The organism is Aurantimonas aggregata (assembly GCF_010500835.1).
GTDB classification, from domain to species: Bacteria; Pseudomonadota; Alphaproteobacteria; order Rhizobiales; family Rhizobiaceae; genus Aurantimonas; species Aurantimonas aggregata.
In genome coordinates, this window is sequence record NZ_JAAAMJ010000009.1 from 1 (window position 1) to 112,836 (window position 112,836).

Below are 112,836 nucleotides of genomic sequence, written 5' to 3' on the forward strand. Positions count from 1 at the left end.
ACTGGATCGAGGATTATTGCGAGGTCCACCCGCACTCAGGATTAAAGTTCCGCTCGCCGCGCGAGTTCATCAGGCTCAGTGCCTAAACCCAACCGCCGCTTGTCCGGCGAAATGGGGTGCACTCCAGCAGGCGTCGATGTTTCCGATGGCGGGCGCCTGAGCTCGGCAGCGAAGGCTGCCGCGTCCCGACGCTCGCGAGACAGCAACAACCACTGCCAGTAGGCCTGTGCGACCGCGCCCGCGTCATCGTCGAGAAAGACGCTGCTGAGCACGGGGGCGCCGCCGGCAAAAAGCCGTAGCTCGCCACGCCGGAATTCGGCGGTCATCGCGAGCCCGCCGTCGAGCGCGGCCTGCAGCGAGGCAACGCGCGCCGCAACGAGTTCCTCGAACTGCTTCTTCGCCCAGTCCAGGCGGTCACCCCTGGCCCTCAGGCCGCGCGGCGCCTGCTCGGTGAGCGTGGCAATGTCCGGCAGGTCTGGCCAGAGCCAGCGCGCGTCCCGACGTAAGCGCGGAAGCACGGCGAGGCGCGCCGCCGCCGCTTCGGTCAGGCCGCGGCGGTCGGTCCAGCGCGTCTGCAGATCGCGGGCGCGGGCTGCTATTTCCGCCTGCTTCGCAGCGCTGGCGCGTGGGATCGGGAGCGGGGCGATGAATTGTTTGTTGGCTTCGAACCAGCCGCCCTGCTTGGGTTTCGCGATCCGCCGAAAGACAAAATCAGCCACCGCTCCATTCAGGACGCCAAGAAGATAGAAGTCATCCGTTGCCTCAGAAGCGAGAATGCCGTTTACCCGGACATTGTTGAGGTGCATTTGGGCACTCGTGTCTGCGCAAACACGCATCGACGGCACGGTCTGCGCGACGACCAGCTTCTGACGATCCTGCCTGTCAAGATTTTGGTTGCGACCAAACCGATACCATTGGTCGTCATCAAACCCTGCGCTCTCCCGCGCCCTGAGCTTGGCCTCCCAGGATCGCAGATAGACCCAGCCGAGCGGATAGCGTGCCGCCATCGTCTCTGCCGTGATCAACTTCATTGTGCCGCCAGCATCCCGCTCGTAGGGAAAGAGGAGATACGTATCCGTCGCCGGCTCTTCGTAGCGCTTTGCCTCGGCGCCCGAGACCAGCGGTTTCATCAGTGCATCTTCGACGAGTACTTCGTAGGACGGCAGCCTTTTGGGTGCACACAGATAGCGTCCGGGCCCGATCCGATCGAGGTGGTAGACGTCGTCCGCGCTCGTCTGGATGCCGACAGTAATCCCTGCCGTCAGCGCCGGATCGTCGAGCCGCAGGCACGTTTGCGTCAGTCGATCGATCAGCGCCCGCTCGGCGCCGGTCGCCATAAGCCATTCGCCATCTTCGGCCATGGCACCCCAGGGCACGGCAAGCGCCGGATCGTTCCAGTCTGCATCGCGCGCCTCTGCCTCCCCGTCCGGCGCCAGCGCGATCCGCACATGCGTTCCGCCCTCCTTGGTGAAGAACTGCAGCGCCGTATAGGTGATCGCTTCGTCGAAGACCTGATACGCCTTGAAATCGATCCAGCGGTCGAGCTGCCGGCGCCGGCGGATGATCCGCCGAAGTCCTTCCCCGTAATCGTTCACGGTCCAGAGGCTGGGCGCGATATAGGCCATGCGCCCGCCGGCAGCGAGCAGACGCAATCCCTTCTCGATGAAGGGCAGATAGAGGTCCGGATTGCCGGTCTGCGCGCTGCGATAGGTGTCTTCGCCACGCTCAGCCCGCAGATATGCGACGACTGCAGGGTCGACCTTCATGAGGTTCTGAAGCTTCACATAGGGCGGGTTGCCGAGCACCACGTCGAAACCGCCTTCCGCGCCCTCGGGCCAGACCCCGGGAAACGCTTCGCGCCAATCGAAGCTGTTGATGCTTTCTCGCATCGTCTCGTCTGCGGCGCGCCCCACCCAGAAGTCGTGCCCGATCAGGCTGTTGCCGCAGCGGATCGTGTGGTCGAGCGACGAGAGAGGGTGATCCGACCGCGCCGAGTGCAACCAGAGTGCCAGCTTGGTGATCTCGACCGACGCGGGGTTGATGTCGACGCCGTAGATGTTGTTGGCCAGAATCTCTGCCACGAGCAAGGCATCGCTCGCGCCGGCCCCGACGGCGCCGCCCGCGACACGATCTGCCTCCCGGGCCGCTGCCTTCCTCTCGTCGAGAAGCCTGCGGAATGCCGAGATGAGAAAAGCGCCCGAGCCACAGGCGGGGTCGACGATACGGATGGACCTGAGACGTTCGACATAGGCGTCTGCAGCGGCCTTCGACGGCATGCCCCCAGACTCCGCGGGGTAGCCGCAGGCAGTCCGCGCCGCCACGAACCACGGTCCGAGTGTCTCCTCGACCAGCAGATTAACGGCCCATTCCGGCGTGTAGTAGACACCATCGCGTTTGCGCTTTGAAAGCTTCGCGACCGATTCACGGCCTTCAAGCTCGCCAGCGCGATACTCCAACTCGGTGATCGACTGCTCGAAGATGCGACCGAGAGTGTAGAGGCTGAGCGATTCTTTGGCTTCGCCGCGGGCGGCGTAGTTGTAGCTGGCGCTGAGGTAGAACAGCGTATCGGGATCACTCTCAAGCTGACCCTTACCCGCACCCTGACCGGCCGCGGCAAAGACATGGTTGGGCAGTTCCAGATTCTCGATCGCTGCGTTTGGAGCAAAGAGGCCGCCGTTGATGTGCGGCACATTCATGCCACCGATCGCCCCTCCGGCATTCATCGCCGCGAAGAGCCGCTTGAAGAAGGTCCATATCTCGGAGCCGTTCGGATCGTAGAATCGCTCCGCGCTGCGGACTCTCAGGAAATCCCGGATGAACTGCGGCGGGAACAGCATCCGCTCGCCCATGTCTTCGCAGTAGAAGGCAAAGATGAAACGATCGAGCAGGACCTGGGACAGGCGAAGAAGTTCGGTCGGCGTCCCCGGAAAGTCCGGGTTGTTGACGCGCATCACTGCGAACAGGCGCTCCCGGACCCCCTTGTAGCGATCGTAGAATGCCCCCTCCAGCTTGCGCTCGCGCACCCATTGACGTTCAATCAGACGAAGCAGCGGCGGTTTTCCTGCCGGCGACAGGAGAACGTCGCGGGAGAACAGCTTGCGAAAGAGGAAACGGTCAAACCGCGCCTCATCTGAGGCACTGAGAAGGTCGTAGGGACCAGCCAGCATGTCCTGGCGCCGGATGGTGAACCGGAGATACTCCGCAGGCGCTCGATCCCACCAATAAAGCCGGAACTCGTTCATGTCGGAAACGAACGCCCACCAGGGCTGGACGGGCTCGTTGCCGAACAGGCCGCGCCGCGCTCCTCGCACGTAGTTCAACGCCTGCTCGACCGGGCTTCGGGTGCTGCCTTTGCGGTTCTGCTTCGCGTCGAGCCGCGAGCGGATGTCCTTGAACTCGCCGAGCACTTGCGGCGTCGCGTCGAGGTCCCCCCGGAACCAGCCGAGAGCGATGTCGGCTTCGCCCATGCCGCCGCCTGCACCCTCTCCTGCGATCCGAAGCTTCGGGATCAGCGTCTGCTCATCCGGCCCGACCCTGCCTGCCTCGCCGTATCCCCAGGTGTCGACGAAGAAGGTCTGGATGAAGGCGCCTTCTGCCTGCACCTCACTCAGACGCAACCGGCCATCCCAATCCTGCAGCCGCTGCAGCAGTGCGTCATCGCTGCCGTCATCGCAATATGCCCGAAATTCGAGCTCAAGTTCGGCGCGAAGAAACGCCCGGCTGACGAAGCTGCGGCTGTCGTCAAACATTGAGTTTGCGGACCTTCGGGCAAATCATCAACGCACCCTCCACTTTGATACTCCCGTTGACGTCGACAATCCGCATCGCGCGGCATCAGTTTGCTTCACGCCGCGCCAATTCGTAGCGATACATGGTCCCGACAAGATTCCCACCCTTTCTCCCGCTTCACGGGCCCGGCGCGAGGACGACCGTGGTTTCGCGACCGGCGCTAAAAATGTTTTCCCCACCCTCACCCCCCCGCCCGCATAATCCCCGCACCGCCGCCCGCTGACGGGTACGAGTGATCGCCGGGATCGTTCGGGGGGTGGCGGGCGGCGTCCGCGTCGGGGTCTCTTCCGGAGAGGCACCGCCCCGGACGGCTTCGACCGCCGCCGGACCGTCCCCCACTACGAGGGGGCTGCGGATGGGTCCGCTTGACCGGGGCAACCCGGGAAGAGCCGGCCGCCATCGCCGGCCCTGCCGCGAAAGCGGCGGGACAGGCGAGGCAACGAAGCTGCATAAACGCCGCGCGGAATGCCGGAGGCGGACCGCAACAAAACAATACGGAGGGTCTGCCTCCGGCATTCCGCCGCCCGTCACGGGCGGGCCGCCAGGAGGCGGCACGAATGACGCGACACCCTCGGCCCGATCGGGCGCGAGGGCGAAGGCACAGGAGCCTCAGAAGCTACGGTGGGGGCCGGGCCAAAAGCCTGGCCAAAAGTCCGGTCTAGTACTCGATGACGCCGTCCAGCGCGTAGTGCTTGATGGTCTTGCGGTTGGCGATCAGCTCGTCGATCGTCGGCTCGCCGGTCATGGCGCGGCGGATCGCGAGCTTGGTCGCCTCGTAATTGGTGCGGTAGAGATCGGCCTTGTCGAGGTTCGGGTCCTCGGCGCAGCGCGGGTCGAGCCAGATGGTGATGATCAGGCAGATCTCGTCGACGATCGCCTTCGGAATCACCCCCTCGATGACGCAGTCGACGATGGCGTCGCCCGTCGCGCCCTGCACCACGCCGCCGAGCAGCTCGACATAGGCCTCGGTGTGGATCGTCGCCTTGGTGGTCATCATCGTCGCCGGCCGCACCAGCTGGTTGAGGTCGCGCACCACGAACATGCGGGTATGGCCGACGGTCTGGCCGAGCATCGAGGCAAAGGCGTGCCCGACCGGCCCGGTGACGGTGCCGATCAGCACCTCGGGCATGGCGTCCGTCGCCTGGCCCTCGGCGGCCAGCACCGTCGCCTCGCCGGTGCGGAAGATGATGTCGGTCATGGATGATCCCTCTTGAAGTCTTGTGCCTGCCCGCGCCTGTCGCATGTTTCGCAGCAGCGTTCGAGGGGGATGGTGCGGCTTTTCATCCGCCGCCGGCTCGGCTATACGGGCCGCCGCTCACCCACCGCCCGGTCCCTGCCCGCCTTTAGCGAAGGCGCGGCAACGCCGTTGCCCCCACCGCCTCGCGAGGTTTCCATGAAGCTCTATCCCGGGCTCGATTTCGGCACGACCAATTCGACCCTGGCGCTCGCCGGAAGGGGCGCCGCGCCCCGCCTCGTGGCGCTGGAGGGCGAGCACGTGACCATCCCCTCGGCTTTGTTCTACAGCCTCGAGGACGGCCAGACCTATTTCGGCCGGGCCGCCGTGTTCGAATATGTCGACGGCGCCGAGGGCCGCTTCATGCGGGCGCTGAAGTCAATCCTCGGCACCTCGCTGATGCAGGAAAAGACCGCCGTCGGCCGCCAGCGCCTGAGCTTCCAGGAGCTGATCGGCCATTTCCTGCGGCATCTGCGCGTCCGGCTGGAGGCCGAGGCCGCCAATGACGCCGGCATCGTCGCCGATCAAATCGTGCTCGGCCGGCCGGTGCATTTCGTCGACGAGGACGCGGTCGCCGACCGGCAGGCGCAGGATCAGCTGGAAGCCGCCGCCCGGGCCGAGGGCTTCCGCCATATCCAATTCCAGTTCGAGCCGGTCGCCGCGGCGCTCTATTTCGAGAGCCAGGTCAATGCCGAGCAGCTGGCGCTGGTCGTCGACATCGGCGGCGGCACCTCGGATTTCTCGGTGGTGCGGCTGTCGCCGGAACGGGCCAAGGCCAGCGACCGGCGCAGCGACATTCTCGCCTCGACCGGCGTCCATGTCGGCGGCACGGATTTCGACCGGCTCTTGTCGATCGCCGAGATGATGCCGCATTTCGGCCTGGGGTCAGAGACCGCCGACGGCAAGCGCCGCCTGCCGGTCTGGTACTTCAACGACATGGCCACCTGGCACCGCATCAACACGCTCTACACGCCGAAGATCCTGCGCGACATCGGGCAGATGAAGAAGGAAGCCGCCGAGCCGGAGAAGCTCGCCCGCTTCGAGCATCTTTTGTCTCACCGCTCCGGCCACCGCCTCGCCGGCGCCGTGGAATCCGCCAAGATCGCGCTGAGCGCGGAGGACGAGACGCTGATCAGGCTGGAGGAGACGGGGCTGAGCCTCGCTGCGCCGGCGTCGCGTCAGCGCTTCGACGAAGCGACGGGGGAGCTCGTCGGCCGCATCGAGGGGGCCATCGACGCGGCGTTGGCCGAGGCGGGCGTTGCTGCAGCGGCGATCGAGACCGTCATCCTGACCGGCGGCGGCGCGCAGGTGCCTGCCGTCGCGGCGGCCGCCACCGGGCGCTTTCCGGATGCGCGCGTCGCCCGCTCCGATGCGTTCGGCTCGGTCGGTCTCGGCCTTTCGATCGACGCGGCCCGCCGCTTTGCCTGACGACAAAGCCCCGGCCGGGATGACTTGGCCACCGGGCATGCTATCACCGGCCGAACACTGACGGAGGAAGACCCCATGCTGACACTCGACAAGGCCCGCATCATCATCGCCGAGGCGCTGAAGACCGGCGCGACCAACGGCTGCAAGCCGCTCACCGTGGCCGTGCTCGATGCCGGCGGCGCCCTCCTCGCGCTGGAGCGCTCGGACGGCTCGTCGCGCATGCGCCCGGACATCGCCATGGGCAAGGCCAATGGCGCGATCGCGCTCGGCATGGGCTCGCGGGCGATCTGGAAGCGCGCCGAGGAGCAGCCCTATTTCATCCAGTCGATGAACGCTCTGGCCAAGGGCGTGCTCGTGCCGGTGCCGGGCGGCGTCTTGGTTCGCGGTCCGGGCAATGCCATTCTCGGCGCCGTCGGCATCACCGGCGACACCTCCGACAATGACGAGATCTGCGCCGTCGCCGGCATCGAGGCCGCCGGCTTCACCGCCGACGGCGGCTGATCACGGGGCTTTGAGCGCGCGCCTGAAACCTTTCGGGCGCCCTCACCGAAGCTTGTCTTGAGCGGCTGTCCCGGCCGCCACAGTTATATCGGCGGACGGGTCCACCGATGGACAGGCAAGGAGCACGGACATGACGGAACGGACAGGTTGGCGCTGGGCAGGACTGTTCGGCGCGGCGAGCCTTGCGATGGCCGGCGGTATGGCCCCTGCCGGTGTCGCGGCGCAGGGCACGGCGACGGCGATCTTCGCCGGCGGCTGCTTCTGGTGCGTCGAGAGCGACTTCGACCGTCTCGCCGGCGTCACTGCGACGGTGTCGGGCTATATCGGCGGCGAGAACGCCAACCCGACCTACGAGAACCATCCGGGCCACGTCGAGGCCGTGCGGGTCACCTATGACCCGGCCCGCGTCAGCTACGACCAGCTGCTCGACGTGTTCTGGCACTCGGTCGACCCGACCGACGCCGGCGGCCAGTTCTGCGACCGCGGCCATGCCTACACCACCGCGATCTTCGCCACCGACGCGGCGCAGCTCGAGGCGGCCAAGGCATCGAAGGCCGCGATCGCGAAGGATCTGCCCAAGGTGGTGACGCCGATCGCCACGGCTCCGACCTTCTGGCCGGCTGAGGACTACCACCAGGATTATTACAAGAAGAACCCGCTGCGGTATAAGTATTACCGCTTTTCGTGCGGCCGCAACGCCCGGGTCAAAGAAGTCTGGGGCGACAAGGCCTATCAGGGAATCAAGGGCGCCGTCGGCTAGCCGCGTATGCGGTCGTGAGGCCTCGCACGGCTGAGGTCGGCGGGCCCTGACGGGGCCGACTGTCACATTGGTCGCAGATGGAACCGTTTCCTGCCGCCGGGATTACCGGAAGACGAATTCCCGGCGCGCTGCCGTTGCGGCGTCGCGCCCTTCCCAGACTCCCGAAGGAGACGCTTGTGGCCAAGGACAAGACCCCCAAGAACGCCGCCAAGACCCAGATGCACAAGACGATGAACCCGATCTCGGAGAATATCCGCGGGGCCATGGTCGACCTGCTGCAGGCCCATCTCGGCACGGCGATCGACATCACCTACCAGACCAAGCAGGCCCACTGGAACGTCAAGGGCATGAACTTCATCGCCGTGCACGAGCTGTTCGACGATTTGCACGATCTGACCGAGGGCTATGTCGACGACATCGCCGAGCGCCTGACGGCGATTGGCGGCCAGGCCCACGGCACCGTCCAGGCATCGGTCCAGAACTCGCTGCTCGAGGCTTACCCGCTGGACCTCGTCAAGTCCGAGGATCATCTGCGTCGGCTGACCGAGAGCTACGCCAAGTGGAGCGCAGCGGTCGAGAAGGGCATCGAGGAAGCCTCGGAAGCCGGCGACCCGCTGACGGAAGACCTTTTGACCGGGATCGGTCGCGGCCTCGACAAGTCGATCTACTTCATGGAGAGCCATTTCCAGGGCTGATCGAGGCTCCGGAATTGGGCGGAAAAGGCGGCTTCGGCCGCCTTTTCCATGTCTGGTTTCCGGCGTCCGGTTCAGCCGATCGTCTGGCCGCTCTTCTTCCAGTCGGCCAGGAAGGTTTCCAGGCCCTTGTCGGTGAGCGGGTGCTTGACCAGCGCCTTGAGCGTCGCCGGCGGTACCGTCGCGACGTCGGCGCCGATCAGGGCCGCTTCGCGGACATGGTTCAGCGTCCGGATCGACGCGGCGAGGATCTCGGTGTCGAATTCGTAATTGTCGTAGATGCGCCGGATGTCGGCGATCAGCGCCATGCCGTCGAGATTGATGTCGTCCAGCCGGCCGATGAAGGGCGAGATGAAGGTCGCGCCGGCCTTGGCGGCGAGCAGTGCCTGGACAGCCGAGAAGCACAGCGTGACGTTGACCATGTGGCCCTCGCCGGAGAGCTCCTTGCAGGCCTTCAGGCCGGCCAGCGTCAGCGGCACCTTGATGCAGACATTGTCGGCGATCTCGGCAAGGATCTTGCCTTCGCGGATCATCTCGTCGGCCTCGAGCGCGGTCACCTCGGCGGAAACCGGGCCTTCGGTGACTTCGCAGATCTCGGCGACGATGTCGCGCATCGGGCGCCCCGCCTTGGTGATCAGCGACGGATTGGTGGTGACGCCGTCGATCAGGCCTGCGTCCTGCAGTTCACGGATCTCGGCGATGTCGGCGGTGTCGACGAAGAATTTCATGGCTTGCCTCGCGGAAGTTCGAATGGCGGATGTGACGCGTCCTTACCAGTCTTTGCCGGTCCGACGCCATATGCGAACCGGTCGGCGCACCGTCGATGTTTCCGAGACGGCTGCCAATCCCTACACTTAGGGGACAATCCGCTCGCACCGATTCGCCGCGTCCGTGCCGGCACGCCAGCCCTGGGGCCGTCTTGCATCCTGTCGACCAGCTCTTTGCCATCCGGACTGTGCCGGTGCTCGTGCCGCTACCGGCGGAACGGCCCTATTCCTATGCCGTGCCGGAAGGCATGGCGGTGGTGCCGGGGTCGATCGTGCAGGTGCCGCTCGGCCCCCGTCAGGTTGCCGGCGTGGTCTGGGACGGCGAGACTGACGCTGTCGATCCGAAGAAGCTGCGCCTGATCACCAAGGTGTTCGACTGCCCGCCGCTCGACAGGGCGATGCGTCGCTTCATCGACTGGGTGGCCGACTACACGCTCTCGCCGCCCGGCCTGGTGGTGCGGATGGCGCTGCGGGCGCCCGCAGCCTTCGATCCGGAGGCACTGATCGAGGGCATCGAAGCGACCGGCGTCGCCCCGGAGCGGCTCACCGATGCCCGCCGACGCGTGATGGAAGCGGCCGCCGAGACGCCGACCTGGACGCGATCGGGCCTTGCCCATGCGGCCGGCGTCACGCCCTCGGTGGTCGACGGATTGCTGAAACAGGGCGTGTTCCAAACCCTGCGGCTTTCGCCGCCACCTGCCGTCGCGCTGCCAGACACGGCCTATGGGCGGGCGGAGCTGAGCCCCGACCAGGCGGCAGCGGCCGAGGCGCTGGTCGCCAAGGGCGACGGCTTCTCGACGACGCTGCTCGAAGGCGTCACCGGCTCGGGCAAGACCGAGGTGTATTTCGAGGCGGTCGCCGCGGCACTCGACAAGGGCAAGCAGGTACTGATCCTGCTGCCGGAAATCGCCCTGACGCAGAGTTTCATCGACCGCTTCCATGCCCGCTTCGGCGCGCCGCCCGCCGAATGGCACTCCGACGTGCCGCCGCGCCGGCGCGAGCAGATCTGGCGCCAGCTGGCGGAGGGCCGGATCCGCGTCGTCGCCGGCGCGCGTTCGGCGCTGTTCCTGCCGTTCCAGGATCTTGGCCTCGTCGTCGTCGACGAGGAGCACGACCCTGCCTACAAGCAGGAAGACCGCATCTTCTACCATGCGCGCGACATGGCGGTGGTGCGCGGCTCGCTCGGCGGCTTCCCGGTGATCCTCGCCTCGGCGACGCCCTCGGTCGAAAGCCGCGTCAACGCCGCCGACGGCCGCTACGGCCATGTGAAGCTCGCCGGGCGCTTCGCCGAGGCGGCGCTGCCCGACCTGTCGCTGGTCGACATGCGACTGGCCCCGCCGGCGCGCGGCCGCTTCGTCTCGCCGGTGCTGTCGGCGGCGATCGGCGAGACCGTGGCGCGCGGCGAACAGGCGCTGCTGTTCCTCAACCGTCGCGGCTACGCGCCGCTGACGCTCTGCCGGGTCTGCGGCCATCGCTTCCAGTGCCCGGACTGTTCGACCTGGCTGGTCGACCATCGGCTGCGCGGCCAGCTGCAGTGCCATCATTGCGGCTTTGCCGTGCCGCGCCCGGAAGCCTGCCCCGAATGCGGCACGCTCGATCATCTCGTCGCCTGCGGTCCCGGCGTCGAGCGGATCGCCGAGGAGATGCTGGCGACCTTTCCCGAGGCGCGGACGATCCTGTTGTCCTCCGATCTGCCGGGCGGCGCGCGCCGCCTGCGACGCGAACTCGACGCCATCGCCGAGGGCGAGGCCGACATCGTCATCGGCACCCAGCTCGTCGCCAAGGGACATCATTTCCCGCTGATGACGCTGGTCGGCGCGATCGACGCCGATCTCGGCCTCGCCAATGGCGATCCGCGCGCCGCAGAGCGGACCTTCCAGCTGCTGCATCAGGTGACCGGCCGGGCGGGCCGCAGCGGCGGGCGCAAGAGCCGCGGCATGATCCAGACCTGGCAGCCCGAACACGCCGTGATGCGGGCCATCGCCTCGGGCGACGCGGCGCGCTTCTACGAGCGCGAGATCACCGAGCGCGGGCGGGCCGGCCTGCCGCCCTTCGGGCGTCTCGCCAGCGTCATCGTCTCGGCCAATTCGCGCCGCGAGGCCGAGGAATATGCCCGACTGCTGCGCCGCGCCGCGCCCGAAGACCCGTCCATCGAGGTGCTCGGCCCGGCCGAGGCGCCGCTGGCGGTGCTGCGCGGCCGGCATCGCTTCCGGCTGCTGGTGCATTCGCCGAGCCGCGCGCCGGTGCAGGGATTCCTGCGCGCGACGATTGCCGCGGCGCCGCGGCCGCGCGGATCGGTGCAGATGCAGATCGACGTGGACCCGCAAAGCTTTCTGTGACAAATGCCGAGCCAGGAGACCGCTCGAGGAGACGGGAATGGCCAGGCTCGTGAGAGGTTTGCCGCTGATGCTGGCGACGGTGCTGGCTTTCGGCCTTTGGGCCGAGGCGCTGGCACAGCAGCCGAGCGCCAACATGCCGGTGGAAAACTCGCCCTTCGTCCTGCCGCCGCCGGGGCAGGACCAGGGCAACGTGGCACCGCAGACGCCGCGTGGCCTGATCCTCGGCCTGTTGCATTGGCATCCGATCGCCAGCCGCTGCAATTTCGTCGATGCCGGCGCCGACAAGGACACCAGCGGCGTCGATGATCCCTGGCCGCTCGTCTTCGTCACCATGATGGAGACCGGCGGCTCCGGCAATACCGGCCTCGAGCGCGGCTACGTCATGGCCAACGGCCTTGTCCGCGAACTGGAAAAGGGCAAGACCGCCGCGGACAGGGACGGCAGTGTCGTCACCGTCTGGCGCTCGGCGGGCGAGCCGCGCATCAACGTCAACGTCAATCTTCGCGAGGCCCGTGGCGTCGGCGACGATGCCCGCTATTTCGGATCGATGACGGTGTTCTGGGGCGACAAGCGGGAAACCGTCGCCATCGCCGGTGAATGCAAGAACTAACGTTTCGCGCTTCGGCGCCTGGTAGGTCCTGAGCCCATGAACGTATGCCTGAACCTGAACCGCCGCGGATGCGAGGCGGTGCGATGAGCGTCGGCCTGCTCGCGCTGCTCGACGACGTCGCGGCCCTTGCCCGCATGGCCGCGACGCAGCTGGACGACGTTGCCGCCCAGGCCACCAAGGCGGGCGCCAAGGCGGCCGGCGTCGTCATCGACGACGCCGCGGTCACGCCCGGCTACGTCGTCGGCTTCGCCGCCTCGCGGGAAGTGCCGATCGTCGCCAAGATCGCCCTCGGCTCGCTGCGCAACAAGCTGATCTTCCTGCTGCCCGGCGCCCTGGTCCTCAGCTTCTTCGCGCCGTGGGCGATCACGCCGCTGCTGATGCTCGGCGGTCTCTACCTCGCCTATGAGGGGGCGGAGAAAATCTACGAGAGGCTGTTCCCGCACCAGGCGCACGCCCACGAGGAAAAGGTCGACGCGGCGGCAGCCGTCAGCCTGACCGTGGCGGAGGATCGACGCGTGGCGAGCGCGATCAAGACCGACTTCATCCTGTCCGCCGAGATCATGGCGATCACCCTGGCGGGCCTGCCGGAAGGCAGCAGCATCTGGATGCAGGCGATCGTCCTCGCCGTTGTCGGCATCGGCGTCACCGTCGCCGTCTATGGTGCCGTCGCGCTGATCGTGAAGGCCGACGATGCCGGCCTCGCCATGTCCAGGAACGGTACGACGAACGTCTTCGGCAGTCTCGTGCGCGGCGTCGGTCGCGGGCTCGTCGTCGGCATGCCGGTGTTTCTCAAGGTGCTGACCGTCGTCGGCACCGCCGCCATGGTCTGGGTCGGCGGCGGCATCATCGTCCACGGGCTGGAGCATTACGGCATCGATTTCCTGGCGCGCGGGATCGAGGTCGCCGCGGAGGCCGCCGCCCATGCCGTGCCGGCAGCGGCAGCCATCGTCCACTGGATCGTCACGGCGGCCGGATCGGGCGTCGTCGGCCTGATCGCCGGCGGATTGCTGATCCCGATCGTCGGCGGCGTCCTCGCCCCCGCCTGGCTCTGGGTCAACGCCCAGCGCGCCTGAACCGCGCGGGAAGGCGGTGCCTTCCCGGTTTGAACGACGCAGCGCCGCCTTTGCCGGCGGTGCCGGATCCCGCCTAGCCCTTCGAACGACAGAGCGACGAACATGCCCCTGCCGCAGACGACTGCCGACATGCTGCCCTTCGTGGCGGCGCTGGTGACCATGCTGTTCGGGCTGGTCGCGCTGTTTGCGCCGCGACTGACGCTGCGCGCGCTCCGCCTGACGACGGCGGAACGGCATCCCGAAGCGGTCGGCGAATCGCGGGCGACGATCGCCGGGTTCTGGCTCGGCGTCGGACTGGTGTCGGCGGCGTTCTACGACCAGCCCTTCGTCCAGATGGCGCTCGGCGCCGGCTGGCTCTTCACCGGATTCGGCCGCCTCGTGTCGATCCTCTCCGACCGCGGCGCAACGGTCTACAACTGGCTGTTCCTCGCGCTGAATCTGCTGCTGGCGCTGATGGCGCTGGGGCCGGTCTTCGGACTGGTCGGCAGCTGAGACTGGCGGCCTCCGCGCCAAAGGCACAATCTGGACAGAACGTCGCACATCGGCGGCCAAACCGGCGGCAAAGCGTGTTGTCGCCGGCAAACCCCTATGCTAGACGGTCCCTGTCTTCGGAAGGACCTTGGCGGCCCTGCTGCCCATCTTCCGGCATTCTTCAAACGGTTTCAAGGATTTGGGGCGCCCTCGCTTCGCAGGCCCTACGCAAGACTTGAACGAACGCGAAAGAGAACGGTCGTCCGTGGCACAATCATCCTCTCCCGTTTCGGGAGTCGCAGACCGCTACGCCCAGTCCCTCTTCGAGCTCGCCCGCGATGACGGCGCGATCGACACCGTAGAATCCGAGCTGTTCGCCTTCCAGGGCCTGATCGACGAGAGCGTCGATTTCCGGCGGCTGGTCGAGAGCCCGGCGTTTTCCTCGGACGAGCAGCTGCGCGCCATCGACGCCGTCGTGCGCGAAACCGGTCCGAGCGTCCTGACGGGCAATTTCCTGCGCGTCATCGCCACCAACCGGCGGCTTTTCGTACTGCCCGGCATCGTCCGCGCCTTTGCCAAGATGGCTTCCGCCCACCGGGGCGAGATCGAGGCCGAGATCACCAGCGCGCACCCGCTCGACGATGGGCAGCGCAAGGAGCTGGCCGAGGCCATCGGCTCCTATGCCGGCAAGACCGTTACCATGCGCGAAAGCGTCGATGCCTCGATCCTCGGCGGGCTGATCGTCAAGATCGGTTCCCGCCAGATCGACACGTCGCTTCGCACCAAACTCAATTCGCTTAAGCTTGCACTGAAAGAGGTCGGCTGATGGACATCCGCGCCGCGGAAATTTCCGCAATCCTCAAGAACCAGATCCAGAATTTCGGCTCGGAGGCAGAAGTCTCCGAAGTCGGCCAGGTTCTGTCGGTCGGTGACGGTATTGCGCGCGTCTACGGGCTCGACAATTGCCAGGCCGGCGAGATGGTCGAGTTCCCCGGCGGCGTCCAGGGCATGGCCCTGAACCTCGAGGCCGACAATGTCGGCGTCGTGATCTTCGGGTCCGACCAGGCGATCAAGGAAGGCGACACGGTCAAGCGCACCGGCGCCATCGTGGAAGTGCCGGTCGGCATGGGCCTGCTCGGCCGCGTCGTCGACGGTCTCGGCAATCCGATCGACGGCAAGGGCCCGATCGATTCGACCGAGCGCCGCCGCGTCGACGTCAAGGCACCGGGCATCATCCCGCGCAAGTCGGTGCACGAGCCGATGTCGACCGGCCTCAAGGCCATCGACGCGCTGATCCCGATCGGCCGCGGCCAGCGCGAGCTGGTCATCGGCGATCGTCAGACCGGCAAGACCGCCATTCTCCTGGACACCTTCCTTAACCAGAAGCCGGCGCACGACGAGAACCGCGAGAACGAGAAGCTCTACTGCATCTACGTCGCGGTCGGGCAGAAGCGCTCCACCGTCGCCCAGTTCGTGCGCACCCTCGAGGAGCGCGGCGCGATGGAATATTCCATCGTCATCGCCGCCACCGCCTCGGACCCGGCGCCGATGCAGTACATCGCGCCGTTCACCGGCTGCGCCATGGGCGAGTATTTCCGCGACAACGGCATGCATGCCGTGATCGGCTACGACGACCTGTCCAAGCAGGCCGTCTCCTACCGCCAGATGTCGCTGCTGCTGCGCCGCCCGCCCGGCCGCGAAGCCTATCCGGGCGACGTCTTCTACCTGCACTCGCGCCTGCTCGAGCGCGCCGCGAAGATGGGCGACGCGCACGGCGCCGGCTCGCTGACGGCCCTGCCGGTCATCGAGACCCAGGCCGGCGACGTGTCGGCCTACATCCCGACCAACGTGATCTCGATCACCGACGGCCAGATCTTCCTCGAGACGACGCTGTTCTACCAGGGCATCCGTCCTGCCGTGAACGTCGGCCTCTCGGTCAGCCGCGTCGGCTCGTCGGCCCAGACCAAGGCGATGAAGCAGGTTGCCGGCTCGATCAAGGGCGAGCTCGCGCAGTATCGCGAGATGGCTGCCTTCGCGCAGTTCGGCTCGGATCTCGACGCCGCCACGCAGCGCCTGCTCAACCGCGGCGCCCGCCTGACGGAGCTCCTGAAGCAGCCGCAGTTCTCGCCGCTGAAGACCGAGGAGCAGGTCGTCGTCATCTTCGCCGGCACCCAAGGCTATCTCGACAAGCTGCGCGTCGACCAGGTCGGCGACTTCGAGGAGGGCCTCCTCAACTCGATGCGCAGCGAGCACAAGGACGTGCTCGACACGATCGCGCGCGACAAGGCGCTCTCGGACGATACCCGCGAGAAGCTGCGCGCGGCGATCGATGCCTTCGCCAAGAACTTCGCCTGAGCCAACCGGAACGCGCGTGAGTCCTGCCCTTCGGGGCAGGACCGATAAAGCGGGAGACAGCGCCAAGCCATGGCATCACTGAAGGATCTGCGGAACCGCATCGCGTCGGTTAAATCCACGCAGAAGATCACCAAGGCCATGCAGATGGTCGCGGCAGCCAAGCTGCGCCGTGCGGAAGAAGCCGCGCAGGCGGCCCGCCCCTATGCGGGGCGGATGGCGGCGGTTCTGGCCAATATTTCCGGCGCCATGGAAGGCGACGGCCCGCCGCTGATGGTCGGCACCGGCAAGGACGACGTGCATCTGCTCGTCGTCTTCACCGCCGAGCGCGGCCTGGCGGGCGCCTTCAATGCGTCGATCGTCAAGCTTGCCCGTACCCACGGCCGCAAGCTGGAGTCCGAAGGCAAGACGGTCAAATACATGATCGTCGGCAAGAAGGGCTGGGACATCATGCGTCGCGACTCGGCCAAGCAGGTCATCGAGCGCACCGATCTGCGCGAAGCCAAGCGCGTCGGCTTCGCGCATGCCGAGCTGATCGGCCAGACGATCATGGACCTGTTCGACAAGGGCGAGTTCGACGTCTGCTCGATCTTCTATTCCGAGTTCCAGAACGTCGTGACCCAGATCCCGACGCGCCAGCAGATCATCCCGACGTCGCTCGGCGATGGCGAGGCCGAGACGGGCCAGGACGGGACGGTCTACGAATACGAGCCGGAGCCGGAGGCGATCCTCGAGGATCTGATCCCGCGCAACCTGAAGGTCCAGGTCCTGCACGCGCTCCTGGAAAACGCCGCGTCCGAACAGGGCGCGCGGATGAGCGCGATGGACAACGCGACCCGCAATGCCGGCGACATGATCGAACGACTGTCGATCTCGTACAACCGCCAGCGGCAGGCGCAGATCACGACGGAACTGGTCGAAATCATTTCGGGCGCGGAAGCGCTCTAGAGCATCTGAGAGGAGGCCATCATGGCTGACAACGAAAACACTGCCGGTGCGACCGGCCGCGTCGCTCAGGTCATCGGCGCCGTCGTCGACGTCCATTTCGACGGGCCGCTGCCGGCGATCCTGAACGCGCTCGAGTGCGACAACAACGGCATGCGCCTGGTGCTCGAGGTTGCCCAGCACCTCGGCGAGAACACCGTCCGCACCATCGCCATGGACCTGACCGAGGGCCTCGTCCGCGGCCTTCCGGTTCGCGACACCGGCAGCCCGATCCAGGTGCCGGTCGGCGACGGCACGCTCGGCCGCATCATGAACGTCATCGGCGAGCCGATCGACGAGGTCGGCCCGATCGAGTACTCGATGAAGCGCGGCATCCACCAGCCGGCGCCCGCCTATATCGACCAGTCGCCGGAGAGCCAGATCCTGGTTACCGGCATCAAGGTCATCGACCTCCTGGCGCCCTATGCCCGCGGCGGCAAGATCGGCCTGTTCGGCGGTGCCGGCGTCGGCAAGACGGTGCTGATCCAGGAACTGATCAACAACGTCGCCAAGGCGCATGGTGGTTACTCGGTGTTCGCCGGCGTCGGCGAGCGCACCCGCGAGGGCAACGATCTCTACCACGAGATGATCGAGTCCGGCGTGAACAAGGACCCGCGCGAGAACAACGGCTCGACCGAAGGCTCCAAGGCCGCGCTGGTCTACGGCCAGATGAACGAGCCCCCCGGCGCCCGCGCCCGCGTCGCGCTGACCGGCCTGACCATCGCGGAGCATTTCCGCGACCAGGGCCAGGACGTGCTGTTCTTCGTCGACAACATCTTCCGCTTCACCCAGGCCGGCTCGGAAGTGTCGGCGCTGCTCGGCCGCATCCCGTCGGCGGTGGGCTACCAGCCGACGCTGGCGACCGACATGGGCCAGATGCAGGAGCGCATCACCACCACGCACAAGGGTTCGATCACCTCGGTGCAGGCCATCTACGTGCCTGCCGACGATCTGACCGACCCGGCGCCGGCGACCTCCTTCGCCCATCTCGACGCGACGACCGTGCTCAACCGCGCGATCTCGGAAAAGGGCATCTACCCGGCCGTCGATCCGCTCGACTCCACCTCGCGCATGCTGTCGCCGATGCTGATCGGTGAAGAGCATTACGAAGTGGCCCGCCAGGTCCAGGTCGTGCTGCAGAAGTACAAGTCGCTGCAGGACATCATCGCCATCCTGGGCATGGACGAGCTGTCGGAAGAGGACAAGCTCACCGTCGCCCGGGCCCGCAAGATCGAGCGCTTCCTGTCGCAGCCGTTCTTCGTCGCCGAGATCTTCACCGGCGCGCCGGGGCAGCTCGTGCCGCTGGAAGACACGATCCGGTCCTTCAAGGGCCTGGTCAACGGCGAGTACGACCATCTTCCGGAAGCGGCCTTCTACATGGTCGGCTCGATCGACATGGCCGTCGAGAAGGCCCAGCGCCTGGCCGCCGAAGCCGCGTAAGCATGGCGGAACGCATCCTTCGTCTGGCGGATGCGATCAACGAGACCTGCCCGTGGTCGGGAAAGCCGATCACGGACGGGTCCCTGACCCTCTACAAGGGCGCGGTGGTGGGGTTCTGCAATCCCGGCTGCCGCGACCAGTTCGAAAAGGCGATCCTCGATTTCGAGGCCGCCCTCAACAGGCAAGCGACCGATGGCTGACAGCTTCCAGTTCGACCTCGTCTCCCCCGAGCGCCTGCTGCTTTCCGAAGCGGTCACGGCGGTCAACGTGCCCGGCACCGAGGGCTATTTCACCGTCATGGCGAAGCACGCGCCGTTCATGACGACGCTGAAGCCGGGCGTCGTGGTGGCGACGACGGATGCCGGCACCGAGACCAGGATCTTCGTCATCGGCGGCTTCGCCGACGTCAGCGAAGGCGGCTTCACGCTCCTGGCCGAACGGGCGACGCTGGTCGAGGATCTCGACCCGGCCGCGCTCGACCAGCAGATCAAGGATGCCGAGGAAGACGTCGCCGACGCCTCGGACGACGTTGCCCGCTCGAAGGCGCAGCTGGCCCTCGCCCAACTCCGCGAGGCCCGCGCCGCCGTCGGCGTCTGACAAACCCCATCAGCCGTCCGTAAAAAGCCGGCATCGCGCCGGCTTTTTTGTGCCTGTCGTTGCCGGCCTGCGGCTTTTGCCTGGATGCCGATAGGCGGACACGCCGATGGCGACTGGTCGATCCGGAAGTCCGGGCTGCTACGCGGCCAGATGCCGGAACGTCGCGACGACCTGCTCGTAGACTTGGCGCTTGAACGGCACGATCAGCCCGACCAGCTCGTCCATCGGCTTCCAGGCCCAGTCGTCGAACTCGGCGGCATGTCCGCCGGGCGGCGGGGCGATGGCGATCTCGCTCTCCTCCCCTTCGAAGCGGAAGGCGAACCAACGCTGCGTCTGGCCGCAATAGCGGCCCTTCAGCGCGATCCCGACCAGTTCCGGCGGCAGGTCGTAGTCGATCCAGTCCGGGGCCTCATGGAGCAGCGTCACCGAGCGCATGCCGGTTTCCTCGTAGAGCTCGCGGCGCGCCGCGGCGAGCGGATCCTCATCCTCGTCGATGCCGCCCTGCGGCATCTGCCAGAGCTGCACCGCGCCGGTCATCTCGCCCTGGTCCTCGACCATCCGGCGGCCGACCCAGACCTCGCCACGCTGGTTCAGCACCATGATGCCGACGCAGCGGCGATAGGGCAGGTTCTCGTATTCGATCGGTTTCATGCTGGATCGTCCCGTTCGCCGCCCGGCGGCGGCGGCCTTGCAAACAAGTCAGGTACGCTCGCTGACGAGCGTCCTCGCCTGTTATCGGGCGATCGGAGACCGCGGCAAGGGCAACGCGGCCGAGCACAGGATGCGCGGCTATCGACCCTCGGGGTCGTTGGCGAGAGCCGAGACCGGCACGATCTCGATGCCGCGCGACTGCGCCTGGACGATCCAGTCGGCGATGGTGGCGATCGAGACGTCGAAGGCCGAGGCGACGCCGACGGCGGATCCTTCCGCCCGGGCGATCTGTTCCAGCGTGTCGAGCTGGCGGCGAATGGTCGCCGCATCCTGGGTCTGGTCGATCGTCAGGTCGGCGGCGGCGAACGGCACCCTTTGCAGCGCCGCGGTGTCGGAAGCCAGCGAGCGCAGCGACGAGGCATCGTCGAGGAACATCAGGCCGCGCCGCCCGAGTTCGGCGACCAGCGGCTCGATCGCCGTCGTCTCCCCGGTCAGGCGCCCGCCCATGTAGCTCATCACCCCGACATAGTTGGTCAGGGACGCGAGCGTCGCATGCAGCGCGTCGAAATTGCCCGCGGCGGCATCGGCGACCGTCAGCGTGTTCGGCCCGGGATCGATCTCGGGATAGCCCACCGGCTCGAGCGGCACCTGCAGCACCAGCTCGTGCCCGGCGCGGCGCGCCTCCTGCATCCAGCGGTCGAGACTGTTGCCGGCGGGCGAGAAGCCGAAGGTGACGGGTGCCGGCAGTGCGCGGATAGCGTTCATCGTGCCGGTCTGGCTGATACCGAGCCCGCCGACGACGATGGCGATCCGCGTCCCCGGCACGCCGCGCGAGGCGCCGGCATAGACGTCGAAGGGGCGCCGCCCGTCCGGGCCGCGGATCGGCAACGGCCCGAAGTCGCTGTCCTCGATCAGGGCGGCGTCGGGCAGATGCGCCGTCCCGGCCGGTTGCCGCAGGGCGACCGGCTCCTCGACACGAAAGCCGACGCCACCCGCTGCCGGCTCGGCCGGTGGCCGGATGATCGTCGGAAGCGGCTTCGTCGTTACCGGCTGGGGTGCGGCGACGACCGCCACGGGCTCTGTCGCTGGCGGCTCGGCCAGCATGTCGACGACCCGACGCTCCGGCTGGCCGAAGAAGGCCGTGGCCAGCGAACTGCCGACCAGCAGGGCGGCCACGACCAGTGCGACGAAAGCCGACGGTGACCGCCGGGGCTTTTCGCTGCCGATGTCGAGGCCGAGCGGCCGGTGGAGTTCGCCACGCATGCTCTCGTCTAGCGTTTCAAGCTGGAACGGGGCTCGCCGGGATCCGGTACCGGGCAACCGGACGCGACGGCACGACGCGACAGGCAGCTCCGAACGCACGAAGGCCCGGGCATCTTGCGATACCCGGGCCTTCGTCTTTGATCATCCGGTCGTTGCCGATCAGTTGGCGGCGCTGGCTTCCTGCTTCGGCGGGAACATGGCGTTGGTCTTCACGCCGCGCAGCAGGTCGAGAGCGTACTGGAGCTGCAGGTCGTCGGCGGTCTCCGGCGGCACGTAGTCCAGCGAGCCGGAGCCTTCGTCGGTCTCCAGATTGCCGGTGATGTGACCGCGCAGGGACGATTCACCGCGCGACAGCTCGTCCTCGGCGTCGAGGCCCATCTGCTCGCGGATTTCCTGCGGCAGCGGCTGCTCGACCGTGATGTCCGGATCGATGCCGCGGCCCTGGATCGAGCGGCCCGACGGCGTGTAGTAGAGCGCCGTGGTCAGGCGCAGCGCGCCGTTGGCGCCCAGCGGGATGATCGTCTGGACCGATCCCTTGCCGAAGGAACGCGAGCCGACGACGGTCGCCCGGCGCTGGTCCTGCAACGCGCCGGCGACGATCTCGGAAGCCGAGGCCGAACCGCCATTGACGAGGACGACGAGCGGCTTGCCGTTGATCTCGTCCCCGGAGCGGGCGTTGTAGCGCCGCGTCTCGTCGGAGTTGCGGCCGCGGGTCGAGACGATCTCGCCATTGTCGAGGAAGGCGTCCGTGACGGACACGGCCTCGTCGAGCAGGCCGCCCGGGTTGCGGCGCATGTCGAGCACGAAGCCCTTCAGCTTGTCCTCGCCGACCTTTTCCTCGATGTCGGCGATCGCCTCTTCGAGGCCGATCGTCGTCTGCTCGTTGAACTTCAAGAGCTTGATGTAGCCGACGTCGTTCTCGACCGTGTGGCGGACCGACGGCACCTTGATCTCGTCGCGCGTCACCGTCAGGCGGACCGGCTTGGTGGCGCCTTCCCGGATGATGGTCAGCGACACGCTGGTGCCGATGTCGCCCTTCATCTTCTCGACCGCCTCGCCGAGCGACAGGCCACGCACCTGCTCGCCGTCGATCTCGGCGATCAGGTCGCCGGCGAGGACGCCGGCCTTGTCGGCCGGGGTGCCCTCGAAGGGCGAGACGACCTTGACCAGTTCCTCTTCCATCGTGACCTCGATGCCGAGGCCGCCGAACTGGCCCCGCGTCTCGGTCCGCATGTCTGCCGCTTCCTTGGCGTTCATGTAGCTCGAGTGCGGGTCGAGCGAGGTGAGCATGCCGTTGATGGCGGTCTCGACCAGCTTCTGGTCGTCCGGTTCCTCGACATACTGGGCACGAACGCGCTCGAAGACGTCTCCGAAGATCGCAAGCTGGCGGTAGGTGTCAGACCCCGCGGCATTGGCCACGCCAGCGTTCTGGGTGACCACGGTCATCGCCGTCGCCCCCATCAATGCGCCGGCGAAGAGTATCGAAAGCTTACGAATCATTCTTCGTCCTTCCAGAGGGTTCGTCCATCCACCAAGGTGACGGATCGACCGGTTTCCCGTCTTTGCGAAACTCGACATAGAGTGCGGGCTCGCTTGCTCCGAACTCCGCGACCGCCACGCTGGCGATACGCTTTGCGCCCATCGAGGCGACCGGTTCACCGGCCGAAACGAACTGCCCGCTCTCGACGTCGATACGCTCCATGCCGGCCAGCACCACATGATAGCCGTCGCCGGCGTCGAGGATCAAGAGTTGTCCATAGGACCGGAAGGGCCCCGAGTAGAGAACGCTCGCATCGGCGGGTGACGTGACCACGTCGCCGGGGCGCGCCCCGAACGAGGCGCCGGTCGTCTGCCGGCCGATATCATCGCGATCACCAAATCCAATCAGCAGCTTGCCTGCCACGGGCAGAGACAATCGGCCTTTCATTGTCGAAAATGCGGCGGCCGGTTCGAGCCGCGCAAGGTCACGGCGAAGTGACGCGATATCGTAGCCCGGCGCGCTGGCGGCGGACGGCGCGGCCGAAGGTTCGAGCGCCGCGACCTGCAACTCCTCCTCGGCATCGGCGACGGCCGGCGCCGGCGCTTCGGCCAACGCCCGTGGCGGGGCCGGCGCGGCGGCGGGCGGCTCGACGGGCGCCTCGGCCACGAGCGAGTCCGCCACGATCGTCTCCTCGGCGTTTTCGGTCTCCGCTGCCGCGCGCTGCTGCGCCGCATCCCGCATTGCCGCCAGGCGAGTGGTTTCGGCCTCCGCGGCGCGCCGTTCGGCTTCGATCGCCGCGAGGCGCGTGGCTTCCGCCTCCTCGGCCAGGCGCTGGGCTTCGAGACGCTCGGCGTCGCGGCGGGCCAGTTCGGCCACGCGCTCGGCCTCGCGGCGTTCGATCTCCGCCACCCGGGCGGCTTCCTCTTCCGCACGGACGCGCTCGAGGTCGCCTTCGAGCGAGCTGATCAGCCCTTCGAGGTCGGTGGCCTTGGATGCCAATTCGGCAACGCGCGAGGCCTCCGCCGCGCGGCGGTCGCGGCTTCGCGCTTCCAGCCGCTGCTTCTCCGCCGACAGCTTGGCGAGCCGGGCTTCCTCTTCCCGGTAGCGGGTCAGTTCGCTGGCGAAGCGCGTCGTCTCCGCCGCGATCGACGCCCGAACCTCGGCAAGTTCCCGCAGATCGGCCAGCAGGATTTCAGTCTCGCTGCGGATGGCGGGAACGACGGCGCCGAGCAGGATGGCGCTGCGGACCGAGCCGAGCGCGTCCTGCGGCTTCACCAGCAGCGCCGGCGGCGGCTTGCGGCCCATGCGCTCCAGCGCTCCGAGCACTTCCGCCAGCACGCCACGGCGCTCGCGGAGCGAGGCCTTGATCGTCACTTCCTGGACCGCCAGGGCGTCGATCCGGCCTTCGGTCGCGTCGAGCTGCCGGCTCGCCCGTTTCTGGGCTTCGGCCGCCTCGATCATCGCGGTGCGGATCTTTTCGCGATCCTCGGAAAGCGCGGCGATTTCCGAATCGAGCGAGCGGATCGTCTCTTCCGACAATTCGATGCGCTGCGACACGGCGGCAAGATCCGCGGCGGTCTTCTGACGCTCCTGCGCCAGCGTCGCGGAGCGCGAGCGCTCGACCGCGCCGACGCGGATCGGGTCCACCGCCGCGGTCTGCCGGCTGGCGGCATCATCGGCTTCCGGCAGGGCCTGGCCGGGCAGTGGCGTCAGCAGCGTGCCGGCAAGGGCGAGAACGGCAAGGCTGTTGCGCCTCCACCCCTTCCGCCTGCCTGCCGCCGGTTGCCGTGCCATCAAGACCAATCCAATTCGAACGCTGTCGGACGCGAACGGCGACGATAGAATCAGGCCGTTAACATCCGATCAACCAAATGCGGCGCGATTTCCGCGAGGCGCGCCCGATCCATCAGTATGAGACGCTTCGTATCTGGCACGATCAAGACCGATGATACGGATGACCGGCGAGAATGGTGACCGCGCGGTATAATTGCTCGGCGAGGAGAATGCGGACGATCTGGTGCGGAAATGTCATGCGCCCGAGCGACAGGACGAGGCCGGCACCGCTCCGCAGCGATTCGTCGTGTCCGTCCGGACCGCCAATGAGAAGGCCGAGGTCGCGCTGGCCGCCGTCGCGAAAGCCGGCGATCGCATCGGCGAATTCCTGCGAACTCATCAGGCGGCCGGTTTCGTCGAGGACGATCCGCGCGGCGCCTTCCGGCAGGGAGGCGGCGAGACGCTGGGCCTCGTCGCGCTTTCGCTCGGGTGACGTGCCGAGCCGCGATTCCGGGTGCTCGGAAAGGCCCTGGTAGTCGAGCCCAAGGGGCGGGCCAGCCTTCTTCAGCCGGTCGAAATACCGGTCCGCGAGCTCGCGCTCCGGGCCGGCCTTCATTCGACCGACGGCCGCAATGGTCAACCGCATCGGCCGCGCCTTTCCGGCCGAAGCCCTGACACAGGCAATGAAGCGACGGTCAGTGGACCGTCGCGTCTCCGCTGTCGCCGACGGACCACATCTTCTCGATATTGTAGAAGCTGCGGACTTCCGGGCGGAAGACATGGACGATGATGTCGCCCGTATCGATGAGCACCCAGTCGCCGTTTGCGAGGCCTTCCACCTTTGCCATCCCGAAGCCTTGTTCCTTCAGGTCGCGCAAAAGGTGATCGGCGACAGCCGTCACATGGCGGTGCGATCGTCCGGAGACGATGACCATGTGGTCGGCAAGGGCCGATTTGCCCCGCATGTCGATGGAGACGATTTGCTCGCCTTTCGAGTCTTCAAGGCTCGTCATGACGAGATCGAGAGCGTTCCGACCGACCGATATGTCGGTGGCGGGCGCGTCGGAAGGAGTGGTCGTGAAGACGTCCTTCGCTTCAGCCGCAGGTCGCAGTGTCGTTGTCCCTTTCCTCGGACGGGGGCGCGGCAGAGGCCGCACCGCAATTCTTAATGTAGGCAGTGTTCCGTGTCTGTTTCAAGACGTCAGGGCAGATCCCGTGCGGATCGACGTCGAAGAGGCGGGTGAACGCGGCCCGTGCAGGAACACCCAGGCCGGCGGATCCCGGAACGGCAGCGACGCGGCGTCCCGTTCGGCGACGCGCGAGCGGTCGAGGAAACGCGCCATCGGCGCCGAGAGGGCGGCAAGGCTGGCGCCCGGCCGATCGACCACGGCGATCGGCAGGCTCGCGGCGATCCGGCGCCAGTCCTGCCAGCGGTGGAACGAGGCGAGGCTGTCGGCGCCCATGATCCAGACGAAGCGAACAGCCGGACGGCGGAGAAGCAGGAGATCGACGGTGTCGGCGCTGTAGCGGATGCGATGTGCGGCCTCGAAGGCGGTCACCGCCATGTGCGGCCCCTCGGCGACTGCCCGCACCGCGGCCAGCCGCTCGGCAAGCGGGCGCAGATGGCCGTGGTCCTTCAGCGGGTTGCCCGGCGTGACGATCCACCAGACCCGGTCGAGGCCGAGCCGGCGACGGGCGATCTCCGCCACCAGGCGATGCCCTGCATGGGGCGGGTTGAAGGAGCCACCGAACAGGCCGATCCGCATGCCGCGCTCGGCATGGGGAATCGCCAGGGCTGCAGGGTCGACCGCGTCCGCCTCGACGACCCCCTTCCCGCGATGGTTCACGGGCGCATCTGGCCGGATCCGCGGACGCGGTAGTTGAAGCTGGTCAACTGCTCGACGCCGACCGGCCCGCGCGCATGCATCTTGCCGGTGGCGATGCCGATCTCGGCGCCCATGCCGAACTCGCCGCCATCGGCGAACTGGGTCGAGGCGTTGTGCAGCAGGATGGCCGAGTCGATGCCGGCAAAGAAGGCGTCAGCCACGCGGATGTCCTCGGTGACGATCGCCTCGGTATGGTGTGAGGAATGCGCCTCGATATGGGCGATCGCCCCTTCCACCCCGTCGACCAGCGCCACCGAGATGATCGCGTCGAGATACTCGGTATCGAAATCGGCCGCGCTCGCGGGCTCGGCAGTGGGATAGCGCTCGCGCACCTCTTCTGTGGCGCGGATCTCGCAGCCGGCGAAGCGCAGTGCCTCGAGGATGGGCAAGAGATGCGTGGCGGCCACCTTGCGATCGACCAGCAGGGTCTCGGCCGCGCCGCAGATGCCGGTCCGGCGCATCTTCGAATTGACGACGAGGTCGACGGCCATGGCGAGGTCGGCGGCGCGGTCGACATAGACGTGGCAGAGGCCTTCCAGATGCGCAAAGACCGGCACCCGCGCCTCGTCCTGGACCCGCGCCACCAGCGAGCGGCCACCGCGCGGCACGATGACGTCGAGATTGCCGCCGAGCCCCTTCAGCATCTCGCCGACCGCGGCGCGGTCGGTGGAGGGAACGATCTGGATCGCATCCTCCGGCAGCCCGGACTTGACGAGCCCGGCTACCAGGGCAGCGTGGATAGCCGCCGAGGATCGCGACGAATCCGAGCCGCCGCGCAGGATCACCGCGTTGCCGGACTTGAGGCAGAGCGCCCCGGCGTCGGCGGTGACGTTCGGCCGGCTCTCGTAGATCACGCCGATGACGCCGAGCGGCGTGCGGACCCGTTCGATCTCGATGCCGTTCGGACGCGTCCAGGCATCGATGCGCGCGCCGACCGGATCGGGCAGCGCCGCGACGACGCGCAGGCCCTCGGCCATCGCCGCGATGCGGCCGGCATCGAGCGTCAGCCGGTCGATCAGGGCCGGCGCCATCTGCGCGGCGTTCGCCTGTTCGAGATCAGCCGCATTCGCCGCCAGGATCGCCGGCTGCGCTCCGAGGATGGCGTCGGCCATCGCCTCCAGCGCGGCATTCTTCGTGGCAGTCGGCGCCAGCGCCAGCTGGCGCGCAGCCGCCCGCGCCCGCACGCCGATGTCCTGCATCAGATCCACAACACTCGTCGTCGTGTCGGCCTGGTCCAGCATGGTCACGTCTCCTGCCTGGCTTGCACTCACGGGGCGGCCAGCACCGCCGGCTGCTCGGCCGTCGGCTCCATCACCAGATCGTCGCGATGGATCATCGCGCTGCGCCCTTCATAGCCGAGCACCGTCGCCACCTCGGCCGAGCGAAGCCCGGCGATACGTTTAGCGTCTTCCGCGTCGTAGGCGACCAGCCCGCGCGCCACTTCGTGGCCGCCGGCATCGAGCACGGTGATCGTGTCGCCGCGCCGGAACGCGCCCTCGACCGACGTCACGCCGGCGGGCAGCAGGCTCTTGCCGGACTGCAGCGCGCGGACGGCGCCGGCATCGACGACGAGACGTCCGGTGGCGTTCAGGTGCCCGGCAATCCAGCGCTTGCGCGCGGTGACCGGGTTGATCAGCGGCCGGAACAGGGTCGCGCGTTCGCCGCGCTCGATGGCGCCGAGCGGATAGAGCCGGTTGCCGGCGGTGATGATCATCGCGGCGCCGGCGCCGGTGGCGATACGCGCCGCGTCGATCTTGGTCTTCATGCCGCCGCGCGACAGTTCCGAGCCGGCCGACCCCGCCATCGCCTCGATCTCCGGGGTGATCGCCTCGACCAGCGGAATGTGCGTAGCGTCCGGATTCTGCGCCGGCGGCGCGGTGTAGAGCCCGTCGACGTCGGAGAGCAGCACCAGGAGATCGGCGTCGATCATCACCGCGACCCGCGCCGCCAGCCGGTCGTTGTCGCCGTAGCGGATTTCCGAGGTCGCGACGGTATCGTTCTCGTTGATCACCGGCACGGCACCGAAGCCGACCAGCGTGTTGATTGTCTCGCGGGCATTGAGATAGCGGCGGCGCTGCTCGGTATCGCCCAGCGTCAGCAGGATCTGGCCGGTCTCGATGCCGTGCCGCCCGAGGATTTCCGAATAGGTCCGCGACAGCGCGATCTGGCCGACCGCCGCCGCGGCCTGGCTCTCCTCGAGCTTCAGCGGGCCTTTCGGCATCGACAGGATCTGGCGCCCGAGCGCGATCGCGCCCGAGGAGACGACGAGGATCTGCCGCCCGTCGGCGGCAAGCCGCGCAATGTCCTCGCCGAGCGATTCCAGCCAAGTGCGCTTCAGCCCGCGGGCCGGATCGACGAGCAGCGAGGAGCCGATCTTGACGACGACCCGGCGATACCCGGCGAGAAGATCGCTCATTCTTCCTCGCCTCCCCGATGACCGACGGCGAAACGGTCGGGCTCGGGAAGCGAGCCGTCCGAGGTGAGCCCCGAAATCTCGCGGCGGAGCGACCGGAGCGCCTCGGTCATGCCCTCGCGGGTGACCGCCGACAGGGCCAGGACGGGCCCTTCGGCAACGGCCTGGAGCGCCGCCATCTTTTCCTCGCGCGCCTCGTCGGTCAGCGTGTCGACCTTGGACAAAGCGACGATCTCGGGCTTTTCGGCCAGGCCGTGCTCGTAGGCCGCCAGTTCGCGCCGCACCGTGACATAGGAGCCGGCGACGTCCTCTTCCGTCGCCGAGACGAGATGCAGGAGCACGCTGGTGCGCTCGACATGGCCGAGGAAGCGGTCGCCGATCCCGACGCCTTCATGGGCGCCCTCGATCAGGCCGGGAATGTCGGCGATGACGAACTCGGTATCGTCGATCTTGGCGACGCCGAGGCCCGGATGCAGCGTGGTGAACGGATAGTCGGCGATCTTCGGCCGGGCCCGCGTGACGGTGGCGAGGAAGGTCGACTTGCCGGCATTGGGAAGGCCGACAAGGCCGGCATCGGCGATCAGCTTCAGCCGCAGCCAGATCGTCAGTTCCTCGCCTTCGAGGCCGGGATTGGCGCGGCGCGGCGCCTGGTTCACCGAGGTCTTGAAATAGGCGTTGCCGAAGCCGCCATTGCCACCGGCCGCAAGGCGATGGCGCTCGCCGACCGTCGAGAGGTCGCAGATCAGCGTCTCGTTGTCGTCGGCGAAGACCTGGGTGCCCGCGGGCACCTTCAGCGTCACGTCGGCACCGCCGGCGCCGTGGCGGTTGCGGCCCATGCCGTGGCCGCCGGTCTTGGCCTTGAAATGCTGCTGGTAGCGGTAGTCGATCAGCGTGTTCAGCCCGGCGACCGCCTCGATGTAGATGTCGCCGCCGCGGCCGCCGTCGCCGCCGTCCGGGCCGCCGAACTCGATGAACTTCTCGCGCCGGAAGGAGACCGAGCCGGCCCCGCCGTCGCCGGAGCGGATGTAGACCTTGGCCTGGTCGAGGAACTTCATCGGGTGGCTCTTTCGCTGCGCGGCGGTCGTGAGCGGCGTGACGCCTTCATAACCGCAAGGGGTTCGATTGGAAACGCCGGGTCTCAGCGCTGCACGAGGGCGGCTTCGCTCTTGGCGAAGGTCACCGCCGAGGTGGCGACCGGGATCCCGAACTTCGAGATCGTGACATGGTTGGCGAGCGTGCCGTCGCCGTTGTCGCTCATCACGTGCCGGAAACGCAGGAGCGTGTCTCCGCCGCCGGGGGCGTGTCCGTCATAGGCGAGCACGGCGCCATCCTCCGTTGCCCAGCCGGTCACCGGAACGGGCGACGACAGTTTGCCGTCGCCGTCCTCGGTCGCGACCGTGCCGGTGTAGACACCGGCCGGGCTGCGCGACAGGTCCCAGCGCTGCAGGCGCGCGCCGTCCTCGAAGACGAACCGCTCGTCGAGCCGGAGCCGCTCCGCCGCGCGCCGGCCTTCGAAGCTCGCGGTGAACGGTTCCTCGAACAGCAAGGCGGTCCGGACCGTGCCTTCCGAGACGGACCGGCCGTCGAAGAAATCCGCCAGCGAGAACCCGTCGGCAACCGGCGCCGGCGCATCGCCGCAGCCGGCGAGCGGTAATGCCAGCACGAGCGCCGCTGCGACATGCGATCGCCGCTTCGACGGGAAGTGACGAGATAGCCGCCCGGTCACTTGCCCCATGCCTTCAGCGCCGTCCAGGTGCCGCGGTCGAGGTGATATTCCTCGACCGAGACGCGGCCCGCCGACACCGTGTCGAGAATCCCGGTCCGACGCAGCTGGAAGCCGCATTTCTCCAGCACCCGCCGCGACGCCGCATTGATCACCCGGCAACTCGCGCAGACACAGTCAATGTCGGAGGCGACGAAGGCGAAATCGACCAGCGACTGCGCCGCCTCGGTGGCGTAGCCCTTGCCCCAGTGCTCGCGGCCGAACCAGTAGCCGAGCACCACCGCGGTCCCGTCCGGACGCGGCTTCAGCCCGGCGACGCCGATCAGCCGGTCGTCGGCGGCCGCAACGATGGCGCGGATGAACTCCTCGCCCGGATCGGCGACGAAGGCGCGGGCATCGGCCAGGCGGTAGGGGTGCGGGATGCGCGCGGTCATCGTCGCGACGCCGCGGTCGTTGGCCTGGCGGGCGATCGCCTCGGCATCGTCCGGCCGCAGCCGGCGCATCGACAGGCGCGTCGTGCGCAACCGTCTGTCATCGTTGACGAAGGCGCTGGGCGCCAGTTCTTCGGACGTCATCGCATCGGCCCTCCGGCATGCGAAAAGGGGAGATGGCGATCCATCTCCCCTTTTTCAGCCCTGAGATCCGATTTGGTCGGAGGCTTCAGAGCGCCGGGTCGTTGGAACGCCGGCGCTTGTAGGCTCCGGTCACTCGGCTGCTTCGGCTTTCGGCAGGACGGCCACGAAGGTGCGGCCATTCGCCTTGTGCTGGAATGCGACATTACCCTCGGCCTTGGCGAAGAGGGTGTGATCCTTGCCAATGCCGACATTGGCGCCTGGATGCCAGCGCGTGCCGCGCTGACGAATCAGGATGTTGCCCGGAATTACGGCTTCGCCGCCGAACTTCTTCACGCCAAGGCGCTTGGACTCAGAATCGCGACCGTTGCGCGACGAGCCGCCTGCTTTCTTATGTGCCATCGTTGTTCTCCTTGCCTGTCACGGCTCGCGGGGAATAGGCCCCGGGGCTTAGTTCTTCGCCAGTTCCTGGGCCTGGCCGCGCCAGTCTTCGATCTGCGCCGTGCTGAACGGCATGTTCGCGTCGATGCGGGCGACGTCTTCGTCGGTCAGCGCCGCGATCTGGGCAAAGGTGGTGATGCCCTGCTCGTTGAGCTGCTTCTCGGCCGCCGGGCCAACGCCCTTCAGCTTCGTCAGCTTGTCACTGTCGCCGCTCGCCGCCGTGAACAGCGGCGCAGCCGAAGCGGCCTGCTCGTCGGTGGCGGTCGCCTCGGCGGCGGCAGCCGGCTTGGCAGCACGGGTCGGCCGATCGGCCTTGGTCTTGGTCGGCGCCTGGCCGTCGGTCAGGATCTCGGCAATGCGGATCATCGTCAGGTCCTGGCGATGGCCGCGGGTGCGCTTGGAGTTCTGGCGACGGCGCTTCTTGAAGGAGATGACCTTCTTGCCGCGGGTCTGCTCGACGATCTCGCCGGTCACGGAAGCGCCTTCGATGAACGGCGCGCCGATGGTCGAGCCGACCATCAGGACTTCCTTGAACGTCACGAGATCACCGGCCTCGCCGGGCAGGCGCTCGATGGTGAACTGGTCGTTGGCAGCAACGCGATATTGCTTGCCGCCGGTTTTGATGACTGCGAACATTTTATCTCCGTTCGTTAGATCGGCTCTCGGACGCACGGTCCGGACCGTCTTCTTGTCAGTCGTTGCGGATAGGGCGAACACAAACGGGGCGCAGTCGAACCACGCCCACAATCTTCGCGCGTCCATAGCAACGGGGCCGGCGAAGGTCAAGTTTGGAAGGGCGCCTCGCGCCACCTTCAGCCGGCAAAGCGGCAGGCCGTCGGCATCGACGGGGCAGCCGCGACGGCGCCGAGGGAACTTCGCTCTCCCCAGGCGGTTGGCTTCGAGACCGTTCCTAGCGCATTCGCGAGGCTTTTGCAGCCGGATCGTGACGGAACATCCGAAACAACGACATTTCCGGAGACCGATATGGTTCGCTTCGCCGCCCTCGCCCTTGCCTCCGCCTCGCTTGCAGCAGCCGCCTCCGCGCCCGCAATGGCCCAGGATGCGCCCGCCCGCCAGAACTTCGCGGCCTGCACGACCCAGCAGGATCTCGAGCAGATCCTCAACAGCGACGGTCAGCTGATGCCGGACGGCTGCCGCAGCCTGTCGATCACACCGGTGCGCAGCGAGAACGGCACGCTGTGCGTCATCGACTTCTCCGGCGAGAGCCAGGGCGTCTTGCAGAACCTGCGCGATGCGGCGTCGCCGGACCAGTGGTGGGTCCAGTGCGACAGCCTCATCGAAAACGCCGGCTGACCGATGTTCTTCGACAGCTGGTACGACCTCTGGCGCATCATCGTCGTCGGCATCCTCGCCTATGTGGGGCTGGTGTTCCTGCTCCGGGTCACCGGCAAGCGCACGCTGTCGAAGATGAATGCCTTCGACCTGGTGGTGACGGTGGCGCTCGGTTCGACGCTGGCGACGGTGCTGCTGAGCAGCGACGTGTCGCTGGCGGAGGGTCTCCTCGCCTTCGTGCTGCTCTGCGGCCTGCAATATGCGGTGGCGACCGCCTCAGTGCGGTCGGACCGTTTCCAGTCGATCATCAAGGCAAAGCCGTCGCTGCTTTTCCATAATGGTCGTTTCATCGGTCCGATGCTGCGGGAAGAACGGGTGACGGAGGAGGAAATCCTCGCTGCCGTGCGCAGCCAGGGCCATGTCGATCTCGACAAGGTCCTGGCCGTGGTGCTGGAGACCGACGGCTCGTTCAGCGTGCTGACCGGCTCAAGCGCTTCCGGCAGCAGCGCGCTGCGGACCGTGACGGGCGAGACCGGCACTGCCTGACGCCGGCGCCGATGCACGGTATTTTCGTCAAGTCTTAACCATCCCCAGCAATTGCGCCCGGGCTGCGGCCGGGAAGCACCACAATTTAAGCTTTGCTGCCCAGGGTCGGTGGCTTCCGACGTCCCCGGACGTCTCGACGCCTGAGACTGTGCGATGGCTCTGCCAACTCCGACGGTTCTTCGCCGCAACGCGCTGCTGATGCTCGTCCTGATGGGCCTTGGCGCTTGCGCTTCGGGGCCGCGCCTGCGGCCGATGACGGCGCATGAATGCATGACGCGGGTGATGTATTTCGAATCGAACCGCTCGAGCCAGGACGGGATGCTGGCGGTCGGCACGGTGGTGATGAACCGGATGGAGAGCGGCCTCTACCCGAAGACCGTCTGCGGCGTCGTCGGCCAGAAGAAGCAGTTCGCGCCCGGCGTTCTCTCCAAGCCCATGGCGAAGGGCAAGGACCTCGCCTCCAAGATGGCGACGCGCGTGCTGCGCGGCGAACGCCATCCGGGGGTGCGCAAGGCGATGTTCTTCCACACCGCCGGCATGACCTTCCCCTACACCAACATGCACTACCAGATCGTCGCCGGCGGCAATGCCTTCTACGAGAAGCGCAAGAACGCCCGGCGCGTGTCCGACCCGCCGTTCCGCAACCCGCAAGAGCGGGCCGCCGCCCGCGAGGCGCCGCGCAGCGTCAGCTATAGCGAAACGCGGGCACCGGCGCCGCGCCCGGTCGCGGTGCGGCAGCAGGCCCCTGCCCCAAGCACGCCATCAAATCAGCTCGAGCCGATGTCGGTAGAGGACCTGATCCTGCTCAACGGCGGCTGATCCGGAACGAGCGATCCCGCGTCCGGGCGGCCTCCGCCATCAGCTCGACTGGCCGCCATGCACCGCGTCGTAGGCGGCGATGGCCCGGTCGGCCCGGGTCCGGACCGTGCGCGCGTCGTCGCCCGGCCGGTAGAGCGAGGAGCCGAGGCCGAAATGCCGGACCCCGATCCGCGCATAGGCGGGAAAGTCGGCTTCCGACACGCCGCCGACGGCGCCGACCGGCAGATCGGCCGGCAGTACGGCGCGGATCGCCGCGATGCCGGCGGGGCCGAGGACGCTCGCCGGGAAGAATTTAAGCGCCGAAGCGCCCGCGGCGGCTGCCGCCAGCGCTTCGGTCGGCGTGAACACGCCGGGCATCGTCACCATGCCGTGGTGAGCGGCGCGGGCAAGCACTTCCCTGTCGACATTCGGGCTGACCAGCAGCCGCCCGCCGGCTTCCGCCAGCCGGTCCACCGATACCGTATCGAGCACCGTGCCGGCGCCAATCAGGAGGCCGGGCGGCGCAATCCGCGCGGCGGCCGCGATGGAGCGGAACGGCTCCGGCGAGTTCAAGGGGATCTCGATCGCCTCGAACCCCGCCTCGATGAGGGTCGCGACGATGCTCTCGCAATCGGCCGGCGGCAGGCCGCGCAGGATCGCCACGAGATCGCGCCGCAGCGCCGGCCAGGCGACAGGTTTGGTCAAGACAATATCTCCCGGGAGCAGGCAAGCAGCCCCGCCTTCACGGCGTGCTCGGCATCCTCGGGCTCCACTGCCATTTCCGCCGCCTCTGCCGCAAGCCGATAAACCTCCAGCAGCGGACCGGAGGCCACCAGGGTCATGCGGTCGATCCCGCCGAACCGGCTTCGCGCCCCGGCAAATTCCAGCCCTACGAGGAGACCCGAGAGCGCTGCACCGCCGTCGCCGCTGTCCCCCACGCCGAGCAACCCGCCGGCGCGGATGGCGAACAGCCGGTTGGTGAACTCGGCCGGCCGTTCCAGCCCGGCGAGAAAAGCCGCGCGGAACCGATCGGGGTCGAAGGGCGCGGCGGGATCGGCCACCGAGTGCTTGAGGATCGTGTGGCCGCTGGCGGCGGCGAAGAGGTCACCGGTGACGAAGGTGGCGAAGCGCTCGATGTGGCCATCGCCGAGAACCACCCATTTCGAGTGGGTGCCCGGCAGGCAGACGATCTGCGTTTGCGACCGCTCGGGCAGGCCGAGCAGTTGAGTCTCCTCGCCGCGCATGACGTCCGGCGCTTCGCCGAGCCGCTGCGCCACGCCGGGGAGGATGTAGACCGGTCGGGGATGACCCGGCACATGGCACGCTTTGGCGGCGATGGCCGCCACACTCGCCGGCGTATCTGCATACGGCGCCTCGACCCAGCCCTGGCGGGCGCCGACCATGCCGCAGGCGACGACCGGCAAATCGGCGGGCGCTTTCAGCGCCGCGAGATGCGCTTCGAGGATCGCGGCGAAGCTGTCCGGACCGGCAGCCAGCATCCCCTCCTCGCTCCGCCGCTCGGAAAGCACGGTCCCAGCCTCGTCCACCAGCCACAGGCGGAAGCTCGACGTGCCCCAGTCGACGAGGGCGCAGAAGGGGCTCAATGCCTATCCCCGGCACGGTCGTGTAACGGCTCGACGATGTGCCGGCGGCCCAGCATGAAGGCGTCCGCCACGTGCCGGAGCGGTGACACGTCGACATCCGATTCCCGCGCCGCAATGAGCTCGGCGAAGCGGGCGTAGATTCCGTCATATTCGGCCTCGGGCGCCTCGCTCACCACCCCATTATCGATGGCAAGGGATGCGCCGCCGGAGGACAGGATGAGCTTCCCCGCATCGGTCTCGACCGCGATATCCCAGGTCTGCGGCCCGGTCTGCCGCCAGTCGAAGAGCGCCTCGGCAGTCACGTCGGAAGGACCCTGGAAACTGAGCCGCGCCGCGATCGGCGCCGCGCGGTTCTCTGGGAAGGACAGTTCGGCTCCGGTGAGCCAGATCGGCACCGGCAGGATTCGCGTGAGGATCGACAGCGCGTTGATGCCGGGGTCGAAGACGCCGAGCCCGCCCGGCTCCCAGATCCAGTCCTGGCCGGGATGCCAGTGGCGCACGTCCTCCATCCAGTCGATGCGGACCGAGCGGATCGTCTTGCCCGCCAGCCAGTCGCGCGCCGGCTCGACACCGGGCGCAAAGCGCGAATGCCAGGTGGCGAAGAGGGTGACGCCGCTCGCGTCGGCGATCCGCGTCAGGTTCTCGATCTCCGACAACGTCGCGCCCGGCGGCTTCTCGAGCAGAACATGCTTGCCGCGCCCCAGCGCCTCCGCGGCGATGGCGTGCCGGGCCTGCGGCGGCATGCACAGCGCCACTGCCTCGATCTTCGGCATCGCGTCGAACATCTCGGCCGCCGTCGCGAAGTTTTCGACGCCGTCGAGACGCGCGTTGCGGCTGGCCGCCGCGACCAGCCGGAAAGCCGGGTTGCGGGCGATCGACGGCAGGTGCTGGTCGCGCGCGATCTTGCCGACGCCGACGATGGCGAGCGCTGTCGGAGCCGTCATTCAGTGCCTTCCCCTGCTCGCCCCGCCATTGTCAGGCGCGGTTCTTGTTGTAGACGTCGAAGATGACGGCGAGCAGCAGGACGAGACCCTTGATCACCTGCTGGTAGTCGATGCCGATGCCGAGGATCGACATGCCGTTGTTCATCACGCCCATGATGAAGGCGCCGATCACCGCGCCGACGATGGTGCCGACGCCGCCCGACATCGACGCGCCGCCGATGAAGACCGCGGCGATGACGTCGAGCTCGAAGCCGAGCCCGGCCTTCGGCGTCGCGGTGTTCAGCCGGGCGGCGAAGACCAGGCCGGCCAGCGCCGCGAGCATGCCCATGTTAGCGAAGGTGAGGAAGGTCAGCCGCTCGGTCTTGATGCCCGAGAGCCTTGCAGCCTTCTCGTTGCCGCCCAGCGCATAGACGCGCCGGCCGATCGTCGTCTTCGAGGTGACGAAGGAATAGACCCCGATCAGGAGCGCCATGACGATGAGCACGTTGGGAAAGCCGCGGAAGGTCGCGAGCAGCCAGCAAAGATAGAGGATCGCGCCGGCCAAGATGACGTTCTTGGCGAGGAAGAAGCCGAGCGGTTCGTCGTCGTGGTCGTCCGATCGGTTGCGCAGGCGGGAGCGGAGCGCGAGGGTCAGCATCGTGCCGGCAAGGAGGATGCCGAGGAACAGCGACAGGAGGTTGATGCCGTCGCCGCCGAAGATGTCCGGCAGGAAGCCCGAGGAGATCAGCTGGAAGCCGCGGGGGAACGGGCCGACCGACTGGCCGGCCAGCAGCCAGAGTGTCAGCCCCTTGAAGACCAGCATGCCGGCCAGCGTCACGATGAAGGACGGAATGCGCCAATAGGCGATCCAGTAGCCCTGCATCGCGCCGATCGCCGCGCCGACGGCAAGGCAGATGAAGCCGGCGATGAGATAGTTCATGTCCCACTGCACGATCATCACCGCCGCGAGCGCGCCGACGAAGCCCATGACCGAGCCGACCGACAGGTCGATATGGCCGGCGACGATGACCAGCAGCATGCCAAGTGCCATGATGATGATGTAGCTGTTCTGCAGCACCAGGTTGGTGAGGTTCACCGGCTTCAACAAGATGCCGTCGGTCATCACCTGGAAGAACGCCATGATGACGATCAGCGCGATCAGGATGCCGTATTCGCGCATGTGCCGGCGGATGAAGCCGGCCGAGACGGCGGCACGCCGTTCGGGCTTTTCGAGCGGCACCGGGCTGTGGGTCGCTTCCTGGGACATGGCTGATCCTCAGTTCCTGTGGCCGGCGCGGATGATCGTCGCCATGATCTTTTCCTGCGAGGCATCGGCTGTCGCCATCTCGCCGGCGAAGCGGCCCTCGTTCATGACGTAGAGCCGGTCGGTGATGCCGAGCAGCTCGGGCATCTCGGAGGAGATCACGACGATCGCCTTGCCGCTGGCGGCAAGCTCCGCGATGATCGCGTAGATCTCGTATTTCGCGCCGACGTCGATGCCGCGCGTCGGCTCGTCGAGGATCAGCACTTCCGGCCCGGCGAACAGCCATTTGGCCAGGACGACCTTCTGCTGGTTGCCGCCGGAGAGATTGACGACTTCCTGGCCGACGCTCGAGCTCTTGATGCGGATCCGGTCGCGATAGTCGCGCGCCACGGCAAGCTCCCGCCCCTCGTCGACGACGATGCCATTCGAGATGCCGGCCAGACGGGCGAGCGGGATGTTGCGCCGGATCGTCTCGTCGAGGACGAGCCCGTAGGTCTTGCGATCCTCGGTGGCGTAGCAGAGGCCGGCGGCGATCGCCTTCGAGACGGTGGAGAGGTCCACCGGCTTCCCGTGGATCTTCGCCGCGCCGGAAATGCCGACCCCGTAGGAACGGCCGAAGAGGCTCATCGCCAGTTCGGTGCGCCCGGCGCCCATCAGCCCGGCGATGCCGACGACCTCGCCGCGCCTGACGTGGAAGCTGACGCCGTCGACGACCTTGCGGTCGCTGTGCAGCGGGTGGTGGACCGTCCAGTCCGCCACCTCGAACACTGTCTCGCCGATCGCCGGATGGCGCGGCGGGTAGCGGTCGGTGAGGCTGCGGCCGACCATGTCGCGGATGATCGCCGCCTCGCTGACGTCCTTGCCATCGAGGGTCGAGACGGCTGCGCCGTCGCGCAACACGGTGATCGTGTCGGCGACCCTGGCGATCTCGTTCAGCTTGTGGGAGATCAGGATCGAGGCGATGCCGCGCGCCTTGAACTCCAGGAGGAGCTTCAGCAGCGCCTCGGAATCGGTCTCGTTGAGGCTGGAGGTCGGCTCGTCGAGGATCAGGAGCTTGACCTCCTTCGACAGCGCCTTGGCGATCTCGACCAGCTGCTGCTTGCCGAGGCCGAGATCGGTCACCCGCGTCTGCGGCGTTTCCTTGAGGCCGACGCGCTTGAGCAGGTCGCGGGTGCGCGCGAAGGTGGCCGACCAATCGATGACGCCGCGGCTTGCCTGCTCGTTGCCGAGGAAGATGTTCTCGGCGATCGACAGCAGCGGCACCAGCGCCAGCTCCTGATGGATGATGATGATACCGAGGCGCTCGGAATCGGCGATGCCGGAGAAACGGCACTCCTCGCCCTGGAAGCTGATCGAGCCCTCGTAGGAGCCGTGCGGATAGACGCCGGACAATACCTTCATCAGCGTCGACTTGCCGGCGCCGTTCTCCCCGACCAGCGCGTGGATCTCGCCCTCGGCCACCTTCAGGCTGACGTCGTCGAGCGCGACGACGCCGGGAAAGGTCTTGCTGATGCCGTGCATCTCGAGGATGGTCGTCATGGTGGTTCGGTCCGGAGGGTGCGGTGCGGACAGGCCGGTGCCGCGGCTGGAGCCACGGCACCGAAAAGCGTGGCGCCTTGCGGCGCTACTGGATCTGCTCGGTGGTGTAGTAGCCGCTGTCGACGAGCGCCTCGGTGATGTTGTCCTCGGTCACCAGCACCGGCTTCAGGAGGTAGGACGGCACCACCTTGACGCCGTTGTCGTAGGTCTCGGTGTCGTTGACCTCGGGCTCCTCGTCGCTGAGCAGCGCGTCGACCATCGCGACGGTCACCTTGGCGAGTTCGCGCGTATCCTTGAAGATCGTCGAGGACTGCTCGCCGGCGAGGATCGACTTCACCGAGGGGATCTCGGCGTCCTGGCCGCTGACCACCGGCATTTCGAGATCGCCCGAGCCGTAGCCGACGCCCTTCAGCGACGAGAGGATCCCGATCGACAGGCCGTCATAGGGCGACAGCACGGCATCGACCTGATCGTCGGTGTAGTGGGCGGAGAGGAGGTTATCCATGCGGGCCTGGGCGACCGAGCCGTCCCAGCGCAGCGTGCCGACCGTGTCCATGCCCATCTGGCCGCTCTTGACCACGAGCTTGCCGGAATCGATGTGCGGCTGCAGCACGCTCATCGCGCCATCATAGAAGAAATAGGCGTTGTTGTCGTCGGGCGAGCCGCCGAACAGCTCGATGTTGAACGGGCCTTCCTCGTTCTTGAGATCGAGCGCGTCGACGATCGACTGGGCCTGCAGCACGCCGACCTGGAAATTGTCGAAGGTCGCGTAATAGTCGACGTTCTCGGAGTCGCGGATCAGCCGGTCATAGGCAACCACCGGGATATCGGACGCGGCCGCATTGGCGAGCACGTTCGACAGCGTGGTGCCGTCGATCGAGGCGATGACCAGCGCCGAGACGCCCTTGGTCACCATGTTCTCGATCTGCGCCAGCTGGTTCGGGATGTCGTCCTCGGCATATTGCAGGTCGGTCGCGTAGCCGGCCGCCTCGAACTGCTCGACCATCGAATTGCCGTCGGCGATCCAGCGGGCCGAGGATTTGGTCGGCATGGCGATGCCGATCGTGCCCTTGTCCTGGGCGAGCGCGCCGGTCGGCAGCGCGAACGCCATCGCGGCGGCTGCCAGTCCTGCCATCAAGGTCTGCGTCATTCTCATGGTCAATTTCCTCCCTGACCGTCTGCCGGCGCTGGGGCGCGCCGGCCTCGATGTGGTTCATCCCGCAACGACCGCGTCGCGCTCCCCGTCCGGATGTCTTGCTGAATCGGCGATCTCGCTGCCGGCCTCCCCACCGGGCGCGTAGAGGGCCATTACGACGTCGTCGAAGGCGCTCTCGATCAGTCGCCGCATGAAGAGTTCCGACGCCTCGCCGTCGCCGGCGACGATCGCGTCGCGCACCCGGCCGTGCTGGCGCACCGTCTCGTCCTGCGGGTTCTGCCGCCAGGACAGCGAAAACGAGATCGACAGGCTGCGTTCGATCATCGCGCCGAGCGAGACCAGCATCGGATTGCCGGTGGCCTCCAGGACGACGCGGTGAAAGGCGAGATCGGCGGCGATCAGGGCGGGCGAGCCGCGCGGGTTGTCGCGCATGCCGTCCAGCGCCTCCCCCAGCCGCCGCGCCTGGTCGGGCGTGATACGCTGCGAGGCGAGGCGCGCGGCGGCCGGCTCGTTGATCAGCCGCATCTCGTAGAGCCCGTCGATGAAGGGCCGCCCGAAGGCCGTGGTGACGTGCCAGCCCATCACGTCGGGGTCGAGCATGTTCCACTCGATCCGCTCGCGCACCTTCGTTCCGACCTTGGGACCGACGCTGATCAGGCCCTTGGCGACGAGATGGCGGATCGCCTCGCGCACCACGGTCCGCGACACGCCGTACTGGGTCTGGAGTTCCTTTTCGGTCGGAAGCACTTCGCCGCAGGCGAGCACGCCCGAGGTGATCTTGCGGCCGAATTCCGCCGCCAGTGCCACCGTCCGGTTCGACCGCTTCGGGCCGATCGCCGCTTCCGCCTGCATCTTAAAAGTGGCCTCCCGCCCTCCACAATGATCGTATCAATGCGGGAAGATCTGCCGGCTGACAAGGGGGTGCTGCGGCATCGCGCCGCCGAAGATCGTACGATCACCGGTTTTCACGTTGCTTATGCCCGGACGCGCGTCGGCAAGACGTTGAACGATGCGGCATTTAATGTATACGTCATGCAAATGTCGCAGGTCCGCTCGGGCGGTGCGACGGGACGTTCCGGAGATACGATGACCCAAGACAAGACGGCGAACCGCCTTCGATCCCGCGCCTGGTTCGACAATCCGTCCAATCCGGACATGACCGCGCTCTATCTGGAACGCTACCTGAACTTCGGCCTCAGCCTGGAAGAGCTGCAGTCGGGCCGGCCGATCATCGGCATTGCCCAGACCGGCTCCGACCTCTCGCCCTGCAACCGTCACCACCTGGAACTTGCCAAGCGGGTCCGCGAAGGGATCCGCGAGGCCGGCGGCATCGCCATCGAGTTTCCGGTTCACCCGATCCAGGAGACGGGAAAGCGCCCCACCGCCGGGCTCGACCGCAACCTCGCCTATCTCGGCCTGGTCGAGATTCTCTACGGCTATCCGCTCGACGGCGTGGTGCTGACGATCGGCTGCGACAAGACCACGCCGGCCTGCCTGATGGCGGCGGCGACCGTCAACATCCCGGCCATCGCGCTGTCGGTCGGGCCGATGCTGAACGGCTGGTTCCGCGGCGAGCGCACCGGCTCGGGCACGATCGTCTGGAAGGCCCGCGAGCTGATGGCGACGGGCGAGATCGACTACCAGGGCTTCATCAAGCTCGTCGCCTCCTCGGCGCCGTCCACCGGCTACTGCAACACGATGGGCACGGCGACGACGATGAACTCGCTGGCCGAGGCGCTCGGCATGCAGCTGCCGGGCTCGGCGGCGATCCCGGCGCCCTACCGCGACCGCCAGGAGATCAGCTATCTCACCGGCAAGCGCATCGTCGACATGGTGCACGAGGACCTGAAGCCCTCGGACATCCTGACGCGCGAGAACTTCATCAACGCCATCCGCGTCAATTCGGCGATCGGCGGCTCGACCAACGCGCCGATCCACCTCAACGCGCTTGCCCGCCATGTCGGCGTGGAGCTGTCGATCGACGACTGGCAGACCTATGGCGAGGAGATCCCGCTGCTGGTCAACCTGCAGCCGGCGGGCGAATATCTCGGCGAGGACTACTACCACGCCGGCGGCGTGCCGGCGGTGGTCAACCAGCTGATGACGCAGGGGCTGATCCATGAGGACGCGCCGACCGTCAACGGACATTCGATCGGCGACAATTGCCGCGGCGCGCGGATCGAGGACGAGAAGGTGATCCGGCCGTTCGACCAGCCGATCGTGCAACATGCGGGCTTCCGCGTGCTGCGCGGCAATCTGTTCGATTCCGCCATCATGAAGCTGTCGGTGATCTCGCCGGAGTTCCGTGAGCGCTATCTCTGCAATCCGGGCGACCCGATGGCCATCGAGGGCGTCGCCGTCGTGTTCGACGGGCCCGAGGACTACCACGCCCGGATCGACGACCCGGCGCTCGCCATCGACGAGCATTCCGTCCTGTTCATGCGCGGCGCCGGCCCGATCGGCTATCCGGGCGGCGCCGAAGTGGTGAACATGCGCGCGCCCGATTACCTCCTGAAGCGTGGCATCCACTCGCTGCCCTGCGTCGGCGACGGACGCCAGTCCGGCACGTCCGGCTCGCCGTCGATCCTCAATGCCTCGCCCGAGGCGGCGGCGGGCGGCGGCCTCGCGATCCTGCGGACCGGCGACCGGGTGCGGCTCGATCTCGAGCGTGGCACGGCCGACATGCTGGTTCCCGAGGAAGAGATCGCGGAGCGTCGCCGCGATCTGGAGGCAGCCGGCGGCTATTCGTATCCGGCCCACCAGACGCCATGGCAGGAGATCCAGCGCAGCTTCGTCTCGCAGTTCGAGACCGGCGCGGTGCTGGAAAACGCCGTCGCCTACCGGCAGATCGCCCAGGGCGGCGTCGACGGCAAGAACCCGCTTGTTCCGCGCGACAACCACTGAACCCGTGACGCCAGCACGAACAGGAAGCAAGACATGAGCAAGCGCCTCGAGGGCAAGATCGCCGTCTGCACCGCCGCCGGCCAGGGCATCGGCCGCAAGGTCGCCGAGACCTTCCTGAGCGAGGGCGCGACGGTCTTTGCCTCCGATCTCGACGAGAGCAAGCTCGATGGCCTCGACGGCTTCGGCGACGTGCGCACTATGGCGCTGGACGTGACCAACAGCGAGGCCGTCGCGGCCTATCTCGCCGGGGTGGAGACGCCGGACATCCTGTTCAACTGCGCCGGCTACGTCCATCACGGCACGGTGCTCGACTGCGACGAGAAGGCCTGGGACTTCTCCTTCGACCTCAACTTGAAATCGATGCACCGGACGATGTCGGCGGTGCTGCCGCGCATGGTCGAGAAGGGCGGCGGCTCGATTATCAACATGTCTTCGGCGGCATCCTCCATCAAGGCGGCGCCCAACCGCTACGTCTACATGGCGACCAAGGCGGCGGTCATCGGCCTGACCCGCTCGGTCGCCATCGACTTCATCCGCAGCGGCATCCGCTGCAACGCCATCTGCCCCGGCACGATCGAATCGCCGTCGCTGGAGGGACGCATCGAGGAACTCGGGAGAACCGTCGGCGGCACCGACAAGGCCCGCACGATGTTCATCGAGCGCCAGCCGATGGGCCGCCTCGGCACGCCGGAGGAGATCGCGCATCTTGCCGTCTATCTCGCCTCCGACGAAAGCCGCTTCACCACCGGCACGACGCAGCTGATCGACGGCGGCTGGTCGCTCTAGGGCACCGCTTGCAGGCAGGGAGGAACACGATGCGCATTTTGATACTGGGCGCCGCCGGCATGGTGGGACGCCGGCTCATCGCGGCGCTCTGCGCCGAGGGCAGCATGGAGGGCCAGGCGATCACGGCGATCGACGCCTTCGACGTGGTCGCCGCCGACCTGCCGCCCTGCGACGGGGTCACCATCAACTCGACCGCCGGCGACATCGCCGACCGGGCCACCGTGGAGGCGCTCGTCGCCGAACGGCCGGAAGTGATCTTCCACCTTGCCGCCATCGTCTCCGGCGAGGCCGAGGCGGATTTCGAGAAGGGCTACCGGATCAATCTCGACGGCATGCACCATCTGCTCGAGGCGATCCGCCAGACCGGCGGGGCGTACCGGCCGCGGCTGGTGTTCACCTCGTCGATCGCGGTGTTCGGTTCGCCCTTCGAGGCGCAGATCACCGACACCTTCCTCTGCGCCCCGCTGACCAGCTACGGCACCCAGAAGGCGATCTGCGAGCTGCTGCTGTCGGACTATACCCGCAAGGGCTTCGTCGACGGGGTGGCGATCCGCCTGCCGACCATCGTCGTGCGGCCCGGCAAGCCCAACAAGGCGGCGTCCAGCTTCTTCTCCGGCATCATCCGCGAGCCGCTGGCCGGGCACGAGGCCGTTCTCCCCGTCGACGACGAGGTGCGCCACTGGGTGGCGAGCCCCGCCGCCGCCGTCGGCTTCCTGCTGCACGCGGCCACCATGGACACCGACATGCTGGGGCACCGCCGGGCGCTGAGCATGCCGGGCCTGTCGGTGACGATCGCCGAGATGATCGAGGCGCTGCGCGAGGTCGCCGGCGAGGAGGTCGTTGCCCGGATCCGCCGCGAACCGGACGCCACGATCGAGAAGATCGTCGCCGGCTGGCCGCGCGACTTCGATGCCAGGCGCGCCACCGAGGCGGGCTTTACCGCTGATACCGACTTCGCCAGCATCATCCGCGCCCATATCGCCGACGAAGCGGCGCGGGGCGCGTGACGATGGCCGGCGACCAGACGCAGACCCGAATAAGGCAGAATTGATGACAGATCGTCCCCGCATCGGCTTCGTCGGCGTCGGCCTGATGGGCCATGGCATGGCCAAGAACATCGTCGAGGCCGGCTATCCCCTGACGGTGCTCGCCCACAGGAACCGCGAGCCGGTCGAGGACCTCAAGAAGCGCGGCGCGGCGGAAGCGGGCGGCGTCGAGGAGCTGGCCGCAGCGTCGGACGTGATCTTTCTCTGCCTGCCGGGCAGCCCGCAGGTAGAGGCGACGGTCGCCGCGATCCTTTCGGGAGAACCAGCCGGCAAGACGATCATCGACACTTCGACCAGCAACCCGGTCTCTACCCGTGCCCTCGCCGAGCGCTGCGCCGCGGCCGGCGTCACGCTGATCGACGCACCCTTGTCGCGGACGCCGAAGGAAGCCTGGGAAGGCACGCTCGACACCATGGTCGGCGCCAGCGAAGCCGATTTCGAGCGGGTGCGCCCGCTGCTCGAGACCTGGGCGGGCAAGGTGGTCCGCGTCGGCGAGATCGGCGCCGGGCACACGATGAAGCTTCTCAACAACTTCGTCTCGCTGGGCTACGCCTCGATCTATTCCGAAGCCCTGGCGATCGGCGCCAAGAACGGAATCGATGCGGCGACCTTCCACGGCGTCATCGGCGGCGGAAGGATGGATTGCGGCTTCTACCAGACCTTCATGCAATACGTCGTCGGCCGGGATCGCGACGCGCACAAGTTCACGCTGCGCAACGCCCACAAGGACATGCGCTACGTGGTTTCGCTGGCCAACGAGAGCGGCATCGCCTCGCATGTCTCCTCGACCGTCAAGAACGGCCTCGCGACGGCGGAATCGCTCGGGCGCGGCGACGACTTCCTGCCGATGCTGTCGGACGTGGTCGCGGAACTGAACGGCATCAGGCGCACGGACCGTTGAAAGGCTTGCGAGGCGATGGGCAGAGGAAGACGACACTGACGAAACCCGATGCTCCCGGTGACGACGGCCGCGCGCGCGTTCGCGGCAACGGCGGTTCGCGCCCACGGCCGAGCCTGCAGGGCGTTGCCTCCATGCCGGCGCGCGAGCGGGCGTATCGCGAGCTGAAGTTCCGGATCCTCGAGGGCCGCCTGCCGCCGGGCACGACGCTGCTGGAGACCGAGGTCGCCGCCCTTTTGTCGATGAGCCGGACGCCGATCCGCGAGGCACTGATCAAGCTCGACGAGGAAGGCCTGGTCCGGGTGCGGCCGCGCCACGGGGTGACCGTGCGGTCGCAGTCGCTCGACGACCTCGCCGAGATCTACGAGGTGTTTTCGGCGCTCGAAGTGGTCGCCGCGCGGCTTCTGGCCCGGCGCGGCCTGTCGGAAGCGGAGATCGAGCGGCTGCACGGGCTGATGGCGCAGATGGAGCGCGCGACCAAGCGCGACGACATCGCGCAATGGTCGCAGCTCGACGACAATTTCCATGCCGAGATCGTCGCCCTGTGCGGCAACAGCCGGCTGCAGACGACGCTCCGGCAATACTGGGACCAGCAATATCGCGCCCGTATGGCGATCGTGCCGCTGCGCCCGCGCCCGTCGCAGTCGGACGACGAGCACCGGGCGATCGTCGCGGCGATCGCCGCGCAGGACAGCGACGAGGCCGGACGGCTGCACCAGCTGCACCGCGACCGCACCGACCAGCAGGCGCTGGCGCTGCTGCGGTTGCAGGCGGGACCGGCCGCGCAGGATGTGGCGGAAGAATAGACGGACGCCCGGCAGGCGCAATGTATACATTGTGCCTGAAGGCTCGCTGTGGGATGAGCCAGGCTGGACTTGAGGGAGGGAAGAAGATGAACAGGATCGATCTCGAAGGGCGGACGGCGGTCATCACGGGCGGCGCGCGCGGCATCGGCCTTGCAACCGCCGAACGCGTGATTGCCAGCGGCGGCTCGGTGGTGATCTGGGACGTCGACGGCGCCGCGATCGAGGCTGCGGTGGCGGAGCTCGGCGACAGGGCGACCGGCCGGCCGGTGGAACTCACCGACGCCGCTGCGGTGGAGGAAGCAGCCCGCGCGGCCGGGCGCATCGACATCCTCGTCAACAATGCCGGCATCACCGGCGGCAACGGCAAGACCTGGGAACTGAGCCCGGAGATCTGGCGCAAGACCGTCGAGGTCAATCTCGTCGCGCCGTTCCTGACCAGCCGCGCGGTCGTGCCGCTGATGCTGGCGAACGGCTACGGGCGCATCGTCAACGTCGCCTCGATCGCCGGCAAGGAGGGCAATCCCAATGCCTCGCACTATTCGGCGTCGAAGGCCGGGCTGATCGGCCTGACCAAGTCGCTCGGCAAGGAGCTCGCCGGCACCGGCATCCTGGTCAACTGCATCACCCCGGCGGCGGCGCGCACGGCGATCTTCGACCAGATGAGCCAGGAGCACATCAACTACATGCTGTCGAAGATCCCGCTCGCCCGCTTCGTCGAGCCGGCGGAAGTCGCCGCGATGATCGTCTGGCTGGCGTCGGAGGATTGTTCCTTCTCGACCGGCGCCGTGTTCGACATTTCCGGCGGCCGCGCCGTCTACTGATCCGGGCGCCCGTCGCCGCCACGAGGAGAACCGCCATGGCCATCGCGCATGTGACGCTGATCGGCACCGGCCTGATGGGCGCGCCCATGGCCCGCAACATCGCCAAGGCCGGCTTCGCCGTCACGGTCTGGAACCGGACGCTCGCCAAGGCCGAGGCGCTGGCCGACGTCGCGACGGTCGCCAGCGATCCCCGCGCGGCGGTCGCCAACGCCGACGCGGTGATCACCATGGTCGACAATTCGCCGGTGGTGACGGAGATCTATTTCGGCAGCGAGGGGGTGGTGGAGGCCGCACCCGAGGGCACGCTGTTCATCGACATGTCGTCGATCCAGCCTGCCGTCGCCCGCGACCACGCCGCCGCCATCGAGGGCGCCGGGCGCCGCCATCTCGACGCGCCGGTCTCCGGCGGCGAGAAGGGCGCGATCGAGGGGACGCTGGCGATCATGGCCGGCGGGCGCCAGGACGATTACGACGACGCAGAGCCCCTGCTGGCGGCGATGGGCCGGCCGACCCTCGTCGGCGTGCACGGCGCCGGCCAGGTCGCCAAGCTCGCCAACCAGGTGATCGTCGCGGTGACGATCGGCGCCGTCTCGGAAGCCATGCTGCTGGCACAGGAAGGCGGCTGCGACCCGGCGGCATTGCGCACGGCGCTGATGGGCGGCTTTGCAACCTCGCGCATCCTCGATCTCCACGGCGAGCGCATGGCCGAGCGCAACTGGGTGCCGGGCGGGCCGCTGGCGCTGCAGCTGAAGGATATCGACAACGCGCTGGAAGTCGCCCGCGCCGCGGGCCTTAGGCTGCCGCTGACGGAGGTCGCGCGCGACGCGTTCCACGCCCTGACACACGAGATGGACATGGGGCGCCACGACCACGCCGCCTATCTGCGCTGGCTGGAGGCGATCAATCCCGGCAAGCGGTTGGGCTCGGGTCCGGACCGGGAACCGCCGCTGGCCGGATAGCCGGCTTAGCGCCGCCGGGACGGCCTGGAACTATGTCTGCGGCTCGTCGCCCGGCAGGGTGATCCCCGGAAACACCTTGATCACCGCGCTGTCGTCGAGCTGGCCGTAGCCGGCCTGGCTGGCGGTGGCGAACATCGCGTAGGCGGTGGTCGCCAGCGGCAACGGGAATTGCATCGACAGGCCGGTCTCGGTGACGAGGCCGAGATCCTTGACGAAGATGTCGACCATCGAATGCGGCGTGTAGTCGCCGTCGACGACGTGGCGCATGCGGTTCTCGAACATCCAGGAGTTGCCGGCCGCGTGGGTGACGACGTCGTACATCGTCTCCAGCGGAATGCCCGCCTTGGCGGCGAGCGCCATCGCCTCGGCACCGGCGGCGATGTGGACGCCCGCGAGCAACTGGTGGATGATCTTGACCGTCGCGCCGTCGCCGATCGTCTCTGAGATGCGGTAGACCTTGCCGGCGACCGCATCGAGCACCGGCTGCAGCGCGTCAAACACCGAAGCGGGCCCCGCTGCCATCACCGTCATGTCGCCGGCGGCGGCCTTCACCGGCCCGCCCGAGACCGGCGCGTCGAGCATCGTCAGCCCTGCCTCGGCGAGGTCGGCGGCGATGGCTTTCGCGTCGGCGACGGAGATCGTCGCGGAGACCATGACGGGCGTTCCGGGCTTCAGGTGCGGGGCAATCCCGCGCTCGCCGAACAGCGCGTCGCGGCACTGCGCGGCGTTGACCGTCAGCACGACCACCGCGTCGAGGTCGTCGGCGAAGGCACGACCGCCCGCCCCGGCCGCGACCGCGCCGGCCGCCATCAGTTCGTCGCAGGCACTGTTGCGCGGGTCGACGCCGTAGGTGGCAAGCCCCGCAGCGAGGCACGACTTGGCCGCGCCCATGCCCATCGAGCCGAGGCCGATCACCGCGACACGCATCGCCGCCTGCCCTGCCATGCCGCTATTCCTTCACGGCGCCCGTCATCGACGAGACGTAGTAGTCGACGAAGAACGAATAGAGGATCACCACCGGCAGCGAACCGAGCAGCGCGCCGGCCATCAGCGCTCCCCATTCGTATATGTCGCCGCGCACCAGCTCGGTCAAAACGCCGACTGGCACGGTCTTGTTCTCCGAGGACGAGATGAAGGTCAGCGCGTAGATGAACTCGTTCCAGGACAGGGTGAAGGCGAAGATGCCGGCCGAGATCAGCCCCGGCACCGCCAGCGGCAGCACGACCTTGGTCAGGATCTGCCAGCGCGTCGCCCCGTCGACCAGGGCGCTCTCCTCGAGCTCGAACGGGATGGTGCGGAAATAGCCCATCAGCAGCCAGGTGCAGAACGGAATCAGGAAGGTCGGATAGGTGAGGATCAGCGCCAGCCGCGAATCGAAGATGCCGACCTGGAAGACGATGAAGGCAAGCGGGATGAACAGGATCGACGGCGGCACGAGATAGGCGAGGAAGATCAGGAGCCCGGTCACGCGCGCGCCGGAGAAGCGGACGCGCTCGATGGCGTAGGCGGCGAAGACCGAGGCGGCGAGCGCGATGACGGTCGAGGCGACCGAGACCAGCATCGTGTTCCACAGCCAGCCCGGATAGGAGGTCTCGAACAGGAGATACTTGATGTGCTCGAGGGTGGGCTGCACCACCCAGAACGGGCTGTATTGCTCGTAATTGGTCAGCTGGTTGTCCGGCTTCACCGCGGTGATCGCCATCCAGTAGAACGGGAACAGCAGCACGAAGACGAATACGGCCAGCGGCAGATAGACGACGAAAATCCGTCGCGGCAGCGTGTTGAACTGGCGCATGCCCTCCGAATCGTCGCTGATCGGGGCGCGCACGCCGGCGGTGTCTTGCTGGCTCATCGGATCATCTCCTCAGTCTGCCCCGCCCTGCTGCCATTTGCGGCGCTGCAGCCCGAAGAACGAGAACAGGATGGCGGCCAGCAGGAACGGGATCATGGCCACCGCGATCGCCGCGCCCTCGCCCAGCTGGCCACCGGGGATCGCGCGCTGGAACGACAGCGTCGCCATCAGATGCGTGGCGTTGACCGGCCCGCCCCGGGTCAGGACGTAGATCAGCTGGAAATCGGTGAAGGTGAACAGCACCGAGAAGGTCATCACCACCGCGATGATCGGCGTCAGCAGCGGCAAGGTGATCTTGGTGAAGCGCTGCCACGAGGTGGCGCCGTCGAGCGCCGCCGCCTCGTTCAGCGATTGCGGGATGGTCTGCAGCCCGGCGAGCAGCGAGATGGCGACGAACGGGATGCCGCGCCAGACATTGGCGGCGATCACCGCGGCGCGGGCGTTGTTCGGATCGCCGAGGAAGTTGATCGGCGTGTCGATCCAGCCCCACTGCATCAGCACCCAGGAGATGATCGAGAACTGCGAATCGTAGATCCACCAGAAGGCCAGCGCCGACAGCACCGTCGGCACCACCCAGGGCAGGAGGATGATCGCCCGGAAGAATGTCTTGAACGGCAGATGCTCGTTGAGGATCAGCGCCAGCCATAGCCCGAGGCCGAACTTCAGCACCGAGGCGACGGTCGTGTAGAGGACCGTGTTGTAGACCGACAGCCAGAACACCGGGTCGTCGAAAAGCCAGGCGTAGTTTTCCAGCCCGATGAAGACGCCGGTGCGGCCGATCGTCGTGTCGGTGAAGCCAAGCCAGACGCCGAGAAACAGCGGATAGGTCAGGAAGCACAAGAGGAAGGCCGCCGCCGGCAGCATGAACAGGAGGCCGAGGCCGTTGCGGCTCTGCGACAGCCGCGCAAGGCGCGACGGCCGGGCGGTCGCTGTTGTGCTGGACATGGACGGGCCTCCCATCGCTGCTGCAGGCACTCGCCGGCCTGGCCGGCACGGCGGCGACGCAATGAGCGCCGCCGCCGGATAAGCGGAAAGCCCGACCGGACGGCCAGGCCTACGTCCGTCAGCGGTAGTAGCGCTGTGCCCGCCGCTCGGCGTTGGCCATGGCTTCATCGGCCGTCCGCTGGCCGGTGACCGCTTCGGCAAACATGTCGACCAGGACGTAGTCCGCCATCGTGCCGGCCGAGGCCGCCCCGAGCGGACCCGCATAGCCGTTCGGCCGCAGGGTCTCCGACGCCCGTGCGTAGGGCGCGTGGATCGGGTTCGAGGTCCAGATCGGATTGTCGGCAAAGGCCTTCAGCGGCTGGCAGCAATAGGCGCTGGCGCCCTCGATCCAGGCGTTCATCTGCTCGGCCTGGTACATGAAGTCGATATAGGCCTTGGCCGCCTGCGGGTACGCGGTGTGGCTGAAGATCGACAGGGTCGACGTCTGGTGCAGCTCGACCGGCTCGCCGAGCGGGCCGACCGGGAAGTTCACCGTGCGGATGTCCTCGGCGATCTCGGCCATGGCCGGGTCCTTGGTCGCGGCGTAATAGAGCGAGACGCCGTTGGCCGTCAGCGACACCTGGCCGGCCAGGAAGGCGCGGTTGTTGTTGATGTCGAGCCAGCTCTCGGTGCCGGGAATGAACGTCGCGTAGAGCTTCTGGGCATATTCGATCGCGGCCTTGGTCTCGGGGCTGTTGATCGTGACGTTGCCCTCTTCGTCGACCATCTTGCCGCCGTGGCTCCACAGCAGCCAATGGGCATAGTTGTTGCCGTCGCCGACCGCCTTGCCGTGCGGGAATCCGGCCGGCGTGCCCTTTTCCTTGAGCGCCGTGCAGAGCGCCAGGAAGCCGTCGGTATCGGTCGGAAACTCCTCGAACCCGGCCGCCTTCATGTGGCTGTCGCGGTAGCAGATGGCGTTGCCGATGGCGCAAAGCGGCACGGCGATGAACTTGTCGCCCTGCTTGGCGTAGCCTTCGAGACCCTCGTACCAGCCGCCATGCTGCTCGCCGAGCGCGGTGGCGAGGTCGGTCACGTCGACCAGCTTGTCGGGATACTGGAACGGATCGTCGAACCAGCTCATCACCATGTCCGGGCCGGAGCCGACATTCGCCGCGACGGCGGCCTTCGGACGCACGTCCTCCCAGCTTTCCTGGTCGATCTGCACCTGGACGCCCGTCGCGTCGGTAAAGGCCTGGGTGTTGGCGTTCCAGGCGGCTTCCTCGCCGGCGACGAACGGTACCCAGCGCAAGAGGCGCAGCGTGGCGCCCTCCTCGGGCGTGAAGCGCGCGGCGGCGTCCTGCGCCAGAGCCCTCGTGATGCCGAACCGGTCGCCCAGAGCGACACCGGCGGCGATGCCGGCAGTGCCTGCCAGCAGCGTTCTGCGATTGATCGTCATGCTGTTTCCTCCTCTTGCGCGGAAGCGTTCCGGCTTGTGCCGCCGGCGGGCTCCCGCTGCCGCCGCGGCTTTTCCTGCTGCGACCGACGCTCCCCCTCCTCCAAGGGCGCACGACGGCCGTTACGCATCAGTCCGACACACGCGCCCCCGTCTTGGCGTCGAACAGATGCACGGCATCTGCGTCGATCGAGACCATCAGCTCGTCGCCCGGGCCTTCGGTGAGACGCTCGCGGAAGACGCAGATCACCTCGGTCGCCCCGAGGCGGGCGACCACGTGCGTCTCCGAACCGGTCGGCTCGACCACCTCGATGCGCAACGGCACGTCGCCGCCGATGCGGAAGGATTCCGGTCGCACCCCGTAGATCGTCTCGCGGCCGGGCGCGGCCTGGCCCGGCCGGGCGATCGGCAGCCTGAACCCGTCGCCGGTGACGAAGCTCGTCCGGTCGTCGGGATCGGCCGCGCCCGTCAGCATGTTCATGGCCGGCGAGCCGATGAACCCGGCGACGAAGAGATTGTCCGGCCGGTCGTAGAGCTCCAGCGGCGTGCCGACCTGGGCGACGCGGCCGTCATGCATGACGACGATCTTGTCGGCCATGGTCATCGCCTCGATCTGGTCGTGGGTGACGTAGACCGTGGTGGTCTTCAGGCGCTGGTGGAGGTTCTTGATCTCGGTGCGCATCGACACGCGCAGCTTGGCGTCGAGATTGGACAGCGGCTCGTCGAACAGGAACACCTGCGGGTCGCGCACGATCGCCCGCCCCATGGCGACGCGCTGCCGCTGGCCGCCGGAGAGCTGGCGCGGATAGCGGTCGAGCAGCTGGGTGAGGCCGAGAATCTCGGCCGCCGGCTTGACCCTGGCCTCAATCTCCTCTTTCGAGGCCCGCTTCAGCATCAGCGAGAACGCCATGTTCTGGGCGACGGTGATGTGCGGATAGAGCGCGTAGTTCTGGAAGACCATCGCGATGTCGCGATCCTTCGGCGGCAGGTCGTTGACCACCCGGTCGCCGATGAGGATCTCGCCGGCACTGATGTGCTCGAGGCCGGCGAGCATCCGCAGCAGGGTCGACTTCCCGCAGCCCGATGGCCCCACGAGCACGACGAACTGGCCCTCGTCGATATCCACCGACACGCCGTGCAGCACTTCCACCGTGCCGAACGCCTTGCGGACGTCCCGGAACGTCACCGATGCCATGCGCTTCCTCACCCAAAGCGGACGTATTCTTGTCGTTGGGCGGCATACTGTCCGCTAAGCTGCGGTCGCGCAACTGCCTCCGGCAAATAATGTATACGTCGGTTACGGGCTGCTCGGAGCGGTATCCTCAGCTCTCGGTGGCAAGCTTCGGCGGCCCCTTCAGCGCCTCCTCGCCGGCATAGGCATCCGGCAGATTGGCCTCGGCCTCCTGCTCGGTCCGGTACCACTGGTTGTAGCGGTATATCACCAGCTTATCCCGGCCGAGCCCGCGCAACAGGCCGTACATCATCAGGATGATGACGAAGGCGAAGGGGAAACCCGCCACCACGGCGGCCGCCTGCAGCGCGTTGAGGCCGCCTGCCGCCAGCAGCACCGCGGCGATGCAGCCTTCGGTGATCGCCCAGAACATCCGCTGGATCTTCGGCGGGTTGGCGTCGCCGCCGGCGGTCAGCATGTCGATGACGAAGCTGCCGCTGTCGGAGGAGGTGACGAACCACATCACGATCATCACCATGATCACGCAGGAGATCACGCCGGAGAACGGGAAGAAGTCGAGCAGCGCGAAGATGGCGTTGCCGTAGCTTTCCTTCGTCGCCTCGATCAGCCCCGGATCGCCGGCGAGTTCGAGATTGAGCGCCGTGCCGCCGAAGGCGGTGAACCAGAAGAACAGGATCGACGTGGGCACCAGCAGCACGCCCAGGATGAACTCGCGGACGGTGCGGCCCCGCGAGATGCGGGCGATGAAGATGCCGACGAAGGGCGACCAGGAGATCCACCAGGCCCAGTAGAAGATCGTCCAGTCGACCTGCCAGTTGGTGCCCGAATAGGCTTCGCTCCACGTGCCGAAGGTGATCAGCCCGGCGACGTAATTGCCGACATTCTCGACGAAGCTGTCGAAGATGTAGAGGGTCGGCCCGGTGACGACGATGAAGGCGAGCAGCGCGAAGCTGAGCGAGATGTTGAGGTTGGAGATCCGCTTGATGCCGCCGTCGAGGCCGAGCATCACCGAGATCGTCGCCAGCCCGGTGATGCCGGCGATCAGCGCGATCTGCACGATCAGGCTGTCCCCCACCCCGAACACGATGCCGAGCCCGGCATTGATCTGCATGACGCCGAGCCCGAGCGAGGTGACGATGCCGAACATCGTGCCGAACACCGCGAGGATATCGACCGTATGGCCGATCGGCCCGTAGATGCGTTCGCCGATCAGCGGGTAGAGCGCCGAGCGCACCGACAGCGGCAGGCCGTTGCGGTAGTGGAAATAGGCGAGCGACAGGCCGACGATGCCGTATATCGCCCAGCCATGCAGGCCCCAGTGCAGGAACGACAGGACCATCGCCTGCTTGGCGGCCTCGATCGTCTCGGGCTCGCCCATCGGCGGCGCGAAGAAGTGGAACAGCGGCTCGGAAACCGCCCAATAGAGCAGCCCGATGCCGATGCCGGCACTGAACAGCATCGCCGTCCAGGACATGAGGCCATATTCCGGCGACTCCGTCTGGGCGCCGAGACGCACGTCGCCGAAGCGGCTGAAGGCCAGATAGATGCAGAGACCAAGCGCAAGGTTCGTCGTCAGGATCAGGAACCAGCCGAAATAGTCGGCGATACCGGCCTGCGCGCCCGTGAAGATCGTCGACGCCAGATCGTTGAACAAGGCGCCGAACACGATGAAGCCGAGGATGAGAATAGCGGAGATGGTGAAGACGGGTCGACTGACGTTCGGAAACGGCCCGAGCCGCCCGGTCTTTACCTTGGTCGCCATGCTTCACGTCCCCGTTGGTGGCCGGCGCCCGCTGCGCCCCCTTCTGCGAAGTGGCGGAGATGCCGCAAAAGCCAAGGGTTCCGACCGGGAAAGCTGTCGCAAGGGCTGTTTCGGCGTCGGTTTTCGGAAAACAGCGCCAGCAGGAGGGCGTCGCGCCCTCCGGGTGGCCGGCAGGGACGCTGATCGGATTGCCTTGGCACCGGTCGCTGTCGGTGAGCGTCTGTTCGCTCGTGCGGCAACCTGCGACCGCTAAACCGGGCGAGCAGCCACCGTGCTGCTCCAGCGGAAGCGGACAGCTCTATCGTACTTGTATTTGTTGCGCTGCAGCAAACATGACCACTCTCCATGTTGCAGGGCAATATAATGCAGCAGTCGGAGTGGCTTCATCCGAAAGTACTATAGGCGAAGCGGCTTTACTCGTGGACGATACGCGTCATCCGGTCAGGTTGGCGGCAGGCGGTCGATGCGTCGTGCCTCCGCTCATAAGGTCGGAATGGGATAATCGGGAGGTGACTAATGGCTTTTTACAAGGACGGATGGACCCGTCGTCGACTGCTGACCACCGGCGCCGGCCTCACGGCCGGCCTCGCCATGCCGCATGTCTTCACGCGCGGGGCCTGGGCGCAGGATCAGGCATTCTGCAACAACCCGTCCGGTAGCACCGTGACGCTCGGCTTCAACGTTCCGCAATCCGGCCCGTACGCGGACGAGGGTGCGGACGAGCTGCGCGCCTTCCAGCTGGCGGTCAAGCACCTGAACGGCGAAGGCGACGGCGGCATGCTGTCGACGATGCAGCCGTCCAACCTCAAGGGCAACGGCATCCTGGGCAAGAAGGTCGCCTTCGTGACCGGCGACACCCAGACCAAGTCCGACGCGGCGCGCGCCTCGGCCAAGCGGATGATCGAGGCCGACAAGGCGATCATGATCTCCGGCGGCTCGTCCTCGGGCGTCGCCGTGGCGGTGCAGTCGCTGTGCCAGGACATGGGCGTGGTGTTCATGGCCGGCCTGACCCATTCCAACGACACCACCGGCAAGGACAAGCGGCGCTATGGCTTCCGCCACTTCTTCAATGCCTACATGTCGGGCGAGGCGCTCGGCCCGATCCTCGCCGAGGAATACGGCACGGATCGCCGCGCCTACCACCTGACCGCCGACTACACCTGGGGCTGGACGCAGGAAGAGTCGATCAAGAACGCCACCGAGACGCTCGGCTGGGAAACCGTGCAGGCCGTACGCACCCCGCTCGGCGCCGGCGACTTCTCGCAGTATCTGACGCCGGTCCTGAACTCGGGCGCCGACGTGCTGATCCTGAACCATTACGGCGGCGACATGGTCAACTCGCTGCGCCAGGCCGTCACCCAGTTCGACATGCGCTCCAAGCAGGCCAACGGCAAGGACTTCCAGATCGTCGTGCCGCTGTTCTCGGAGCTCATGGCGCAGGGCGCCGGCGAAGCGGTGAAGGGCATTCTGGGCACCGCGAACTGGGACTGGAAGCTCGACAACGCCTCCACCCAGGCCTTCTCCAAGTCGTTCGGCGAGGAATTCGGCAGCCCGCCGTCGCAGGCCGCCCACACCTGCTACGTCCAGACGCTGCTCTACGCCAACGCGGCGGAGACGGCCGGCACGTTCTACCCGCCGGAGCTGATCAAGGCGCTGGAAGGCTTCGAGTTCGACGGCATGGGCAACGGTCCGACGCTCTACCGCGCCGAGGATCACCAGTGCTTCAAGGACGTGCTCGTCGTTCGCGGCAAGGAGGCGCCGACCAACCAGTTCGACCTGATGGAGATCGTCAAGGTCGTGCCGCGCGACGACGTCACCTACGACGCCTCGATATTCGGTGGCGAGCTCGGTCCATACGACGCCAAGGAATGCTGACCAGTCGCTGATATCATCCGGTCGCCGGCAGAAATTCCGGCGGCCGTTCACGTCCGAGAACAAGACGATTTCGTGCCGGCCTCAAAGGCGACGGCACCGCACGGCAACCGCAATGCCGCTCGCCAAGGGCCGCGTTCGCAGCCCCCGACGCCATGAAGCGGCAACCCACGGAGCGACCCAAGGGCACATGGACGCCATCATTCTCCAGATCCTCAACGGCCTCGACAAGGGTGGGGCCTATGCGCTCATCGCCCTCGGCCTGACCCTCATCTTCGGCACGCTCGGCGTGGTCAATTTCGCCCACGGCGCCCTCTTCATGCTCGGCGCCTTCTGCGCCGTGACCTTCTCGATGGTGCTGTCGACCTCCGAACGCGTCCGCGACGAGAGCGTCACCTTCTTCGAGGCCTACAAGGAAGTGCCCTATCTCGAGATCTGGTTCGGCGAAACCGGCCGCACGATCCTCGACTGGTCGGTGCCCCTGTCGATGCTCCTGGCGATCCCCTTCATGCTGCTGGTCGGGCTGGCGATGGAGCGGGGCCTGATCCGCTATTTCTACAAGCGCAGCCACGCCGAGCAGATCCTCGTGACCTTCGGTCTCGCCATCGTGCTGCAGGAGCTCGTCAAGCATTATTTCGGCGCCAACCCGATCCCGTTGACGGCACCACCGGCCTTCGCCGGCAGCGCCGACATCGGCCAGTGGTTCGGTGTCTCCGGCCTCAGCTATCCGATGTGGCGGATCATCTACTTCCTGTTCTCGCTCGCCGTCATCGGCGCGGTCTTCGCCTTCCTGCAGCTGACGACGTTCGGCATGGTGGTGCGCGCCGGCATGGCTGACCGCGAGACGGTCGGCCTGCTCGGCATCAATATCGGCCGCAAGTTCTCGATCGTCTTCGGCCTGGCGGCCGTCGTCGCGGGGCTCGCCGGCGTCATGTACACGCCGATCCTGTCGCCCAGCTACCATCTGGGCATGGACTTCCTGGTCCTGTCCTTCGTCGTCGTCGTTGTCGGCGGCATGGGCTCGCTGGGCGGCGCGGTGGTCGCCGGCTTCCTGCTCGGGATCCTGCAGTCCTTCTCCTCGATGACCGAAATCAAGGCCATCGTGCCGGGCATCGACCAGATCATCATCTACCTTGTCGCCGTCGTCGTCCTGCTGGTTCGCCCGCGGGGACTGATGGGCCGCAAGGGCGTCATGGAGGCCTGATCGATGAACAGCGCCATCACCTCGAACGAACTCGGCGACACGCCGCACGAGACGACCCGCAAAAGCCGGGACAGCCGGCCCTTCTTCACGACGACGATCGGCGACTTCACCTTCACCGCGCTGTTCGCGGCGGCGGTGCTGACCATGCCGATCTGGCTCGCGCCGATCGGCGCCGGCTACCCGGACATCCTGCAGAAATTCGCGATCTTCGGGATCTTCGCGATCGGCTTCAACATCCTGTTCGGCTTCTCCGGATACCTGTCCTTCGGCCACGCGGCGTTCCTGGGCACCGGGTCCTACGCCGCCGTGTGGATGTTCAAGCTCCTGTCGATGAACGCGATCTTCGCGATTCCCTTCGCGATCATCGTGGCCGGCATCTTCGCGCTGGCCATCGGCTATATCTGCCTGCGCCGGTCCGGCATCTATTTCTCGATCCTGACCCTCGCCTTCGCGCAGATGTCCTACAATCTCGCCTATTCGGTGCTGACGCCGATCACCAACGGCGAGACAGGCCTGCAGATCTCGCGGTCCGATCCGCGCCTGATCGACCGGGCCCTCGGCGAGGCCGGCGCGAGCCTGCCGTCGCCGAACTTCTTCGGCATCGAGCTGCAGGGCTATCCGGGCTTCTATTTCTGCGCGATCCTGTTGATCCTCGGCTTCTTCCTGGCGCTGCGGATCCGCAACTCGACCTTCGGCCTGATGCTCTTCGCCATCAAGTCGAACCAGAACCGCATGGGCTACACCGGTTTTGCCTCGCGGCCCTATCTGCTCACCGCCTTCGTCATCTCCGGCATGTATGCCGGCCTGGCCGGCGGTCTCCTGGCGGTGACCGACCCGCTGGCCGGTGCCGACCGGATGCAGTGGACGGCTTCGGGCGAGGTGGTGCTGATGACCATCCTCGGCGGCGTCGGGACGCTGCTCGGCCCGGTGATCGGTGCGGCGGTGATGAAGTATCTCGAGCAGATCTTCTCCTCCTTCAACGACAACTTCCTCTACCGGACCTTCGACTTCCTGCCGGACTGGGCCCAGACCGTCGCGGTCGAGATCACCAGTCCCTTCGTCGGCGAGGGCTGGCACCTGACGCTCGGCCTCCTGTTCATGGTCATCGTCATCTTCCTGCCGGGCGGCATCATGGAGGGCATGCGCCGCATCACCGGCCTGTTCCGCAAGTCGAAGACGGCGGACGAGACCGACCATGCCCGCATGAAGCACGAGTAGGAAAGCCGACATGGACATTCTCACCATCAACGGCGTCAGCAAGCGCTTCGGCGGCCTCAAGGCCCTCGACAACGTCAATCTCAAGGTCAAGGAAGGCACGGTCCACGCGATCATCGGGCCGAACGGCGCTGGCAAGTCGACCCTGCTCAACACGCTCGTCGGCCGGCTCGTGCCGGACGAGGGTACCGTCGAGTTCGACGGCGCGCCGCTGCTCGGGCACAAGCCGCACCAGATCAACCAGGCCGGCATTGCCCGGGTGTTCCAGACGCCGGAGACCTTCGCCGAACTGACGGTGATGGAAAACGTCATGATCCCGGCCTTCGCCCGCAAGGACGGAGCGTTCCGGATCAATCTCTGGGGCCGCGCCAACGACCGGCGCGTCGTGCTGGAGGAGGCCGAGGAAATCCTCGAGGACCTCAACCTGACCGCCCAGCGCCACCAGCGCGTCGATTCCATGTCGCGCGGCGACAAGCGGCGGCTGGAACTGGCCATGTGCCTCGTTCAGCGGCCGAAGCTGCTGCTGCTCGACGAGCCGACCGCCGGCATGTCGCGGGCCGACACCAACAACACCGTCGATCTTCTGAAGAAGATCGCCAAGCGCGGCATCACCAAGGTGATCATCGAGCACGACATGCACGTCGTGTTCTCGCTGGCCTCGACCGTCAGCGTGATGGCGCAGGGCACGGTCATCGCGGAAGGCACGCCCGAGGCGATCAAGGCCGATCCGCGCGTCCAGGAAGCCTATCTCGGGGGAGCCCACCTATGAGCGAGACGCTGGACACCACCCGCCCGCACGGCCGGAGCGCGCCTGCCGAGACGGTTCGGACCGCCGGCCAGCCCTTCTTCGCGGCCCGCGACCTGCACGCCTATTACGGCGAGAGCTACATCGTGCAGGGCGTCTCCTTCGAGGTCAACGAGGGCGAGATCGTCGCGCTTCTCGGCCGCAACGGCGCCGGCAAGACCTCGACCCTGCGCACCATCGCGCGGGCCGGAACGCCGCTGCTCAAGCACGGAGAGATCTGGCTCGACGGCCAGCCGCTGCACACCATGCAGAGCTTCGAGGCCGCCCGGCTCGGCGTCCAGCTGGTGCCCGAGGACCGGCGCATCATCGCCGGCCTGACCGTCGAGGAGAACCTGAAGCTCGCCCAGATTGAACCACCGATCGGCTGGAGCCTCGAGCGGATCTACGAGCATTTCCCGCGGCTGGCGGAGCGACGCAACCAGGACGGCATCACCATGTCCGGCGGCGAGCAGCAGATGCTGGCGGTCGCGCGGGCGCTCGCCCGCGAGGTCAAGCTGCTGCTCCTGGACGAGCCCTACGAGGGCCTCGCCCCGGTCATCGTGCAGGAGATCGAGCGGATCCTCGAAGAGATCAAGCAGCTCGGCATCACCACGATCCTGGTCGAGCAGAACGCCATCGCCGCCCTGCACCTGGCCGACCGCGCGATCATCCTGGAAATGGGCGAGATCGTCTTCGACGGCACCGCCCAGCAGATCATCGACGACAAGGAAATGCGCCTGCAATACCTCGCCGTCTGATCCGCTTCGAAATGCCCCCGGAAAGGACGCGGTTCCCGTCACGTCCTTTCGGACGCCTGTCGTCAGGTGGGTTCGCGGTCGTAATAGTCGACGTCCGATTCGGCGCGGAAGATCTTGTGCAGGCCGGGCTCGCCGTGGCGGCTTGTCGACACGCTGATCTTGCCGGAGTCCGGATACTCGCAGACGTCGATCTCGGCGCGCGTCGACACGGCGAGATAACGCATCGTCGTCGTTCCGGTGTTGACGATCTGGTGGGCAACGGCCGCACCGCCGGTGGGGCAGGCGATCACGTCGTACCGGCGGATGGGATAACGCTGATCCCCGAAACGCAGCTCGCCCTCCACTTCGAGGATCAGGAACATCTCCTCCTCGCCGTGATGGGGATGGAAGGGGCACTGCGCCTTGCCGGGCGGCAGGACGGTGAGATTGTAGCCGAGTTGGCGCGCGCCGATGGCGTCGCTGAACAGCGCGCGGCTCGACGTGTAGCGGCCGTTTTCCTCGACATCGTCGAAGGTCACCTCATCGAGGTTGGCGATGGGCTTCATGGGGGCTCTCCCTCGCTCGACCGGGATCGCCCATGCGGCCCGGCGTGTCAGAAAGCCGTTATGGTGCGCATCAGCGCGTCGTCGATCCGGACGGATCGGCCGAGGCCCTGCCTTCAGCTCGCGGCGGCGATCGGCTCGTCGAAATCGGCGAGGCCGAGGCGGCGGCGCATGAAGGAGTTGTCGCCGATGAGATCGCCGATCGTGTACTCGTCGAGCACCGACAGGAAGGCTTCCAGCGCTTTCCGCAAGGCGGAGTTGAGCCGGCAATTGTCGATCAGCGGGCAATCGACGGAGCCGCTTTCGAAGCATTCCGCAAGGATGAAATTGTCTTCCGTCAGCTCGACGACGCGGCGCAGGCTGATCGCCGCAGCCGGCCGGCCCAGGCGGATGCCGCCATTGCGGCCGCGCACGGTCTCGATCATGCCCGCCTCGACCAAAGGCTGCAGGATCTTGAACATGAACAGTTCCGACGCCTGGTTGGCGGCGGCGATGTCCTTGATCCGGCTGAGGCGACCGCGATTGGTGGCGCAGTACATCAGGATCCGGATGGCGTAGTTGGTCTGGCGTGTCAGCCGCATGGTGTCAGGTCCTTCTCCGCGCCAGCCAGCGGAATGTGGAGCCTTTTTAGAAGAATTCCAAGTCTTTTTGAAGGACAGGCTGCGGGCGGGCCTCGCGAAGCCCGCCGATACGCCTGCGGGGCCCGCAAGTGCAGGGGCCGCGGCACGGCCGTGAGTCACCCCGGAAACCGGTGCCGCCATCGTCGTCGGCGCGGCGACCGTCCGTCGGGCGATGCCAACAGCCGGCCAGACGCGATTGTGGAAACCTGCGCCAGCCACCGCCATCCGCGACAGGCTTTAAGTTGACTGCTATAATCATATTAACATAAGGGTTCCGCCGAAACGGTGCCGGCGTCCACTCTTTCCAGGTCCGCCCGCTCCCTGTGCAACAGACCATCACGATCGGCCTCATGACCACGATCCGCAACGTCCGGCAGCGTGCTGCCTTGATCGCCGCACTCGTCCTGCTCCCCTTGATCGCGCATCCGGCCCTTGCGCAGGACACCGCGCCGGCCGCTCCGGATGCCTCGTCCGCCGTAACCGCGCCCGAGAACGCGCCTGCGACCAGCCCGGCGCCGGCGGTGTCCGATCCCGCTGCGACCGCGGCGCCCTCCGTCGCGGAACCGTCGCCGGCGGACGTTCCGGCGGCGACAGGCGATGGCGCGACGGCCCCGGCGCCCGAGACCGCCGCGCCGCCGGCCGCTGAGGCCGCGTCTCCCGATGCCGTGCCGGCCGACACCGCCGAGCCAACGGTTTCCCCCGTTGACGCCGATGCGCCCGCTGGGGCGACGCAGCCGGGCGTCACGGAACTGGCGGCCCCGGCGCGCAGCGAGACGCTGCCGCACGACCTCTCGCCGCTCGGCATGTTCCTGGCCGCCGACTGGGTGGTGAAGGCGGTGATGATCGGCCTCGCCTTCGCCTCGCTCGTCACCTGGACGATCTTCGTCGCCAAGGGCATCGAGATCGCCTTCGCCAAGCGCCGCGCAAGCGCCGACGTCCGCCGCCTGGAGCGCGCGCCAGATCTGGTGGGTGCAATCGGCGACGAGCGCTCGGCCCGTCGCTGGCGCAGCCCGGTGGGATTGCTCGCCAAGTCGGCGGAAGCCGAACGTGCCCGCTCCGCCGGCCTTTCCGACGACGGCGTCAAGGAGCGCGCCCAGGTGGCGCTGTCGCGCATCGAGTCGCGCGGCGCCCGCAGCATCAATCGCGGCACCGGCGTCCTGGCGACGATCGGCTCGACGGCGCCCTTCGTCGGCCTGTTCGGCACGGTCTGGGGCATCATGAACTCGTTCATCGGCATCAGCGAGGCGAACACCACCAATCTCGCCGTTGTGGCCCCCGGCATCGCCGAGGCGCTGCTGGCAACCGCCATCGGCCTCGTCGCGGCGATCCCCGCGGTGATCATCTACAACGTCTTCGCCCGCTCGATCGCCGGCTACCGCGCCATCCTGTCGGACGGCTCGGCCGTCGTCCTGCAGCACCTGTCGCGCGAGCTCGACCAGGACCGCGCCGGCGCCCGCCGCGCCGCTCGCCTCGCCGAAGCCGCGGAGTAGTCCCATGGCCTTCAAGCTCGAACAGGAAGACGACGGCGTCGGCGAGGTCTCGGAGATCAACGTCACGCCGTTCATCGACGTGGTGCTCGTCCTCCTGATCATCTTCATGGTGGCGGCGCCGCTCTCGACGGTCGACGTGCCGGTGGACCTGCCGACCTCCAATGCCGAGCCGCAGGAGCGACCCGACGAGCCGGTCTACCTGACCGTGCAGGAAGACCTGTCACTCGTTCTCGGCGAGGCGCCGATCACCTCTGAGGCGCTGGCGGCGGCGCTGGACGAGCGGACCGGCGGCAATCGCGAGGAACGGATCTTCCTGCGTGCCGACGGCGCGGTCTCCTATGCCTCGCTGATGGATGTGATGAACAAGCTGCGCAGCGCCGGCTATGTCCGCATCGGCCTGGTTGGCGTCGAAGAGACGGCGGCGGCCCCGCCGCCCGCGCGCTGACCATGGCCGGGGAACCGCTCACGAGTGCCGAGACCGGCGGCGGTCGCGCCGTGGTCGCGCGCTGGACGCTGGCCGCCACCGTCGTGGTCGCCGTCCATGCCGTCGGCGCCTGGGCGCTGGTCACCCAGGCCCCGCCGGCCGAGCCGCAAGGCACGCCGCAGGCAGCGGTGCTGATCGAGCTGGCCCCGCCGGCCGCCGCGCCGGAAGTCGCAGCGCTCGAAGCCGCCGAACCAGCGGCCGAGCCGGTCGACACGCCGTCCGAGGAACCCGCGCCGCCGGAACCGGTCGAGCCCCCGACAGAACCGACGCCGGCCGAGGTGCCGCCGGAGCCGGTGACCCCGCCCGAGCCGGTCATCCCGGAACCGGTCGTGCCCGAGCCGGAAGTGCCGGAGCCCGAACCGGAGCAGCCGGAGGCGGCCATTCCCGAGCCGGAGCCCGAGGTGACCGAGACGCCGGAGCCACCCGAGCCGGAGATTGTCGAGCCCGTACCGGAAGAACCGGAGCCGGAGCCCGCCACCGTCGCCAACGTGCCGTTGCCGACGGCCCGCCCGACCCCGCCGCGCCCCGTCCGCGAGGCAGCGCGCCAGGAACGGACCCGGGAGACCCCGCGCCAGAAGAAGGCAGAGCCCGCGCCCCGCAAGCGCGAGGCGGCTGCCCCGCAGCGCCGGTCGCCGGCGCCGTCCACGGCGTCGCAGGGGCAGCGCCAGCAACAGGCCTCGCAGGGCGCAAACGTGTCACGCGCCGCCCTCGCCTCGTGGCAGAGCCGTGTCCAGGCCAAGCTCAACCGCAACAAGCGGACCCCGCGTGGCAGCGGCTCCGGCACCGTGCGGGTGGCCTTCGCGATGGACGGCAACGGCCGGGTCGTCTCGGTGCGGATAGCGGGTTCGAGCGGCGTCGCCGCGCTCGACCAGGCGGCGGTCGCGCTGGTGCAGCGCGCCAGCCCCTTCCCGGCGCCGCCGAGCGGCCGGCAGGTGTCGCTCACCGTGCCGGTGGCGTTCCGCTAGCGGACGCTACCGGCGCCCCGACCTCGCCTCAAGAAAAGCGCGGCCCGTCCAGCGGCGATCAGCCGGCATCTTCGGATCCGGCAGCATCGTCGTCCCGCCGGCCGCGGCGCCAGTAGGCGCTGACGAGATGGGCGCTGCGCTTCAGCCGCCAGGTCTTGCGGCAATGCTCGCGGATTGCCTTGAAGGCGGCGAACTCGCCCGCGACATAGACGAAGCAGCCCGGATCGGCCGGCCAGTGGAGCGCGGTGACGGCGGCCCGCAGAAGGTCCGTCATCCCGGCGGCGCGGCCGCCCCGGTCGAGCCAGACGATCTCGAAGCCGGCAGGATGGGCGAGCGCCTGGATCTCGCCTTCGTCCTGCACCTCGATCATCGCCGTGCCGCGTGCCTGCGCCGGCAGGCTTTCGAGCATGCGGGCGATGGCCGGCAGTGCCGTCTCGTCTCCGGCAAGCAGATAGCGCTCGGCCGGCACTAGTTCGCCGCCGCCCGGTCCCATCATGCCGACGATGCTGCCGGGCTCGGCCGTCCGCGCCCAATCGGAGCCGGGGCACGAGCCCTCGTGCATGACGACGTCGATGTCGACCGTTGCCGCCGCGACGTCGATGCGGCGGATCGTATAGGTGCGGGCGGTGAGCCGGTCCTCGCCCTCCGGCCATGCCGGAATGCCGGAGCGGTCGGCGCATGGCCAGACCGGCAGCCGCCCCGCAGGCGGGAACAGCAGCCGCACATGCAGGCCGCCCGCCTCGAAGCGCGCGAGATCGGACCCGGTCAGCCGGACACGACGTATGCGCGGCGTCAGATCGACCGCCGACACCACGCGCATCTCGCGGAACTGCGGCAGCTCGCCGGTCTCGCAGCCATCGCCCTGCCAGATGATGTCGGCGGAATCGCCGAGAAACGCGCGGATATTGTAGGCGACAAGATGCTTGAGGCTCGCCAGCGCGCCGAGATCGTCGGCCGTTGCCGTCGCCGTCACCAGGCTCTCGCGATAGGCAAGGCGCGCCACGCCGCCGTAATAGGCCATGCGCAGCTCTGCCCCCGGCTCCACCGGACGGGACACCTCGTCCGGCAACTGCGCGGCGACGCTGTCGACGAACTTCGCCGCTTCGTCCATGGTCATCGAAAGGAATGCGACGAAGCGGGCCTGAGTGGCCTCGCTGTCGGCGCCGGCAAGCGCTACCATCGCGTGGCCCGTTCCGGGACCGCGCCAGTGCGCCGCAAGGCATGGGGAGTATCCATCGCCTGTCCCTTTTCGATGGCCGAATGCTATGGCACCGGTAGCGAAACATGATAAGCGAAGTCAAGTTTGCGAGGCGGGTCGCAGTGCCGTGGCGCTGCCGCGATCCGTTCGGGCGCCGGTTCCGGCGTCATCCGTCCGTGCTGCTTCACATGGTGACTTGCGGCGCGCCCGATTGCGGCGCTAGCTGATCTTCGTCGCCCTTCGAAAACGACATTGCGAGGTTGTCATGCGTATCGTCCTGCTTGCCCTCGCCTTCACCGCCGGCACGGCCCACGCGCAGGCGACCATCGAAGCCGATCCGGTGGAGCGCGGCCGGGTCCTCGTCGTCGCGAACTGCTCGGGCTGCCACGAGGTGGGCCTCGACGGCGACAGCCCGAACCCGCAGGCACCGCCCTTCCGCACCCTGTCGGAGCGGTTCCCGATCGATGCGCTGGAGGAGACCTTCATCGGCACGATCGACACCGGCCATCCGGGCATGCCGGTCTTCGAGGCGTCGCAGGACCAGATCGACGACGTCATCGCCTATATCGCCGCCGTCATGGAGTAGGCGCGCCGCCCGGCCCGGATGCGACGACCGCTTCGAAATGCCGGCGCCAACCACCTTGCCTTCCGCCCCCGGGCATCGACAAGCGCGGCCGCGCCGCTGCCGATCGCCCGGCTTTTTCCGTCATCTTCGTGAGTATTGCCGTGCTGGCCCGCTTCTTTGCCTATTATCGACCGTACAAGGGCCTCTTCGCGCTCGATTTCGGCTGCGCCGTCCTCGCCGGGCTGCTCGAGCTCGGCTTTCCGATGGCGGTCGCCGTCTTCATCGACCGGCTGCTGCCGAGCGGCAACTGGAACCTGATCCTCCTCGCCTCGGCGGGGCTCCTGGCCATCTACATCCTCAACACCGGGCTCCTGGCGATCGTCAACTACTGGGGCCACATGCTGGGGATCAACATCGAGACGGACATGCGCCGCAAGGCGTTCGACCATCTCCAGACGCTGTCCTTCAGCTTCTTCGACAACCGCAAGACCGGCCATATCGTCGGGCGGCTGACCAAGGATCTCGAGGAGATCGGCGAGGTCGCCCATCACGGCCCGGAAGACCTTTTCATCGCCCTGATGACCTTCGTCGGCGCCTTCCTGCTGATGCTGTCGATCAACGTCCCTCTCGCCCTGATCACCGCCGCGATCGTGCCCGTCGGCACCTATCTCACCGCCCGCTACGGCGGGGCGATGACCAAGACCTGGCACGGGATCTATGGCAGCATCGGCGAGTTCAACGCTCGGATCGAGGAGAATGTCGGCGGCATCCGCGTGGTCAAGGCTTTCGCCAACGAGGATCACGAGCGGACGCTGTTTTCCCGCAACAACGACCTCTACCGCAGCCGCAAGCTCGACGCCTACCGCATCATGTCGGCGACCCTGTCGCTGAACTACCTGTCGCTGCGACTGATGCAGGTGATCGTGATGGTCGCCGGAACCTATTACGTCCTGAACGGCAACCTGACCAATGGCGGCTTCGTCGCCTTCCTGCTGCTCGTCGGGGTGTTCTTCCGGCCGGTCGAGAAGATCGCGGCGGTGATCGAATCCTATCCCAAGGGCATCGCCGGGTTCCGCCGCTATACCGAGCTGCTGGATACCGAGCCGGACATCAGCGATGCCCCCGACGCGGTGGACGTCGAACTGCTGCAGGGCGACATCCGCTATGATCGGGTGACCTTCGGCTACCAGCCGGGCAAGCCGGTTCTGACCGAGCTGAACCTGTCGATCCGCGCCGGCGAGACGATCGCGTTCGTCGGCCCCTCGGGGGCCGGCAAGACAACGCTCTGCTCCCTGCTGCCCCGCTTCTACGAGATTCAGGGCGGGTCGATCAGCATCGACGGGATCGACATCAGGCAGATGACGCTGCGCTCGCTGCGCCGCCATATCGGCGTGGTGCAGCAGGACGTCTTCCTGTTCGGCGGCAGCATCCGCGACAACATCGCCTATGGCCGCCTCGACGCCTCCGACGCCGACATTAGCCAGGCGGTGCGCCGGGCGCATCTGGAAGACACGATCGCGCGCCTGCCGGAAGGGCTCGACACGATCATCGGCGAACGCGGCGTCAAGCTTTCGGGCGGGCAGAAGCAGCGCCTGTCGATCGCCCGGATGTTCCTGAAGAACCCGCCGATCCTGATCCTCGATGAGGCGACCTCGGCCCTCGACATGGAGACCGAACAGGCGATCCAGCTTGCGCTCGCCGAACTGTCGGTGGGCCGCACGACGCTCGTCGTCGCGCATCGCCTCTCGACCATCCGCCAGGCCGACCGGATCGTCGTGGTCGACCAGTCGGGCGTTGTCGAGGAAGGGCCGCATGCCGACCTGCTGGGGCGCCGGGGCGCCTATCGACGCCTGCACGACGCGCAGTTCGTCGCCTGAGACGGCGACCGGGCCAGGATGCGGCCAAATTGTGACACAGCCGCAACACAGGCGCCGAAGGACGCACCCGCGTAAAACTTGATACTTGGAGTCAAGTTTTGTTCGTGCGAGGGCTCGTTGACAGAGTCTCCAACCGGATCAAGCCCATGTATCTGCGCGCCCGCCTGCTCGTTTCCGTATCCGCCATCGGTCTTGCGGCCCTGTCGCAGGCATCGGCGCAGACCAACGGCCAGATCGTGCTGGACACGATCGTGGTGGAAACCGACGGCGCAACGGACGGCGCCAGCGGCGGAACCGGAACGGGTCCGGTCGACGGCTATGTGGCCCGGGACACAACCACCGGCTCGAAGACCGACACGCCGCTGATCGAGGTGCCGCAGTCGGTCTCGGTGCTCGGCCGCGAGGAACTCGACGATCGCGGCGTCCAGAAGGTCGACGAGGCGCTGCGCTACACGCCCGGCGTGTTCACCCAGCCCTACGGATCCGACACCGATACCGACTGGTTTTACATCCGCGGCTTCAACGCCACGCAGACCGGCGTCTATCTCGACTCTCTGAACCTCTATTCCTACGCATTCGGCGGCTTCATCATCGACCCGTTCCAGCTCGAGCGGATCGAGGTGATGCGCGGCCCGGCCTCGGTGCTCTACGGCGGCTCGAATGCCGGCGGATTGGTCAACTCGATCTCCAAGCGCGCCAATGGCGAGCGCATCCGCTATATCGAGGGCGGCATCAACGACGATCCGAACGGCTATGGCGCCTTCGATATCGGCGACCGGCTGACAGCGGACGGCGTCTGGAGCTATCGCCTCCTCGGCAAGCTGCAGGGCGGCGAGACCGACACCGACTATGCCGACAATTTCCGCGGCTTCATCGCCCCGAACCTGACCTGGTCGCCGGACGCCGACACGCGGCTCAACCTCTATGCGACCTACCAGTATGACGACCAGCGCCACGTCAACGGCTTCCTGCCCTATGTCGGCAGCGTCGTAGACGCACCGTTCGGCAGGATCGACCGCGACCTGTTCTATTCGGAACCCGATCTCGACAAGTTCGAGAACAGGCAGGTCACCGTCGGCTACGAGTTCGACACGGAAGTGGCGGACGGCATCACGCTGACGTCCAACACCCGCTACGGCCGCGCCGAGCGCGAGGAATACGGCCCGTATTTCTACGGCTATTACGACCCGGCCACCGGATTTGGCGGTCTCGAGGACCCAGTCGGGCCCGACTATCTCTTGAACCGGATCAACTTCTCTCACGACACCACGGTCGACACCTTCACCACCGATAATCGCGCGACGTTCGAGTTCGCCACCGGCGCGATCGGACACGCGCTGATGACCGGCATCGACTACAAGTATTTCGGTATCGACCAGGTGCAGGCATCCGGCGGCGCCGATCCGCTGAACCCGACCAACCCGAACTACACCAACGACTTGCCGGCTCTCTACGCGCCCTATCTCGACGAGACGATCGACCTCAATCAGGTCGGCGTCTACATCCAGGACCAGGCGAAGTTCGGCGACGGCTTCATCCTGACGCTCAACGGCCGCTACGACGAGGTCTGGATCGACCGTGACGACCGCAGCACCTTCGACGCCGACTACGACAGCCGGGAAGGCTCGTTCAGCGGCCGCGCCGGCCTCGGCTACGAGTTCGCCAACGGGCTCGTGCCCTATGTCAGCGTGTCGCGCTTCTTCAATCCGCAGATCGGCACGGATGCCAACGGCGAGGGCGTCGTGCCGGAGGAAGGCGAGCAGTACGAGATCGGCGTGAAGTACGAGCCGAGCTTCCTCGACGGCGTCTTCACCGCCTCGCTCTTCGACCTGACCCGCCGCAACACGCTGCAGTCGATCGCGCCGGCCTACATTCCGCAGACCATCGGCGAGATCAATTCGCGCGGCGTCGAGCTGGAAGCCAAGGTCAATCTGGACGAAAGCTGGCGCATCACCGGCGCCTTCACCGCCTACGACCTGACGATCGAGAAGGACGCCAACCCCGACATCGTCGGCAACCGTCCCTATCTCGTGCCGGAAGTGCTGGCCTCGGCGTGGCTCGACTACACCGTCCAGCACGGCACGCTGAAGGGCCTCGGCCTCGGCGGCGGCATCCGCTACATCGGCGACAGCTACGCCGACAACGAGAACACGCTGAAGGTGCCGGACGCGACCGTCTTCGACGCGGCACTCCGCTACGACCGCGACGACTGGGGCGTCTCGCTCAACGTCAACAATGTCTTCGACAAGAAATACGTCGCGGGCTGCCAGACCAGCGCGTCCTGCGGCTACGGCGAAGGCCGCGACGTGCTGCTCAAGGCGCACATGACCTGGTGAGGCGGCAGGCCGCGAGCCTTGCTCGCGGCAGGGGATCAGGCAGGGCCGTCAGGGCCTGCCGCTCGACCCGGCGCCGAAGCATCCGGATCGCAGACATTGCCGGGGCGCGGCGAGACGCCGGCCCCCGACGGACGATCAGTTCATCGCAACCGTGCTGGGCGCGATCCGGATGGTCGTGCCGTCCCGGCTGATATCGACGGCCTGCGGCGCGTTGCCGAGGGATTCGGGCACCATCAGCGTCAGCGACTGGCCGTCGGAAAGGCGGGTCGAGACGCGCACGGGGGAACCGGCGCTGCCGACCAGGGTCGCGACGACGTCGTAACCTTCGTCGGCGACGGTGTAATAGGCGACGCCGTTGAGGCCGCCCAGTTCGATGCTGCGTCCCTGCAAGGGCTTGAAATCGTCTGCCGTAGCGGCTGCAGTCGTGGCGATGATGATCGCCACGGCTCCGAGGAGCCTGTTCATTGTCTTCTCCATTGGGGTGCTGTCCGCGTGCTCGTTCACGCGACAAGCCGGCCTTGCCGGGAGAGCGTTCTATGCACCTCTCGCGCCCTCAGTGAAACTGAGAAATGCTGCGATGCAACGTAAGAATAACTTACTGCTCGGCGTCACGCGGCCAAGCGCCGGAGGACGGGACATGCCGGTATAGAGGACAAGAGCCGGGCAAAGCCGGCGCCGCTCGAAGAGCGACGGCAAAGGCTCAGGCCAATCCCTGCTTTTGGCAGTCGCCATAGACCGCGATCGTCGCGGCGTTCGCCCCGGATATCTGCCTGACGACGAAGGTCGGGTCGCCCGGGCCCGGCTGCCGGGCCAGTTCGCCGCGAAACAACCTGTCGTCGGTCGCACCGTCGCGGTTTCTTTCGGCCACCATGCCGCAGACCGCGACCGTGCCTTCTGCGGTGAGGCCCGATCGCAGCGGATAGAAGCTGATCCCGGCCGCAGCGGGAAAGCTACGGGTGACCGCGAGCCGCACCACGTCGCTCTCGGTCGCCGAGAGCTGGTACGGGGTCGTCGGCGTCAGCTTCACGCCCGGCTTCTCGCCATAGAGCGGCACGCCCATCAGGTGAATGTCCGGGATCGAGACGCGCGGCATCTGCGGGAACGCGAAGTTCGACATCGGCGAGCCGAAGCTGCACCCTGCGAGCGCGCCGCAGCTCGCAAGAACGATCATGTGTCGTCGAGCCATGAAAAAGCTCCCCCTCCGACATCGCCATAACAGCTTGGGCAAGAAATTGTGCGAAATCTGGGCAACCCTTGCGTCAGGCTGACGGGTGTTGCTCGCCGGCCGCAGCGGCACCCGGCCGTGTTTTCGCGGGCCTGCGCGAGACCCGGGCCACTACGGCGCAAGGAAATGAATCTTCGTGCCGCGACGCCATGGCGCACAGGCAGGACCGATCACTATCTCATGCGTTGTGAATGCTGACGACGAACGAACGAGGCGGCCGATGGCGACGAATTCTCCTGCGAAACAGCCGCATCCTGCGTCTTCCCACCGGGGAGTTTTCGCCAGACGCCCTGCCTCTGCAATCCGTGACGCCGCCCGCTGTTGGGCGATACCGGCGTTGGCATTCGCCCTCCTGGTGCCGGGTGCCGTATCCACGGCATCGGCCGCCGACTGCACGGCCGCAGCGCGGCCGGGCATCGACTGGAGTGGCTGCAACCGGAAGAACCTCAGCCTGGCGGGCGCCAACCTCGAACGTGCTGCGCTGAAGGACACCGATTTCGGCCTCACCGATCTCACCAAGGCGCGGCTGACATCGGCCAATCTGGAGGAGGCCGAGCTCGTGCGCAGCTCGCTGGCCGGCGCCAGTGCCGACGGCGCGAACTTCACCAAGGTCGAGGCCTATCGCACGGATTTTTCGGCAATCTCGGCAGTCGACGCGTCGTTTCGGAGCGCCGAGCTTCAGCGGGCGAATTTCACCGGCGCCGTCCTCACCGGCAGCAATTTCGAGAAGGCCGAGCTGGGTCGAGCGAATTTCGCCGGGGCCGAACTCGCCGACAACATGTTCGGCTTCGCCAATCTGGCGCGCGCCATCTTCAGCGGCGCAAGGATCGCCGGCGAGCCGGACTTCACCGGGGCCTACATGTTCCTGACCCGGATCGAGGGCTCCGACCTCTCGGCCGCCAAGGGCCTCGACCAGATGCAGATCGACCTGGCCTGCGGCGACGACGCGACGGTCCTTCCCCAGGGGCTGGTTGCTCCGGCAAGCTGGCCCTGCGCCCCGGAATGAACCCGAGCGTCACCGTCGGGCATTGACACGTTCCGCACAATTGATCAGGTGATCGAACGATTTCTGCCGGAACCGATCGCTGCTTCGCGCGACCCAGCATCACCGGTTTCCGCAAGGACGCCGTGCTTCGGACGAGTGCTCCTCGCTCACCCGATCCGCGCGCCAGACAGCCGAGCCTCTGACGATGAACAGTTACGGACGTTTCCTGGCGAGCAACACACGCTGGCTCGCCGGCGGCTTCCTGCTGACCTTCTTCTCGGCGTTCGGGCAGACCTTTTTCATCGCCCTGTCGAATGGTGAGATCCGCCATGAATTCGGCCTGAGCCACGGCGATTTCGGCGGCATCTACATGCTGTCGACGCTGCTCAGCGCGATGACGCTGCCGTTTCTCGGGCGCCTGCTCGACCGCTATTCGGTCGCCGCCGTGGCCACCGGCACGATGCTGATGCTGGCCGTGGCGATCGTCATGTTCGGGCTGGTCTGGTCGCTGCCCACGCTGGTCTTCGCCATCTACATGCTGCGGCTGTTCGGCCAGGGCATGATGTCCCAGACCGCGCTCACTGCCACCGGGCGCTGGTTCGCCGCCAATCGCGGACGGGCGATCTCGATCACCACGATCGGCTTCCGGGTCGGCGAAGGCTGCTTTCCCTTCCTGTTCGTTCTGGTCGCCGGCTATTTCGGCTGGCGCGGGGCGTGGTTCGCGGCCGCCGTGGCGGTCCTCGTCGCCCTGCCGCTGATCGTCGCGCTGGTATGGGTCGAACGCGACCCGCAGAGCGAGCCGATCTCGCGCGCGCAGGCGGAAATGCGCAACTGGACGCGCGGCGAGGTGCTGCGCGACTGGCGCTTCTACGTGATCAGCCTCGGCGTGTTCGCGCCGCCCTTCATCGGCACGACGATCTTCTTCCACCAGATCTACCTGACCGAGCTCAAGGGTTGGCCGCTGCATCTCTTCGCCAGCGGTTTCGCCGTCATGTCGGTCACGACGATCGCCTTCACGCTGGCGGCCGGCTGGCTGGTCGACCGATACTCGGCCGTGAGGCTGCTGCCGGCATTCCTCCTGCCGCTGGCCCTCTCGTGCTTTGCCATTGCGTGGCTGACACCGGAATGGTCGATCTTCGTGTTCATGGGCTTGCTGGGCGTCAGTTTCGGCTTTTCCGGCACGATCGAAGGCGCCATGTGGCCGGAGCTCTACGGCACGAAGCATCTCGGCGCGATCCGCTCGATGGTCGTCGCCGCCATGGTGCTCGCCACGGCGATGGGCCCGGGGATCACCGGGATGCTGATCGATGGCGGGATCGACCTGCCCGTGCAGTTTGCGGCGATGGGCGGATACAGCCTCGTCGCGGCACTGGCGATGTGGCTGGTGGCGCGCAAGATCCGCCAACCCATCACTGCCCCCGCTCCAGTCTAGCGACCGTAAAAATCGCGCAAAACGCGGCTTTTGCGGAAGATAGACCGGCTCGTCGAACGTCCTGCCTTCTTTCGCGGGCATTTGTGCGCTATTGCACGGCACAATCCTCCCAACATCGAGATCATCATGTCCAGCACGAAGCCGTCTTTGCTCACGCGCGATCAGACCGTATGGCGCGAAGGCCGCGAAGCCGCCCGCAAGCGCCTGACCAAGAAAGACAACCCCTACGCCTCGGGAACCGCCGACCACCGCGCCTGGAACAAGGGCTTCAAGGGCGAGTAGAAGCGCGAGGGCTCAGCCCCGCCGCACCATCAGCGGAAAAGGCGCAGCCGACAGGCCTCAGTTCAATCCCAGGAATTGCCGCAGCTCCGCCGTCTTCGGCGCCGCGAAGACTTCCCTGGGCGGTCCGATCTCGTGCACCCGTCCCTCGTGCATGAATACGACGCGGTTGCAGACGTCGCGGGCGAAACTCATCTCGTGCGTCACCATGACCAGCGTCATGCCTTCGGCGGCGAGTTCGCGCACCACCGCCAGCACTTCCGCCACCAGCTCGGGATCGAGCGCCGAGGTGACCTCGTCGCAGAGCAGCGCCATCGGCTCCATCGCCAGCGCCCGCGCGATCGCGACGCGCTGCTGCTGGCCGCCCGACAGCTCGTCCGGATAGGCATCGAATTTGTGCGCGAGGCCGACGCGCTCCAGCTGCCGGCGGGCCATCGCCTCGGCCTCTTGCTTCGACTTCTTCTTCACCACCGTCTGCGACAGCATGACGTTCCGCCCGGCGGTCAAATGCGGGAACAGGTTGAACTGCTGGAAGATCATTCCGACCTTCAGCCGCAGCGCCTTCAGCTGCGTCTCCTGCGGCAGGAGTTGCGCGCCGGCGACCGAGATCGACCCGCCGTCGATCAGCTCCAGCCCGTTGATACAGCGCAGCAGCGTCGACTTGCCCGAGCCGCTCTTGCCGATGATCGCGACGACTTCCCCCGCGGCGATGTCGAGGTCGATGCCCTTCAGCACCTCGTTGTCGCCGAAGCGCTTGCGAACCTCAGTGACCGCGATGAGCGACATTCAGCTTCCTTTCCAACAGCTGGCTCGACTTGGACAGCGGCCAGCACAGCGCGAAATAGATCAGCGCGACGAGCCCGTAGACGATGAAGGGCTGGTAGGTGGCGTTGGTGACGATGGTGCCGGCCCGCGTCAGCTCGACGAAGCCGATGATCGAGGTCAGCGCCGTGCCCTTGATCACCTGCACCGAGAAGCCCACCGTCGGTGGCACGGCGATGCGCAGCGCCTGCGGCAGGATGACATGGCGCATCTGCTGCACCCGGCCCATGCCGAGGCTCGACGAGGCCTCCCACTGCCCCTTGTGGATCGCCTCGACGCAGCCGCGCCAGATCTCTGCGAGGAACGCCGCCGTCCAGAGGATCAGCGCGAGGCCGGCGGCGAGCCAGGCCGGCAGGTTCACCCCGAACAGGGACAGGCCGAAGAACGCCAGGAACAGCTGCATCAACAGCGGCGTGCCCTGGAACAGCTCGATATAGCCCTTGGCGAACAGCCGCAGCCCGCGCGCCTTGGAGATGCGCAGGAACAGGATCACCATGCCGACCAGCCCGCCGCCGATGAAGGCGCAGAGCGACAGAACGATCGTCCAGCGCGTCGCCAGCAGCAGGTTGCGCAGCATGTCCCAGAGGGTGAATTCGACCATCATCGCGCGGCCCGCCGCGGGAAGATCGTCGTGCCGAGGAGCGCCATCGCCTGCCGCAGCAGGATCGCCAGAGCGAGATAGATCAGCGTCGAGGCGAAATACGTCTCGAACGCGCGGAAATTGCGCGACTGGATGAAGCTCGCGGCATAGGTCAGGTCTTCGGCGCCGATCTGCGAGACGACGGCGGAACCCAGCATGACGATCACCACCTGCGAAGACAGGGCCGGCCAGATCCGCTGCAGCGCCGGCACCAGCACGACATGGTGGAAGGTCTCGAACGGCGTCATCGCAAGGCTCGCCCCCGCCTCGAATTGGCCGCGCGGCGTCGCCTGGATGCCGGCGCGGACGATCTCGCAGCCATAGGCGCCGAGATTGATGATCATCGCGAGATTGGCCGCCTCGATCGCCGACATCTGCAGCCCGATGGCCGGCAGGCCGAAGAAGATGAAGAACAGCTGGATCAGGAACGGCGTGTTGCGGATCAGCTCGACATAGCCGGCCACGATCGGCCGTGCCCATCGGGGTCCCAGCGCCCGCACCCAGGCGCAAGCGATGCCGAGCGCGATGCCGAGCAACGCGCCGATCAGGATCAACTGGAGCGTAACAGCGATGCCGCTGAGGATCAGCGGCCAGTATTGCGCGATCCAGCCGTAGTCGAACTCGTAGTCCACGGGCGATCTCCGCAGGCGGGACGGATCGCCGCCGCCCGGCCGGGCGGCGACGGTACGCGGCGCGCGATCAGAGGTCCTGCGGCAGGTCCATCCCGAGCCATTTCTGCGAGACCTCGTTCAGCGCCCCGCTTTCCTTGGCCTCAGCAATGATGCCGTTGACCGCCTCGAGCAGCGCCGGCTCGTCCTTCTCCAGGCCGACATAGCAGGGCGAGTTCTTGATCAGGAACTTCAGCTCCGGCCGGCGCGGCGGGTTGCGCTCGAGGATCGCGGCGGCGACGACGTTGCCGGTCGCGACCGTCTCGACCTGGCCGGAGAGGAAGGCGGAGATGGTGCCGTTATTGTCCTCGTAGCGCTGGATCTCGGTGCCCTCGGGCGCAAGATCGGTAAGCGCCAGATCCTCGACCGATCCGCGCGTCACGCCGACCGTCACGCCCGCCAGATCCTCGATCGCGGCGAGTTCGACATCCGCGGGGGCGAAGACGCCGTTGAAGAACGGCGCATAGGCGGTGGAGAAGTCGATCTGCCCCTCGCGCTCGGGATTCTTGCCGAGCGAGGAGATGACGAGGTCGACGCGGCCCGTCTGCAAATAGGGGATGCGATTGGCGGAGGTGACGGCGACCAGTTCCAGATCGACGCCGAGGCCTTCGGCGATCAGCCGCGCCATGTCGATGTCATAGCCCTGCGGAGCCATGTCGGTGCCGATCGATCCGAAGGGCGGGAAATCCTGCGGAACGGCAATGCGCACCGTGCCGGCGGCGCGAATGTCGTCGAGCGCATCGGCGTGGGCGGGGCTGCCGGACAGGACGGCGGCGAATCCGAGGGCGGCGACGGCACCGAGGAAGAGGCGACGATGGATCAAGACGGGTCTCCTTGCGGTTCGGATGGCCCGTCATGCTCCGCACGCGTGCCTGATCCCTGAACAGGCAAAGCCTGTGCCACACACGCAGGCCGTGCTGTTGGCGGATGGCGGAGGCTCTCTTTGCCTACTCGGCAGGCAGACCGCCCACGGTGCGCCCATCCGACCGGCCGTGTCGCAGCAGGAAGCGAGGGGGCGAGCGCGAGACGCCCGCCCCCTTTCCGATCAGTCTTCCTTGTAGCCGAGCGCCGGGAAATTGCCCTCCGGCTGATGGTAGCGATAGGGCAGGAACTTGCCCGACATGGTGATGCGCACCCGGTCGCCGGCGTCGTTCGGCTCGCGCTCCATCTGCAGGTCGAAGTCGATCGCCGACATGATGCCGTCGCCGAACTCCTCGTGGAGGTATTCCTTCATGGTCGGGCCGAAGACCATCATCGCCTCGTGGAAGCGATAGAGCGTCGGGTCGGTCGGCGGCACCAGGCTCTGCTCGCCGCGGTAAGGCACCTCGCTCAGCATCTTCTCCTCGTTCGGCGTGAGGCCGAAGAGCGCCGCGGCCTTGGCGGCCTGGGGCTTCGGCAGGCGCATCTGACCCAGCAAAGCGGTCATGATGTAGATCTGCGAATAGCCGCCGATTTCCTCGGCGATGGCTTTCCAGCTGAGATTCTTCTCGCGCTTGATGTCGAAGATCTTCTCGACGAGCTCGATGCGTTTCATGGGTCTGAAGTCCTCTTGATGCGAAAGATTTGCGGCCGGCCGTGACGCGGCTGGCGGTGAGATCAGGAAGCGACGCGGTCGCCCTTGGCGTCGACGGGCGCAGGCTCGGCGCCCTCTTTGGTGACGATCGGCACGACGACGGGCGGACTGCGGAAGTCGTAGGGGAGGCCCGCGGCCAGCTCGTCCTTGAAGGTGGCCGAGCGGGTGACGAGGAAATCCATCAGGTGGTTGCGCAGGTCGTAGTAGCCGGGCATCCGGTGCAGATCGTTGCGCACCCGGTCGCGCGGCAGCGTGTTCTTCACGATCTCGGCGACATGCGCGTCGGGGCCGTTGGTCATCAGCACGATCTTGTCGGCGAGGTAGATCGCCTCGTCGACGTCGTGGGTGATCATCAGCACGGTCTGGTCGGAGGAAACACAGATCCGGCGCACCTCGTCCTGCAGCGTGCCGCGCGTCAGCGCGTCGAGCGCGGAGAACGGCTCGTCCATCAGCAGCGTCTTCGGCTCCAGGCTGAGCGCACGGGCGATGCCGACACGCTGCTTCATGCCGCCGGACAGTTCGGACGGCTTGCGGTTCGCCGCCGGGCCCAGGCCGACGAGATCGATGAAGCGCATCGCGTGTTCGCGCACCTTCGCCTTCGGCCAGTCGCGATGCCGCGCCGCCACGGCGTAGGCGACGTTGCCGAGGACGCTCATCCACGGCAGCAGCGCATGACCCTGGAAGATCACCGCCCGGTCGAGCGAGGGGCCGGAGATCTCCTTGCCGTCGACGATGACGACGCCCTCGCTCGGCGTGTCGAGGCCGGCGAGGATGTTGAGGACGGTGGTCTTGCCGCAGCCGGAATGGCCGATGATGCAGACGAACTCGCCGCGGTCGATCGACAGCCACAGATCCTCGAAGATCGTCAGCTCTCCCTCGCCTTTTCGGGGATAGCGCTTGGCGATCCCCTCGATCGAGATCAGACGCTTGCCGGGCATGGAGTCTCCTGTCCGGGATGGGGTCGGGGAAACGCGGTCGGGGCGCGCCAGGGATAGGATCGTGCCCATGGTCGCGCTCATTCGGGGAAGGTGACGAGCCGCGCCGCGCCGGCGAGCAGCTGGTCGAGGATCATGCCGATCACCCCGATGGCGAGGATCGCGACGATCACGTTGACGATCGAAAGGTTGTTCCACTCGTTCCACACGAAATAGCCGATGCCGGTGCCGCCGACGAGCATCTCGGCGGCGACGATCACCAGCCAGGCGATGCCGACGGAGATCCGCATGCCGGTGACGATCGTGGGTGCCGCCGCCGGCAGGATGATCGTGAAGGCGCGCTTGAGCGGCGAGATCTCCAGCGTTCGGGCGACGTTCAGCCACTCGGTGCGGACATTGGCGACGCCGAAGGCGGTGTTCACCAGCATCGGCCAGATCGAGCAGATGAAGATGACGAAGATCGCCGAGGCGGACGAGTCCTGGATCGTGTAGAGCGCCAGCGGCATCCAGGCGAGCGGCGACACCGGCTTCATGATCTGGATGAACGGGTTCAGCGCCTTGGAGACCAGCGGCGACATGCCGATCAGGAAGCCGAGCGGCACCGCGACGATGAAGGCGAGGCCGAAGCCGAGCAGCACCCGGCCGAGCGAATAGGCCAGCTGGATGCCGATGCCCTTGGCATTCGGTCCGCGATCGTAGAACGGGTCGGACAGGTGACCCCAGATCGTCTCGGCGAGGTCGAGGGGCCGCGGCATCGCCGAGGCCCCTTCCGTCACCTGCGCCCCCATCAGGGCGGCATATGCCGGGTCGAGCCCTTCGGCGCCCTCCCCGCCGCCCGTGCTGATGTGCCAGACGGCGAGGAAGGCCAGAAGGATCGTCACCGACAGAAGGCCGGCACGAAGGTTCTGGGAAGCCACCATCATCCGCTCCGCTTGATGGCGAAGGAGGAAAGGTAGCCTTCCGGATCGGCGGGATCGAACGCCTTGCCCATGACCGAGAAGGTCTTGGTCGTCTCCTCGGGCGGCGTCAGCCCGACCTCCTCCATCAGCCGCCGAGCGTCGGTGGCGAGATAGACCTGGCTGGCGATGCCGGCATAGTCGATGTCGCCCGAGACCTGACCCCAGCGCTTCATCTGGGTCATGATCCAGACGGCGAAGCTCTCCCAGGGGAACGGCTCGAAGCCGATGCGGTCGGGATCGACCTTTACGTTGCCGAGGCCGTCGGCGTAGGTGCCGGTGAGCACCTGGTTCACCACCGTCTCGGGCTGGTTCAGATATTCCTGCGGCGCGATGGCGGTCGCGATCTCGGCCCGATGCTCGGGATCGGTCGCATAGGCCGTCGCCTCCATGATGGCGCGCAGCAGCGCGGCATAGGTATTGGGCGAGTTCTCGACGAAGGCGCGCGAGGCGGCAAAGCCGCAGCAGGGATGCCCGTCCCAGATCTCCTTCGACAGGAGATGGATGAAGCCGACGCCGTCATAGACCGCGCGCTGGTTGACCGGATCCGGCGCCAGGAAGCCGTCGATATTGTCGGCGCGCAGGTTGGCGACCATCTCCGGCGGCGGGACCGAGCGGATCGACACGTCGGCATCCGGGTCGATGCCGGCTTCGGCGAGATAATAGCGCAGCAGGTAGTTGTGCATCGAATAGTCGAACGGCACGGCGAAGCGGAAGCCCTTCCAGTCCTTCGGGTCGCGCCGGTCGCGGTGCTTCATCGCCAGCGTGATGGCCTGGCCGTTGATGTTCTCGACTGCGGGCATCGTGTACGGCACCGGATTGGCGCCCGCGCCCATGGTGATGGCGATCGGCATCGGCGCCAGCATGTGGGCCGCGTCGTATTCGCCGTTCATCGTCAGGTCGCGGACGACGGCCCAGCCGGCGGTCTTGACGACGCTCACGTTCAGCCCCTGTCGCTCGTAGAAGCCCATCGGGTGGGCCATGATGATCGGCGTCGCGCAGGTGATCGGGATGAAGCCGACCCTGAGGTCGGTCTTTTCCAGCGGTCCGGTGCCCTGCGCCAGCACTTCCGAGATCATGCCGACCGGCAGGAACTGCGCGATGGCGGCGGCCGCCGTGGTGGTGCCGACCGCCCTGAGGAAGGCGCGGCGCGAGGCGTCATGCGGGAACAGCGCGCGCATCATGGCGCCTTCGACGACCCGCCTCGTGCGGGACTCCTCGCTCGCCGTCACGGCGCGGGCCTCGAACTGCAGCGCCTTCTCGTGCTCGCGCTGGCTCCGGGGAGCGCCGCAGGAACACCCGAGCGCATCGGGGTGGAACGGATTGTCGAATAATCCCATCAGGCAGTCCCTCGGCTTCGCTGTTGCACTGCCAGACGAAGAGCAACTCGCGTGCCAAACGGAGCTGAGCGCCGCAAGCCCGGCGTCGCAGGCGGCACTTCGGAGCGACGCGAGCCACTTTGACGATGTGACGAAAAGTCGTGTCGTAAATTCACGAAATTTCGTTATCAGGAGTGATGGATATCGTCGTTCCCCTCCGTCCCCGCTCGCTGGCGCATCTGATCGTCGATCCGTCCTCCGATCGCGTCGTCAGCGCCAATGCGGCAGCGGCCCGGCTGCTGGGGACCGACGAAGCGCAGCTGGCAGGGGCACGCCTGTCGAACCTCCACCCCGGCCAGCTCGCCGCGCTGATCGTCTTCTGCGACGCGGTGATCACGCTCGGCAGCTACTGGACGCGTTCGCTGCTGCCGCGCCATGGCGAGGGTGCCGACCTCGAGATCGAGGTTCGCGGCGAGATCCTCGAGCGGACGGACAGGGAAGCCCTCCTGCTCTTCACGCTGATCGACCTGAAGGAGCAGACGCGCCACGCCGTCGACGCCGCCGCGAACCGCTTCCAGAATGCCGGCATCGCCGAGTGGCAGCGCGTCGACCGGATCTTCCGCGACATCGAGCGCGAGAACCAGCTGATCCTGCGGGCGGCCGGCGAAGGCATCTACGGCGTCAACGCCGAGGGCAAGACCACCTTCCTCAACCCGGCCGCCGAGACGCTGCTCGGCTGGCGAGCCGAGGAGCTGGTCGGCCGCAGCATGCACCAGTGCGTGCACCACCATCATGCCGACGGCACGCCCTACCGGGACGAGGATTGTCCGATCTACGCCGCCTTCCGTGACGGGGCCGTGCACACCGTCAGCGACGAGGTGTTCTGGCGCAAGGACGGCTCGTCCTTCCTCGTCGAATACACCTCGACGCCGATCCGCGAACAGGGCGTCGTGGTCGGCGCCGTCACGGTGTTCCGCGACGTGACGCGGCGGCGTCGGGCCGAGGAGGAACTGCGCCAGGCGCTGGCCGAGAACGACATGCTGCGCCAGCGGCTGGAGCGGGAGAACGCCTATCTCCAGGAGGAAATCCGCCTCGAGTTCCGCGACCACGGCATTGTCGGCAAGAGCCCGGCGGTGGAGGCGATCCGCCAGCGCATCGAGCTGGTGGCGCCCTCGGACGCGGCGGTGCTGGTGACCGGCCAGTCCGGCACCGGCAAGGAGCTCATTGCCCGGGCCATCCACGAGGCGAGCGGGCGCGGCGAGCGGCCGCTGATCCGCACCAATTGCGCCGCCGTGCCGCGAGAGCTCTTCGAATCCGAGTTCTTCGGCCATGCGCGGGGCGCCTTCACCGGCGCGCTGCGCGATCGCGTCGGCCGCTTCGAGCTGGCCGATGGCGGCACGCTGTTTCTCGACGAGGTCGGCGAGATCCCGCTGGAGCTGCAGTCCAAGCTGCTACGCATCCTGCAGGAGGGCCAGTTCGAGCGGATCGGCGAGGAGCGCACCCGCCATGTCGACGTCCGCATCGTCGCGGCCACCAATCGCGACCTCGAGAAGGACGTCGCGGCCGGGCGCTTCCGCGCCGATCTGTTCTTTCGCCTCAATGTCTTTCCCATCCACGCCGCGCCGCTACGCGACCGGGTCGAGGACATCCCGCTGCTCGTCGCCCATTTCCTCGACAATCCCGCCCGCAAGGGTGGCCGCCAGCAGCTAGCGATCCGGGCCGGCGACATGGCCCGGTTGCAGGCCTATGACTGGCCGGGCAATGTCCGCGAACTGCAGAACGTGCTGGAACGCGCGGTCATCCTTTCGAGAGACGGCATGCTGACCATCGATCTTCCCAATGCGCGCCCGGCGACCAGGGAGGACGTTCGCGACGGCGATGGGACGAACCACGATATCCGCGGCGAAGCCGCGCGACGGGCGCAGGAGCGGGCCGACATCGAGGCAGCGCTGCGCCGCGCCGGAGGCAAGGTGTCCGGCCCCGGCGGTGCGGCGGAACTGCTCGATCTGAAGCCGACGACGCTCGCTTCGCGGATCAAGGCGCTCGGCCTCAAGCCGTGGACGTATCGCGGCTGAACCAGCCAATTACTTTGCCGGCATATCAGATTAGGAGAATCCGGCTTATTCTGGCTCGGCGAGACGCGTCTACTCGCCCTTCACGCCCTTGCGCCAGTAGGCGGCGACGCGATAGCGCTCCCGCGGCAGGCCCAGGACAGCCCGGCAATGGCGGCGGATGGCGACATAATCGGCATGTTCGCAGCCGGCCCAGACGAAGCCGTCGGCCCCAAGCGTATCGGCGGTCAGCTCCATCGCGGCATCCGCGAGGCGTCGGCCGGCGCCGCGGTGCAGCCACGTCACGTCGAAGGCGGCCGCGCTGTTCAGCGTCTGCTCCTCGGCCGGCCCGCCGACCTCGATCACCACCCGCGCCGTCACCGTCGCCGGCAGGCGCCGCAGGAGCCGGTCGATGGCAGGGATAGCCGTCTCGTCGCCGAAGAAGAACAGCCGCTCGCCCGGTGGCACGCCGGCGTCGCCGAGGGGGCCGGCCATTCCGACGACGTCGCCGGGCGCGGCGTTGACCGCAAAGGACGAGCCCGGCGTCGCGTCGCCGTCGTGGCGCAATATGTCGATCGAGAGCTGCCCGCTCGCCGGGTCGATCGCCCGGATCGTGTAGACCCGCGGCGTCAGCATGTCCTCGCCCTGCGGCCAGATCGGACAGCCGTCCTCCGCCAGCACCGGCCCGCGCAGCGGCCGACCCACCGGCGGGAAGAACAGCCGTACATGCAGCCCGCCCGCATCGAAACGTTCGAGATCGTTGCCCGCCAGCACGACGCGGCGCATGCACGGGGTCACGTCGCCCGCGGAGACGACGCGCAGTTCGCGCCAGAAGGCCGGCGTGCCTTCGGACGCGCCGTCGCCGGTCCAGCGTACCGAAGGCGCCGCCTCGCCGAGGAATTCCTGCAGATGGCTGACGATGCCCCATTTTACGTAGGTCAGGTTGGTCTCGTCGTCGGCGCGGGCGCGCACCGAAAGCCCCGTCGGCGAGGCAAGGATCGCGAAGCGGCCATAGGGGATGACGATCCGCCCGGCCGCGCCGCGGCGCTGCACGGCGCCGTGCTCGACGTAATGGTCGCAGAAGAGGCCCAGCAGCTTTTCCGGCTCCGGGGCGGCAAGGTCGCAGGTGGCGGTCAGCATGCTGGCCTCATCGGTTCGGGCGGGCGCGTCCGCCGGTCAATTGGCAATGGCCACCCCCGCGGGATGCTGCGGATGCGCCAGGATCTGCATGTCGAGCCGGTAGACCCGGTGCAGGCATTCCGGCGTCATGAAGCGGTGGACGGTCTCGCTGGCGACGAGATGGCCGTCTCGCAGCGCCAGCACGTGGTCGCAGAAGCGCGAGGCCATGTTGACGTCGTGCAGCACGACGACGACGCAGCGCCGGCCTTCATGCGCCAGCCGGCGGATCAGCGACAGGACCTCGATCTGGTGGCTGACGTCGAGCGCCGAAGTCGGCTCGTCGAGCAGCAAGCAGCTGGCGTCCTGCGCGACCAGCATCGCCAGCCAGACGCGCTGGCGCTCGCCGCCGGACAGCGTGTCGAGGTCGCGGTCGGCGAGGTCGCGCGTGCCGGTCAGCGCCATCGCCTCCTCGGTCGCCGCCGCGTCCGCCGCGGTGAAGCGGCCGAACGGCCCGTGCCAGGGATAGCGGCCGAGCGCCACGACCTCCCGGCTGGTCAGCCCGGTGCCGGCCTGCGGATATTGCGGCAGATAGGCGATGCGCCGAGCGAACTCGCGCGCCGGCCAGTCGGCCAGGGGCCGACCGTCGAACGTCAGGCTCCCCCCGCTGGCCGCGCTCTGGCGGGCGAGGAGCTTGAGGAGGGTCGACTTGCCGGAGCCGTTCGGCCCCACGAGGCCGAGAACCTGGCCGCCGGCGATGCGCGCCGAGAGCGGATGCAGGATGGTCGTCTCGCCGATGTCGAAGCGGACGTCGGTCAGGGAGAAACCGCTGTCTTCCGGCGTGACGCTCTCCGCGCGATGGTCGATTGTCATGCGTTGCGTCTCTGCAGAAGCCAAAGAAGGATGGGGGCGCCGACAAGGGAGGCGACGAGCCCGGTCGGCAGCTGGAACGGAAAGGCGATGCTGCGCGCCAGCCAATCGGCGGTAACGAGGATCGCGGCACCGGCGAGCCCCGAGAGGACCAGCGCACTACCCGCCTGCCGCACGCCGAGAAACCGGATCAGATGCGGCGCGATCAGGCCGACGAAGGTCAGCGGGCCGACGAGAGGCGTCGCGATCGCGGTGGTCACAGCCGCCAGCACCAGCAGCAGCGCCCGCGCCGTCGCCAGCGGCACGCCGAGCCCCAGCGCCGCGGCCGGGCCGAGCGGCAGGATGGCCAGCCAGCGCATGAACAACAGGCCGGCGATAAGCCCGAGCCCGGCCAGCGTGAAGGAAATGATCGCCGAGGCAGGGGCTATGGTCTGTGCTGCCCCGGTCATCCAGGACAGCAGCTGGAAGGCGCGCGGATCGCCCGCGGCGGACAGGACCCCGACGACCGCATCGAGGAGCGCCGCCAGCGCGATGCCGGCGAGCAGCATGCGCTCCGGCTGGAAGCCGCTGCGGCGCGCCAGGAGCAGGATCAGCACCAGCACGAGCCCCGCCCCGATCGTCGCCGCGACGGTGACGCCCAGTGCCGTCTGCGCCAGGCCGGCAAACAGCGCGACGGCCATCGCGAAGGTCGCGCCGGCGCTGACGCCGAGGATCTCGGGGCTCGCCATTTCGTTGCCGGAGAGCCGCTGCAGCAGGAACCCGGCGGTGCCGAGGAGCAGCCCCGCCGTCGCCATGGCGAGGACCCGCGGCCACCGGAACGGCAGGATATCGACCAAGCCGGCGGGCGAGAGCACTTCCCAGCCGCCGCTCGGCGTGCGCCCGACGAACAGGGCGATCGCCACCAGCGCCAGGAGGGCCGACGCGAGGACGAGCGGCGCCGTCCAGGTCTGGCCCAGAATCGGTTGGGGGGCCCGCGGCGAAGCCATCGCCTCGACGCGCCGCATCCGCGCGGTGACCCGCGGCAGCAGCCAGAGAAGGATCGGCGAGCCGAGCAGCGCCGTCACGGCGCCGGTCGGCAGGAAGTCCGCAGCGGCGCCGGCCAAAAGCTGCACGGCGAGGTCGGTGATCAGCAGCAGCAGCGCGCCGACGGCGGTGGCGCCGGCAAAGCGGCTGGCGAAGCTGCGCGCCCCGGCGAGCCGCACGAGAATCGGCGCGACGAGGCCGATGAAGCCGAGCGACCCGACGGCGCTGGTGACGAACGCCGCGAGCAGCACCGCGAGCGCGACGGCGCCAAGCCGCAGCGTCGAGACGTTGAGCCCGAGCCCGCGCGCCGCCGCCTCACCGAGATCGAGCAGCGCCAAGGGCCGCACCAGCAGCAGCGCGAAGGGCGCAACGATGGCAAGGCGAAGGGCAAGGTCGGTCGCCGGATTCCAGCTCTGCTGGCTGAGCGAGCCGGCGCCCCAGACAAAGAGGCTGGCGAGATAGCGGCTTTCGACGAGCGTCAGGCTGGCCGCCAGGGCGCCGCAATAGAGGCTGACCAGCAGGCCGGAGAGGATCAGCGAGACCGGCGAGAAATCCTGCCGCCGGCTGAGCGCGAAGACCAGGGCGGCGGCAAGGCCGGACCCCGCCAGCGCGACGACGTCGCGACCCCAGCCGAACATTGCCGGAAAGAACAGCGTCACGATCACCAGCGCCAGCCGCGCGCCGGCATCGATGCCGAGAGTCGTCGGCGACGCGAGCGGGTTGCGCAGCGCCTGCTGCAGCAGCGCGCCGGAGGCGCCGAGCGCCGCGCCGCAGAGCAGCGCCATCGCCAGCCGCGGCAGCGTCGCATAGACGAGGACCATCCATTCGGCGTCGTAGCCGGCCATCTTCCCGCGCCAGAGCACCGGCAGACTGGGGCCGAGGAAGACGGTACCGAGCCCCAGCGCCAGCACCGCCATGATCAGGACGAGGCGCGCGGCGCCGCCCATCCCGCCGATGCGCGACGGAGTGGCGACCGCCGTCACGCCGCCTGCCTTTCCAGAACGTCGAGCAGCAGCGTGGCGAGCCGCCGGGCCGTCGCAACGCCGCCGAAGGCGGCCACCGTCGGCAGGATCGGCACCGGGCCGCCGTCACGCCGGAGCGGCAGCGAGCGCCAAAGCGGGCTGGTTTCGAGAACCCGCCGGACGTCGTCCGGCATGTAGTCGGCGACGGCCGTCGCCTCGCCGATCTCGGCCAGCCGCTCGACGCCGATCGTCGCAAAACCCCAGTAGATGCCTTCGCCCTGCCAGGCATTGCGCAGCCCCAGCCGGTCCATCACGTCCTGCTGCATGCCCGGCCGCGCATAGACGCGCACGTGCCGCGGATCCATGAAGGACAGCATCAGGATCGGCTTGTCCCGGAACCGCTTGGCCCGCTCGGCGCAGGCCGCGAAGAAGCGGTCGGTGTCGGCCAGATACGCCTCGGCCTCCGCCTCGCGCCCGAGCAGCGTCCCGAGGCGGCGCATGGCGTCCATCGCCTTCGGCAGCGGCGAACCGCCTTGCGAATAGATCGCGAAGCGCTCGACCGGGGCGACGCGGCTCACCTGCGGCTCGGTCATCGCGGTGAATTCGCTGGTGACGATCAGGTCCGGCTTGAGTGCGGCGAGGAGTTCGACATTGGGGGCGAGGCCGGTGCCGATGTCGACCGTCGCGGCCGGCAGCGGCGGCTCGGCGACCCATTTCTGCCAGTCCCCGGCGTCGGCGAGCGCGATCGGCGGCGCGCCGAGCACGATCATCTGCTCGGCGAGGGCGAAATCCAGCGACGCGACCCGCAGCGGGCTGGCGAAGGCTACTCCCGAGCGCAGCACGAAAGGCGCGGCGAGGAGCCCGCCGAGCACCCGGCGCCGCGTGGGTGTCCCCAGCGCGCCGGGACCTACTCGATATGCGCCGGGAAGGGCCGGATGGTCGGACACAAGCGGATACCCGTCATGCGTTTCCGGCAGGGCGATGGGTGCGAAAGCTGGCCTCGATGCGGCCGGCAGCATCCCGCGCCGGCCGTTCGGTGCGCCGTCTCTTACCAGCGGATCGTCGCCTTGCCGGTGATGCGGCGTCCCTCGCCGTAGAAGCAGTAGAAGTCGGCATTGCCGCAGGACGCGACATATTCCTTGTCGAACAGGTTGCTGGCGTTGACCGACACTTCGTAGTTGTCGCGCTCGTAGCTGAGCACGGCGTCGACCACCGTGGCGCTCGGCACCTTGAACGTGTTGGCATCGTCGCCGTAGCTCGAGCCGACGTAGCGCACGCCGAGGCCGGCGCCGAGCCCGTCGAACATCGAGCCGTTGCGGATCGTGTAGTCGGCCCAGCCGGCGACCGTGTGGCGGGGGATCGTCGTCGGCGTCATGCCTTCAAGGCCGCCATCCGGATCCTCGGTGATCTCGGCATCGAGATAGGTGTAGGCAAGCCGCAGATTGAGGCTGTCGGTGAGGCTGGTGACGCCCTCGAGCTCGAAGCCGCGCGAGGTGATCTGGCCGGTCTGCCGGGCCTGGAACGTGCCGCCCACCGCATCGAAGCGGATGGCGTTGTCGCGGACGATGTCGAAGAGCGAGGCGGTCAGAAGGGTATTCCAGCCGGCCGGCTCGTATTTCACGCCGATCTCGTACTGGTGCGATTCTTCCGGCTCGAACAGCGTGCCCGAGGCGCTGACGTCGAGCGGCGGCAGGAACGATTGCGAATAGGTGACGTAGGGCGCGATGCCGTTGTCGAAATTGTAGATCAGCCCGACCCGGCCGGTGAAGGCGTCGGCGTCCTTCTCCGCATCGACGGCGCTCGAGAAGTCGCTGTCGGGCCGCTCCAGTCCGGTCGTCGCCCAGTCGTAGCGACCGCTGAGGACCAGCGAGAGCCGATCGAGCTTGATCTGGTCCTGCAGATAAAGGCCCGTCTGGGTCTGGTTGACCGTGTTGTCGTAGTAATTGCCGAAGCGGGTGACCGGACTGCCATAGACCGGATCGAAGACGTTGATCGGGTCGGTGCCATAGAGGTCGATCGTGTCCGTATAGCGGGTCTTGCGGTAGTCGAGGCCGCCAAGCACGGTATGGCCGAGGATGCCGGTGTCGAACTCGGCCTGGACCTGGTTGTCGATCGAGAACGTGTCGAGATCGACATCGCCGGTGCCGCCGGAGCGGGCGAGCAGGCCGGCCGCCTCGTCGATGTAGCCGCCGCCGTAGATGCTCGCCTCGTCGTGGCTGAGGCCGGCATAGCGCGCATTCTGGCGGAAGGTGAAGGTCTCGTTGAATTCGTGGCTGAACTGGTAGCCGATCGAGCCCATATCGGTGTCGTAGTAGTCGAAGTCCGGCTCGCCGAGGAAGCGGCTGTTCGGGATCCGCCGCCCGTCATTGTCGTAGAGCGTGCCCGAGGCCGGCATGAACTGCAGACCCCAGCCGGCGCGGTCCTGCTGGTAGTTCGCCGACACCGTCAGGTTGGTCTGGGCATCCGGCTCCCACGACAGCACCGGCGCGATGAAGAAGCGGTCGTCGTCGACCGTGTCAACCTGGTTGTCGGCGTTGCGGGCGACGCCGGTGAGGCGGAAGCCGAAGGGGCTGTTCTCGGCTGCAGGGCCTCCCAGGTCGAAGCGCCCTTCAAGCAGGCCGAAGCTGCCGCCGGAAATCTGGACCTCGCGCAGCGGTGCGTCGGTCGGCTTCTTGCTGACATAGTTGATCAGGCCGCCCGGGCCGTTCTGGCCGTAGAGGACCGACGACGGGCCCTTTAGGATCTCGATGCGCTCGGCGCCATAAGGGTCGAGGCAGAGGAAGTTGATGATCGACGACGACGGCAGCCGCAGCCCGTCGAAGAAGGTCGCGTTGGCGGTGGAATCGAAGCCGCGGATGTTGAAGCCGCCGCAGCGCGTGTCGGCGCCGCCGGTGATCTCGGGCGTGACGCCGGCCGTGTAGCGGGTGGCGGCGCGAATGCTGCGGGCGTCCTGGCGCTCGATCTGCCCGCTGGTGACGACGGAAATCGACTGCGGCGTCTCGATCAGCGGCGTGTTGGTCTTGGTCGCGCCGGCACTGCGCGTCGCGACGAAACCCTGCTGCTCGTTCGCCTCGCCGGGGCCGGTGCCCTGCCCGATCGGATTGCCGTTCTCGTCCAGGGTGACGGTCACCGTGTCCAGTTCGATGACCTCTTGGGCCATCGCCGGTTGCAGCGCAGGAACGCCGAAGAGGACGGTGGAGGAAAGCATCACCCCGCCGAGGCGGCGAACGAGATGACCGTTGATCCGGGTGCCGAGCGACATGGGAAATCCGCGTACAAGGGAGATAATATGAGTGCAATAGTCCAGTTATCCGGAGCGCGAAAGCACTCGTCTTGCGAAGATGGCGCCGGCTCGACGGACTGTGTTGAAACTGCCACAGATTGTCTCCGGAGCGATGGCCGTGCTTTCCGCCCTGCCCCGCCGAGCGAAAGCCCGATCGCCGCTGGCCCCCGAGAAACCCCCCGGCCCCGCTGATGCCGGGGGTGGGGAATATTCCGGAGCACGGTCGCGACCAGCGGGACATCACGTCGAGTTTCCTTCGCGGCCTTCTTGCAGCCCCTGTGGCCAATGCACATCTGGGCGCGCGGGCCGGATCAACCGCCCGGGGGCAACGACGTGGATTATCTTCTTCTGCTGGCCGGACTGGTCGGCCTGTTTCTTGGCGGCGAAGCGCTGGTGCGCGGCAGCGTCGGCATCGCCCGGCGCCTGGCGATTCCGCCGTTGCTCATCGGCCTGACGGTCGTCGGCTTCGGCACCTCGACGCCGGAACTCCTGGTGTCGGTGGACGCCGCATGGCGAGGTTCGCCCGACATCGCCCTCGGCAATATCGTCGGCTCGAATATTGCCAACATCCTCCTGATCATCGGCATGTCGGCGCTGGTCTGGCCGATCAAGGTCCTGGGCGCGACGCTGAAGCGCGACACCGCCGTCATGACGCTGGCGGCGCTGGCGCTGGTGCCGATCTTCGCGCTGGGCGAGATGGGCCGCCTGTCGGGCTTCATCCTGTTTGCCGGCCTCGTCGGCTATCTCGTCTGGGCCTATGTCCAGCCGGGCGAAGTGGTGGTGGAGGAAGAGGGCCTGAAGCCGCCGGCCCCGACCCTGATCTCGGTGCTCTGGGTGATCGGCGGACTGGTCGCGCTGATGGCCGGCGCCCGCTTCCTCGTGGATGGCGCGGTTTCCATCGCGCGCGAGTACGGCATCTCGGAAGCCTTCATCGGCCTGACCATCGTCGCCATCGGCACCTCGCTGCCGGAACTCGCGACCTCGCTGATCGCCGCCTTCCGGCGCCAGTCGGAGATCGCCATCGGCAACATCGTCGGCTCCAACATCTTCAACATTCTCGGCATCCTGGGCGTCACCGCGATGATCTCGCCGATCCCGGTGGCATCGCGCTTCCTCACCTTCGACCTGCCGATCATGATCGTGCTGTCGCTGGTGCTGACCGGCCTGCTGCTTACACAAAAGGTGATTGGACGCGGCGTCGGCGTGGCGATGCTGGCGGGCTATGGCGCCTATGTCTGGGCCGCGCAGGGCTGACCGGCACCCCCGGGCGCGGACGCGCCCGGGTCGGCGGGCCGACGGCAGTCCGTAGCGCTGGCGCCGGGAACGACTTATGTTCCCGGCCCATGGCATGGCAGGGAACAGTCTGACGATGGCGCGACGAGCCGATGACGACAGCCGGCTCGACGACGCGGCCCGCGCGGGCTGGCTGTATTACGTCGCCGGCAAGACGCAGGACGAGATCGCCCGGACGCTGAGCATCTCGCGCCAGAGCGCGCAGCGGCTGGTCTCGCTCTCGGTGACCGCTGGCCTCGTCAAGGTGCGGATCGACCATCCGATCGCCGCCTGCCTCGATCTCGCGGCCCGGCTGCGCGAGCGCTTCGGCATCGACTTCGCCGAGGTCGTGCCGTCCGATCCCGCCTCGTCCTCGACGACGCTCGGGATCGCGCTCGCCGGCGCCGACGAGATGGAGCGGCGGCTGCGCCAGGCGGACCCGCTGGTCATCGCCATGGGCACGGGACGCACGCTGAAATCAGCCGTCGAGCACCTGCCGCGCATGGACTGCCCGCAGCACCGGATCGTCTCCCTGACGGCCAACATCACGCTCGACGGCTCGGCGTCGGTGTACAACGTCATCTTCTCGATGGCTGACCGGATTCGCGCCGCCCACTATCCGATGCCGCTGCCGGCCGTGGCATCGTCGCCGGCGGAGCGCCTGCTGCTGCACGAGCAGAAGGTGGTGAAATCCACCCTGGCGCTGGCCGCGCAGGCCGACGTCACCTTTGTCGGCATCGGCGACGTGGGGCCGGATGCGCCGCTGGTGAAGGACGGCTACGTGACGCCGGAAGAATGCCGGGTCCTGCTTCAGGATGGCGGGATCGGCGAGATCGTCGGCTGGGTGTTCGACCGCGACGGGCACCTGCTCGACTGCTCGTTCAACGAACGCGTCGCCAGCGCGCCGCTGCCGCCGACGTCGAAGGGTGAGGTGATCATGTTCGGCATGGGGCCGGTGAAGACGCCGCCGATGCGCGCCGCGCTGAAGGGCCGCCTGGTCAACGGCGTCATTACCGACCAGGCCACGGCGATGGCGCTTCTCGACGGCTGACCTTCCGGCTTTTCTTCCTCGTTTCGCATTCCCGAAACGCGCGCCGGCCGGTGCGTATGCTGCGCTGCGGCATGCAATTCGTTTGACAGCGCATGCCCTCGGTGAGAATTTGCCCCGGTAATGAAGATTTGCTCACGTGGAGCTGGGAGGCTTTATGATGTTCCGCCGTGCTTTAGCCACAGGTGCCATTTCCCTTTTCGCGTTCGTCGGCGCGGCCGGGGCGCAGACGACGCTGACCATCGCCACGGTCAACAATGGCGACATGATCCGCATGCAGGGTCTGACGCAGGATTTCACCGACAAGCATCCCGACATCGCGCTGAACTGGGTGACGCTCGAGGAGAACGTCCTTCGCCAGCGCGTCACCACCGACATCGCCACTTCGGGCGGCCAGTTCGACGTGATGACGATTGGCACCTACGAGGTCCCGATCTGGGCCGGCAACGACTGGCTGGTGCCGCTGGAAAATCTCGGCGACGACTATGACGTCGACGACATCCTGCCGCCGATCCGCGAGGCGCTGTCGGCCGATGGCAAGCTCTTCGCCGCGCCGTTCTACGCCGAGAGCGCGATGACGCTCTACCGCACCGATCTGTTCGAGGCGGCGGGCTTGGAAATGCCGGAGTCCCCGACCTGGGAATTCATCGAACAGGCCGCCAAGACGATCTCGGACGCCAATGACGACGTCTACGGCATCTGCCTGCGCGGCAAGCCGGGCTGGGGCGAGAACATGGCCTTCCTCGGCTCGATGGCCCGCTCCTATGGCGCCAACTATTTCGACGCCGACTGGCAGCCGCAGTTCGAGAGCGAAGGCTGGAAGACCGCCGTCGACCAGTATGTCCGGATGCTGACCGAATACGGGCCTCCGGGCGCGGCCTCCAACGGCTTCAACGAGAACCTCTCGCTCTTCAACCAGGGCCGCTGCGCCATGTGGATGGACGCCACCGTCGCGGCCTCCTTCGTGACCGACCCCGACGAGAGCCAGGTCGCCGAAAATGTCGGCTTCGCCCCCTTCCCCTGCGGCATCGAGAACTGTCCGAACAACGGCGCCAACTGGCTGTGGGCATGGTCGCTGGCGATCCCGGCGGGTTCGCAGAAGGCCGAAGCCGCCGAGACCTTCATCGGCTGGGCGACGTCGAAGGCCTATCTCGAGCTCGTCGCCGAGAAGGAAGGCTGGGCCAACGTGCCCCCCGGCACCCGCACCTCGCTCTATGAGAACGAGGCCTACACGAGCGAGGCGCCCTTCGCCGAAGCCACGCTGAACGCCATCGACAACGCCGATCCCTCGATCCAGGACGACAAGCCCTATGTCGGCCTGCAGTTCGCCGCGATCCCGGAGTTCCAGGGTCTCGGCACCTCGGTCGGCCAGCAGATGGCGGCCGCCGTCTCGGGCAACATGGCCGTCGAGCAGGCGCTCTCCGCCGCCCAGCAGGCGGCCACCCGCGAGATGACCCGCGCCGGCTACATCAAGTAATTGCCTCCCGAGCAATTACCGAGAGGCGTCCCCTTTTAGGGGGCGCCTCGCCTCGACGTTCCGAACCGATGCTTTCGACCACCTAGACAGCCGCGCCCCTTCCATCCGCCCTGCTTACGCGGGCGGTCGCAGGGGGTGCTTCTCGAACGCCGCTCCCAGGCAGGGAATACGCCGATGGCGACACTCCAGACGAAGTCGGCCGCGCGCCTGATGATGGCGCCCTCGGTGATCGCGCTGCTGATCTGGATGATCGTGCCGCTGTCGCTGACGCTGTATTTCTCGACGCTGAACTACAATCTGTTCAATCCCGCCGAGACGCCGTTCATCGGCCTGATGAACTATCGCTTCTTCCTCTCCGACCCCGCCTTCTTCACCGCCCTGCAGAACACGCTGACGCTGGTCATTGGCGTGCTGATCATCACCGTCGGCGGCGGCATCCTGCTCGCCCTCCTCCTCGACCAGGCCTTCTACGGCGTCTCGATCGTCCGCCTGCTGGTCATCGCGCCGTTCTTCGTCATGCCGACCGTCGCCGCCCTGGTCTGGAAGAACATGATGATGAACCCCGTCTACGGGGTGATCGGCCAGGCGCTGGAAACCGTCGGTATCGGCGCGATCGACTGGTTTTCCAACGCGCCGCTCACCGCCGTGATCATCATCGTCGCCTGGCAGTGGCTGCCGTTCTCGACGCTGATCCTCCTGACCGCCCTGCAGTCGCTGTCGGAGGACCAGAAGGAAGCCGCCGAGATGGACGGCGCCAAGGCGCTGTCGATCTTCTGGCACATCACCCTGCCGCACATGGCCCGCGCCATCACGGTGGTGATCCTGATCCAGACGATCTTCCTCCTGTCGATCTTCGCCGAGATCTACGTGACGACGAGTGGCGGACCGGGCCTGCAGACCACCAACATCCCGTATCTCGTCTACAGCCAGGCCTTGCTGCAGTTCGACGTCGGCGGCGCATCGGCGGGCGGTATCGTCGCCGTGGTACTGGCCAACATCGTCGCCTTCTTCCTCGTCCGCCTCATCGGCAAGAACCTCGACGCTTAAGGAGACAGGACCATGGCCCGCGCAGTCTCCACCCGCCGCAAGATTGGCTTCACCGTCCTCGGATGGACGGTCGGCCTGCTGATCTTCTTTCCCGTCCTCTGGACCGTGCTCACCTCGTTCAAGACCGAGCTCGCGGCGATCTCGATCCCGCCGCAATGGGTCTTCTTCGACTGGACGCTGGAGAACTACATCGAGGTGCAGGAGCGCTCGAACTATTTTCGTTTCATGATGAACTCGGTCTATCTGGCGCTCGGCTCGACGCTGCTCGGGCTGATCTTCGCCGTCCCTGCCGCCTGGGCGATGGCCTTCTCGCCGACCAAGTCGACCAAGAACATCCTGTTGTGGATGCTCTCGACCAAGATGCTGCCGGCCGTCGGCGTGCTGGTGCCGATCTACCTGATCTTCCGCGACCTCGGCCTCTTGGACACCCGCACCGGCCTGATCGTCGTGCTGTTCCTGATCAACCTGCCGATCATGGTCTGGATGCTCTACACCTATTTCCGCGAGATCCCGGTCGAGATCCTCGAGGCGGCGCGCATGGACGGCGCGACGCTGATGAAGGAGATCACCCAGGTGCTGGCGCCGATGGCCGTCCCGGGCATCGCCTCGACCGTCCTCCTGTCGGTGATCCTTGCCTGGAACGAGGCGTTCTGGACGCTGAACCTGACGACGTCCAACGCCGCGCCGCTGACCGCCTTCATCGCCTCGTTCTCCAGCCCGCAGGGCAATTTCTACGCCAAGCTCTCGGCGGCCTCGACCATGGCCATCGCGCCGATCCTCATCATCGGATGGTTCTCGCAGCGCCAGCTCGTGCGCGGCCTGACCTTCGGCGCCGTCAAGTAGGAGCCTCGCCATGAGCGCCATCACCCTTCGCAACGTCAGCAAGAGCTTCGGCGACGTCGTCATCATCCCGGGCCTCGACCTCGATATCGCCGAGGGCGAGTTCGTCGTCTTCGTCGGCCCGTCCGGCTGCGGAAAGTCGACGCTGCTGCGCCTGATCGCCGGGCTCGAGGACGTCTCGGGCGGCGAGATCCGCATCGACGACCAGGACGTCACGTCGGTCTCGCCGGCCAAGCGCCAGCTGGCGATGGTATTCCAGTCCTACGCGCTCTATCCGCACATGAGCGTGCGCGCCAATATCGGCTTCCCGCTGAAGATGGCCGGCCAGTCGAAGGCCGAGATCGCCAAGCGAGTCGAGGAAGCGGCGGCGACGCTCAACCTCACCGACTATCTTGAGCGCCGTCCGCGCGACCTTTCCGGCGGCCAGCGCCAGCGCGTCGCCATCGGCCGCGCCATCGTCCGCCAGCCGAAGGGATTCCTGTTCGACGAGCCGCTGTCGAACCTCGATGCAGCGCTGCGCGTCAACATGCGGCTGGAGCTCTCCGAACTGCACCAGCAGCTGAAGACGACGATGGTCTACGTCACCCATGACCAGGTCGAGGCGATGACCATGGCCGACAAGATCGTCGTCCTCAACCGCGGCCGGGTTGAGCAGGTCGGCTCGCCGCTGGAGCTCTACGCCAATCCCGCCAACCGCTTCGTCGCCGGCTTCATCGGCTCACCGCGGATGAACTTCCTGACCGGCGCCTATGCCGGCCAGTTCGGCGCGCCGACGGTGGGCATCCGGCCGGAGCACCTGGCGATCTCCAGCACCGACGGGCTGCTGAAGGGCACGGCGGGCGTCTCGGAACATCTCGGCTCCGACACCTTCGTCCACGTCAAGCTCGACAGCGGCGAGCAGGTGACCGCCCGCTCGCCCGGCGACTACCGGGTGCGCCACGGCGATCCCGTCTGGCTGACGCCGGAGGAAGCCCACATCCACCGCTTCGATGACCAGGGGCTGGGCATCCGATGAGGCGCCTCGAGGGCAAGCGCGCGCTGATCACCGGCGCCGGGCGCGGCATCGGCAAGGCCTTCGCCGAGGCCTATGTGCGCGAGGGCGCCACCGTCGTGCTGCTCGACATCGACGGCGACGCCGCAGCCCGTGCCGCAGCCGAGATCGGCGAGGGCACTGAGTGGCGCCAGCTCGACGTGACGGACGTCGACGCCGTCGACGCGGTCGTCGAGAGCCTGGCGGCCGAGGCGCCGATCGACATCCTGATCAACAATGCCGCCTTGTTCGACATGGCGCCGGTCAACGAGGTCACCGAGGCGTCCTACGACCTTCTATTTGCCGTGAACGTGAAGGGCCCGCTGTTCATGATGCGCGCCGTCTCGCGCGCGATGATCGCGGCCGGGCGCGGCGGCAGGATCATCAACATGGCGAGCCAGGCGGGCCGGCGCGGCGAGGCGCTGGTGACGGTCTACTGCGCCACCAAGGCCGCGGTGATCTCGCTAACCCAGTCGGCGGGCCTCGCGCTGATCAGGCACGGCATCAACGTCAACGCCATCGCCCCCGGGGTGGTGGACGGCGAGCACTGGGACGGCGTCGATGCGCTGTTCGCGAAATACGAGCACCTGCAGCCGGGCGAGAAGAAGCGGCAGGTCGCCGCCGAAGTGCCGTTCGGCCGCATGGGGACCGCCGAGGATCTGACCGGCATGGCGATCTTCCTCGCCTCCGATGAGAGCCGGTATGTCGTGTCGCAGACCTACAATGTCGACGGCGGCAACTGGATGAGTTGAACTGCAACAGGATCGCAGGAAATGTATCTGGAAAAACTTGATCTGACCGGCCGGGTCGCGGTCGTCACCGGCGCCGGACAGGGCATCGGCGAGGCCTGCGCCACGGCGCTGGCCGAGGCCGGCGCGACGGTGGTCGTCGCCGACATGGACGCCGCGCGCGTCGAGGCTTGCGTCGCGCGCCTCAAGGAAAAGGGCTACGCGGCCCACGGCGCGACGATGGACGTGACCCGCTCGGCCGAGGTTGCGGCACTGGCCGACAAGGTGGTCGCCGATCACGGCCGCGTCGACATCCTCGTCAACAATGCCGGCGTCGCCAAGTCCGACGTGCGCGCCGAGGACACCAGCGACGAGCACTGGCGCTTCCACATGGACGTCAATCTCGACGGGCTGTTCTGGTGCTGCCGCGAGTTCGGTCGGAAGATGCTCGAGGCCGGCTCCGGCTCGATCGTCAATATCGGCTCGATGTCGGGCTTCATCGTCAACAAGCCGCAGCCGCAGAGCTTCTACAACGCCTCCAAGGCGGCGGTGCACCATCTGACCAAGTCGCTCGCCGCCGAATGGGGCCAGCGCGGCGTTCGCGTCAATGCCGTGGCGCCGACCTATATCGAGACGCCACTGACCAAGTTCGGGATCGAGGAAGATCCCGACATGTACAAGGTCTGGCTGGAGATGACGCCGATGGGCCGCGTCGGCCAACCCGACGAGATCGCCTCGGTCGTCCACTTCCTGGCCAGCGACGCGTCCAGCCTGATGACCGGCTCGATCGTCCTCGCCGACGGCGGCTACACCTGCTGGTGATTTGATCGCCGGCCCTTCGCCGGCCCTCTCCGACTGTGCTACCCCGTCCCTCGCGCCCGAAAAGGCGCGGGGGATTCTTGCGTCGGGAGACTGGGCATGGGCGAGGCATTCATCGGCGTGGACGTCGGCACCGGCAGCGCGCGTGCCGGCGTCTTCGACCGCAAGGGGCAACTGCTCGGTACGGCCAAACGCGATATCCGCCTCTGGCGCGACGATCACGGCCTCGTCGAGCAGTCCTCCGCCGACATCTGGACAGCGGTCGTCGCCTCGGTGCGCGAGGCGATGGAAAAGGCCGACATCGACCCGGCCTCGGTCAGGGGTCTCGGCTTCGACGCCACCTGCTCGCTGGTCGTCGTCGGCGCGGACGGAAAGGGCCTGCCGGTCGGCCCGACGGAGGATCCCGAGCGCGACATCATCGTCTGGATGGACCATCGCGCGCTCGACCAGACCCGGCGCATCAACGAAACCAGGCATCCGGTGCTGCGCTATGTCGGCGGCGTCATTTCGCCCGAGATGGAAACGCCGAAGCTCCTGTGGCTGAAGGAGAACCGGCCCACGATCTTCGCCAGGGCGGCGCATTTCTTCGATCTTGCCGACTATCTCTCCTGGCGCGCCACGGGCAGCCTTGCCCGCTCGGTCTGCACCCTCGCCTGCAAATGGACCTATCTCGCCCACGAGGGACGCTGGGACCCCGACTATTTCCGCACCGTCGGGCTCGAGGAACTCGCCGAGGAGGACTTCGTCCGCATCGGCGCCGAGGTCGTGGACATCGCGACGCCGCTCGGCGACGGACTCTCGCCAGCGGCGGCCGCCGATTTCGGCCTGCCGGTCGGCACACCCGTGGGCGCGCCGGTCATCGACGCGCATTCCGGCGGCATCGGCACGCTCGGCGGTCGCCGGCCGGACGGCAGCGCCGCCGAGCCCTCGGCCGAGCTGGCGCTGATCATGGGCACCTCGTCCTGCGCCATGGCGGTGACGCGCGACATCGCCTATGTCGACGGCGTCTGGGGACCGTACAAGGACTCGCTCCTGCCCGGCTACTGGCTGCTCGAAGGCGGCCAGTCGGCCTATGGCGCGGCGCTCGACTATCTCGTCGCGCTGCATCCGGCCTTCGCGGCGGCCAAGGCGACCGCAGCGTCCGAAGGCCGTTCGGTGCTCGACCATCTGGAGCGCCGGGCGATCGAGACCGCCGGGTCGATCGAGGCGTCGGCCCGGCTCGCCGGCACGCTGAACATCGTCCCGGAATTCCTCGGCAACCGTTCGCCGGAGGCCGACCCGAACGCCACCGCCGTCATCGCCGGCCTCGGCCTCGAGACCAGCGAGGCGAGCCTCGTCCGGCTGTTCGTTGCCGGGCTCTGCGGCCTGTCCTACGGCACCGGTCAGATCGTCGAGGCGATGCGCGACAAGGGCGTCGGCCTCGGCACGATCGTGGTTTCCGGCGGGGCGGCAAGATCGCCGCTCTTGCGCCGTATCCTCGCCGACGCGACCGGGCTGAAGGTCGCCCTGCCGCAGACAGCCGAACCGGTCCTGCTCGGCGGCGCCATCATCGGCGCGGTGGCCGCCGGCGCGTTTCCCGACATTGCCCATGCCGCCGCGCAGATGTGCCGGGTCGGCGACGAGATCGCGCCCAATCCGGACCTTGCCGCCTTCCACGCCCGCAAGCGCCGCGCCTACGAGATCCTGCAGCGGGCCGAACGCGAGATCCGCGCGCTCGACGCGGTCGAGGTCGGCCTCGCCGGCTGAGGCCGGCCGCACGGCCCGGCCGGGTGCTTCAGCCTGCGAGGGCGCGGTCGAGGCGGGCCAGCAGCTCGTCGAGTTCCTGCAGGTCGCGGGGGCTGAGCTTCGGGCCCGGATGGCGCACATGCGCGGTGGCGATGGCGCCGCGCCGCCGCAGGATCTCCTTGCGCACCGCAAAGCCGAAGCCGAGCTGCTGCTCGTGCCGCAGGATCGGCAGATAGGCGTCGAAGACGTCCTCGGCCCCCTCCGCGTCGCCGGCGAAGAAGCGGTCGCAGACCGCGACCAGCATCTCGGGATAGGCAAAACCGGTCATCGCGCCGTCGACGCCGCGGCGCAGCTCCTGCGGCAGATGCAGGCCACCATTGCCGACGAGAATGCTGATGCGTCGTCCCTCGCCGGTATCCGAGCGCTCGCGGAGCCTGGTGATCTTGGTCAGGCCCGGGCTTTCCTCGTGCTTGAGCATGACGAGGTTGGGGAAGGCGTCGATCAGCCGGTGCAGCACGGCGACGGACGTCACCACCGTCGTCGTCTGCGGATAGTCCTGGTAGCAGACCGGAATGTCCGGGCCGAGCCGCGACAGCACCGTCTCCCAATAGGCATAGACCTGGTCGTCGGTCTTCAGGCCAGGCAGCGGCGCCACCATCACGCCGGCTGCACCGGCATCCATGGCGTCATTCGCGAACCGCACGAGATTGTCGGTGCCGGGATTGCTGGCGCCGACGATCACCGGCCGGGCCCCGTCGATCCGGGCGAGATAGCGCGCCATGACGCTCCTAGACTCGTCCGGCGTCAGCTTGGTCGCCTCGCCGAGGAGGCCGAGGATGGTGAAGCCGCTGACGCCCTTCTCGAGATAGAAGTCGACGAGCCGGTCGACACTGTCGAGATCGAGCCCGCCGTCATCGAGGAACGGCGTCGGGCAGATGACGAAGACGCCCTTGGTGGATTCGTTGATCAGCTGAGCGGCCATGTGGCTTCGTTCCTGTGCATCGGCGGGTTCGCCTATCGGGGAGGTCCTGCGCTACCAAGCCGTTCGCCGCGCCGTGACCTTGCATCGAGGCGTAGCCGAGGCGACCGAGGCCAGGCAACCCGGCGCCAGGGCAGTCTCCCGCCATCGGCGGTTGGCGGGGCAGCCTGTGGTCGGGCGCAAAGTCCTGATCCTCATGGCGTCTGGAATATTTGCGGCTACCGCGCCCCCATCCGGGATCCTCGTATACGATTTTCTAATCATTCAACTTGATTTCGCCGCCCTGCAAATATTGCGCTCGGCACCCCGGCGTGGCTAACTGCTCATCGATTGCACCTGATGAATTTTGCGGCATCACCACGAATGGAGAATCTCCCCATGCGCTTACGCCCCGCCACCACGTTCGCCGCGCTTCTCCTGATGGGCCTGCCGGCGACGGTCTCTGCCCAGGAAGCACCGCTGCGTACCGCGCTCGACGGGACCTTCGCGCCGCATGCCATGCCGACCATGAGCGGCGGCGTGGAAGGCTTCAACGTCGATCTCGTCAACCTGATCGGGGAGCGCCTCGGCCGCGAGGTCGAGCTGACGTCGGCGCAGTTCTCCGGGCTCATCCCGGCGCTTCAGGCCGGCACGTTCGACTTTCTCGCCGCCCCCGTCACGGTGAACGAGGAGCGGGCTGCCAACCTCCTCTTCACCGAAGGCTTCATGGACACGAACTTCGCCTTCGTCGTGCCGACGGACGCCCCGGAATACGCCGATCTCGACGCCTTCCGCGGCAAGACCATCGCCGTCAATCGCGGCTCGGCCTATGACAGCTACCTCGCCGAGCGCGCCGACGAATACGGCTGGACGGTCGAGTCCTACGGCACCAACAGCGACGCCGTCGCTGCCGTCCTGTCCGGCCGGGCCGACGCCAACCTGGCCGGCGCCACCGTCGCGGCCTGGGCGGCACAGAAGAACCCGCAGCTGGCGCTCTCCTACGAGATCGAGACCGGCCTCGTCTGGGCGCTTTCGTTCCGGCAGGACTCGACCGAGATGCGCGACCTCGTCGACCGGGCGATCGAGTGCCTGAAGATCGACGGCTCGATGGCCGAGCTCTCGCAGAAATGGTTCGGCGTCGAGCCGACGACGGGGGCCACCATCGTCACGCCGACCCCCGGTTTTGGTGTGCCCGACTTTCCGGGCTATGCCGAGGACGATCACCAGCCGTCCTGCGACGGGCTCGCATCGTAGCCTTCAAGCTCCCGGCATTCTGGGCAAGGGGTTCGCATCGGCTTTCGTGCGGAACCCAGACGAGGCGCAAATCATGACCCGCACCGCCCTCGAGATCGTCTCGTTGTCGAAGTCCTTCGGCAAGACCGAGGTCCTCTGCGACATCAGCCTGAAGGTCGCGGCCAGCGAACTCGTCTGCCTGATAGGGCCGTCGGGATCGGGCAAGAGCACGCTTCTGCGCTGCTGCAACCGCCTGGAGGAGCCGAGCTCGGGCGACATCCTGATCGGCGGCCGCAACATCCACCACGGCACCGCCCGGGACCTGCGGCGCATGCGGGTCCGCACCGGCATGGTGTTCCAAGGCTTCCACCTCTATCCGCATCTGAGCGTCATGGGTAATCTGACCCTCGCCCAGCGCAAGGCGCTCGGGCGCTCCCGCAGCGAGGCCGAGGCGAAGGCCCGGCTGATGCTGGAGAAGGTCGGGCTGTCCGAAAAGGCGGCGGCCTACCCGTCCGAACTTTCCGGGGGTCAGCAGCAGCGCGTGGCAATAGCCCGCGCCCTCGCCCTCGATCCCGACATCATGCTCTTCGACGAGCCGACTTCGGCGCTCGATCCCGAACTCGTCGGCTCCGTGCTGGCGGTCATGGCCGATCTGAAGGCGCAGGGCATGACGATGCTGGTCGTCACGCACGAGATGGGCTTCGCCCGCGAGGCCGCCGATCGCGTCGTCTTCATGGATGCCGGCGTCATCGTCGAGGAAGGAACGCCCGACGCCGTCTTCGGCGCGCCGAAGATGAAGCGGACGCAGGACTTCCTGCAGCGGATCGACAGACGCGCGGCATGAGCGGCTTCGACCGGTTCCTCGCCACCTTCTTCAACCCCGTCACCATCGCCGCCTACACGCCGGCGGTGCTGGAGGGCGTCAAGGTGACGATCCTCCTGGCACTCGCCGTGACCGTCGCCGGAACGCTGCTCGGCCTTGGCCTGGCGGCGCTGCGGACCTACCGGGTCCGCCCACTCAACCTTTTGATCGTCGGTTTCGCCGACATCGGCCGGGCGCTGCCGCCGCTGGTCATCATTCTCCTCTTCTATTTTGGCCTGCCAGGCGTCGGGATCCGCCTGTCAGGGCCGATGGTGGTCTTCATCGTCCTCGCCCTGACGCTTGCGGCTTTCGCCGAGGAGGCCTTCTGGGCGGGCTTCACCACCGTCGCCAAGGGCCAGTGGGAAGCCGGCATCGCGACCGGGCTGAGCTTCACCGCGACGCTCCTCTATGTCGCCCTGCCGCAGGCCGTGCGGCTGGCGGTGCCGCCGCTGGTCAACCGCATCCTCGCCATCTCCAAGATGACGGCGCTCGGCTCGGTCGTCGGCGTGCAGGAAATCCTCGGCGCCGCGACGGCCGCCCAGAGCCTGTCGGGCAGCGCCACGCCGCTGACCATGGCGGCGATCGCCTATCTCGCCGTCTTCCTTCCCGTCGCGATCCTGGCGCGGTTCCTCGAGAGCCGCTTCGCGTGGTCGAGCTAGGGAGGCGGCGATGGACGCGGTGATCCAGCAATTCTTCAATGTCGACGTGATGCTTCAGGCAGCGCCTCTCCTCCTGCAGGGCCTGTGGATGACGGCCAAGCTGTGCCTGGCGGTGATCGGACTCGGCCTCGTCGGCGGCCTCCTGATCGCGCTCGCGAGCCTCAGTCCGCGGCGCTGGCTGCGGCTTCCCGCCATCGTCTATGTCGACATATTCCGCGCCATGCCGCCGCTGGTGCTGCTCGTCTTCATCTATTCCGGCCTGCCCTTCGCCGGGCTCGACGTCGCGCCGTTCACGGCGGTCATGCTGGCGTTCCTGCTCAACAACTCGTCCTATTACGGCGAAGTCTACCGCGCCGGCATCCAGTCCGTGCCGGCCGGGCAATGGGAGGCGGCGCGGGCCACCGGCCTCAGCGGCGTGCAGACGCTCGGCTCGGTCGTCCTGCCCCAGGCCATCCGCAACGTCCTGCCGGATCTCCTGTCGAACACGATCGAGGTGGTGAAGCTGACGTCGCTCGCTTCCGTCGTGTCGCTCGCCGAGCTGCTCTACGCGGCCAACATGGCCCGCTCGATCACCTACAACGCCTCGCCGCTGGTGGCGGCGGCCCTCATCTACCTGGTTTTTCTCTGGCCGCTCGTGCGGCTGGTCAGCCGCTATCAGCGGCCGCTTGCGATCTGATCGCGCCGTCAAGGAAAGAAGCAAAACATGGCAGAATTCGTCGTCGGAGGCGCCCAGATGGGCCCCAACCAGAAGGCCGACAGCCGCAAAATGATCGTCGCGCGGATGCTGGCACTCATGGAAGAAGCCGCCGGCAGGGGCGTCGAGCTGGTGGTCTATCCGGAGCTGGCGCTGACGACGTTCTTCCCGCGCTGGTACATGGAGAACGAGGCGGAGGTCGACGCCTTCTTCGAGACCGAGATGCCGGGCCCCGAGACCGCGCCGCTGTTCGAGCGCGCCCGCGAGCTGCGCATGGCCATCAGCTTCGGCTATGCCGAGAAGACCCCCGAAGGCCGGCACTTCAACACCTCGATCCTGACCGACCGGGCCGGCAACATCGTCGGCAAGTACCGCAAGATCCATCTGCCCGGCCATTCGGAATACGACACCGAACGCGCCTTCCAGCATCTGGAGAAGCGCTATTTCGAGCCGGGCGACCTCGGCTTTCCGGTCTGGCGCAACGAGGGCGTCATCATGGGCATGGCGATCTGCAACGACCGCCGGTGGCCGGAGACCTATCGCTGCCTCGGCCTGCAGGGCGTCGAACTCGTGATGCTCGGCTACAACACGCCGTCGGTGAACAGCCAGATGAGCGCCGAAGGCCTGAAGGAGCGGCTGTTCCACTCCGAACTGTCGATGCAGGCCGGCGCCTACCAGAATTCGACCTACGTCGTCGGCATCGCCAAGGCGGGCGTCGAGGACGGCCATCCGCTGATGGGCGGCTCAATCATCGTCGACCCCGACGGCTTCGTCGTGGCGCGGGCCGAGAGCGAGGAGGACGAGCTGATCGTCGCTTCCTGCGACTTCGCCAAATGCGCCTTCGGCAAGTCGACCATCTTCGATTTCGCCCGGCATCGCCGGATCGAGCATTATCAGCGGATCACCGAACAGGCCGGCGTCATCGTCGAGGTCTGATCGACGCAAGCAAGGGAGGTTGAGCCGATGAACGCCCCGTTCGACACGGTGATCCATGGCGGCACGATCGTGACCGCCGCCGAGAGCTTTCGCGGCGACATCGCCCTGAAGGACGGCCGCATCGCCGCCATCGCGGAGAGCATCGCCGGCGGCGAACGCCGCATCGACGCGGGCGGCCGCCTGGTCATGCCGGGCGGCATCGAGGCGCATTGCCACATTGCGCAGGAGAGCTCGTCCGGCGTGATGAGCGCCGACGATTACTATACCGGCTCGGTCTCCGCCGCGTTCGGCGGCAATTCCTGCTTCGTCCCCTTCGCCGCCCAGCATCGCGGCCAGTCGATCGCCGACGTCCTCGCCACCTATGATGGCCGGGCCGCGCCGAACTCGGTGCTCGACTATTCCTACCATCTGATCGTCTCGGACCCGACGCCGACGGTGCTCCACGAGGAACTGCCGCGCGCCTTTGCCCGCGGCATCACCTCGTTCAAGGTCTTCATGACCTACGACCTGATGAATGTCGGCGATGCCGGGCTGCTCGACATCCTGACCGTCGCCAAGGCGCACGGCGCGCTGACCATGGTCCATGCCGAGAACAACGACATGGTCAAATGGATGAACCGCCGACTCGCCGATGCCGGCCTGACCGCGCCGAAATACCATGCCGTCAGCCGACCCGAACTCGCCGAGGAGGAGGCGATCCATCGCGCCGTGTCGCTGGCCAAGCTCGTCGACGCCCCGCTCTTCGTCGTCCACGTCTCAACGCGCGGCGGGGCAGCCATCGTCGCGCGCGAGCGCGATGCCGGGACACGGCTCTTCGCCGAGACCTGCCCGCAATATCTCGCCTTCACGCGCGCCGATCTCGACCGGCCGGGCATGGAAGGCGCCAAGTACATCTGCTCGCCGCCGCTGCGCGACGGCGAGACGCAGGCCGCCTTGTGGGGCCATGTCGCGCGCGGCACCTTCGACAGCGTCTCGTCCGACCATGCGCCCTACCGGTTCGATGCCGGCGGCAAGTTCCTCAACGGCGCCGACGCGCCCTACCCCAAGATCGCCAACGGCATGCCGGGGATCGCCGCGCGCCTGCCGTATCTGTTCTCCGAAGGCGTCGTCGCCGGCCGCATCGACCTGCAGCAGTTCGCCGCCCTGTCGGCGGGCAACGCGGCGCGGATCTTCGGCCTCTCATCCAAAGGCTCGCTGATGCCGGGCCACGACGCCGACATCGCCATCTGGGATCCGGAGGAACGGCGCGTCGTCACCCTGGAGGACCAGCACGACGCGATGGACTACACGCCCTTCGACGGGATGACGCTCACCGGCTGGCCGGTCACCGTGCTCAGCCGCGGCGCCGTCGTGGTTCACGAAGGCCGTCTCGAGGCAGCTCGCGGCCAGGGCCGTTTCGTCGCCCGCCAGCCTTCCGGCACCGGGCGGATGCGCGGTCATCGCGCACCGGAATTCGAGGCGCTGCGCGCCGAAGGACACGAGATCGCGCCATGAGCGACGCCTCACCCCCCATCGTAGTGGTCAACCCGAACAGCGACGAAGCTGTCACGCAAGCGATGTCGGCGGCGCTGGAGGGGTTCCGACTCGGCGGCGGCCCGGCGATCGAATGCGTCACCTTCGACGACGGGCCGATCGGCATCATGACCGAACTGCACGTCCAGGAGGCGGCGCTGCGCTTCGGCCAGTATGCACAAACCAGACCGGACGCGGGCGCGCTGATCAGCGCCTGCTACTCGCAGCCGGGCGTCGACCTGGCTCGTTCGCTGACGCGCGTGCCGGTCATCGGCATCCAGGACGCCGGCGTCCTCTCCGCCCTGGCGCGGGCCGACCTGTTCGGTGTCATCGCCGTGGCGCCGGGATCGATCCCCCGGCATCTGCGCCATTTGCGCCGCCTCGGCGCCGACAGGCGGCTTGCCGGCGAGGTGGCACTGTCGGAGCCGGTGAGCGTCGCGGAAAGCGGACGCGGCGAGCGCAGCTTCGGGTTGCTGATGGAGGCCGGCAGCCGGCTCGCGGCCATGGGCGCGGGCGCCGTCGTGCTTGGCTGCGCCGGCATGTCGGGCCACCGGGCGCGGCTGGAGGCGGAACTCGGCATCGTCGTCATCGACCCGACGCAGGCCGCCGTCGCCCTGGCGCTGGCGGCGATCCTGCCGGGCCAGGCATGAGCGAGACGGGCGAAGGCGCGGTCTCGCTGCGCCTCCTGTCGATCTTCGCGGCAATGATGGGCGGCGCCACGACCCAGGAGGCCGCCGAGCGCCTGAAGATGTCGCAGCCGGCCGTCTCGAACGGCATCCGGCAACTGGAGACGGCGCTCGGCGTCACGTTGTTCGAGCGGCTGCACCGGCGCCTGCAGCCCACCGAGGAAGCCTTCCTGCTGTTCGAGGAGATCCGGCCGATCTTTCCCATCCTGCGCGGGTTCGAGGCGCGGGCGCGGGCGATGCGCTCGGGCCTGTCGGGTCGCCTGCGCGTCCTGTCGACGCCGCCGCTCGGCCACAGCGTCGGCGCCCAAGCGCTCGGCGCGTTGCTCGAAGCCCGCCCGGAGGTCAACGTCTCCTACGACGTGCGGCGGCTGGAGCACGTGCTGGAGGCGGTTCAGAACGGCGCCGTCGACCTCGGCCTCGGGCTCGGGCTGGAATCGCATCCCGCGCTCAACGTCGAGGTCGTGGCACGCGTCGACATGGTGTGCCTGTTGCCGGCGGCGAGCCCGCTTGCCGGCCAGGACCACATCCGGGCCGGCGACCTCTTCGGCGACGGCCTGATCGGCCTCGAGGCGGAATCGCGCCTCGGCCAGGCGGTCCGCCTCGCCTTCGAACGCGACGGCGCGCATTACGCCCCGCGCGTCGAGGTCCGCTATTGCTCGACCGCCGCCGTGCTCGCGGCGACGGTTCCGGCGGCGACCATCGTCGACCCGTTCAGCGCCGCCCTGCGCGCGCCGACGCTGGTCGAACGCCCGTTCGCACCGGCCTGCAGCGTCCCGGTGGCGCTGTTCTTTCGCCGCGGCGTGCCGCGCTCGCGCCTCGTCCAGGCCTTCGTCACCTATGTGCGCGCGGCGCTGAAGGATTTCACCGCCGAGGCCGCCGCGATGCCGGCCGAGCCCACCATGAACGGACCTGCCGGATGACCCAAGGAATCGACATCGCGATGGACACGCTGTCGGCGCAGCAGCGCTACAAGCTGCTCTGCGCCATCGTCATTCCGCGGCCGATCGCGCTGGTGACGACGCTCGGGCGCGACGGCGTAACCAACGCGGCACCGTTCTCCTTCTTCAACGTCTTCTCGGAGACGCCGCCGCTGGTGATCCTCGGCCTGCAGGCCAAGCCTGACGACACGCCCAAGGATACGACGCGCAACATCCGCCGGACCGGGGAGTTCGTGGTCAATCTCGTCGATGAGGCGATGGCGGAATCGATGAACGTCTGTGCCGGCGACTTTCCGTCCGACACCAGCGAGATCGGCCCGGCGGGGCTCAACCTTTCGCCATCCGCCAAGGTCGCTCCGGCACGGATCACCGAGGCGCCCTTCGCGCTGGAGTGCCGGCGCCACACGATGCTGTCCTTCGGACCGGAGCGCGATCTCCTCGTTGGCGAGGTACTGCAGGTCCACGCCCGCGAGGGGCTGCTCGATGCCGGGACGCTGCATGTCGACATCGAGCGCTACCGGCCGCTCGGGCGCCTCTTTGCGGACCTCTATGCCCGCCAGCGCGACATCATCACGCTGAAACGCCAGCATCCCGGCAAAAGCTGAACGCCGACGACGCCGGCCTGAGGTCGGCGATCGAGCGATGGGACGGATCGGCCCGGTCAATCGCCGGCCGGGTCAGGGGCGGACGGGGATCATGCGGGCATCCCTCAAGCCGGCACCGGTCTCGCCCGATCGCGCATGCGCCCCATATGGCAGGGCTTCAACCCGTTCGGAGTTTTTCATGACCGATGACGAAGCCGCTGCCGAGGAGCGCAACGAGACGCTCATCGCCGAACGTGGCGAACGCGCGATCTACCGGTTCGAATCGAAGAAGCCGGATGGGATCTGGCTGACGATGTATCGGGGCCAGGATCGGATCCGCATGCCCGACGGCCGGGACATCGAGGCGCCGGCGCATCCGACATTCGCCAGCGAAGATCAGGCCCGCGAATGGCTGGACGCGCGGGAAGACTGATCCCGCCGGCAGGCGATCTCCGAGGACGTGGAAGGTGCGCCCGAGATCTGGTGCCGAGAAGGCCGGCGCGAAGCCTCCTCCTCATCGCCGCTCGATGGCAGGCCATCGCCGTGCCGGATCCTGCCCGCGGCAGCACCGCGACGATCCTTGCGCAGCTGCTGGCAGCCCGCCCGGTCATATGCGCCCCATCAGTTCCGCCGGGATGGACGGCAGGTCGCGACCAAGTGGGACGCCCTCAAGCCTTGCCGAAGATGCCCGGCGCAAGTCCCGCGAAGCGGCGGGACAGCTCGGCCAGCAGGATGTTCTGGGCAACGGCAGCCAACTCGTTGGCATAAACTTCGAACTCTCCGCGGCGGGAGGCAACGAGCAGCTGCCTTGCCAGTCCCGGCCCGGGAAGAGGAAGGACGGAAACGCCCTCGATATGCGCCAGGCCCTGCAGGATGCAGAGCGGCGTGGTGATGGCGACGCCTGCTCCGTTCGCGACCATCGCCACGATGGCATCCGACATGTCGAACTCGAAGACCCGCCGGGCCGCGATGTCGGCCTTTCGCAGGTGCTGATCGACCTGCGCCCCGACATAGGAGCGTTGGCTGTGGCGCACGAGGACATGCGCGTCGAGGATCTCCCGCAGGCCCCGCCCCTCGATCGCAGCGACGGCAGAACCCTGGACCAGAAGGACATAGTGCTCGATCAGGATCGGCCTGACTTCGAAGCCGGCGCGCTCGGCCGGATCGCAGGTGATCGCGACGTCGATCCGCCGTCGCGACAGCGCTTCGCCGAGTTCGCTCGACAGGCCGGACACGCCGGTGAGCCGGAGCGCGGGGCGGGCCGCGCCCATGTGCCGGAAAATCCTCGCCGCGATCGTGCCCGCCACCGTGTCGACGAGACCGATCCGCAGGTCGACGGCGCCAGACGCCGCGGCCGCCGCCCGGACCTTGCCGGCGATGCCGTCCAGGATGACGTCGAGACTCTGCATTTCCGACAACAGCGCCTGGCCGGCGGCCGTCGGCATGAGCGGTCGCACGTCGCGGTGCAGCAGTTTCGCGCCGAAATGCTCCTCTGCCTTGCGCACGGCCTGCGAGATCGCCGAGGGGCTGACGGCGAACCGCCCCGCGGCGTCGCGCATGCTGCCGGCCTCGATCGCGCTGGCTGCCATGCGAAGCGCCGTCAAGTCCACGTGCCGCTCCCTGCAATCCGGCTTCATCCGAAAATTAGTATCGCTTCATCTATTGCCGTTTTGGCGCGCCTTAGTCTAGGCTCGTGCTCAATTAAGTGACCTGACCAGGAATTGGTCAGGGAGGTAAGTGACCTGACCAGGAAATGGTCAGAGAGGGTAGTGATGGATTTCGACGTAGCGGTGATCGGCCTTGGCGCGATGGGAAGCGCCATCCTCTACCAGCTGTCGAAACTCGGCGTCCGCTGCGTCGGCATCGACCGTCACGATCCGCCTCATGCGATGGGATCCAGCCATGGCGATACGAGAATCACCCGGCAGGCGGTCGGCGAGGGCGAGGACTACGTCCCCTTCGTCAAGGCCTCCC

General features: G+C 67.5%; 108 protein-coding genes and 1 pseudogene (1 of these 109 only partly in view). 59 read left to right on the forward strand and 50 right to left on the reverse strand.

The window, feature by feature from the left end; genetic code table 11:
- Positions 1–641: 641 nt before the first annotated feature.
- Positions 642–3,749, reverse strand: a pseudogene (locus GTW51_RS24485) (Eco57I restriction-modification methylase domain-containing protein); the annotation flags it as partial.
- Between the two features lie 698 nt (positions 3,750–4,447).
- Positions 4,448–4,987 (reverse strand): formaldehyde-activating enzyme, encoded by a 540-nt coding sequence (fae, locus tag GTW51_RS12665; RefSeq protein ID WP_163044304.1) that lies wholly within the window; start codon positions 4,985–4,987, stop codon positions 4,448–4,450.
- A 195-nt stretch (positions 4,988–5,182) separates the two neighbouring features.
- Here fae and GTW51_RS12670 point away from each other — a divergent pair, with 195 nt between their 5' ends.
- The 4 genes from GTW51_RS12670 to dps all read left to right on the forward strand — a co-directional run bounded on the left by GTW51_RS12670 (position 5,183) and on the right by dps (position 8,407).
- Positions 5,183–6,451, forward strand: a complete 1,269-nt coding sequence (locus GTW51_RS12670; protein WP_163044305.1) for an Hsp70 family protein — start codon at positions 5,183–5,185, stop codon at positions 6,449–6,451.
- Between the two features lie 75 nt (positions 6,452–6,526).
- A complete protein-coding gene (locus GTW51_RS12675; protein WP_163044306.1) occupies positions 6,527–6,952 on the forward strand; it encodes a GlcG/HbpS family heme-binding protein in 426 nt (141 codons plus the stop codon).
- Between the two features lie 130 nt (positions 6,953–7,082).
- Complete coding sequence (gene msrA / locus GTW51_RS12680) at positions 7,083–7,712, forward strand: peptide-methionine (S)-S-oxide reductase MsrA (protein ID WP_425483250.1); 630 nt, start codon at positions 7,083–7,085, stop codon at positions 7,710–7,712.
- Positions 7,713–7,888: 176 nt separating this feature from the next.
- The gene (gene dps, locus GTW51_RS12685) at positions 7,889–8,407 is read left to right on the forward strand and encodes a DNA starvation/stationary phase protection protein Dps (RefSeq protein WP_343034010.1); all 519 of its coding nucleotides are present in this window, start codon (positions 7,889–7,891) and stop codon (positions 8,405–8,407) included.
- A gap of 71 nt (positions 8,408–8,478) precedes the next feature.
- Here dps and fsa read toward each other — a convergent pair whose 3' ends face one another.
- The gene (gene fsa, locus GTW51_RS12690; RefSeq protein ID WP_163044308.1) at positions 8,479–9,132 is read right to left on the reverse strand and encodes a fructose-6-phosphate aldolase; all 654 of its coding nucleotides are present in this window, start codon (positions 9,130–9,132) and stop codon (positions 8,479–8,481) included.
- 95 nt (positions 9,133–9,227) lie between these two features.
- Here fsa and GTW51_RS12695 point away from each other — a divergent pair, with 95 nt between their 5' ends.
- The 10 genes from GTW51_RS12695 (at position 9,228) to GTW51_RS12740 (ending at position 19,037) form a co-directional block, all read left to right on the forward strand.
- Entirely contained in the window at positions 9,228–11,510 is a 2,283-nt protein-coding gene (locus GTW51_RS12695; RefSeq protein ID WP_163044309.1) for a primosomal protein N', read from the forward strand.
- A 37-nt stretch (positions 11,511–11,547) separates the two neighbouring features.
- On the forward strand, positions 11,548–12,120 hold the full coding sequence (locus GTW51_RS12700; protein WP_163044310.1) for a hypothetical protein: 573 nt from the start codon (positions 11,548–11,550) through the stop codon (positions 12,118–12,120).
- Between the two features lie 83 nt (positions 12,121–12,203).
- The gene (locus GTW51_RS12705) at positions 12,204–13,193 is read left to right on the forward strand and encodes a DUF808 domain-containing protein (RefSeq protein ID WP_163044311.1); all 990 of its coding nucleotides are present in this window, start codon (positions 12,204–12,206) and stop codon (positions 13,191–13,193) included.
- A 102-nt stretch (positions 13,194–13,295) separates the two neighbouring features.
- Complete coding sequence (locus tag GTW51_RS12710; RefSeq protein WP_163044312.1) at positions 13,296–13,685, forward strand: AGROH133_08824 family phage infection protein; 390 nt, start codon at positions 13,296–13,298, stop codon at positions 13,683–13,685.
- Between the two features lie 244 nt (positions 13,686–13,929).
- Entirely contained in the window at positions 13,930–14,490 is a 561-nt protein-coding gene (locus tag GTW51_RS12715) for a F0F1 ATP synthase subunit delta (protein WP_163044435.1), read from the forward strand.
- Entirely contained in the window at positions 14,490–16,019 is a 1,530-nt protein-coding gene (gene atpA / locus GTW51_RS12720; protein ID WP_163044313.1) for a F0F1 ATP synthase subunit alpha, read from the forward strand. The genes GTW51_RS12715 and atpA overlap by 1 nt, the downstream gene beginning before the upstream one ends.
- 69 nt (positions 16,020–16,088) lie before the next feature.
- The gene (locus GTW51_RS12725; protein WP_163044314.1) at positions 16,089–16,964 is read left to right on the forward strand and encodes a F0F1 ATP synthase subunit gamma; all 876 of its coding nucleotides are present in this window, start codon (positions 16,089–16,091) and stop codon (positions 16,962–16,964) included.
- Between the two features lie 21 nt (positions 16,965–16,985).
- Positions 16,986–18,440, forward strand: coding sequence for a F0F1 ATP synthase subunit beta (atpD, locus tag GTW51_RS12730; protein ID WP_163044315.1), 1,455 nt, complete (start codon positions 16,986–16,988; stop codon positions 18,438–18,440).
- Between the two features lie 2 nt (positions 18,441–18,442).
- The gene (locus GTW51_RS12735) at positions 18,443–18,640 is read left to right on the forward strand and encodes an eL24 family ribosomal protein (RefSeq protein WP_163044316.1); all 198 of its coding nucleotides are present in this window, start codon (positions 18,443–18,445) and stop codon (positions 18,638–18,640) included.
- A complete protein-coding gene (locus GTW51_RS12740; RefSeq protein WP_163044317.1) occupies positions 18,633–19,037 on the forward strand; it encodes a F0F1 ATP synthase subunit epsilon in 405 nt (134 codons plus the stop codon). Before GTW51_RS12735 ends, GTW51_RS12740 begins: the two co-directional genes overlap by 8 nt.
- 138 nt (positions 19,038–19,175) lie before the next feature.
- Here the strand turns inward: GTW51_RS12740 and GTW51_RS12745 are convergent, their stop codons facing one another.
- The 14 genes from GTW51_RS12745 to GTW51_RS12810 form a co-directional block, all read right to left on the reverse strand.
- Positions 19,176–19,688 (reverse strand): RNA pyrophosphohydrolase, encoded by a 513-nt coding sequence (locus GTW51_RS12745; RefSeq protein WP_163044318.1) that lies wholly within the window; start codon positions 19,686–19,688, stop codon positions 19,176–19,178.
- Positions 19,689–19,826: 138 nt separating this feature from the next.
- Positions 19,827–20,951 (reverse strand): divergent polysaccharide deacetylase family protein, encoded by a 1,125-nt coding sequence (locus tag GTW51_RS12750; RefSeq protein WP_163044319.1) that lies wholly within the window; start codon positions 20,949–20,951, stop codon positions 19,827–19,829.
- Between the two features lie 159 nt (positions 20,952–21,110).
- Positions 21,111–22,451 carry a S41 family peptidase gene (locus GTW51_RS12755; RefSeq protein ID WP_163044320.1) on the reverse strand — a complete coding sequence of 447 codons (1,341 nt, stop codon included), beginning with the start codon at positions 22,449–22,451 and terminating at the stop codon, positions 21,111–21,113.
- Positions 22,441–24,225, reverse strand: a complete 1,785-nt coding sequence (locus tag GTW51_RS12760) for a peptidoglycan DD-metalloendopeptidase family protein (protein WP_163044321.1) — start codon at positions 24,223–24,225, stop codon at positions 22,441–22,443. The genes GTW51_RS12755 and GTW51_RS12760 overlap by 11 nt, the downstream gene beginning before the upstream one ends.
- 142 nt (positions 24,226–24,367) lie before the next feature.
- Complete coding sequence (gene rlmH, locus GTW51_RS12765) at positions 24,368–24,850, reverse strand: 23S rRNA (pseudouridine(1915)-N(3))-methyltransferase RlmH (protein ID WP_163044322.1); 483 nt, start codon at positions 24,848–24,850, stop codon at positions 24,368–24,370.
- Positions 24,851–24,899: 49 nt separating this feature from the next.
- Positions 24,900–25,217, reverse strand: coding sequence for a ribosome silencing factor (gene rsfS, locus GTW51_RS12770; RefSeq protein WP_163044323.1), 318 nt, complete (start codon positions 25,215–25,217; stop codon positions 24,900–24,902).
- A gap of 180 nt (positions 25,218–25,397) precedes the next feature.
- Positions 25,398–26,051: a nicotinate-nucleotide adenylyltransferase gene (locus GTW51_RS12775; RefSeq protein ID WP_425483251.1), complete on the reverse strand. Its 654-nt coding sequence runs from the start codon at positions 26,049–26,051 to the stop codon at positions 25,398–25,400.
- The gene (locus GTW51_RS12780; RefSeq protein ID WP_163044324.1) at positions 26,048–27,331 is read right to left on the reverse strand and encodes a glutamate-5-semialdehyde dehydrogenase; all 1,284 of its coding nucleotides are present in this window, start codon (positions 27,329–27,331) and stop codon (positions 26,048–26,050) included. The genes GTW51_RS12775 and GTW51_RS12780 overlap by 4 nt, the downstream gene beginning before the upstream one ends.
- A 26-nt stretch (positions 27,332–27,357) precedes the next feature.
- Positions 27,358–28,506 carry a glutamate 5-kinase gene (gene proB / locus GTW51_RS12785; RefSeq protein WP_163044325.1) on the reverse strand — a complete coding sequence of 383 codons (1,149 nt, stop codon included), beginning with the start codon at positions 28,504–28,506 and terminating at the stop codon, positions 27,358–27,360.
- Positions 28,503–29,558: a GTPase ObgE gene (gene obgE, locus GTW51_RS12790; protein WP_163044326.1), complete on the reverse strand. Its 1,056-nt coding sequence runs from the start codon at positions 29,556–29,558 to the stop codon at positions 28,503–28,505. The genes proB and obgE overlap by 4 nt, the downstream gene beginning before the upstream one ends.
- Positions 29,559–29,641: 83 nt before the next feature.
- Positions 29,642–30,166, reverse strand: a complete 525-nt coding sequence (locus GTW51_RS12795) for a DUF3833 family protein (protein WP_163044327.1) — start codon at positions 30,164–30,166, stop codon at positions 29,642–29,644.
- A 59-nt stretch (positions 30,167–30,225) separates the two neighbouring features.
- Entirely contained in the window at positions 30,226–30,801 is a 576-nt protein-coding gene (locus GTW51_RS12800) for a GNAT family N-acetyltransferase (RefSeq protein WP_163044328.1), read from the reverse strand.
- Between the two features lie 129 nt (positions 30,802–30,930).
- Positions 30,931–31,200 carry a 50S ribosomal protein L27 gene (gene rpmA / locus GTW51_RS12805; protein ID WP_163044329.1) on the reverse strand — a complete coding sequence of 90 codons (270 nt, stop codon included), beginning with the start codon at positions 31,198–31,200 and terminating at the stop codon, positions 30,931–30,933.
- Between the two features lie 48 nt (positions 31,201–31,248).
- On the reverse strand, positions 31,249–31,875 hold the full coding sequence (locus tag GTW51_RS12810) for a 50S ribosomal protein L21 (protein WP_163044330.1): 627 nt from the start codon (positions 31,873–31,875) through the stop codon (positions 31,249–31,251).
- 348 nt (positions 31,876–32,223) lie between these two features.
- Between GTW51_RS12810 and GTW51_RS12815 the strand changes: the two genes are divergently transcribed.
- The 3 genes from GTW51_RS12815 (at position 32,224) to GTW51_RS24615 (ending at position 33,897) form a co-directional block, all read left to right on the forward strand.
- Positions 32,224–32,553, forward strand: a complete 330-nt coding sequence (locus tag GTW51_RS12815) for a hypothetical protein (RefSeq protein ID WP_163044331.1) — start codon at positions 32,224–32,226, stop codon at positions 32,551–32,553.
- 3 nt (positions 32,554–32,556) lie between these two features.
- Complete coding sequence (locus GTW51_RS12820) at positions 32,557–33,078, forward strand: DUF421 domain-containing protein (RefSeq protein WP_163044332.1); 522 nt, start codon at positions 32,557–32,559, stop codon at positions 33,076–33,078.
- A gap of 153 nt (positions 33,079–33,231) precedes the next feature.
- Entirely contained in the window at positions 33,232–33,897 is a 666-nt protein-coding gene (locus GTW51_RS24615) for a cell wall hydrolase (protein ID WP_425483252.1), read from the forward strand.
- A gap of 39 nt (positions 33,898–33,936) precedes the next feature.
- Here GTW51_RS24615 and GTW51_RS12830 read toward each other — a convergent pair whose 3' ends face one another.
- The 7 genes from GTW51_RS12830 to GTW51_RS12860 all read right to left on the reverse strand — a co-directional run bounded on the left by GTW51_RS12830 (position 33,937) and on the right by GTW51_RS12860 (position 41,214).
- Positions 33,937–34,581 (reverse strand): 2-dehydro-3-deoxy-6-phosphogalactonate aldolase, encoded by a 645-nt coding sequence (locus tag GTW51_RS12830; RefSeq protein WP_163044333.1) that lies wholly within the window; start codon positions 34,579–34,581, stop codon positions 33,937–33,939.
- A complete protein-coding gene (locus GTW51_RS12835; RefSeq protein ID WP_163044334.1) occupies positions 34,578–35,480 on the reverse strand; it encodes a 2-dehydro-3-deoxygalactonokinase in 903 nt (300 codons plus the stop codon). Before GTW51_RS12835 ends, GTW51_RS12830 begins: the two co-directional genes overlap by 4 nt.
- Positions 35,477–36,424: a Gfo/Idh/MocA family protein gene (locus GTW51_RS12840; RefSeq protein WP_163044335.1), complete on the reverse strand. Its 948-nt coding sequence runs from the start codon at positions 36,422–36,424 to the stop codon at positions 35,477–35,479. Before GTW51_RS12840 ends, GTW51_RS12835 begins: the two co-directional genes overlap by 4 nt.
- Positions 36,425–36,455: 31 nt before the next feature.
- A complete protein-coding gene (gene mmsB, locus GTW51_RS12845) occupies positions 36,456–37,583 on the reverse strand; it encodes a multiple monosaccharide ABC transporter permease (RefSeq protein WP_425483253.1) in 1,128 nt (375 codons plus the stop codon).
- Between the two features lie 96 nt (positions 37,584–37,679).
- Positions 37,680–39,206, reverse strand: a complete 1,527-nt coding sequence (gene mmsA / locus GTW51_RS12850) for a multiple monosaccharide ABC transporter ATP-binding protein (RefSeq protein ID WP_163044337.1) — start codon at positions 39,204–39,206, stop codon at positions 37,680–37,682.
- Positions 39,207–39,291: 85 nt separating this feature from the next.
- Positions 39,292–40,362, reverse strand: a complete 1,071-nt coding sequence (gene chvE, locus GTW51_RS12855; protein ID WP_163044338.1) for a multiple monosaccharide ABC transporter substrate-binding protein — start codon at positions 40,360–40,362, stop codon at positions 39,292–39,294.
- Between the two features lie 57 nt (positions 40,363–40,419).
- Positions 40,420–41,214 (reverse strand): FadR/GntR family transcriptional regulator, encoded by a 795-nt coding sequence (locus GTW51_RS12860; protein ID WP_163044339.1) that lies wholly within the window; start codon positions 41,212–41,214, stop codon positions 40,420–40,422.
- Positions 41,215–41,448: 234 nt separating this feature from the next.
- Between GTW51_RS12860 and GTW51_RS12865 the strand changes: the two genes are divergently transcribed.
- The 7 genes from GTW51_RS12865 (at position 41,449) to GTW51_RS12895 (ending at position 48,582) form a co-directional block, all read left to right on the forward strand.
- Positions 41,449–43,266, forward strand: coding sequence for an IlvD/Edd family dehydratase (locus GTW51_RS12865; RefSeq protein WP_163044340.1), 1,818 nt, complete (start codon positions 41,449–41,451; stop codon positions 43,264–43,266).
- Positions 43,267–43,299: 33 nt separating this feature from the next.
- Positions 43,300–44,052, forward strand: coding sequence for an SDR family oxidoreductase (locus GTW51_RS12870; protein WP_163044341.1), 753 nt, complete (start codon positions 43,300–43,302; stop codon positions 44,050–44,052).
- Between the two features lie 29 nt (positions 44,053–44,081).
- Positions 44,082–45,059 carry a D-erythronate dehydrogenase gene (denD, locus tag GTW51_RS12875; protein WP_163044342.1) on the forward strand — a complete coding sequence of 326 codons (978 nt, stop codon included), beginning with the start codon at positions 44,082–44,084 and terminating at the stop codon, positions 45,057–45,059.
- A 43-nt stretch (positions 45,060–45,102) separates the two neighbouring features.
- The gene (locus GTW51_RS12880; protein WP_163044343.1) at positions 45,103–45,999 is read left to right on the forward strand and encodes an NAD(P)-dependent oxidoreductase; all 897 of its coding nucleotides are present in this window, start codon (positions 45,103–45,105) and stop codon (positions 45,997–45,999) included.
- A gap of 131 nt (positions 46,000–46,130) precedes the next feature.
- A complete protein-coding gene (locus GTW51_RS12885) occupies positions 46,131–46,802 on the forward strand; it encodes a GntR family transcriptional regulator (RefSeq protein ID WP_246233061.1) in 672 nt (223 codons plus the stop codon).
- An 86-nt stretch (positions 46,803–46,888) separates the two neighbouring features.
- Positions 46,889–47,623 (forward strand): SDR family NAD(P)-dependent oxidoreductase, encoded by a 735-nt coding sequence (locus GTW51_RS12890; RefSeq protein ID WP_163044344.1) that lies wholly within the window; start codon positions 46,889–46,891, stop codon positions 47,621–47,623.
- A gap of 35 nt (positions 47,624–47,658) precedes the next feature.
- On the forward strand, positions 47,659–48,582 hold the full coding sequence (locus GTW51_RS12895) for an NAD(P)-dependent oxidoreductase (protein ID WP_163044345.1): 924 nt from the start codon (positions 47,659–47,661) through the stop codon (positions 48,580–48,582).
- Between the two features lie 30 nt (positions 48,583–48,612).
- Here GTW51_RS12895 and ltnD read toward each other — a convergent pair whose 3' ends face one another.
- From ltnD to GTW51_RS12925, 6 genes are all read right to left on the reverse strand, one after another.
- Positions 48,613–49,527: an L-threonate dehydrogenase gene (gene ltnD, locus GTW51_RS12900; RefSeq protein WP_163044346.1), complete on the reverse strand. Its 915-nt coding sequence runs from the start codon at positions 49,525–49,527 to the stop codon at positions 48,613–48,615.
- A 4-nt stretch (positions 49,528–49,531) separates the two neighbouring features.
- On the reverse strand, positions 49,532–50,434 hold the full coding sequence (locus GTW51_RS12905) for a carbohydrate ABC transporter permease (RefSeq protein WP_163044347.1): 903 nt from the start codon (positions 50,432–50,434) through the stop codon (positions 49,532–49,534).
- A 12-nt stretch (positions 50,435–50,446) separates the two neighbouring features.
- Positions 50,447–51,379: a carbohydrate ABC transporter permease gene (locus GTW51_RS12910; protein WP_163044348.1), complete on the reverse strand. Its 933-nt coding sequence runs from the start codon at positions 51,377–51,379 to the stop codon at positions 50,447–50,449.
- A gap of 118 nt (positions 51,380–51,497) precedes the next feature.
- The gene (locus GTW51_RS12915; protein WP_163044349.1) at positions 51,498–52,814 is read right to left on the reverse strand and encodes an ABC transporter substrate-binding protein; all 1,317 of its coding nucleotides are present in this window, start codon (positions 52,812–52,814) and stop codon (positions 51,498–51,500) included.
- 127 nt (positions 52,815–52,941) lie between these two features.
- Positions 52,942–54,006 carry an ABC transporter ATP-binding protein gene (locus GTW51_RS12920; protein ID WP_163044350.1) on the reverse strand — a complete coding sequence of 355 codons (1,065 nt, stop codon included), beginning with the start codon at positions 54,004–54,006 and terminating at the stop codon, positions 52,942–52,944.
- A 127-nt stretch (positions 54,007–54,133) separates the two neighbouring features.
- The gene (locus GTW51_RS12925) at positions 54,134–55,765 is read right to left on the reverse strand and encodes a BCCT family transporter (RefSeq protein ID WP_163044351.1); all 1,632 of its coding nucleotides are present in this window, start codon (positions 55,763–55,765) and stop codon (positions 54,134–54,136) included.
- 516 nt (positions 55,766–56,281) lie between these two features.
- Between GTW51_RS12925 and GTW51_RS12930 the strand changes: the two genes are divergently transcribed.
- From GTW51_RS12930 to GTW51_RS12950, 5 genes are all read left to right on the forward strand, one after another.
- Complete coding sequence (locus GTW51_RS12930; protein ID WP_163044352.1) at positions 56,282–57,640, forward strand: substrate-binding protein; 1,359 nt, start codon at positions 56,282–56,284, stop codon at positions 57,638–57,640.
- Between the two features lie 187 nt (positions 57,641–57,827).
- Complete coding sequence (locus GTW51_RS12935; RefSeq protein ID WP_163044353.1) at positions 57,828–58,841, forward strand: branched-chain amino acid ABC transporter permease; 1,014 nt, start codon at positions 57,828–57,830, stop codon at positions 58,839–58,841.
- Between the two features lie 144 nt (positions 58,842–58,985).
- Positions 58,986–60,059, forward strand: coding sequence for a branched-chain amino acid ABC transporter permease (locus GTW51_RS12940; RefSeq protein WP_246233074.1), 1,074 nt, complete (start codon positions 58,986–58,988; stop codon positions 60,057–60,059).
- A gap of 10 nt (positions 60,060–60,069) precedes the next feature.
- Positions 60,070–60,825, forward strand: a complete 756-nt coding sequence (locus tag GTW51_RS12945; protein ID WP_163044354.1) for an ABC transporter ATP-binding protein — start codon at positions 60,070–60,072, stop codon at positions 60,823–60,825.
- Entirely contained in the window at positions 60,822–61,598 is a 777-nt protein-coding gene (locus GTW51_RS12950) for an ABC transporter ATP-binding protein (RefSeq protein ID WP_163044355.1), read from the forward strand. The genes GTW51_RS12945 and GTW51_RS12950 overlap by 4 nt, the downstream gene beginning before the upstream one ends.
- A gap of 62 nt (positions 61,599–61,660) precedes the next feature.
- On the opposite strand, the gene GTW51_RS12955 is transcribed toward GTW51_RS12950, so the two are convergent.
- Entirely contained in the window at positions 61,661–62,143 is a 483-nt protein-coding gene (locus tag GTW51_RS12955) for a cupin domain-containing protein (RefSeq protein WP_163044356.1), read from the reverse strand.
- Between the two features lie 113 nt (positions 62,144–62,256).
- The gene (gene rirA, locus GTW51_RS12960; protein WP_163044357.1) at positions 62,257–62,721 is read right to left on the reverse strand and encodes an iron-responsive transcriptional regulator RirA; all 465 of its coding nucleotides are present in this window, start codon (positions 62,719–62,721) and stop codon (positions 62,257–62,259) included.
- A 389-nt stretch (positions 62,722–63,110) separates the two neighbouring features.
- On the opposite strand from rirA, the gene exbB reads away from it, so the two are divergent.
- From exbB to GTW51_RS12975, 3 genes are read left to right on the forward strand one after another with little or no spacing between them, the layout of a single operon-like run.
- A complete protein-coding gene (gene exbB / locus GTW51_RS12965; RefSeq protein WP_163044358.1) occupies positions 63,111–64,250 on the forward strand; it encodes a tonB-system energizer ExbB in 1,140 nt (379 codons plus the stop codon).
- A gap of 4 nt (positions 64,251–64,254) precedes the next feature.
- Positions 64,255–64,695: a TonB system transport protein ExbD gene (gene exbD / locus GTW51_RS12970; protein WP_163044359.1), complete on the forward strand. Its 441-nt coding sequence runs from the start codon at positions 64,255–64,257 to the stop codon at positions 64,693–64,695.
- Between the two features lie 2 nt (positions 64,696–64,697).
- Positions 64,698–65,699 carry an energy transducer TonB gene (locus GTW51_RS12975; protein ID WP_163044360.1) on the forward strand — a complete coding sequence of 334 codons (1,002 nt, stop codon included), beginning with the start codon at positions 64,698–64,700 and terminating at the stop codon, positions 65,697–65,699.
- Between the two features lie 58 nt (positions 65,700–65,757).
- On the opposite strand, the gene GTW51_RS12980 is transcribed toward GTW51_RS12975, so the two are convergent.
- A complete protein-coding gene (locus GTW51_RS12980; protein WP_163044361.1) occupies positions 65,758–66,879 on the reverse strand; it encodes a siderophore-interacting protein in 1,122 nt (373 codons plus the stop codon).
- A 283-nt stretch (positions 66,880–67,162) separates the two neighbouring features.
- Between GTW51_RS12980 and GTW51_RS12985 the strand changes: the two genes are divergently transcribed.
- The 3 genes from GTW51_RS12985 (at position 67,163) to GTW51_RS12995 (ending at position 71,675) form a co-directional block, all read left to right on the forward strand.
- A complete protein-coding gene (locus tag GTW51_RS12985) occupies positions 67,163–67,483 on the forward strand; it encodes a c-type cytochrome (protein ID WP_163044362.1) in 321 nt (106 codons plus the stop codon).
- Between the two features lie 140 nt (positions 67,484–67,623).
- Positions 67,624–69,339, forward strand: coding sequence for an ABC transporter transmembrane domain-containing protein (locus GTW51_RS12990; RefSeq protein WP_163044363.1), 1,716 nt, complete (start codon positions 67,624–67,626; stop codon positions 69,337–69,339).
- A gap of 146 nt (positions 69,340–69,485) precedes the next feature.
- A complete protein-coding gene (locus GTW51_RS12995; RefSeq protein ID WP_163044364.1) occupies positions 69,486–71,675 on the forward strand; it encodes a TonB-dependent siderophore receptor in 2,190 nt (729 codons plus the stop codon).
- A 135-nt stretch (positions 71,676–71,810) separates the two neighbouring features.
- Here the strand turns inward: GTW51_RS12995 and GTW51_RS13000 are convergent, their stop codons facing one another.
- Positions 71,811–72,140 carry a hypothetical protein gene (locus tag GTW51_RS13000; RefSeq protein WP_163044365.1) on the reverse strand — a complete coding sequence of 110 codons (330 nt, stop codon included), beginning with the start codon at positions 72,138–72,140 and terminating at the stop codon, positions 71,811–71,813.
- 235 nt (positions 72,141–72,375) lie between these two features.
- Entirely contained in the window at positions 72,376–72,861 is a 486-nt protein-coding gene (locus GTW51_RS13005; protein ID WP_163044366.1) for a hypothetical protein, read from the reverse strand.
- 376 nt (positions 72,862–73,237) lie between these two features.
- Here GTW51_RS13005 and GTW51_RS13010 point away from each other — a divergent pair, with 376 nt between their 5' ends.
- The 3 genes from GTW51_RS13010 to GTW51_RS13020 all read left to right on the forward strand — a co-directional run bounded on the left by GTW51_RS13010 (position 73,238) and on the right by GTW51_RS13020 (position 75,599).
- Entirely contained in the window at positions 73,238–73,906 is a 669-nt protein-coding gene (locus tag GTW51_RS13010; protein ID WP_246233063.1) for a pentapeptide repeat-containing protein, read from the forward strand.
- A gap of 184 nt (positions 73,907–74,090) precedes the next feature.
- A complete protein-coding gene (locus GTW51_RS13015; RefSeq protein ID WP_163044368.1) occupies positions 74,091–75,317 on the forward strand; it encodes an MFS transporter in 1,227 nt (408 codons plus the stop codon).
- Positions 75,318–75,443: 126 nt separating this feature from the next.
- Positions 75,444–75,599: a hypothetical protein gene (locus tag GTW51_RS13020; protein WP_163044369.1), complete on the forward strand. Its 156-nt coding sequence runs from the start codon at positions 75,444–75,446 to the stop codon at positions 75,597–75,599.
- Positions 75,600–75,656: 57 nt separating this feature from the next.
- Here GTW51_RS13020 and GTW51_RS13025 read toward each other — a convergent pair whose 3' ends face one another.
- The 8 genes from GTW51_RS13025 to GTW51_RS13060 all read right to left on the reverse strand — a co-directional run bounded on the left by GTW51_RS13025 (position 75,657) and on the right by GTW51_RS13060 (position 82,530).
- Positions 75,657–76,382: an amino acid ABC transporter ATP-binding protein gene (locus GTW51_RS13025; RefSeq protein WP_163044370.1), complete on the reverse strand. Its 726-nt coding sequence runs from the start codon at positions 76,380–76,382 to the stop codon at positions 75,657–75,659.
- Positions 76,360–77,019, reverse strand: a complete 660-nt coding sequence (locus tag GTW51_RS13030; protein WP_163044440.1) for an amino acid ABC transporter permease — start codon at positions 77,017–77,019, stop codon at positions 76,360–76,362. Before GTW51_RS13030 ends, GTW51_RS13025 begins: the two co-directional genes overlap by 23 nt.
- Positions 77,019–77,690: an ABC transporter permease subunit gene (locus GTW51_RS13035; protein ID WP_163044371.1), complete on the reverse strand. Its 672-nt coding sequence runs from the start codon at positions 77,688–77,690 to the stop codon at positions 77,019–77,021. Before GTW51_RS13035 ends, GTW51_RS13030 begins: the two co-directional genes overlap by 1 nt.
- A 67-nt stretch (positions 77,691–77,757) precedes the next feature.
- On the reverse strand, positions 77,758–78,549 hold the full coding sequence (locus tag GTW51_RS13040; RefSeq protein ID WP_163044372.1) for a transporter substrate-binding domain-containing protein: 792 nt from the start codon (positions 78,547–78,549) through the stop codon (positions 77,758–77,760).
- A 222-nt stretch (positions 78,550–78,771) separates the two neighbouring features.
- Positions 78,772–79,260 carry a cyanase gene (gene cynS, locus GTW51_RS13045; protein ID WP_163044373.1) on the reverse strand — a complete coding sequence of 163 codons (489 nt, stop codon included), beginning with the start codon at positions 79,258–79,260 and terminating at the stop codon, positions 78,772–78,774.
- A gap of 62 nt (positions 79,261–79,322) precedes the next feature.
- Entirely contained in the window at positions 79,323–80,237 is a 915-nt protein-coding gene (locus GTW51_RS13050; protein ID WP_163044374.1) for an ABC transporter ATP-binding protein, read from the reverse strand.
- A gap of 77 nt (positions 80,238–80,314) precedes the next feature.
- Positions 80,315–81,154, reverse strand: a complete 840-nt coding sequence (gene ntrB / locus GTW51_RS13055) for a nitrate ABC transporter permease (protein WP_163044375.1) — start codon at positions 81,152–81,154, stop codon at positions 80,315–80,317.
- Positions 81,154–82,530: a CmpA/NrtA family ABC transporter substrate-binding protein gene (locus GTW51_RS13060; protein ID WP_163044376.1), complete on the reverse strand. Its 1,377-nt coding sequence runs from the start codon at positions 82,528–82,530 to the stop codon at positions 81,154–81,156. The genes ntrB and GTW51_RS13060 overlap by 1 nt, the downstream gene beginning before the upstream one ends.
- Before the next feature lie 176 nt (positions 82,531–82,706).
- Between GTW51_RS13060 and GTW51_RS13065 the strand changes: the two genes are divergently transcribed.
- Entirely contained in the window at positions 82,707–84,584 is a 1,878-nt protein-coding gene (locus GTW51_RS13065) for a sigma 54-interacting transcriptional regulator (RefSeq protein WP_163044377.1), read from the forward strand.
- Between the two features lie 69 nt (positions 84,585–84,653).
- Here GTW51_RS13065 and GTW51_RS13070 read toward each other — a convergent pair whose 3' ends face one another.
- The 5 genes from GTW51_RS13070 to GTW51_RS13090 form a co-directional block, all read right to left on the reverse strand.
- Entirely contained in the window at positions 84,654–85,700 is a 1,047-nt protein-coding gene (locus GTW51_RS13070; RefSeq protein ID WP_163044378.1) for a siderophore-interacting protein, read from the reverse strand.
- A gap of 36 nt (positions 85,701–85,736) precedes the next feature.
- Entirely contained in the window at positions 85,737–86,549 is an 813-nt protein-coding gene (locus GTW51_RS13075) for an ABC transporter ATP-binding protein (RefSeq protein WP_163044379.1), read from the reverse strand.
- Positions 86,546–88,552, reverse strand: coding sequence for a Fe(3+)-hydroxamate ABC transporter permease FhuB (fhuB, locus tag GTW51_RS13080; protein ID WP_343034011.1), 2,007 nt, complete (start codon positions 88,550–88,552; stop codon positions 86,546–86,548). The genes GTW51_RS13075 and fhuB overlap by 4 nt, the downstream gene beginning before the upstream one ends.
- Entirely contained in the window at positions 88,549–89,478 is a 930-nt protein-coding gene (locus tag GTW51_RS13085) for an ABC transporter substrate-binding protein (RefSeq protein ID WP_163044380.1), read from the reverse strand. The genes fhuB and GTW51_RS13085 overlap by 4 nt, the downstream gene beginning before the upstream one ends.
- Before the next feature lie 101 nt (positions 89,479–89,579).
- Positions 89,580–91,793 carry a TonB-dependent siderophore receptor gene (locus GTW51_RS13090; RefSeq protein WP_246233065.1) on the reverse strand — a complete coding sequence of 738 codons (2,214 nt, stop codon included), beginning with the start codon at positions 91,791–91,793 and terminating at the stop codon, positions 89,580–89,582.
- Positions 91,794–92,147: 354 nt separating this feature from the next.
- On the opposite strand from GTW51_RS13090, the gene GTW51_RS13095 reads away from it, so the two are divergent.
- The 9 genes from GTW51_RS13095 (at position 92,148) to GTW51_RS13135 (ending at position 101,821) form a co-directional block, all read left to right on the forward strand.
- Positions 92,148–93,068: a calcium/sodium antiporter gene (locus GTW51_RS13095; RefSeq protein ID WP_163044381.1), complete on the forward strand. Its 921-nt coding sequence runs from the start codon at positions 92,148–92,150 to the stop codon at positions 93,066–93,068.
- 115 nt (positions 93,069–93,183) lie between these two features.
- The gene (locus tag GTW51_RS13100; RefSeq protein WP_163044382.1) at positions 93,184–94,137 is read left to right on the forward strand and encodes a sugar-binding transcriptional regulator; all 954 of its coding nucleotides are present in this window, start codon (positions 93,184–93,186) and stop codon (positions 94,135–94,137) included.
- 157 nt (positions 94,138–94,294) lie between these two features.
- Positions 94,295–95,611, forward strand: coding sequence for an ABC transporter substrate-binding protein (locus tag GTW51_RS13105; protein ID WP_425483254.1), 1,317 nt, complete (start codon positions 94,295–94,297; stop codon positions 95,609–95,611).
- Between the two features lie 174 nt (positions 95,612–95,785).
- Complete coding sequence (locus GTW51_RS13110) at positions 95,786–96,658, forward strand: carbohydrate ABC transporter permease (RefSeq protein WP_163044384.1); 873 nt, start codon at positions 95,786–95,788, stop codon at positions 96,656–96,658.
- Positions 96,659–96,670: 12 nt separating this feature from the next.
- A complete protein-coding gene (locus GTW51_RS13115) occupies positions 96,671–97,501 on the forward strand; it encodes a carbohydrate ABC transporter permease (protein WP_163044385.1) in 831 nt (276 codons plus the stop codon).
- Positions 97,502–97,511: 10 nt separating this feature from the next.
- Entirely contained in the window at positions 97,512–98,513 is a 1,002-nt protein-coding gene (locus tag GTW51_RS13120; protein ID WP_163044386.1) for an ABC transporter ATP-binding protein, read from the forward strand.
- A complete protein-coding gene (locus GTW51_RS13125; protein ID WP_163044387.1) occupies positions 98,510–99,280 on the forward strand; it encodes an L-iditol 2-dehydrogenase in 771 nt (256 codons plus the stop codon). Before GTW51_RS13120 ends, GTW51_RS13125 begins: the two co-directional genes overlap by 4 nt.
- Before the next feature lie 21 nt (positions 99,281–99,301).
- Positions 99,302–100,078, forward strand: coding sequence for an SDR family NAD(P)-dependent oxidoreductase (locus GTW51_RS13130; protein WP_163044388.1), 777 nt, complete (start codon positions 99,302–99,304; stop codon positions 100,076–100,078).
- A gap of 96 nt (positions 100,079–100,174) precedes the next feature.
- Entirely contained in the window at positions 100,175–101,821 is a 1,647-nt protein-coding gene (locus GTW51_RS13135; protein ID WP_163044389.1) for an FGGY-family carbohydrate kinase, read from the forward strand.
- A gap of 28 nt (positions 101,822–101,849) precedes the next feature.
- Here the strand turns inward: GTW51_RS13135 and GTW51_RS13140 are convergent, their stop codons facing one another.
- Positions 101,850–102,782: a dihydrodipicolinate synthase family protein gene (locus GTW51_RS13140; protein ID WP_163044390.1), complete on the reverse strand. Its 933-nt coding sequence runs from the start codon at positions 102,780–102,782 to the stop codon at positions 101,850–101,852.
- Positions 102,783–103,157: 375 nt separating this feature from the next.
- On the opposite strand from GTW51_RS13140, the gene GTW51_RS13145 reads away from it, so the two are divergent.
- From GTW51_RS13145 to GTW51_RS13190, 10 genes are all read left to right on the forward strand, one after another.
- A complete protein-coding gene (locus GTW51_RS13145) occupies positions 103,158–104,012 on the forward strand; it encodes a transporter substrate-binding domain-containing protein (RefSeq protein WP_203566059.1) in 855 nt (284 codons plus the stop codon).
- A 73-nt stretch (positions 104,013–104,085) separates the two neighbouring features.
- On the forward strand, positions 104,086–104,835 hold the full coding sequence (locus GTW51_RS13150; protein WP_163044392.1) for an amino acid ABC transporter ATP-binding protein: 750 nt from the start codon (positions 104,086–104,088) through the stop codon (positions 104,833–104,835).
- Positions 104,832–105,512 (forward strand): ABC transporter permease subunit, encoded by a 681-nt coding sequence (locus tag GTW51_RS13155; RefSeq protein ID WP_163044393.1) that lies wholly within the window; start codon positions 104,832–104,834, stop codon positions 105,510–105,512. Before GTW51_RS13150 ends, GTW51_RS13155 begins: the two co-directional genes overlap by 4 nt.
- A 10-nt stretch (positions 105,513–105,522) precedes the next feature.
- On the forward strand, positions 105,523–106,188 hold the full coding sequence (locus tag GTW51_RS13160) for an amino acid ABC transporter permease (protein WP_163044394.1): 666 nt from the start codon (positions 105,523–105,525) through the stop codon (positions 106,186–106,188).
- A 27-nt stretch (positions 106,189–106,215) separates the two neighbouring features.
- Positions 106,216–107,142, forward strand: coding sequence for an N-carbamoyl-D-amino-acid hydrolase (locus GTW51_RS13165; RefSeq protein ID WP_163044395.1), 927 nt, complete (start codon positions 106,216–106,218; stop codon positions 107,140–107,142).
- A 27-nt stretch (positions 107,143–107,169) separates the two neighbouring features.
- Positions 107,170–108,636 (forward strand): dihydropyrimidinase, encoded by a 1,467-nt coding sequence (gene hydA, locus GTW51_RS13170; protein WP_163044396.1) that lies wholly within the window; start codon positions 107,170–107,172, stop codon positions 108,634–108,636.
- Positions 108,633–109,304, forward strand: coding sequence for an aspartate/glutamate racemase family protein (locus tag GTW51_RS13175; protein WP_163044397.1), 672 nt, complete (start codon positions 108,633–108,635; stop codon positions 109,302–109,304). The genes hydA and GTW51_RS13175 overlap by 4 nt, the downstream gene beginning before the upstream one ends.
- On the forward strand, positions 109,301–110,260 hold the full coding sequence (locus GTW51_RS13180) for a LysR family transcriptional regulator (protein WP_163044398.1): 960 nt from the start codon (positions 109,301–109,303) through the stop codon (positions 110,258–110,260). Before GTW51_RS13175 ends, GTW51_RS13180 begins: the two co-directional genes overlap by 4 nt.
- A complete protein-coding gene (locus tag GTW51_RS13185) occupies positions 110,257–110,883 on the forward strand; it encodes a flavin reductase family protein (RefSeq protein WP_163044399.1) in 627 nt (208 codons plus the stop codon). Before GTW51_RS13180 ends, GTW51_RS13185 begins: the two co-directional genes overlap by 4 nt.
- Before the next feature lie 178 nt (positions 110,884–111,061).
- Complete coding sequence (locus GTW51_RS13190) at positions 111,062–111,295, forward strand: hypothetical protein (RefSeq protein ID WP_163044400.1); 234 nt, start codon at positions 111,062–111,064, stop codon at positions 111,293–111,295.
- A 235-nt stretch (positions 111,296–111,530) separates the two neighbouring features.
- Here the strand turns inward: GTW51_RS13190 and GTW51_RS13195 are convergent, their stop codons facing one another.
- The gene (locus tag GTW51_RS13195) at positions 111,531–112,451 is read right to left on the reverse strand and encodes a LysR family transcriptional regulator (RefSeq protein ID WP_203566060.1); all 921 of its coding nucleotides are present in this window, start codon (positions 112,449–112,451) and stop codon (positions 111,531–111,533) included.
- Between the two features lie 183 nt (positions 112,452–112,634).
- Between GTW51_RS13195 and solA the strand changes: the two genes are divergently transcribed.
- On the forward strand, positions 112,635–112,836 hold the 5' end (the start) of the coding sequence (solA, locus tag GTW51_RS13200; RefSeq protein WP_163044402.1) for an N-methyl-L-tryptophan oxidase. The gene runs 962 nt beyond the window's last position; only the first 202 of its 1,164 coding nucleotides appear in the window; its start codon is at positions 112,635–112,637; its stop codon lies beyond the right edge, outside the window.

What these genes read in the sequence shown, in the direction of transcription:
- GTW51_RS12800 (WP_163044328.1), bottom strand. Translation starts at nt 30,801, where the DNA reads ATGACGTCCGAAGAACTGGCGCCCAGCGCCTTCGTCAACGATGACAGA.
- GTW51_RS12915 (WP_163044349.1), bottom strand. Translation starts at nt 52,814, where the DNA reads ATGACGATCAATCGCAGAACGCTGCTGGCAGGCACTGCCGGCATCGCC.
- GTW51_RS13135 (WP_163044389.1), top strand. Translation starts at nt 100,175, where the DNA reads ATGGGCGAGGCATTCATCGGCGTGGACGTCGGCACCGGCAGCGCGCGT.
- GTW51_RS12735 (WP_163044316.1), top strand. Translation starts at nt 18,443, where the DNA reads ATGGCGGAACGCATCCTTCGTCTGGCGGATGCGATCAACGAGACCTGC.
- GTW51_RS13160 (WP_163044394.1), top strand. Translation starts at nt 105,523, where the DNA reads ATGGACGCGGTGATCCAGCAATTCTTCAATGTCGACGTGATGCTTCAG.
- GTW51_RS12920 (WP_163044350.1), bottom strand. Translation starts at nt 54,006, where the DNA reads ATGGCATCGGTGACGTTCCGGGACGTCCGCAAGGCGTTCGGCACGGTG.
- GTW51_RS24615 (WP_425483252.1), top strand. Translation starts at nt 33,232, where the DNA reads ATGGCTCTGCCAACTCCGACGGTTCTTCGCCGCAACGCGCTGCTGATG.
- GTW51_RS13110 (WP_163044384.1), top strand. Translation starts at nt 95,786, where the DNA reads ATGGCGACACTCCAGACGAAGTCGGCCGCGCGCCTGATGATGGCGCCC.
- GTW51_RS12750 (WP_163044319.1), bottom strand. Translation starts at nt 20,951, where the DNA reads ATGCGTGGCGAACTCCACCGGCCGCTCGGCCTCGACATCGGCAGCGAA.
- GTW51_RS13125 (WP_163044387.1), top strand. Translation starts at nt 98,510, where the DNA reads ATGAGGCGCCTCGAGGGCAAGCGCGCGCTGATCACCGGCGCCGGGCGC.
- GTW51_RS12925 (WP_163044351.1), bottom strand. Translation starts at nt 55,765, where the DNA reads ATGGCGACCAAGGTAAAGACCGGGCGGCTCGGGCCGTTTCCGAACGTC.
- GTW51_RS12880 (WP_163044343.1), top strand. Translation starts at nt 45,103, where the DNA reads ATGACAGATCGTCCCCGCATCGGCTTCGTCGGCGTCGGCCTGATGGGC.
- GTW51_RS13140 (WP_163044390.1), bottom strand. Translation starts at nt 102,782, where the DNA reads ATGGCCGCTCAGCTGATCAACGAATCCACCAAGGGCGTCTTCGTCATC.
- GTW51_RS12700 (WP_163044310.1), top strand. Translation starts at nt 11,548, where the DNA reads ATGGCCAGGCTCGTGAGAGGTTTGCCGCTGATGCTGGCGACGGTGCTG.
- GTW51_RS12740 (WP_163044317.1), top strand. Translation starts at nt 18,633, where the DNA reads ATGGCTGACAGCTTCCAGTTCGACCTCGTCTCCCCCGAGCGCCTGCTG.
- GTW51_RS13195 (WP_203566060.1), bottom strand. Translation starts at nt 112,451, where the DNA reads ATGGCAGCCAGCGCGATCGAGGCCGGCAGCATGCGCGACGCCGCGGGG.
- GTW51_RS12905 (WP_163044347.1), bottom strand. Translation starts at nt 50,434, where the DNA reads ATGAGCCAGCAAGACACCGCCGGCGTGCGCGCCCCGATCAGCGACGAT.
- GTW51_RS13005 (WP_163044366.1), bottom strand. Translation starts at nt 72,861, where the DNA reads ATGGCTCGACGACACATGATCGTTCTTGCGAGCTGCGGCGCGCTCGCA.
- GTW51_RS13060 (WP_163044376.1), bottom strand. Translation starts at nt 82,530, where the DNA reads ATGGGATTATTCGACAATCCGTTCCACCCCGATGCGCTCGGGTGTTCC.
- GTW51_RS12910 (WP_163044348.1), bottom strand. Translation starts at nt 51,379, where the DNA reads ATGTCCAGCACAACAGCGACCGCCCGGCCGTCGCGCCTTGCGCGGCTG.
- GTW51_RS12670 (WP_163044305.1), top strand. Translation starts at nt 5,183, where the DNA reads ATGAAGCTCTATCCCGGGCTCGATTTCGGCACGACCAATTCGACCCTG.
- GTW51_RS13100 (WP_163044382.1), top strand. Translation starts at nt 93,184, where the DNA reads ATGGCGCGACGAGCCGATGACGACAGCCGGCTCGACGACGCGGCCCGC.
- GTW51_RS12840 (WP_163044335.1), bottom strand. Translation starts at nt 36,424, where the DNA reads ATGACGGCTCCGACAGCGCTCGCCATCGTCGGCGTCGGCAAGATCGCG.
- GTW51_RS12710 (WP_163044312.1), top strand. Translation starts at nt 13,296, where the DNA reads ATGCCCCTGCCGCAGACGACTGCCGACATGCTGCCCTTCGTGGCGGCG.
- GTW51_RS12885 (WP_246233061.1), top strand. Translation starts at nt 46,131, where the DNA reads ATGCCGGCGCGCGAGCGGGCGTATCGCGAGCTGAAGTTCCGGATCCTC.
- GTW51_RS13065 (WP_163044377.1), top strand. Translation starts at nt 82,707, where the DNA reads ATGGATATCGTCGTTCCCCTCCGTCCCCGCTCGCTGGCGCATCTGATC.
- GTW51_RS12745 (WP_163044318.1), bottom strand. Translation starts at nt 19,688, where the DNA reads ATGAAACCGATCGAATACGAGAACCTGCCCTATCGCCGCTGCGTCGGC.
- GTW51_RS13120 (WP_163044386.1), top strand. Translation starts at nt 97,512, where the DNA reads ATGAGCGCCATCACCCTTCGCAACGTCAGCAAGAGCTTCGGCGACGTC.
- exbD (WP_163044359.1), top strand. Translation starts at nt 64,255, where the DNA reads ATGGCCTTCAAGCTCGAACAGGAAGACGACGGCGTCGGCGAGGTCTCG.
- rpmA (WP_163044329.1), bottom strand. Translation starts at nt 31,200, where the DNA reads ATGGCACATAAGAAAGCAGGCGGCTCGTCGCGCAACGGTCGCGATTCT.
- msrA (WP_425483250.1), top strand. Translation starts at nt 7,083, where the DNA reads ATGACGGAACGGACAGGTTGGCGCTGGGCAGGACTGTTCGGCGCGGCG.
- GTW51_RS12945 (WP_163044354.1), top strand. Translation starts at nt 60,070, where the DNA reads ATGGACATTCTCACCATCAACGGCGTCAGCAAGCGCTTCGGCGGCCTC.
- cynS (WP_163044373.1), bottom strand. Translation starts at nt 79,260, where the DNA reads ATGAAACGCATCGAGCTCGTCGAGAAGATCTTCGACATCAAGCGCGAG.
- GTW51_RS12935 (WP_163044353.1), top strand. Translation starts at nt 57,828, where the DNA reads ATGGACGCCATCATTCTCCAGATCCTCAACGGCCTCGACAAGGGTGGG.
- GTW51_RS13075 (WP_163044379.1), bottom strand. Translation starts at nt 86,549, where the DNA reads ATGACAATCGACCATCGCGCGGAGAGCGTCACGCCGGAAGACAGCGGT.
- proB (WP_163044325.1), bottom strand. Translation starts at nt 28,506, where the DNA reads ATGAGCGATCTTCTCGCCGGGTATCGCCGGGTCGTCGTCAAGATCGGC.
- fsa (WP_163044308.1), bottom strand. Translation starts at nt 9,132, where the DNA reads ATGAAATTCTTCGTCGACACCGCCGACATCGCCGAGATCCGTGAACTG.
- GTW51_RS12675 (WP_163044306.1), top strand. Translation starts at nt 6,527, where the DNA reads ATGCTGACACTCGACAAGGCCCGCATCATCATCGCCGAGGCGCTGAAG.
- GTW51_RS13070 (WP_163044378.1), bottom strand. Translation starts at nt 85,700, where the DNA reads ATGCTGACCGCCACCTGCGACCTTGCCGCCCCGGAGCCGGAAAAGCTG.
- exbB (WP_163044358.1), top strand. Translation starts at nt 63,111, where the DNA reads ATGACCACGATCCGCAACGTCCGGCAGCGTGCTGCCTTGATCGCCGCA.
- denD (WP_163044342.1), top strand. Translation starts at nt 44,082, where the DNA reads ATGCGCATTTTGATACTGGGCGCCGCCGGCATGGTGGGACGCCGGCTC.
- ltnD (WP_163044346.1), bottom strand. Translation starts at nt 49,527, where the DNA reads ATGGCAGGGCAGGCGGCGATGCGTGTCGCGGTGATCGGCCTCGGCTCG.
- hydA (WP_163044396.1), top strand. Translation starts at nt 107,170, where the DNA reads ATGAACGCCCCGTTCGACACGGTGATCCATGGCGGCACGATCGTGACC.
- GTW51_RS12890 (WP_163044344.1), top strand. Translation starts at nt 46,889, where the DNA reads ATGAACAGGATCGATCTCGAAGGGCGGACGGCGGTCATCACGGGCGGC.
- GTW51_RS12705 (WP_163044311.1), top strand. Translation starts at nt 12,204, where the DNA reads ATGAGCGTCGGCCTGCTCGCGCTGCTCGACGACGTCGCGGCCCTTGCC.
- GTW51_RS13090 (WP_246233065.1), bottom strand. Translation starts at nt 91,793, where the DNA reads ATGTCGCTCGGCACCCGGATCAACGGTCATCTCGTTCGCCGCCTCGGC.
- GTW51_RS13130 (WP_163044388.1), top strand. Translation starts at nt 99,302, where the DNA reads ATGTATCTGGAAAAACTTGATCTGACCGGCCGGGTCGCGGTCGTCACC.
- GTW51_RS12950 (WP_163044355.1), top strand. Translation starts at nt 60,822, where the DNA reads ATGAGCGAGACGCTGGACACCACCCGCCCGCACGGCCGGAGCGCGCCT.
- GTW51_RS12995 (WP_163044364.1), top strand. Translation starts at nt 69,486, where the DNA reads ATGTATCTGCGCGCCCGCCTGCTCGTTTCCGTATCCGCCATCGGTCTT.
- GTW51_RS13155 (WP_163044393.1), top strand. Translation starts at nt 104,832, where the DNA reads ATGAGCGGCTTCGACCGGTTCCTCGCCACCTTCTTCAACCCCGTCACC.
- GTW51_RS12940 (WP_246233074.1), top strand. Translation starts at nt 58,986, where the DNA reads ATGCCGATCTGGCTCGCGCCGATCGGCGCCGGCTACCCGGACATCCTG.
- GTW51_RS13025 (WP_163044370.1), bottom strand. Translation starts at nt 76,382, where the DNA reads ATGTCGCTCATCGCGGTCACTGAGGTTCGCAAGCGCTTCGGCGACAAC.
- GTW51_RS13175 (WP_163044397.1), top strand. Translation starts at nt 108,633, where the DNA reads ATGAGCGACGCCTCACCCCCCATCGTAGTGGTCAACCCGAACAGCGAC.
- GTW51_RS13020 (WP_163044369.1), top strand. Translation starts at nt 75,444, where the DNA reads ATGTCCAGCACGAAGCCGTCTTTGCTCACGCGCGATCAGACCGTATGG.
- GTW51_RS13000 (WP_163044365.1), bottom strand. Translation starts at nt 72,140, where the DNA reads ATGAACAGGCTCCTCGGAGCCGTGGCGATCATCATCGCCACGACTGCA.
- chvE (WP_163044338.1), bottom strand. Translation starts at nt 40,362, where the DNA reads ATGAGAATGACGCAGACCTTGATGGCAGGACTGGCAGCCGCCGCGATG.
- GTW51_RS12860 (WP_163044339.1), bottom strand. Translation starts at nt 41,214, where the DNA reads ATGCAGGCGGAAGCGGCGATCGGCCCGAAGCGGTCGAACCGGACGGTG.
- GTW51_RS13165 (WP_163044395.1), top strand. Translation starts at nt 106,216, where the DNA reads ATGGCAGAATTCGTCGTCGGAGGCGCCCAGATGGGCCCCAACCAGAAG.
- GTW51_RS13050 (WP_163044374.1), bottom strand. Translation starts at nt 80,237, where the DNA reads ATGCCCGGCAAGCGTCTGATCTCGATCGAGGGGATCGCCAAGCGCTAT.
- GTW51_RS12870 (WP_163044341.1), top strand. Translation starts at nt 43,300, where the DNA reads ATGAGCAAGCGCCTCGAGGGCAAGATCGCCGTCTGCACCGCCGCCGGC.
- GTW51_RS12985 (WP_163044362.1), top strand. Translation starts at nt 67,163, where the DNA reads ATGCGTATCGTCCTGCTTGCCCTCGCCTTCACCGCCGGCACGGCCCAC.
- atpA (WP_163044313.1), top strand. Translation starts at nt 14,490, where the DNA reads ATGGACATCCGCGCCGCGGAAATTTCCGCAATCCTCAAGAACCAGATC.
- GTW51_RS12815 (WP_163044331.1), top strand. Translation starts at nt 32,224, where the DNA reads ATGGTTCGCTTCGCCGCCCTCGCCCTTGCCTCCGCCTCGCTTGCAGCA.
- obgE (WP_163044326.1), bottom strand. Translation starts at nt 29,558, where the DNA reads ATGAAGTTCCTCGACCAGGCCAAGGTCTACATCCGCTCCGGCGACGGC.
- GTW51_RS12820 (WP_163044332.1), top strand. Translation starts at nt 32,557, where the DNA reads ATGTTCTTCGACAGCTGGTACGACCTCTGGCGCATCATCGTCGTCGGC.
- GTW51_RS12755 (WP_163044320.1), bottom strand. Translation starts at nt 22,451, where the DNA reads ATGATTCGTAAGCTTTCGATACTCTTCGCCGGCGCATTGATGGGGGCG.
- GTW51_RS13180 (WP_163044398.1), top strand. Translation starts at nt 109,301, where the DNA reads ATGAGCGAGACGGGCGAAGGCGCGGTCTCGCTGCGCCTCCTGTCGATC.
- GTW51_RS12895 (WP_163044345.1), top strand. Translation starts at nt 47,659, where the DNA reads ATGGCCATCGCGCATGTGACGCTGATCGGCACCGGCCTGATGGGCGCG.
- GTW51_RS12980 (WP_163044361.1), bottom strand. Translation starts at nt 66,879, where the DNA reads ATGGTAGCGCTTGCCGGCGCCGACAGCGAGGCCACTCAGGCCCGCTTC.
- GTW51_RS12865 (WP_163044340.1), top strand. Translation starts at nt 41,449, where the DNA reads ATGACCCAAGACAAGACGGCGAACCGCCTTCGATCCCGCGCCTGGTTC.
- GTW51_RS13115 (WP_163044385.1), top strand. Translation starts at nt 96,671, where the DNA reads ATGGCCCGCGCAGTCTCCACCCGCCGCAAGATTGGCTTCACCGTCCTC.
- GTW51_RS13105 (WP_425483254.1), top strand. Translation starts at nt 94,295, where the DNA reads ATGTTCCGCCGTGCTTTAGCCACAGGTGCCATTTCCCTTTTCGCGTTC.
- GTW51_RS13015 (WP_163044368.1), top strand. Translation starts at nt 74,091, where the DNA reads ATGAACAGTTACGGACGTTTCCTGGCGAGCAACACACGCTGGCTCGCC.
- atpD (WP_163044315.1), top strand. Translation starts at nt 16,986, where the DNA reads ATGGCTGACAACGAAAACACTGCCGGTGCGACCGGCCGCGTCGCTCAG.
- ntrB (WP_163044375.1), bottom strand. Translation starts at nt 81,154, where the DNA reads ATGGTGGCTTCCCAGAACCTTCGTGCCGGCCTTCTGTCGGTGACGATC.
- GTW51_RS12975 (WP_163044360.1), top strand. Translation starts at nt 64,698, where the DNA reads ATGGCCGGGGAACCGCTCACGAGTGCCGAGACCGGCGGCGGTCGCGCC.
- GTW51_RS13030 (WP_163044440.1), bottom strand. Translation starts at nt 77,019, where the DNA reads ATGGTCGAATTCACCCTCTGGGACATGCTGCGCAACCTGCTGCTGGCG.
- GTW51_RS12955 (WP_163044356.1), bottom strand. Translation starts at nt 62,143, where the DNA reads ATGAAGCCCATCGCCAACCTCGATGAGGTGACCTTCGACGATGTCGAG.
- GTW51_RS13185 (WP_163044399.1), top strand. Translation starts at nt 110,257, where the DNA reads ATGACCCAAGGAATCGACATCGCGATGGACACGCTGTCGGCGCAGCAG.
- GTW51_RS13190 (WP_163044400.1), top strand. Translation starts at nt 111,062, where the DNA reads ATGACCGATGACGAAGCCGCTGCCGAGGAGCGCAACGAGACGCTCATC.
- GTW51_RS12780 (WP_163044324.1), bottom strand. Translation starts at nt 27,331, where the DNA reads ATGCTGGACCAGGCCGACACGACGACGAGTGTTGTGGATCTGATGCAG.
- rsfS (WP_163044323.1), bottom strand. Translation starts at nt 25,217, where the DNA reads ATGACGAGCCTTGAAGACTCGAAAGGCGAGCAAATCGTCTCCATCGAC.
- GTW51_RS12760 (WP_163044321.1), bottom strand. Translation starts at nt 24,225, where the DNA reads ATGGCACGGCAACCGGCGGCAGGCAGGCGGAAGGGGTGGAGGCGCAAC.
- GTW51_RS13145 (WP_203566059.1), top strand. Translation starts at nt 103,158, where the DNA reads ATGCGCTTACGCCCCGCCACCACGTTCGCCGCGCTTCTCCTGATGGGC.
- rlmH (WP_163044322.1), bottom strand. Translation starts at nt 24,850, where the DNA reads ATGCGGTTGACCATTGCGGCCGTCGGTCGAATGAAGGCCGGCCCGGAG.
- rirA (WP_163044357.1), bottom strand. Translation starts at nt 62,721, where the DNA reads ATGCGGCTGACACGCCAGACCAACTACGCCATCCGGATCCTGATGTAC.
- GTW51_RS12810 (WP_163044330.1), bottom strand. Translation starts at nt 31,875, where the DNA reads ATGTTCGCAGTCATCAAAACCGGCGGCAAGCAATATCGCGTTGCTGCC.
- GTW51_RS12930 (WP_163044352.1), top strand. Translation starts at nt 56,282, where the DNA reads ATGGCTTTTTACAAGGACGGATGGACCCGTCGTCGACTGCTGACCACC.
- fae (WP_163044304.1), bottom strand. Translation starts at nt 4,987, where the DNA reads ATGACCGACATCATCTTCCGCACCGGCGAGGCGACGGTGCTGGCCGCC.
- mmsB (WP_425483253.1), bottom strand. Translation starts at nt 37,583, where the DNA reads ATGCGCGAATACGGCATCCTGATCGCGCTGATCGTCATCATGGCGTTC.
- GTW51_RS13150 (WP_163044392.1), top strand. Translation starts at nt 104,086, where the DNA reads ATGACCCGCACCGCCCTCGAGATCGTCTCGTTGTCGAAGTCCTTCGGC.
- GTW51_RS12695 (WP_163044309.1), top strand. Translation starts at nt 9,228, where the DNA reads ATGTTTCCGAGACGGCTGCCAATCCCTACACTTAGGGGACAATCCGCT.
- mmsA (WP_163044337.1), bottom strand. Translation starts at nt 39,206, where the DNA reads ATGACGACCATCCTCGAGATGCACGGCATCAGCAAGACCTTTCCCGGC.
- GTW51_RS12725 (WP_163044314.1), top strand. Translation starts at nt 16,089, where the DNA reads ATGGCATCACTGAAGGATCTGCGGAACCGCATCGCGTCGGTTAAATCC.